Genomic DNA, 111225 nt, shown 5'->3' on the forward strand with positions numbered 1-111225 from the left:
GTCACGACTTCCTGGAAAAGGGCCACGTGGTTGCCGGTAACACCAAATGCTTCAAGGCAGTATTGACGGCGATCCAGCCGCACCTGCCGGCGTCGCTGAAGCGCTAAGCGAGCGAGCACAAAAAAGCACCCCTCGGGGTGCTTTTTTTATGCCTGGGATTTGGTGTGAGCTTAAATACCAGCAACACCACAAGCCAACTGTGGGAGGGGGCAAGCCCCCTCCCACATTGTGAACTGTGCCAGGCCCGGGGTTATTGCTGGTTCTGGCCCAGAATCAGACGCCCCTCTTTATCGACCGGGATCTGACCGCCTGGATCACGATCCATACGCACCGTACCTTCCTTGCCACCCAAGGTGTAACGCACGTCATAGCCGACAACCTTGTCGCTGATGTCGTTGACGGTGTTACAGCGGGTTTGCGTGGTGGTGTAGGTATCGCGGTTCTGCATGCCTTCCTGAACCTTGTTACCGGCGTAGCCGCCACCGACCGCACCGGCTACGGTGGCCAGCTTCTTACCGTTACCGCCACCGACCTGGTTACCCAACAGGCCACCGGCCAGCGCACCGACCACCGTACCGACGATCTGGTGTTGATCCTGCACCGGCTTCTGCCGGGTCACTGCGACGTCCTTGCAGACCTCGCGAGGCGTTTTAATCTGGGTGTTCACCGGCTGCACCGCCAGCACTTGCGCATACTCAGGGCCGCTTTTTACCAGGCTGTAGGTGGCAACAGCACCCCCGGCAGTCACACCGACAGCACCCAATACCGCACCAACCAGCAACGACTTGTTCACGTTGAACCTCCTGACCATCACAAACGGACCGAAAGATCCGCGCTATACCCAGCCTTGGAGCAAAAAAAAAGGCGCGAGTTCAATACTCGCGCCTTCTTTGTAACAACAAATCAACGCTCACCCATCAAGGGCGGTCGTCGACCTCCTTGCCAGTCGCGGCCGGAGGGATCAGGTCTTCGCTGTTGAGGTTCAGCCAGATCAGTACCACGTTGGCGATGTAGATCGACGAGTAGGTGCCCGCCAGAACGCCGATAAACAGCGCCAGGGAGAAGCCCCACAGGTTGTCACCACCGAAGATCATCAGTGCCGCGATCGCCAGCAAGGTGGAGATCGACGTCGCCATGGTCCGCAACAGGGTCTGAGTGGTGGAGATGTTGATGTTCTCGATCAGCGTCGCCTTGCGCAGTACGCGGAAGTTCTCTCGAACCCGGTCGAATACCACGATGGTGTCGTTGAGGGAGTAACCAATGATCGCCAGCACGGCAGCCAGTACGGTCAGGTCGAAGGTGATCTGGAAGTACGCCAGGATACCCACGGTTACCACCACGTCATGGATCAGCGACACAATGGCGCCAACCCCGAATTTCCACTGAAAGCGGAAAGCCAGGTAGATCATGATGCCGCCGAGCGCCATCAGCATGCCGAGACCACCCTGGTCGCGCAGCTCTTCACCCACTTGCGGGCCGACGAACTCGACGCGCTTGACCGATGCCGGGTTATCACCGCCGACCTTCTGCAAGGCCTCGGCGACCTGATGACCCAGTTGCGGGTCTTCGCCCGGCATGCGCACCAGCAGGTCGGTGGTCGCACCGAAGCTCTGCACGATGGCTTCGTGATAGCCGGCCTTGACCAGCTCGCTGCGCACCAGGCTAACGTCGGCCGGCTTCTCATAGGTCAGCTCGATGAGCGTACCGCCGGTGAAGTCCAGACCGTAGTTCAGGCCCTTATGGAACCAGCTGAACAACGCCAGAACGGTAAGGAGCACAGTGACGCCGAACGCAATATTGCGAACGCCCATGAAGTTGATTGTACGTAACATGGCAGCCCCTTAAATCCACAACTTCTTGAAGTCACGCCCGCCAAAGATCAGGTTGACCATTGCGCGGGTCACCATGATGGCCGTGAACATCGAGGTAAAGATCCCGAGGGACATGGTCACCGCAAAACCTTTGACCGGGCCGGTGCCCATGGCAAAGAGAATCCCGCCGACCAGCAATGTGGTCAGGTTGGAGTCGAGAATCGCGGTAAATGCCCGGCCGAAGCCTTCGTTGATTGCGCGCTGCACGGTCATGCCGGCGGCGATCTCTTCACGAATCCGCGAGAAGATCAGCACGTTGGCGTCCACCGCCATACCCATGGTCAGCACGATACCGGCGATGCCTGGCAGGGTCAGCGTAGCCCCCAGCAGCGACATCAAGGCCAGCAACATCACCATGTTGCCCGCCAGGGCCACGGTGGCGATGATGCCGAAGAAGCGGTAGATGGCGATGATGAACAGCGACACGAACAGCATGCCCCACAAGGCCGCATCGACACCTTTGGTGATGTTGTCGGCACCCAGGCTCGGGCCGATGGTGCGTTCTTCAGCGAAGTACATCGGCGCAGCCAGGCCACCGGCACGCAGCAGCAGGGCCAGCTCGGACGATTCACCCTGGCCGTTCAGGCCGGTGATGCGGAATTGAGCACCCAGCGGCGACTGGATGGTCGCCAGGCTGATGATCTTCTTCTCTTCCTTGAAGGTCTGCACCGGCACGTCTTTCTCGACGCCGTTGACCATTTGCTTGGTGTAGGTGGTCACCGGGCGCTGCTCGATGAAGATCACCGCCATGCTGCGACCGACGTTGCTGCGCGTGGCGCGGCTCATCAGCTCGCCGCCGTGGCCATCCAGGCGGATGTTCACTTCAGGCGTACCGTGCTCGCCGAAACCGGCCTTGGCGTCAGTCACCTGGTCGCCGGTGATGATCAAACCACGCTCGATCTGCGCCGCAGGGCGGTTGCCTTCACGGAACTCGAAGGTCTCGGAAGTGGCTTTGGAAGCACCCGGCTCAGCGGCCAGACGGAATTCCAGGTTGGCCGTCTTACCGAGGATACGCTTGGCTTCAGCAGTGTCCTGCACGCCCGGCAGCTCAACCACGATGCGGTTGGCGCCCTGACGCTGAACGATCGGCTCGGCCACACCCAGCTCGTTGACGCGGTTACGTACCGTGGTCAAGTTCTGCTTGATGGAGTATTCGCGGATTTCCGCCAGCTTGGCCGGGGTCATCGCCAGACGCAGTACAGGCTGACCGTTGAGGTCGGCCGGTACGATGTCGAAATCGTTGAAGTTCTTGCGGATCAGCCCACGGGCCTGTTCGCGCGCGGCCTCGTCAGAGAAGCCCAACTGGATGGCACCGTTGAGCTGCGGCAGGCTGCGATAACGCAACTTCTCTTTACGCAGCAGGCTCTTCACGTCGCCTTCGTAGACTTTCAGGCGTGCGTCGAGGGCTTTGTCCATGTCGACTTCCAGCAGGAAGTGAACACCACCGGACAAGTCCAGACCCAGCTTCATCGGGTGCGCGCCAATGCTGCGCAGCCATTTTGGCGTGGTCTGTGCCAGGTTGAGCGCGACAACATAGTCGTCACCCATGGCCTTGCGCACGACGTCTTTGGCCGGCAACTGGTCTTCTTGCTTGGTCAGGCGCAACAAGCCGCCCTTCGCGTCAGCTGCCAGGGTTGCCGCTTTAACCTGGATACCCGCATCGGTGAGCGCTTTGCTCGCGCGTTCCAGGTCAGCCTGATTGACCTTCAGCGAAGTGCTGGCGCCAGAGATCTGGATCGCAGGGTCATCAGGATAGAGATTGGGAGCGGAATAAATAAAACCGATCGCCAGCACCGCCAGGATCAGTAGGTATTTCCACAGAGGGTATTTGTTCAGCATCACGCCGCCCGCTTATAACGCGGGGCGCCTTGCGCGCCCCGTCGATTGGTAAAGGTTGTTACTCAGATCGCTTTGAGCGTGCCTTTAGGCAGCGTGGCGGCGATGGCGCCCTTCTGGAACTTCATTTCTACGGTGTCGGAGACTTCCAGAACCACGAAAGCATCGGAAACCTTGGTGATCTTGCCCGCGATACCGCCGGTCGTCACAACTTCGTCACCTTTCTGCAGGCTGCCGAGCAGGTTTTTCTGCTCTTTGGCGCGTTTGGCCTGTGGACGCCAGATCATCAGGTAGAAGATGACCAGGAAGCCGACCAGGAAAATCCACTCGAAACCACCGCCCATAGGGCCGGCAGCAGCAGGCGCAGCGGCATCAGCCATGGCGTTAGAGATAAAAAAGCTCATTTAGCACTCCAGTTGCAAATAGTGAATCTTAGGGTCGGAAAACTCAGTCCAAGGGCGGCACAGGGAGCCCGCGCTTGGCATAGAAGGCATCGACGAAGGCGGCCAATGTACCCTGTTGAATAGCCTCGCGCAAACCAGCCATCAGGACTTGGTAGTGACGCAAATTGTGGATGGTATTCAACATGCTACCCAGCATTTCCCCGCACTTGTCCAGATGGTGCAGATAAGCACGGGAGAAGTTCTGGCAGGTGTAGCAGTCACAGGTGGGATCGAGCGGCGAATCATCATGGCGATGGAACGCGTTACGGATCTTCAGCACGCCTGTATCGATGAACAGATGCCCATTGCGGGCATTACGGGTTGGCATCACGCAATCGAACATGTCCACACCGCGGCGCACACCCTCTACGAGATCTTCCGGTTTGCCAACGCCCATAAGGTAACGAGGTTTGTCAGCCGGCATCAGACCCGGCAGGTAATCCAGCACCTTGATCATCTCGTGCTTGGGCTCACCTACCGACAAACCACCGATGGCCAGGCCGTCGAAGCCGATCTTGTCCAAGCCTTCCAGCGAGCGTTTACGCAGGCTTTCATGCATGCCGCCCTGGACGATACCGAACAGCGCTGCGGTGTTGTCGCCGTGGGCGTTCTTCGAGCGCTGGGCCCAACGCAGCGACAACTCCATGGAAACCCGCGCAACGTCTTCATCGGCCGGGTACGGCGTGCATTCGTCGAAAATCATCACGATGTCGGAGCCCAGGTCGCGCTGGACCTGCATCGACTCTTCCGGGCCCATGAACACTTTGGAACCGTCGACCGGCGAGGCGAAGGTCACGCCCTCCTCCTTGATCTTGCGCATGGCGCCCAGGCTGAACACCTGGAAACCACCCGAGTCAGTGAGGATCGGGCCTTGCCACTTCATGAAGTCATGCAGGTCGCCGTGCTTCTTGATCACTTCCGTGCCCGGGCGCAGCCACAGGTGGAAGGTGTTGCCGAGGATGATTTCGGCGCCAGTGGCGACGATGTCGCGCGGCAGCATGCCTTTGACGGTGCCGTAGGTGCCGACCGGCATGAACGCCGGGGTCTCCACCGTACCGCGCGGAAAGGTCAGACGACCGCGACGGGCCTTGCCGTCAGTGGCCAGCAATTCAAACGACATACGACTCATAGTTGTTCCTCTGGGCCGCGTGGCGCCGGATTACGGGTGATAAACATCGCATCACCGTAGCTGAAAAAACGGTATCCATTGTCGATGGCGGCTTGATAAGCGGCCATGGTCTCCGGATAACCGGCAAATGCCGACACCAGCATCAACAGCGTGGATTCCGGCAAATGGAAGTTGGTCACCAAGGCATCGACCACATGAAACGGCCGGCCAGGGTAAATAAAGATATCGGTGTCGCCACTGAACGGCTTGAGCACGCCATCACGCGCCGCGCTCTCCAGGGACCGCACGCTGGTGGTGCCCACGGCAATAACCCGCCCGCCGCGCGCCTTGCACGCGTTGACCGCGTCCACCACGTCCTGGCTGACTTCCAGCCATTCGCTGTGCATATGGTGGTCTTCGATGTTATCCACACGCACCGGCTGAAACGTGCCGGCCCCCACGTGCAGGGTCACATACGCGCTCTCGACGCCCTTGGCGGCGATCGCATCCAGCAGCGGCTGGTCGAAATGCAGCCCGGCCGTCGGCGCGGCCACGGCGCCGAGGCGCTGGGAGTAGACCGTCTGATAGCGCTCGCGGTCCGAGTCTTCGTCGGGGCGGTCTATATAAGGAGGCAACGGCATATGGCCGACGCGCTCCAGCAGCGGCAACACTTCCTCGGCAAACTTGAGCTCGAACAACGCATCATGGCGCGCCACCATCTCGGCTTCGCCACCGCCATCGATCAGCAGGGTCGAACCCGGTTTCGGCGACTTGCTGGAACGCACATGGGCCAGCACGCGATGGCTGTCCAGCACCCGTTCCACCAGAATTTCCAGCTTGCCGCCGGAGGCTTTCTGGCCGAACAGCCGCGCCGGAATCACCCGGGTATTGTTGAACACCATCAAATCGCCTGGGCGCAAATGCTCAAGCAAATCAGTGAATTGACGGTGTGCGAGGGCACCGCTCACCCCGTCCAGGGTCAGCAGTCGACTGGCGCGACGCTCGGCCAAAGGGTGGCGAGCGATCAGCGAATCAGGGAGCTCAAAAGTAAAGTCAGCAACGCGCATGATGGGGTTCGTCTAGCAGGGCCGGGAAGTCTAGCGGAAATAGTCAAAATTGACCATGAAACGTGATTGACCAACGGTAATCTCATCTCTATACTTCGCCGCCATTGAGCCCTGATGGCGGAATTGGTAGACGCGGCGGATTCAAAATCCGTTTTCGAAAGAAGTGGGAGTTCGATTCTCCCTCGGGGCACCATCTTAAAAAAAGACCTTGAAATTCAAGGTCTTTTTTTTCGCCTGTCGAAAAGTGGGCAACCCGCAAAATCCCTGGCCACCGCTCCCTCAACTTGAAACACGTCCCTTGTGGGAGCTGGCTTGCCTGCGATAGCGTCAGCCGCAACGCCCTCAAACCACCTGACTAAATACCCGCCACTTCACCCTCCTCCATCACCCCATTGGGCAACATCCCATTCGCCAAATCATCCACCACCGCCTTCGCCATCTCCCCCAAATAATGCGCCGCCCAGGCATAACGATCCGCGCCTGTGTCCATGGCGGCATCCAACGCCAGCAGTTTTGAACAGTGCAGCAACTCGGAGGCATGCTCCAGGGCATCGCGGATGGGCACGCCGGAATTGACGCGGAATAGCCGGTGAAAGTTGGGCTGTTTGCCGCAGGTGGAAAAGGTGATGACGCCGAGGGTTTTGTTGAGGGGTGGGTTGATCATTGGACACCTCCTGGATGGGCGGAGGTGTGGGTGGTGGGGTTGTGAGGGTATGGCCTGTCAGAAATGCTCATTGCTTAAGCTCCTAATATAGTGAGCCTATTGTTTCTCGGATTCTCAAGTCCGGTCGCTGGGTTGGAAGCGACGGGGAGGAAGTTAGCGCAGGAGCGATTGGGGTTGAAAGTCAGTATCTGTGGCGAAAAATTTCCGTTAGGTCGGTCGGGGTTGGCGAACGACGCCGATTCCCCCCCAGATGCAGGAAACAACCGGGGTCTGCTCCCGATTACCTCCGGGAAAACGTGTTGGTTTAATGGGCATCAGAAATGACAGTGTGCGCCGACGCGATGGCTGATATCTTTCCCGCGCGCCCAATCGCGTCCAATCAACGCCGATCCCATCAAGGAAGATAAAAACAATGAAAGTATTGCTCATCGCTTCGCTAGGAATGTTGTCGCTGACTCAAACATCACTATCCTTCGCGGATAATGCTAATGGAAAAAATCTCTATCTACAGCGATGCAGCATGTGCCATGGAATGGATCTCAAAGCAACAGGACCGCTGGCTAAAAAAAGTAATCCGCCGACTCCTGATCTAACAACGCTCGCTTTCAAAAAACGATTAAATGATTATCCGGGCGTGATTGTGTCTTCGATAATACTTCGCCCAAATGGCGACTTAATTCCAAAAACCTTGCGAGAGAATGGAGTAAAGCTATCGCCGCACTCATGGAGCGTTAAGGATTTTCGCGATTTAAATCAATACATGGGTGGCGTTATTTCACAAGCCCGATGACCGTCGAAGTGCCTGGTCCTGTGCTGTCTCCGTGGATTGACATGACGTTTTAAGCGCTCTGCCAACAGTTCAAACTCGATACCTTTGCTACAGATTGGCCTACGCTGGAGCTGCAGGCTGCCGAGAAAGAAACGAAGAGCGCGCTGCGGTTATCGCAGGAACTCAACGGCTCAACAGCCACATGAACGGTGATTTTTAGAATAGCTAACATGACGACCAAGCCTTCTGCGCAAGTATCCCGCGCTGAGTAACCGTCCGTTCAGCACCCACTCCTGACCGTTCTCCAAATTAGCCAAGATAGTGGACACCATTTTTAAGCGGACGCGATCACTCTAATCGCTAGGATTTCCATGCGCCAATGAAGCTCCTACCCCAAACCCTTCAAGGCCCAGATCGTACAGGAATGCCTGCAACCCGGTGCCTCAGTTTCCAGCGTCGCCATCAGCCACGGCATCAATGCCAACGTGATTCGCAAGTGGCTGCCGATATACCGTGAGAAACCCGTCGCGCCACTTCCGGCGTTTGTACCGCTGCAACCGATGCCTAAACGGCACGCTGATGAAGCGGCGTCTATCGCACTGCCGCTGGGCGACAAATACATCACGGTCAAATGGCCCGTATCCGACCCAGACGGCTGCGCACGCTTCATCCGTGGCCTCTCGCAATGATCCGCATCGATGCTATCTGGGTCGCCACCGAGCCGATGGACATGCGCGCAGGCACCGAAACTGCGTTGGCCCGCGTGGTAGCGGTGTTCGGTGCGGCGAAGCCGCACTGCGCCTATCTGTTTGCCAACCGCCGCGCCAACCGGATGAAGGTGTTGGTACACAATGGCGTGGGCATCTGGCTTGCCGCACGCAGGTTGAACCGAGGCAAGTTTCACTGGCCCGGCACTCATCGCGGCCAGGAAGTCGAACTCGACGCTGAACAACTGCAAGCGTTGGTGCTCGGTTTGCCATGGCAGCGGGTTGGCGCCAACGGCGCAATTACAGTGATTTAGTCCCGCCTTTGAGCTGTGGTGGATGAGTTGCTTTGGTAAAATCCACGGCATGACTTCCTCGCCCAACCTCGACCAAATGACACCCGAACAACTGCGCGCCCTCGCTACGCAGTTGCTATCGAAGGTCGACACCATGGGCCGGAAGATCCATCGTGACGAGACGATCATCGAACAGCTCTCTCACGAAATCGCCATCCTCAAGCGCCACAAGTTCGCTAAGCGCAGCGAGCAGATCAGCCCGGCGCAAGGCAGCTTGCTGGATGACCTGCTCAACACCGACCTTGAGGCCATCGAGGCAGAGCTGAACGCGCTTCGTCCTGCCCCGACGTCGGACGAAATCCGCCAAAAGCCCAAGCGCGCGCCGCTTCCGCCGCAGTTTCCTCGTACCGTCATTCGTCATGAGCCAGAGAACACCCAGTGCGTCTGCGGGTGCCAGCTTCAGCGCATCGGCGAAGATGTCAGTGAGAAGCTGGATTACACACCGGGCGTGTTTACCGTTGAGCAGCATGTACGTGGAAAGTGGGCCTGCCGCCAGTGCGAAACACTGATCCAGGCGCCGGTGCCGGCACAGGTGATCGACAAGGGCATCCCCACTGCTGGCCTGTTGGCTCACGTAATGGTGGCCAAGTTTGCCGACCCTCTTCCGCTGTACCGCCAGGAAAAGATCTTTGGCCGTGCAGGCCTGGCAATTCCGCGTTCATCGGCTGCATGGCGCACGCCCGCCGCAAGTTCTTCGACCTGCATGTGGCGAACAAAAGCCAACTGGCCGAACAAGCACTGCACTCAATCGGTGGCCTGTACGAGATCGAGCGGCAAGCCAAAGAAATGAGCGATGAAGACCGTAGGCGATTACGCCAGGAAATAGCGGTTCCCATCGCAGCGAAGCTACATGAGTGGATGCTGGCCCAGCGTGAGCTTGTGCCAGAAGGCTCGGCTACGGCCAAGGCTTTGGACTACAGCTTGAAACGATGGGTAGCGCTAACGCGCTACCTGAATGATGGTGCCGTGCCCATCGACAATAACCCGGTCGAAAACACGATCAGGCCATGGGCGCTTGGGCGCTCCAATTGGTTGTTCGCTGGGTCTCTTCGCAGCGGTAAACGAGCGGCAGCGATTATGAGTTTGATCCAGTCGGCGCGCATGAATGGGCACGATCCGTATGCCTATCTCAAAGATGTGCTGACTCGGCTGCCGACACAGCGGGCAAGTGAGATTGGAATGTTGTTACCCCAATGCTGGACTCATTCATCGTCTCAAGCGATCAGTCATTCTTGAGCTTGCTCCATGCTCAGCAAAAAACCTTAGTCGAGTGGATTGAATGATCGATTCATGGCTACCACGTCGCCATGGGTCGGGTTCGGCCCGAGCCACTTGAAATGCTCAGGCAATCGATCTCGTTTAGCGGCTGCCTGCCCTCTGATAGCTGCTGATAAAGCCCTACGCATAGTCTCAGCATCGTAATCACAGCAATAGCCTGGTGTAGACGGCTGTTGCCTCCAGGACTCCTCAAGCGAGCCTGCGTCAACCGGATCGAAACCTACCTGATCTACCAGAGTCATCACTGTTTCTTTGGCTTTCTCATCGTCACCCGCTACCGCCGCTGCCAAGCGACCTGGTGTACCGTCCGGAACGCCCAACTCTGCCAATGTGTAGGCGAGCACATTGTTGAAAGCCTTGATTACTGGTCGCCCAATCTGCTTCGTCACCCAAACGCTTTCCGTCATCCCTTGATCAATTTCAGCAATGCGCGGGTCACGCAAACCAGGGTAGTAGTTGCTGGTATCCACAACAGGGATGCTGTCGGGTACGGAGGTAAATAGGTCAGAAGGGAGTGTGCTCAATGCTGGCAGAGGTATCGACAGCACTACCACATCCGCGCCATCCACTGCGCCCCGAATGTCTACAGGCTCCGCTCCGATTTCTTCGGCGAATGCACGAACGCCGTTGACACCTCCAGAATTTGCCACGCGGATCTCATGGCCAGCAGCTCTTAGCTTACGAGCAATGGTGCCGCCGATGTTACCCGTTCCAATGATGCCGATTTTCATGGTTAAGCCTCAGTAATCGTTTGCTTGCACCGATTCTAGGCGGCTGATGTAATAATGGTAAGTACCTACCAAAAGGTGGGTAGCACACCTTCGAGAAAGAAATGGAACGGGATTGGGATTGCGGCGATCCGCAAAATCGGTTGAATTGGGCCGAAGCAACGACTGAGACTCTTCGCGTGCTGGAAGGGAAATGGAAAATCATCATCTTGTGCCAGCTTTTCGCAGCCAAAGGTGCGCTTCGTTTCTCGGATCTAGAGAAGCTGATCGAGGGAATAAATCAGAAGATGCTGATTCAACAGCTAAAGCAGTTAGAAAAGGATGGCATCGTGCTGCGCACGGTGTACCCGCAAGTGCCACCCCGGGTGGAGTACCAGCTCACCCAGATCGGCCATGCACTCGGGCCGTCAATCCAGGCATTGATCGAGTGGGCCGAGATGAGGCGCGATCACATTTGATTGCGGTCGAGAATCCGCCGCACAGTACACTCTACCCCTAGAAAATAGCTGTCGAGACGGGTTTGCCGGACTTAGGGTTATCGCCACATTCGACCAAAGCAATCGCTTGTGGTGCAGCATTAGTCTCAGATCAATGAATTACGTCTGCGGTGCGATAATCCGCTGGAAAACATCTTTAAAATAAGAAGGATAATTGTCGAGAACTCGCTCGAAATCGGCTTGATTGTCACGTATCAAATTACGAGCTTCGTAGCTCGTCTCCGCTGTATCAAAAATCGTAAACGCCATGTGCTGTGCTATTACTCGCTCAGAAAATCCTGCCTCGTAATACGAGATAGACTCTTCGCTAGGAAGCCCGTATTTCAAGCGTTTCTGAAGAAGATCTGCATACCATCTAAATCCATCTCCAATCTCCTCTGATCACCTGCCGCTACTTCACCTGCGCTTCCCCAAACAGCCAATGCGCAAATGCCTGGATGGGCACGCGGCTCAGTTCAAGGGGCTCGGGCAACACGAGGCAAAAGGTCTTTGCGACATTCTTCTCCTGCGGCCATGGCGCAACCAGCCGGCCTTGTGCCAGCTCTGCTTCCACGTACAGGCGCGGTACAAGCGCCACTCCAAGACCCGCCAGTGCGGCCTCGATCAACATCGCATGCAAATCGTAGCGCGCGCCCATCGCTGGGTTGCTCAGGACAATCCCGGTTTCCTGGGCATAGCGCTGCCACGCGTCCGGGCTCTGTCGTCGGTGTAATCGCGGGAGTGAATCCAGAGCCGTTGCCTGCTTGCCCGGACTCAGGAGGCCAGGGTGACAAACCGGAATTAACACTTCGTTCAACAGGCGGTGCGTGTGCATGCCCGTCCAGGCCGGGTGCTCAAAATGGATGGCGGCGTCAAAACCGCTGCCAGCGAGCACGAACGGTTCCATACGTTCCGAGAGGTGCACGCAGATATTCGGGTGTTGTTGACCAAAGCCGGACAACCGAGGAATTAGCCAGCGCAGGGCAAAGGTTGGGCTGACGGCGATATCCAGGCTTGCGCCGTTTCTGGGCTGGCCCATCAGATACTGGCTGTCCCTGTCGAGGCGCTCGAGTAGTTCGCGCACTTGCGCCGCGTAGCGCTCACCGCCAGGCAAGAGCCGCACGCGGTTGCCAACGCGCTCGAATAGGGTGACGCCCAGAAAGGCTTCCAGGCGGCCTATCTGCCGACTGATTGCGCCCTCGGTCAAGGCCAATTCGTTTGCGGCACGGGCGAAGCTGCCATGGCGGGCTGCTGCTTCAAAGGCAATCAGGGCAGCATTACTAGGGAGCTTTCGACGCATGGTCTTTCCTGAAATCAAGGCAATCAGCTTGATGTTTAGTCACTGAAGGGTGCCGAAAAATCGTTTTATGGGTCATTACCGTGCCACTAGCATGATGGAACATCAATCCGTGAAGTGACGTTATGATTTACACAGTCGAATGCAACTACGCTGACCCCGCCAGCGAAGCCGAATGGAATGGGTTTTACAGCCTGGAAAAACTGCCGGCGCTGATCTCGGTGAGCGGTTTCAGCTCCTCACAGCGCTTCAAAGCCTTGAGCGGCACTTGCCCGGCCTACCTGGCCTTACATTCAGTCGACACGCTTGCCGTATTGCAGAGCGATGAGTACCGCCAAAAAGGCGGTGGCAATTTTTCCCGCTGGCAGTCGCACATCACTGATTGGAGACGCAACCTCTATGCCGGGCCGGACCAGGCAGTTGCCGTAGGCGCGGACGAACTCCTGTTGGTCAGTGAACAAGGCCCTCACGTGTTGATTGAGTTAGGCCTTACGCCTGTAGCGCTGCACGCCGTTGCGTTGGACAAGACCCCCGCACACCGCTGGCTGGCCAAACTGGATTGCGCTCAGGCCAGGGCCAGCGATCTGCAGGGGCTGAATGTCTATCGCGCCATGACTGTGCAGTTACAGTCATGAGTAACGTGGACATACCTCACTGGAAACTCCCCAGCCAGCAAGTCGGCGAGTTTTCAATCACAGCTATCAGCGACGGCTACCTGGGCGCGAGCCTGGATTTTCTCGCCAACATCGCGCCAACAGAGGCGGTCCGACTTCAGTTAGCCGCCGGAATCAGCAAGCCAGCGTCGATCCATATCAATTGCTATCTGGTACGTGGGCGTGGCCGAACGATTCTGATCGACGCCGGCGCCGGCGGATTCAATCAATGGGGCGGCGAGTTGCTGACCAATCTTGCATTGGCCGGCGTGCAACCCGGTGACATAGATACGATTCTGCTGACTCACGCGCACCCCGACCACATCGGTGGCTTGTTGAACGCAGCAGGAGAAATGGCCTTCGCCAATGCTGAGTTGGTTGTGCATCAGCGAGAACTAGCGTTCTGGGAGGACGATGGCCACCTTGGCCAGGCCAGTGAACGCGCGCGTGGAAACTTTCTGTTTGCACGCAGGGTGTTCGAGCGGTACCGGAAAAATCTGCGCCCATTCACCGCCAATGACGTCCTGCCGGGCATCAGTGCGATGCCGTTGCCTGGGCATACCGTCGGGCATTGCGGCTACCGCTTCGAGTCCGCGGCAGGCGGCCTGCTGGTGTGGGGCGATATTGTTCATTTTCCTCAGATTCAGATTGCGCGCCCCGATGTCACGATTGCCTTCGACCAGGACCCGATGCTATCGGCGGCCACGCGAACAGGGCTGCTGGATGTTGCCAGTTCAGACCATTTGATGGTCGCTGGCATGCACCTGGGCGCGCTCGGCTTTGCTCATATCAAGCGCTCCGGTAACACCTATGCCATTGCTTACGAAACGTGAGTCAAATACGGGCAGCAAACTGTCTTTCGATAGTTTTTCTTCGCGCCTGAGAGGCTGAGCCGGGGAGCGCCGCTCAATCTTAAGCGCGCAAAAGACCTCAAGACAATCGCCTTCATGCCTTCCACTGACCGCCTCCACAACAATCAATAAAACAACCGCGGCTCCGGCGCCGCCAGCAGGCTGACCAATTTGGTCAGCGCAAACCCCAACTCCGCACGGCTAGGCCCCATCAGGGCGATGCGCACGCCACGGGTGCTGGCGCTGCGCTGGGCCAGGAACTGGCTGCCACTGACCACGATCACGCCGTTGGCACGCGCCAGGTTGGCGAACTCGTCGCTGGTCCAGGGCTCGGGCAATTCGAGCCACACATGGAAGCTGTTGGGTTGGGTACGAATGTCATACGAGCCCAGTAGCTGCCGTGCCAGGCGCTGGCGCTCCGCAGCTTCCTCCTGTTGAACCCGCACCAATTGCGCCCCACGGCCACTGGTGATCAGGTTGCTGGCCAATTGGGCCATCAGCGGCGACGGCATCCACACGCTGCTGCGCACCATGGACGACAGCCGCGATAGGGTTTGCGGCGGCGCGTACAGGTAACCGATGCGCAGGGCCGGCAGCAAGCTCTTGGACAGGCTGGTCAGGTACACCGAGCGCTCCGGGGCATAGGCCGACAACGGCTTATGCGCGGGGCGTGTCTCAAGAAAGCCGTAGATATCATCATCGATGATGTACAGGTCAAACTCACGGGCGATCTCGGCGATTTCCAGGCGACGCGATTCGGGCATGATCGAGTTGGTGGGGTTCTGGTGCGTGGCCACCGTCACCAGCAGCGTGGGCCGGTGCTCGATGCACGCGGCCCGCAGCGCAGCTGGCACCAGGCCGTGCTCATCGACCTGCACCCCTTGCAGGCGACGGCCTAGGCTGTGGGCCAGGGAGATGATCCCCGGATAGCAATATTCCTCACACAGAATCATATCGCCGACGCTGGACAGGCCGCCGATGGCCACGAGCAAGCCGTGTTGGGCACCGGCCGTCAACACGATCTGCTGGGCGTTTGCGTCCGGCAGGCTGCGCTGCACCCACAACGCCCCGGCTTCCTTGTGCACGGAATGGCCGCCGTCGGTGACGTAATCCAAGATCGCCCCCAACTCGGGCGCCTGCGCCAACTCCTCGATCGCTCCTCGCAGCCAGTCGCTCATGCCGGCGTCGCAGGGCTTGATGATCGACAGGTCGATCTGCCCGGTATCTACCTTAGAGGCAATGCCGAGCCTGGCCACCGGTGCCAAGACACCGCGGGACGGCAGCACGAATGTGCCCCGCCCCACTTCCCCGATCACCAGGCCGCGCTTGGCCGCCTCGTCGTAGGAGCGGCCGATGGTGCCCGGCGTCACTTTCAACGCCTCAGCCAGCTCCTTGAGGGTAGGCAGGCGCTCGCCCGCGGCCAGGCGCCCGGAAGCGATGTCACGCGCCAGTGCGTCGGCGATCATCAAGTAAACCGGCTGGCCATGGCCGCTGTATTCAGGAACCCACATAGGAACGACACCAGAAACAACTGAAGCGCGAAATCCTAGCATGAAACTTTTCATAAGCGTAATTGCACAACAATCGACTCAATATAAGTCGATTACAAATATTACACCGATCAAATACACATCATTTATTTTCTACCTAAACACAAGGATTTAGCCGCCACCGTAAGGCAGCGCGACCGCGTTTTGCGCCAAGCATCTTCGCCGTGGCGCAGGAGGAGTGCAGTCGGGCAGCATCGACTGCGGACTTATCCGCACATAAAAATCAATAAAATCATTATGTTAGATCACAGAATAAAAATAATATCAATTTGAGCATCAAAAAATATTGATTCGATTGATTTCAAATAATTAGAATGATTACATCGATTCAATTTTTTGCCCACCCACATCAAAACATGGAACATCACCCGAAATGGAAAGCGCATACCTCAAGACCGCAGTCGACGCTGCCACCGCCCTGGAAATCCGACTGCCTTGGGTCATAGCCAGCGCCTGGCAAGCGGTGCTGAATCAGACCCCACTTGAGTTCGAACACAACCGGGACATCTACTTCCAGCTCAAGGAGCAGGCGCAGGACGTGCTGGGCACGACGCTGACCGAGCAGATCCGCTCCTTTGTCGACAACCCGCAGCTGACCGCGCTGATCATCCGCAACTGCCCTCGTGATCGAGACACACCGCCAACGCCCTACTCCGGGGTCTTGAGCCCGCGCAGCACACCCATCGCCTGCCTGGTCAGCCTATCGATTCACAGTCTGCTAGGCATTAACCCGGTGGTATACGAAGGCGAAAATGACGGCCGCCTGTTCCGCCACGTGATCCCGTCGCGCAACGCTTCCAGCCAGAAAAGCTCCCACGGGTCGCGCCTGCGCTTCTCCTACCACGTCGACAACCCAGACCTCCCGCTATCTTCGGAAAACGTCGGCACGCTCTCCTGCTGCCCCGAATACCTGTCGTTCTTCGGCATGCGTTGCGACCCACGCATCAACACGACGCTGGTCAATGTCGATGAACTGGTGGCTGCACTGCCCGCCACCACGATTAGTGAACTGACCGCGCCACAGTTCGTGATTCATCGCCCCGACTCCTTCACCAGCAACCGTCGCAAGACCGCCGAGCTACCCGTGCTGGTGCGCGGTCTGAGCGGCGAATGGCTGTGCCGCATGGACTGCGAAAACACCCACGCGATTAGCCTCAAAGGCGAGTGCGCGCTGAACACACTCAAAGCGCTGCTCGACTCTCGTCAGTTCGACGAGCCACACCTGCTGCTGCCCGGCGACTTCATGATCTTCAAGAACCAGCGCGTGCTGCACGCCCGCGACGGTTTCGAGCCGCAGAACGACGGCGCTGATCGCTGGCTGATCCGTCTGTTCGCGGTCAACGACCTGACCCGTGTGCGCCACAGCCGCGCCGACCACCTTTATGAAGTCCTTTCCTGACCGCCACATTGACTAGACAGGTACCACCATGGAATTACTCGGATCGTTCTGGGCCCAACACTGGATACTGGCCATCATGCTGCTGGGCGCAATCGCTTTTGTCGCCGGCTTCGTAGACAGCATCGCCGGGGGCGGCGGGCTGTTCCTGGTCCCCGGTTTCCTGCTGGTGGGGCTGCCGCCGCAGGTAGCGCTGGGCCAGGAAAAGCTGGTCAGCACCCTCGGCACTCTAGCCGCCATCCGCAACTTCTTCGCCAACAGCAAGATGGTGTGGAAAGTGGCGCTGGTGGGCGTGCCGTTCGCGCTGCTGGGCGCTTACATGGGCGCCCACCTGATCGTGTCGATTTCCCCGGAAACCGTGGGCAAGATCATCCTGGCGCTTATCCCTCTAGGCATCTTGATCTTTCTCACGCCCAAGGACCGGCCGGTACAAGAGCACACTCTCAGCAACCGCATGCTGTTCACCGTAGTGCCCCTGACCTGCTTGGTCATCGGCTTCTATGACGGCTTTTTCGGGCCGGGCACTGGCAGCATGTTCATCATCGCCTTCCACTACCTGCTGAAGATGGACCTGGTGTCCAGCTCGGCCAACTCCAAGAGCTTCAACTTCGCCTCCAACATTGGCGCTCTGGTCGCCTTCGTTGTGGCCGGCAAGGTGGTGTACCTGCTGGCCCTGCCACTGGTGGCCTGCAACATCCTGGGCAACCACATAGGCAGCGCCCTGGCCATCCGTAAAGGCAACGACGTTGTGCGCAAGGTGTTGGTGCTTTCGATGCTTTGCCTGTTCGCCAGCCTTGGCGTGAAGTACCTGGCTTGATTCAACCCTCAAGGAGAACCTGATGAAAACTGCATTTGTGACCGGCGCTTCGGCTGGCTTTGGCAAGGCCATCTGCCGCGCATTGATCGCTGACAATTACCGCGTAATCGGCGGCGCCCGCCGCGCAGACAAATTGGCGGAACTGGAGCGCGAACTGGGCGAGCACTTCATTGCCCTGACCCTGGACGTGACAGACGCCGCCTCGCTGGATGCGGCTTGCGAATCGATTCGCGACGCGTCGCTGCACATCGACCTGCTGGTGAACAACGCCGGCCTGGCACTGGGTATCGACCGCGCCCAGAGCGCCGATGCGAAGAACTGGGAGCGCATGATCGCCACGAACGTCACCGGCCTGGCCATGGTCACCCACAAGCTGCTGCCGGCCATGGTGGAAGCTAACAACGGGCTGATCATCAACATCGGCTCCATTGCCGGCACGTATCCTTACCCGGGCGGCAACGTATATGGCGCCAGCAAGGCCTTCGTTAAACAGTTCAGCCTGAACCTGCGCGCAGACCTTGCGGGCACCAAGGTACGGGTCAGCAACATTGAGCCAGGGCTGTGCTCGGGCACGGAGTTTTCACTGGTACGCCTGGCCGGTGACCAGGACGCAGTGAATGCCCTGTACCGCGACGTGGAGGCCATCCGCCCTGAGGATCTGGCCAACACGGTGGTGTGGATAGCAGGCCAGCCGCCGCACGTGAACATCAACTCGGTGGAAATCATGCCGGTAGCTCAGAGTTACGCTGCCCTGAACATCGCCCGCAACCTGTAGCCCAGGCATGCAGGTGGCGGGTACCAGAGCAGGGATCTATGCCGGGCCAAGCGTTCCAGGCGTTGCTATAACGCGCAACTACCCATGAAGGAGTCTTATGAATGCTGCGCGAGAACGCCAATACCCTGCCCGCTTTCTGGTAGTCGCCCGTGAGTGCAGCTTTACTTAGGCCGCGGCTAGGATCGCCGCGGCTCAATCGGCGCTCAGCCATACCATGCGCGCTGGCGAGCGCCTGATGCAGGCCATAGACCCTTACGTGAGAGCCATCGTCTGACGATATTGCTTAGTTTTTCTTCTTGATCAGCTTGCTCACATAGTATTTGAGGCTTAAACGATCTTTGGGTCGTGGCTTGTAATGGGTTTTGTTTCTTTGTGCGGGATCGACCGCCACCGTGGCTGCCGTGTAGTAATAAAGCGCTATAGACCTGCGCGTGATGTGCTGCGGAGTCGTCAAAGGCTCTGGGTGCCCGTGGTTGCTGTCTTTGTCTGTGTTGAAAATGACGCAGCGGTTATAAATCGGCAGGATTTTTTTAAGACAAGTCTTCATGTCGACATCCCAAAGCTCCAGGTTGCCACCGTATTCTTCTTGCCAGTCTTCGTTGAGATAAATAATGGCATTCAGTCTGCGTTCAATATTAAGCTTTTTGTTGAGCCTGAAGTCCGAGTGCACACCCAGGAAACCACCATTTTTTGTTTCATGCAGCCCGCCACCGATAAAGTAGGGGTCGGGTATCAAACCTTCGATGCCCGTCAGCTTTTCAAGAAATTGCAACATGGGTGCCGAGTTAAAGGCGTTGAAAATCGTCTTCAGATAGGGGTCGCATTCGTTGGGGCTGATTTGCCGTTTGTGCTGACCTTTATAGCCACGCTCGTAGAGCATTTCGTTGTGGGTTGGCTCGACCGGGAAGTGCGCGCAGATACTCGCAATCAGGTCTTTCGGTAAAAAGTCATCGATAACGATGTGTGGAAATGGCGTGGCCTGGACATAGCCACTGGCTAGCGAGTGACCAAAAGTGCTGGCGGCGTTCTGGTCGAAATCAAGCTCCGGGGAGAGGGTGATGGGTAGTGTTTGCGTGATGGGTGTCATTACCGCTCCAATAACCTGAACATAAAGACTTATGGATGACTTTTAGCAGTGTTGCCCACACTATTTATTGCGTGTCGACGACGTTTGACCTTTGCTGTCGCCCTTGTTTAGGCGGTTCAGGATATTGTTGTACATCTTGGTTCGTCTATGCGTCGTTTCATAGCCTCCAGCTGCAGCTACAGTGCCGGACTGAATGTGATCGAGATAACTGAATATCTTACGCGGCGACAAAAGCTCAACGCTATAACCAAACTCGGTCATGCGGTCCTGGAGGGTATAACCAGGCACTCGGTCATCTATCGAAAAATGCAAGCCGTGCTGCTTTATTAGTTTGCAGTTCCATAACGTACAGAAGCTCTTCAGGTAAAATTCCCTGTACGGCTTTGGTTCTCTGGAACGTAGTCCAAGGGAAAGTTTCATACGCCTGAAGTGGTGTTTGAATAGTCGTGAGCTAAAGCGCCAAAGGGTTCTAATGGTGCCACGATTTAATTGTTCTACGCAACCAACGGCTACGAGCTTCGGGCTCTTCATGCATTTGTTCAGCATCATCGGAAACACATTTTTATCGAAAATAAACGTATCGGTGTGCAGCAGAAATACGTAGTCGGTATCAATACGTTCCAACGCCATGTCGAGTGCTTTGCCGTGCGCAATATGGCCCTGTTCTGGTTCGGAAGTGGTTCGCTCGATCAGGTTGATCCAGTCAAGCGTGCGCAAATACTCTGTGCTTTTATCAGCGGAATAGTTGTCAACCACCCATACTGGGACGCCGCTGCTACCCACATGCTGATGCAATAGCTCTAAGCATATTTTGGTTATTTCTGGTGTTTTATAGTTAACGATAACAATACTGAAATCTTTAGCTTTTTCAGTCAGCAAATCAGTGCTGCCCATAGTTCAGATACTCAGTAATAGCGTGGCGATAGGCGCACGAAATAATCGCGCCTGTATCCAGTTGCTGTTTATTGTCTCATGCGCAAACTGTGCGCGGCCAGAAATCATAGTTTTATCACATCATTGACAGTCAATGACTAATCATCGCTGACTCAGATCTAATGGAGAGTAGTAAATGCGGTTTTCATCGTATAAGGAGCGAGTCTATAGGTAAACCTCGTTGAAATATTTCGCCACATTAAAAGACTCAATAGTTAACGATTCTTGAATGGTGGTGAACCGGGTCTCCGTCAGGCATTCCGGCACGCACTCCTCGTTGCGAAACGTAGCCAGGGGAAACCCACTTCGCCCTTGACCCAGGCGCAGCGTTTGGGTGTTACGAGGGTGTTGTAGCCATCGTCGAGTCGGCCCAGATGTCGATACCTGGATCAGGCAGATGGACGCGTTGCAGCCGATCGCCTAACGGTTCGTCAACCTAGGTCCCGCTGCGTCCGCCCATCCGGCCCATACAACTGGTTACCGCCAATACGATTAAGAAACCCAACAATCCGCTGGTTACACGCCATCCGCTGCCTCAGCGCCTCACCATTGGCAATATTGACCTCCCGCGCCCGCCGCGCCAGCGCCTGCACTTCCCGCCAAGCCGCCAGGCAATCAGCATCCTGCGCCGCCCTCTGCGCCCCCTGCCGCCCTGCCCCATAGCCGAGCTTCAACTGCGCCCCAGACCGAATCGCTTCCAACTGCTCCAGCTTCTGCAACGCCGCCTGCTTGCACGCGGTCAGTTCCTGCAGTTTTTCACCGTCGACCTTGGCCTGGGCCAATGCACGCCGTTCCAGTTCCAGCCAGTCGACCAGTTCGACAATCGCCTGCTGCTGCAACGCCAAGTGTTTAGCCAGACTCATAGGCACCTGCTGCTCATCGACCAACGCTCATGGGAGGGTTTCGCGCACGCTTGCGGCCAGGCCGTCGAAGATCGAATCCGCGCTGACTTGGTAGGTGCCACTGTCGATGGCCTGGCGCAGCGCCGCGACCTTCTCCATGTCCACGTCCGCCGACGTCGCGACCTGCGAGCTGGCGTTGCTGCTGGAGACTTGCACACCGTCGTCGAGGGTGGCTTCGAGGGGTTGCACTTCAACGCGTTGATTACCGCCTGCTTTGCTGTCAGCGGGCGCCAGGGTGTTGGTCAGGTTTGCACTTATGATTTTCACGTTAGAGGCTTCAATTGGCTGTGGTTGGGTCAACTATCGGCAATCGCGACGGCAAACTTTGACCGGTAATCGGGTTTCGCTGAAAAATTCAGTAACGCAGCAGCAATTCATTCTGGCCTACCACCTGGGCGTTGAGCATTTTGCCGTCGTTGCCCACGACCCTTACGGTACTGCCCAGGCCGCCGTTATCCAGTGCCTTGCCTTCGCGGCTGATGCTGAAGCCAGCGCCCTGGGCCTGCAGAACCACGCGGGCGTTCCGCTCGACCAGCCAACGCTCGCGCACGTGATTCACGGTGATCACCATGCCCCGGCTTAGGTTGCGGCTGGCCTGGCGGCCGATGATCTGCGAAGGCTCGAACACGCTGCCTTTGGGCAGGCGCTCCAGCGGGCCGCGCTTGAGTTCCAGCATCGGCGCCTTGATCACCTCACCCGCGGCAATCCGCTGACGGCTGACCACATAGTCGCCGACCACGCGCACGCTGACTTGCAGGTAACCCGCGACCTCGTCCAGGCAGCGCACGCCCACGGCCACCCGACCGAGCACGCTTTGCTCCGGGCGCACCAGGTACGGCCGCGGGTGGGCGCAGGCCGCGATGCGCGCCGCCGGCTGGCCGATGTCCACGGCAACCATTTGGGCGCGCGCGGGCAAGCGTGGCGCAATCACCTCGCGCACCTGGTCCTGCAGGCCATCCGCCTGGGCCAGGGTGCAGCACAACAGGCCCATCAAGCCCCACATCCGTCTTGTCATCGATCCCGCCCTCCGCGCTACCCAGCGCAGAATTCTAGTCGTCCCGCCGACGAGGCAAGGCCTGAATTGGTCGTCAAATAGCCGCCTGTTTCGGCCTTTGCCTAGCCGGCCTTGGGACTAACCTGCGAGCCGTTCATTTATTTGATGCACAGGTCCGCAACCATGATCGACAAGCTCGATAACGAGCTGCGCTTTCAGCAGGACGCAATGAGTTTGCGGGCTGAGCGCCAGCAGGTATTGGCCAATAACATCGCCAACGCCGACACACCCAACTTCCGCGCGCGGGACTTTGACTTCAGCGCCGAACTGGCCAGCTCCCTGCAAAAATCGCACACCCAGGGCCGCGGCATGACCCTGGCCACCACCTCGGACCGCCACCTGCACGCCGATTCCAGCAGCGTCTCCAGCCGCGACCTGCTCTACCGCGTGCCCGACCAGCCAAGCCTGGACGGCAACACCGTGGACATGGACCGCGAGCGCGCGCAGTTCACCGATAACGCCGTGCGGTACCAGGCCAGCCTGACCTTTCTGAGCAGCCGCCTGCAGTCGCTCAAGACCGCCATGCAGTCCGAATAACCCAGGGAAACCACCATGTCGATGTTCAGCATTTTCGATATCGCCGGCTCCGCGCTGAGCGCCCAGTCCCAGCGCATGAACGTAACCGCCAGCAACCTGGCCAACGCCGACACCACCAGCGGCCCGGACAACGAAGCCTACCGGGCGCGGCAGGTGGTGTTCGAGTCGCAATACCAGGCGGGCAGCAGCATCGGTGGCGTGCGCGTCAGCCAGGTGGTCGAAGACGGCTCGCCGATGCGCCAGGAATACCGCCCCGGCGATCCGCTGGCCGACGAGTCGGGCTACGTGACCATGCCCAACGTCGAGCCGGTGGGCGAAATGGTCAACATGATTTCCGCGTCGCGCTCCTACCAGGCCAACGTCGAGGTCATGTCCACCAGCAAGGAAATGATGCTGAAAACTTTGACCCTAGGTGAGGCGTAAACCATGACCAGTACGATTGCCAGCTCAGTGCTGTCGACCATGAACAGCACCAGCACCACCGCCGAAAGCAGCACCTCGGCGGCGGACGATCTGCAAGACCAGTTCCTCACGCTGCTGACCACCGAGTTGCAGAACCAGGACCCCACCGACCCGATGGACAACAGCGAGATGGTCACCCAACTGGCGCAGATCAGCACCATCAGCAGCATCGAAGACGTCACCAGCACCCTGGAAGGCATCTCTGGCCAGATCAGCGCCTCCGAAACCCTGCAAGCCTCGGCCCTGGTGGGCAATGGCGTGTTGATCGACGGCAATGTGATCCAGGTCGACAGCGGCGTGGCGACGACGTTTGGCGTCACCCTGAACGGCGATGCCGACAGCGTCAGCGTCACCATCAAAAACAGCACCGGCACCGTCGTGCGCACCCTGGACGAAGGCAGCATGAGCGCCGGCACCCAGTCGTTGTCGTGGGACGGCCTGCAAGACGACGGCACCACCGCCGCCGACGGCGCCTACACCTTCTCCATCAGCGCCACCACCGACGACGTCGCCGTGGCCAACACCGCCCTCAAATACGCGCTGGTCACCGGCGTGACCACCGACAGCAGCAACCAAGTCGCACTGGACCTGGGGGGCGTCAACGAGAACGTCGCCCTCAGCGACATCAGTCTTGTCCTCTGACCCTCTACCTAACGAAGGAGAAACACCATGGCTTTTTCCCAAGCACTCAGTGGTCTGTCGGCAGCGTCCACCGACCTCAACGTGGTCAGCAACAATATTTCCAACTCCCAGACCGTGGGCTTCAAAAGCTCGACCACGCAGTTCGCCGATGTGTACTCCGGCGCCGACGTCGGCCTGGGCACCCAGGTCTCGGGCGTGGTGCAGAACTTCGAATCCGGCAGCCTGACCACCACCGATAACGCCCTGGACCTGGCGATCAACGGTGACGGCTTCTTCACCTTCTCCGACGGCACGCAAACCGTGTACTCGCGCAACGGCCAGTTGACCCTGACCGCCGACGGCTACCTGGAAAACGCCGCCGGCGATCAACTGCAGGGGGTCAACGGCGTGATCCAGATCCCCACCACCGGCATGCAAGCCAGCGCCAGTACCGAGCTGGACGCCGAGCTGAACCTGGACGCCAGCAAAGACGTCATCACCACCACCTTCGACCAGACCGACTCGTCGACCTACTCCTATTCCACCAGCACGCCGCTCTACGACTCCCTGGGCATCAGCCACACCAGCACCCTGTATTTCAGCAAAACCGCCGACAACACCTGGGACGTACACACCGCCATCGACGGCAACCTGCTGACCGGCTCCCAAACCGTCAGCTTCAACTCCAGCGGTCTGATCACCAGCGGCGCAACCGGCACCTACACCTACGACCCGGCCAACGGCGCGGCCAGTATGTCGGTGGCGCTGGACCTGACCGGCACCACTCAGTTCGGCAACGACTCGGCGGTGTCCGACATTACCCAGAACGGCTACACCTCCGGCAGCCTGGTGAGCTTCAGCATCGACGAGACCGGCACGGTGGTCGCCACCTACTCCAACGACCAGACCAAAAACATCGACCAGATCCAGTTGGCCACCTTCAGCAATGAAAACGGCCTCAAAGCCAACGGTGACAACACCTGGCTGGCCACCTCCTCCTCCGGCCAGGCCCTGCTCGGCGTGGCCAGCAGCGGCTCGCTGGGGTCGATCCTGAGCGGCACCACTGAAGACTCCAACGTCGACCTGACCGCCGAACTGGTCAACCTGATCATTGCCCAGCGCAACTTCCAGGCGAACGCCAAGTCGGTAACGGCGCAAAGCGAAGTGCTGCAGCAAGCCGTGAATATCGGTTCCTGACCCTATGGATCGCATGCTCTTCACGGCCATGAGCGGGGCCAATCAGGCGCTCGAACAGCAGGCCGTCGTGGCCAACAACCTGGCCAATATCGTCACCCCGGGCTTTCGCGCGCAACTGGTGCAGATGCAGTCTTCGCCGGTGGCGGGCGAAGGCTTGCCGACCCGCGTGTCGGTGGCCGCCAACGGCGTGGGCGTGGACTGGAGCGAAGGACCGATCGTGCATACCGACCGCGCGCTGGACGTGGCGCTTGGCGAAAACGTGATGCTCGCGGTGCAGACCGGCGACGGCCAGGAAGCCTACACCCGGCGCGGTGACCTGCAGGTCGACGGCACCGGCGCCATGTCCGTGGGCGGGCGTCCGGTGATCGGCGACGGCGGACCGGTCACCGTGCCGCTGGGCAGCGAGGTCACCCTGGGCAGCGACGGCACCATCAGCGTGCGTGAGCTGGGCATGGAACCCCGCGGCCTGAGCCCGGTGGGCAAGTTGAAGCTGGTGTCGGCGTTGCCCGGGACCTTGCAGGCCGGCACCGACGGTTTGTTCCGCACCGCAAACGCGCAGCCGCTGCCGGCCGACGACAGCCTGCGCGTGGCCCCCGGTGCGCTGGAAGGCAGCAACGTCAGCCCGACCAACGCCATGGTCGCGATGATCGACAACTCGCGGCGCTACGACATGCAGATGAAAGCCATCAGCACCGCCGACGAAAACGCCAAGAGCGCCAACAACCTGCTTTCCCTGCAGGGCTGACCTCCCAGTTGAATAGACAAGGAACCGAACGATGATCCGATCACTGTGGACCGCGAAAACCGGACTGGAAGCCCAGCAAGGGCAAATGGACGTGATCGCCAACAACCTGGCGAACGTCAGCACCAACGGCTTCAAGCGCTCGCGGGCAGTGTTCGAAGACCTGGTGTACCAGAACGTGCGCCAACCCGGCGCGCAGAGCAGCACCGACACGCGCCTGCCCTCCGGCTTGCAGGTGGGCACCGGCGTGCGCGAAGTCGCCACCGAGCGCTTGCACACCCAGGGCAACCTGGAGCAGACCAGCAACTCCAAGGACCTGGCGATCAACGGCCTGGGCTTCTTCCAGGTGGACATGCCCGACGGCAGCACCGGCTACACCCGTGACGGCAGCTTCCAGCTCGACTCCAATGGCGAGATGGTCACCTCCAACGGCTACAAGCTGTCGGCCGGCGTGACCATCCCGGCCAACGCCACAGCCATCACGATCAGCAGCGACGGCATCGTCTCGGTGACCACGCCCGCCGCCTCTGCCTCGACCCAGGTCGGCCAATTGAACCTGGCGCTGTTCATCAACCCGGCCGGCCTGGAAAGCATCGGCCAGAACCTCTACCTGGAAACCGACGCCTCGGGCTCGCCCACCGAAACCACGCCGGGCCTCAACGGCGGCGGCACGCTGTCCCAAGGCTACGTGGAAACTTCCAACGTCAACGTGGTGGAAGAAATGGTCGGCATGATCCAGACCCAGCGTGCCTATGAAATCAACAGTAAGGCCGTCGAAAGCTCGGACGAGATGCTCCAGCGTCTGACCCAGCTCTGAGCGCCCGGTTCGAGACTCACTTTATGGCTCACAAGTATCTTCTGGCCGGCGTACTGGCCCTCACCGGCTGCGATCAACTGCCCCACAAGCCGGTGGTGCCCGACGAAGAAGTCCAGGCGCAGGGCTACCCCGCGCGCCTGGCCAACGGCTCGATCTACCAGAGCAGCCGCTCGCAGCCGCTGTTCGAAGACCGCCGCCCGCGCATGGTCGGCGACACCCTGACCATCCAGTTGGAAGAACAGGTCAGCGCCAGCAAGAACTCCTCCTCCAATGCCAGCCGCGCCGGCTCCACGGGGCTGAGCCTGGCGACCACCTCCAGCCGGGCCAGCCAGGTCGGCTCCTTTGGGCTGGATGCTTCGACGACGCATGACTTCCTGGGCGCCGGCGGTTCCCAGGCGAACAACTCGTTCACCGGCACGATTTCCGTGACAGTGATGCAGGTGATGCCCAACGGGCATTTGCGCGTGCGCGGTGACAAACAGATCGCGATCAACCAGGGCACCGAGTTCATCCGTTTTTCCGGGCTGGTCAACCCGCGCAGCATCACCGGCGAGAACACCGTGTCATCGACCCAGGTGTCCCAGGCGCGCATCGAGTACGTGGGCGATGGTTACATCAACGAAGCGCAGCGGATGGGCTGGCTCCATCGCATCCTCCTCAACGTTTCCCCTTTCTGAGTACCCACGCCATGTTCACTAGAGCCGCCCGAACGTTGCGCACCCTGCTGCTGAGCTGCCCGTTGTGGCTGGGGGCCACGGTTCACGCCGAGCAGATCCGCGACATCGCCGACTTTGCCGGGATCCGCCCCAACAACCTGGTGGGCTACGGCCTGGTGGTCGGCCTGGACGGCAGCGGCGACCAGACCACCCAGAGCCCGTTCACCGAACAGGGCCTGACCAACATGCTGTCGCAACTGGGCGTGACCCTGCCGGCCGGTGCGAACATGCAGATGCGCAATATCGCTGCGGTGATCGTCACCGCCAGCCTGCCGGCCCTGTCGCGCCCGGGGCAGCAGATCGATGTGGTGGTGTCGTCCATCGGCAACGCAAAAAGCCTGCGCGGCGGCACCTTGCTGATGACCCCGATGAAGGGCGCCGACGGCGAGGTGTACGCCATGGCACAGGGCAACCTGCTGGTGGGCGGCGCTGGCGCGTCGGCCAACGGCAGCAGCGTGACGGTCAACCAGTTGGCCGGCGGGCGCATCAGCCGTGGCGCGATTATCGAGCGCACGGTGGCGCTGAATTTGAACAACGACCACGGCCTGCTCGGTTTGTCCCTGCACGAACCGGACTCGGCCACGGCGCAGCGCGTGGTGTATGCGATCAACCTGGAAATGCGCCGTACCGTGGCCTCGGCGTTGGACGGCGGGATGATCGAAATCCAGGGCCCGCTGTCGCCCAACGAGCGCACCAACTTCATGGCGCGCATCGAGAGTATCGAAGTACTGCCGATCCAGGCGCGCCCCAAGGTGATCCTCGATTCGCGCACCGGCTCCATTGTGCTCAACAGCTCGGTGAAGCTGTACCGCGCCGCCGTGGCCCACGGCAATTTGTCGGTGATCATCGACACCACCAACACGGTCAGCCAGCCCGGCGCCTTCAGTGGCGGTCAGACGGCGACCAGCTCCCAGAGCAATATTTCCATCGAGTCCCAAGGCGGTTCGCTGCACTTGCTCGAAGGCACGGCGAACCTGATGGACGTGATCAAGGGCCTGAATGCGCTGGGGGCCACCCCGCAGGATTTGATGGTGATTCTGCAGGCACTCAAGGCCGCCGGTTCGTTGCGAGCGGAGTTGGAGATCATCTGATGAAAAGCACCGATGGCTTTGCCCTGGATGTGCAGGGCCTGGACCGGCTGCGCAACAGTGCGCACCTGGACCCGCATTCAGGGCTCAAGGAAGCCAGCAAGCAATTCGAGGCGCTGTTCCTGCAGATGATGCTCAAAAGCATGCGCGCGGCGGTGCCCAAATCGGAGATGTCGAATAACTCGCAGACCGAAATGTACACCGAGATGCTCGACCAACAGTGGGCCCAGAGCCTGGCGGGCAAAGGTATCGGCCTGGCCGAGCAGTTGACCCGACAACTGAGCGGCTACACCTCCCGGCAAGCGCCTGAACTGGACAGCGCCACCGCGGCCTTCCTCGACCTGCCGCCATCACGCCCCTCGCCGTTTGCGAGCCCGGCGTTCGATGCCTGGAAACGCCGCGAAGTCAGCGGCGCCGACAAGGACCAACCCGAGCATGTACAGGCATTTATCGCGCGCTTGAGCGAACCGGCGCAAAAGGCCGCGCGCGCCAGTGGCGTGCCCGCCGAGCTGATCCTGGCCCAGGCCGCCCTGGAAACCGACTGGGGCCGGCGCACCATCACCACCGCCCAGGGTGCCGACAGCCACAACCTGTTCGGCATCAAGGCCGGCGGTCAGTGGCAAGGCGCGACGACCCAGGTGATGACCACCGAATACACCGACGCCCAAGCGCAAAAACAGCTGGAAGCGTTTCGTGTCTATACCTGCGACGACGCTGCCTTCAACGACTATGCGCGCCTGATGCGCAGCCGCCCCGGTTATGCCGCCGTGCGCAATGCCGTTGACGCGCCCCAGGCCGCCGTCGCGTTGCAACAGGGCGGTTACGCCACCGACCCGCGCTATGCGCAGAAGCTGATCTCGGTGATGGCCACCATCGGTCCGCTGCGCAACGTGCCGGAAGTGGCGCAGTTGCAAAACGATTTATAGAACAGGGGTCAAGTTGACCTTTCGCCGGGCCGATAGTGCCAACCATGTAGCCCAGGAGCTTCTCGATGAGCATTATTTCCATTGGCGTCAGCGGCCTGACCGCCGCGCAGATCGCCCTCAGCACCAGCAGCAGCAACACCACCAACGCCTACACGGCGGGCTACACCTTGCAGGTGGCGAACTTCTCCGAGTCCACCTCGGGCAGCGGCGTGCAGATCGCCAGCGTCGACCGCCAGTACAACCAATTCGTCACCAGCCAGCTCAATGGCTCTATCAGCACCGAAAGCGCGCTGTCGACCTACCAGACCGAAATCGACCAGATCGATAGCCTGCTGGCCGATGGCGACGCCAGCCTCGACACCCTGATGCAAGGCTTCTTCTCATCGATCCAGACCCTGACCTCCGACGCCAGCGACACCGCCGCGCGCGAAGAAGTGGTCGGCGCCGCACAAACCCTGACCTCGCAGTTCACCCAGTTGGGCAGCTACCTGGACGACATGGCCAGCGACGTGAACAGCCAGATCGGCCACCAGGTCACCCAGGTCAACGACCTCACCGAACAGATCGCCGGCCTCAACAAAAAGATCAGCCTGTCCGACGCCCTGGGTTCGACCTCCAACGCCCTGCTCGACCAGCGCGACCTGCTGGTCAGCCAGCTCAGTGAACTGGTGGACGTGGATGTCACCACCCAAAGCAACGGCAGCTACAACGTGGCGCTGAGCAACGGCCTGGCGCTGGTGTCGGGCAATGACAGCTTCGATCTGCAAACCGCCGTCTCAGCCAGCGACCCGACCCAAACCGCAGTCACCTACGTCGACGCCGCCGGCCACGCCACCGTACTCGACGATTCCACCTTCGAAGGCGGCTCCCTGGGCGGCCTGATGGATTTTCGCGACACCAGCCTGAACGACGCGCAAAACCAGTTGGGCATCCTGGCAGTGAGCCTGACCCAAGCCTTCAACAGCTTGCAAGCCTCGGGTATCGACCTGAATGGCGACACCGGCAGTGCATTCTTTTCGGTGGATGCCCCGAGCATCTATGGCAACACCAAGAACACCGGCGACGCCACGCTAAGCGCGACCTTTACCGACGATGTCAGCGCCCTGAGTGCTACCGACTACACCGTCAAGTATTCCGACACCGACGGCTACACGGTGACCCGCAACGACACCGGCGCCAGCGTCACCTCGACCTATGACGCCAACAACGACAGCCTGACCTTCGCCGGCATGAACGTGGCCATCAGCGGCACCGCCGATAACGGCGACAGTTTCCTGGTACTGCCCACGCGCAACGCCGCCAGCAGTTTCAGCACCTTGACCAGCGACGGCAGCCTGATCGCGGCAGGCACCTCCACCGGCAGCAGCGACAACAGCAACGCCCTGGCGATGCTCAACCTGCAAACCGACAGCATCGTCGGCGGCGGCAAGACCCTCAGCCAGACCTACTCGGCACTGGTCAGCGACGTGGGCAGTACCGCCAGCAAGGTCGCGGGGCAACTGGAAACCCAGTCGGGCCTCACCGAGCAACTGACCTCGCTGCAACAGTCGGAATCGGGGGTGAACCTGGATGAAGAGGCGGCCAACCTGATCGTCTACCAACAGTACTACCAGGCCTGCGCGAAGGTGGTCGACGTGGGTACGTCCCTGCTCGACACCCTCCTCGATATCAACTGATAACTTTCTGAGCGGAGCGACGCCATGCGCCTCAGCAGTGCGACGATTTACAACCAAAGCCTGAACTCGATGCTCGCCCAGGAAAGCGCCTACCAGGACTCCGCCCAGGAAGTGTCCAGCGGCACCCGGGTGGTCAACCCTTCGGATGATTCGCTGGCCGCCGCCCAGGCCGTCAACGTGCGCCAGGCCATCGCCGCGAATACGCAATATGCTGACTCGCGCAGCACCATCAGCACGTCCTTGTCCCAGGAAGAAAGCACCCTGGACAGCATCAACGATGCCATCACCAGCGCCAAGGCGCTGATCGTGCAAGCCAACAACGGCACCTTGAGCGACGCCGACCGCGAGTCCATCGCCACCTCGCTGCAAGGGGTGTACGACACCCTGGTGACACTGGCCAACGCCACGGACAGTAACGGTAACTATCTGTTTTCCGGTTATCAGAGCCAGAGCCCGGCGTTTGCCACCGATGCCAATGGCGATCTGGTGTACCAGGGCGACGACAACGCGATCAAACAACAGGTCAGCTCCACCCAGAGCATGGCCAGCGGCGATACCGGGGCGACGATTTTCCTCTCGGTGAGCAGTTCGGCGGGGTTTATCGCCGAGGCCGGCGACAACAGCGGCAGCGTGACCTTCAGCGGCCCGACCATTACCGATACCCAGGACGCCAATTACGGCACCGGCTTCAGCCTGACCTTCAGCACCGCCGCCGACGGCACCGCGCAATACAGCCTCGACGGCGCCACCCCGGTGGCGTACACCTCGGGCGATACACTGGAAGTCAACGGCCTTTCCCTGACCCTGAGCGGCGCCCCAGTGGACGGCGACTCGATTACCGTAAGCAAGGCCGCCGACGCCGACCCGGACCTGTTCGCCAGCCTGAAAAACCTGATCTCGGTGCTGCAAACCCCGGTGGAAACCGACGCCGACCAGGCCAACCTGAACAACACCCTGTCCACCGCCAGCCGCCAACTGAGCAACGCCCAGGACAACGTGCTCACGGTGCAAACCTCCGTCGGCTCGCGGCTTAACCAGTTGGAGGTACTCGACACCATCGGCGACGACCTGGCACTGAGCTACACCGAACGCCTGTCGGGGCTGGTGGATGCCGACTACACCGAATCGGTCACCGAGTACACCGCGTTGCAAGTGGCACTGCAGGCGGCGCAGCAGACCTTCGTCAGCCTGCAGAAGATGTCGCTGTTCGAATACATCTAAAAATGTGGGAGGGGGCTTGCCCCCGATTGCGCTGGATCATATGCCAGATGCATTGGCTGAAACACCGCCATCGGGGGCAAGCCCTCTCCCACACTTGGACCGTGGCACATGAGTCAAGCAAGGGTCATGTTGTCGACCAGGTATTGCATGAAGTGCAGGGTATTGGTGAGCAGGCTGGCCAGAAACGGTCCCAGGTCGCCCATCACCACCATCAGCAGGATCAGGCCCACGGATAAGGTCAGCGGGAAGCCCACCGAAAATACCGTCAACTGCGGCGACACTCGGTTGAGAATGCCCATGGCCAGGTTGATGATCAGCAGCGTGGCAACCATGGGCAAGGCCAGCAACAGCCCCGTGAGGAAGATTGTGCTGCCGTAGCGGGCGATCAGGTTCCAGGCGTTGGGGTCAAAGCGCAGGTGCCCGATGGGCAGCGTCTTGAACGTGGTCGCCAGCAGCTCAAGCACCATGAGGTGGCCATCCAGCGCGAGGAACATCAGGATCGTGATCATCCCCAGGTAGCGCGACAGCACCAGGCTGTTGGTGCTGGTGTCGGCGGAAAAGAACGTGGCAAACGCCAGCCCCATCTGCATACCGCAGATATCGCCGGTCATCTCCACCACCGCCAGCGTCACGCGCATCACCATGCCCAGCGACATGCCGATCAACACCTGCTCCACCGTCACCCCCAGCCCGGCCCAGGAGAACAGGGCTACGTCCGGCAGCGCCGGCAAATTGGGCGCCAGCAAGAAAGCCAGCAGCATCGCCAGGCCGACCTTCACTTGGCTCGACACATTTTTGTGGCCCAGGATCGGGTCGCTCATCAGGTATGCCAACACGCGGCAGAATGGCCAGAAAAAGCTGGTGAGCCACAGTTGCAGTTGCGCCGAACTGACCTCGATCAAGGCGCGTCAGCCAATCAGCGTGGGCAAACTGGTGAACAGCGTCCGGGTGTAGTCCACCAGCATTTCCATGATCAAGGGCCCGGCGATCACCAGCACCACGCACACGCCGATGATCTTGGGGATAAACGAAAGGGTCGATTCGTTGATCTGCGTGGCCGCCTGGAACAGGCTCACCAGCAAACCGACAAACAGCGTCACGAACAACACGGGCGCGGCCACGATCATGCTCATGCGCATGCCTTTGTAAGCCAGGTCCATGACCATTTCCGGCGTCATCGTCTACGTCCTCATCAGGTATAAAAACTCTGCGCCAGGGAACCGAGCAGCAACTGCCAGCCGTCCACCAACACAAACAGCATCAGCTTGAACGGCAGCGAGATGGTGGACGGCGGCACCATCATCATGCCCAGCGCCATCAGCACGCTCGCCACCACCAGGTCGATAATCAGGAACGGGATAAAAATGGTGAAACCGGCCTGGAACGCGGTCTTCAATTCGCTGGTGACAAACGCCGGCAGCAACACGCGCATGGGTACATCCTCCGGCCCTTGCAGGTCGTCGATGCGCGCCAACCGCGCGAATAACGCAAGGTCGCCCTGGCGGGTCTGGGCCAGCATGAAGGTGCGAAACGGCTGGCTGCCCTTGTCGAGAAATTGCTCCACCGTGATCTCGTCCCGGGAGAACGGCTGCCAGGCGGTTTCGTAGGCCTGGTCGAGGGTTGGCGACATGACGAAAAACGTCAGAAACAGCGCCAGCCCCAGCAGCACCTGATTCGGCGGCGCCGAGGTGGTGCCGATGGCCGTGCGCAGCAGGCCGAGCACAATGATGATCCGGGTGAACCCGGTCATCATCAGCAACACCGCTGGCAGGAACGCCATGGCACTGAGCAGCAGCAGGGTTTGTAGGCTCAGCGACCATTGCTGGCCGCCGGCCTGGCCGGTGAAGGCGCTGAGGCCTTGCATCGCCGGTTCCAGGCCATTCATGAGCTGCGTCCCTTGCGCAGGTTGTGCTTCAGGGCATGCGCCAGGCGTTCGGAAAAGCTGTCGCCCGGTTCGACCACCGCCGGCTCAGGCTCGGCTGCCGGCGCGTCCATTTGCGCCAGGGCGGTGACTTGCTGGGCAGTCACCCCCAGCACCAGCCATTGGCCGCGCACCTCCACAATCACCACCTTTTCACGCTGGCCCAGGCCGGTGCTGCTGACCACCCGCAGCATCTTTCCCGGCGCCAGCGGCCGCGACCCCATGCGCCGCGCGAGCCAGCCGCACACCAGCACACAGGCGAGCACCACCACCAACGCCAGGCCGGTCTTGCCCAGCAATGCCAGGTTCATCACGTTGTCCGAAGGCACGCCAAGCGGCGCCGGTGTTGCGCTGACCAGGCTCATCGGTTGAGCTTTTGTACGCGTTCGGACGGGGTGATGATTTCCGTGATCCGAATGCCGTATTTGTCATCCACCACCACCACTTCGCCCTGGGCGATCAGGTAGCTGTTGATCAGGATGTCCATCGGCTCACCCGCCAGGCCGTCCAAGGCCAACACCGAGCCTTGGGCCAGTTCCAGCAATTGCTTGATGGTGATCCGGGTGCGCCCCAGTTCCACACTCAGCTTGACCGGAATATCCATGATCATTTCCAGCTCACGCGCACCCGCCGCGGGTGTTGGCGCAGGCAACGGCTTGAACAGGCTCGAACCTACGCTTGGCGCCGGTCCGGCAACCGCCGCATCGACTTGCTCCTGTTCGGCCAAGGCGGCCGCCCACGGGTCGTCGTCAGCGGCTTCGGCGGCCTGTTCGGCGAGGGCGTCGGCCCATTCATCGGGCTCTTGGGGCTCGACGGTGTTTGAATCAGTCATGATCGGATTCCTTGGCAGTGGACACGTGGCCCTTCACGAATCGGCTGGTAGAAGAAGAGGAAAGGCTCAGAGAGTGATCGACCAGGTCCTTCACAAGTAACGCGCGCACGCCGTTCTGGCTGCCGTATTCGCACGTCATGACCGGCACGCCATCGACCCGCGCACTGATGATCTCGGGCAGCTCGATAGGCAGCACATCGCCGACCTTGAGCGCCATGACCTGTCCCATCCGCGCATCCAGTTCGACAAAGTCGGCGATCAGCTCAATCTCGGAATGGGTGATCTCACCGGCCATGCGCTTGTTCCAGTGGCGCTCTTCCTCGGGATTGGTATCCGTCAGCGGGCCGTTGAGCAGTTGGCGCATCGGCTCGATCATCAGGTACGGGATCACGATGTTGAAATCGCTGGACAGGTTGCCGACCTCCAGGTGGAAGGTGGCATTCACCACGATTTCATTCGGTGAACTGGTGATGTTGGCAAACTTGGCCTGCATCTCGGAACGCAGGTATTCGATTTCCAGCGGGTAGACCGACTTCCAGGCGTCCTTGTAGGCGTCCACCGACAAGCCCAGCAAACGCCGGATGATGCGCTGCTCGGTGTGGGTGAACTCACGGCCTTCGGACTTGGTCACGAAACGCCCGTCGCCGCCAAACAGGTTGTCCACCACCATAAACACCACGCTGGGCGGGAACACCACCAGGGCGGTGCCGCGTAGCGGTTTCATGGCCAACAGGTTGATGTTGGTGGGCATCGGCATGTGCATCGAGAATTCGCTGTAGCTCTGGTAGCGCACGCTTTTGACGGTGATATCGATGCTGCGCCGGATCAGGTTGAACAGGCTCATGCGAAAGTAACGGGCGAAGCGTTCGTTGATGATGTCCAGGGCGTGCAAACGCTCATGGATCACCCGGTGCTGGGTCGCCGGGTCATAAGGGCGCACCCGCGCGGCGTCCAGGGTGTCGGCGTCATCCGCTGGAGCGTCGCCGTCGTCGCCTCCGCGCAGCAACATGTCGATCTCGTCCTGGGAGAGCAAATCGTCAATGGCCATGGTTATTGCACGATAAAGTCGGTGTACAGCACCCGCAGCACCGCCGGCGCGGGTTGCTGCGGCGCCAGCGGCTGCTTGAGGGTTTCCAGGACCTTGTCGGCGAGTGCTGCCTTACCCTGGGGGGTGATCACCAGCGTGCTGTTCTGCCCGCTCAACAGGGTCAACAACTGGCTGCGTACTTGCGGCATGTATTGCTGCAGCAGCGCCTGGCTCGCGTCATCCGCCACTTCCAGGGCAAAGCCTACATACAGCAGGCTTTGCTCATCACGTTCATTCACCAGGTTGACCGTCATTGGTGCGATGGTGACCAACCGTGGCGCCTGGGGGAGTTGCGGAGCGGGCTCGACCTTCGCCGTCTCACCGGCCGCAGCCTGTTGGCTGAGGTAGAAGTAGGTGCCACCGGAACTGGCTGCAACGACGACCAGCGCCAGCAGCAGAATCAAGAGCCAGGGGGTTTTGCGGGTGGTGGTCATTGGCTGGAACCATGGGATGAAAGAAAACGGTTAGGCAGGGCTCAAGTATGACCATCGCCCTGCTCCGCCCATGGCGCGATAAGACCAGGGTAACGGCGGTATCTCGCTGTTTTGATTTGGGAATCAGACGTACAAGTCCACACCCGAACTGCGCAGCAGCACCTGCTGGACGTGCGCCGGGAGCGCCTCGTCGCGGCTGACTGCTGCGCTGGACGGCTGGGCCTGCGGATCACGCGGTGTCTGGCCACCCGCAGCCTGGCGTGAAGACTGGTCGCTGACCGAGGCCTGCCCCAACGCGATGCCTTGGGTGGCCAGCGCCTCGCGCAACTGCGGCAATGCCTGTTCCACCGCCGCCCGCACCGAGGCATGGGCGGCCTGGAACTGCGCCTGGGTGGTGCCGTCATTCAGGTTGAGGCTGATGGACAACGGGCCGAGCTCGGCCGGGTGCAGGCGCAGGTCCACCTGCTGCTCGCCACGCGTAACCATGTCGACCATTTGCTGGCCCAGGTCAGTCTGCCAATCGGCGCTGCCGATGGCGGCCGTGAGCACCAGGCCGTTGCTCGCAACCGTGTCAGTAACGGCCAGGTTCGCCGGGTTGAAGGATGCCGCTGAAAGGCTGAAGACACTTTGCGGGTCGGGCTGGCTGTCCGGCTGGCTGTCGTGGGTTTGTGCGCGCACGCTGGGCACGCTGTCGGCGACGGTAGCGACCAGGCTCGGCATCGCGCCCGGTAGGTCGATCGGTTCTGCGCTGTCCGGTTCTTCATCCGCCGCAGGCAGGCTGGCCGCCTGGGTCGGGGCGCGACTGTCGATCACGGGGGCGGACTCGGCTGGCGCAGCACTGACCGCCACCGGCAGCGGCACGCTCACAGGAAGCTGTGGTGCAACGATCATCGCGGCGGTATCCAACTGGCCGGCGCTTTCGATCAGGGCCATGCGCTGGCGAATGTCGTCCAGAGTGCTGTCGCCCTTGGCTGTCGGCTCAGGTTCTTCAGCCGCCGTCACGGGGTCATCGGGCAGGACATTCAGCACATCGTCCACCCCCCCTGGAGTCTCTGGCTCAGCCACCGGCAGCGGTTGTACAGCCACCGGTGTGGGCAGTGCGGTCGGGGCCGGCTCTGGCGTGACCGGGGCGGTGTCCACGGCCGCCACTGCCGGTGCAGGTGCAGGTGCAGGTGCAGGTGCCGGTTCCGGCTGAACCACCGGCAGTGGGTCAGCCACTGGCGCACTGACCTGGCTTAATACCGCGGCAAACGACTCACTCGGCGCAACCGTCGCTTCAGCGGGAGTACTGGCCGGCGTAGGCACTGCGGTCGAGGGTGCTAACGACGCGAGAATGTCCATGGTGTCCCTTAGAGGCTGCTGTCGATGGAAGTTGGAAACGCTGCCGCCCGGCGCCGCAATTGGCTGGCCAATTCGTCCGCCTGACGCTGCTCGACACGCCCCGCGCGCACTTGCGCCTGCTGGGCGCGCCGGCTCAACAGCGCTTCAATCGCATTGACCCTGCGCCACTGCGCCATCCAGGTGATCTGGTGGTGCGCCACCTGTTTGCGGTGGCGCTCCAGGCTTTTTTGCGCACGCTCCATGGCCTCTTCCAGCGACTGCAAAAAGCCCCGGTAGTTGGTCAGCGCCGAGGGGCTCATACCGTCTTTGGCCAGTTCCAGTTGCAGGTTCTGGCGGTACTCCTGTTGGTACTGGTCCAGGGCGCGCAACTGGTTGATCACCAGTTGCTCGGCAGCACGGCTTTGCGCCAGCGCGCGAGCCGCGACGTCGCGGGCCTTGGCGGTCAGTTCGATCAGCAGGTGCAGCGATTGGTCGGCCATCGATGATTACTCAAAAAGGTCAGTTGCCAGGGAACAACAGGTTGAGCCCGTGCAGGGTCTCGTCAACGCTGGCGCGGTCGTCAATGCGCTGCTGCAGAAACCGCTCGATATGCGGGTACAAACCCACCGCGCGGTCGAGTTGCACATCGTGGCCCTGGGTGTAAGCGCCCACGCTGATCAGGTCGCGATTGCGCTGGTAGCGCGACAGTGCCTGCTTGAGCTGATTCGCCTTGCGTTGCTGGGCGTCACTGGCGATGGCGGTCATCGCCCGGCTGATCGACGCTTCGATATCGATGGCTGGGTAGTGCCCGCTTTCGGCCAGGTGCCGGGACAGCACAATGTGCCCGTCCAGAATCGCCCGCGCCGAGTCGGCAATCGGGTCCTGCTGGTCGTCGCCTTCGCTGAGTACCGTGTAAAACGCGGTGATCGAGCCGCCACCGGGCGGCCCGTTGCCGGTGCGCTCCACCAGTTTGGGCAGCTTGGCGAACACCGACGGCGGGTAGCCTTTGGTGGCCGGCGGCTCGCCCACGGCCAGGGCGATTTCGCGTTGGGCCATGGCGTAGCGGGTCAGCGAATCCATGATCAGCAGCACGTCTTTGCCCTGGTCGCGAAAGTCCTCGGCCACCCGCGTGGCGTACAACGCGCCTTGCAGCCGTTGCAGCGGCGAGGTATCGGCCGGCGCGGCGACCACCACGGAGCGGCGCAGGCCGTCTTCGCCGAGGATGTTGTCGATGAAGTCCTGCACCTCGCGGCCCCGCTCGCCGATCAGCCCCACCACGATCACATCGGCCTGGGTGTAGCGAGCCATCATGCCCAGCAGTACCGACTTGCCCACGCCGGAACCGGCAAACAGGCCCAGGCGCTGGCCACGCCCGACACACAACAAGGCATTGATGGCGCGGATGCCCACGTCGATCTGGCGGTCGATCGGCGCGCGCTTGAGCGGGTTGAGCGGCTGGGTATGCAGACTGGCGTGGTGGGCACCCAGCAGCGGGCCGCGACCGTCCAGGGGCTGGCCGCCGCTGTCCAGCACGCGGCCAAGCAGCGCCATGCCCAAGGGGAAGTTGCGATTACCCCCGGCGCCGGTCTGGCCGTCATCCGCGGCAAACACCCGCGCGCCCGGTTGCAGGCCGTGGATTTCCGCGAGGGGCATCAGGTACAACGTGTCCCCGGCAAAACCGACCACTTCGGCCTCGGCGTATACGCCCTCATGGGACGTCAGCTCGATACGGCAGGCGCCGCCCAGCGGCAGGCGCAGGCCCACCGCTTCCAGCACCATGCCGGTGGCACGGGTGATGCGCCCGCTGCGCAGGTACGGCGCGACCTGCAAGGGTTTGCCCTGCACCGTCGCCAGGACCTGGCTCCAGCGCGCGAGGTGTACGTTCATGGCTGTTCATCCAGGGTGCGCTCGACGCTACGATTGAGCAGGCCCAACCGCGAAGGCCGCGTGGCATCCAGCTCACCGCCGGCGCTGACCACACGGCAACCGCCGGGCAGCATCGAGGTGTCGGCGTGCAAGGCCCACCCCGCCACGTCGAGCTGTTCGCCGAGGCTGTCCTGGACGCGCTGCAGATCCTGCGGGTTGAGCCACAACTTGGGTTTGCCGGTGAGTTCCAGGTCACTGTCGAGCAGGCTTTTAACCAACACCAGCACCTGCTCCGGTTGGGCTGCCAGCGCATCGCCGGCCAATTGGCGGGCGGCCTCCAGCGCAATGCGCACCAACTGGTGGGCAATGTGCGTATCCATCGCCTTGAGCGCCTCGTCGAAGTGACGGCACAGCTCCAGCAGCGGTTGCAACGTCTGCTTCACCTGCTGTTGCAACTCCACGGCGGCGGCCTGGCGCCCTTCGCTCAAGCCCTGCGCATAGCCCTGCTCCAGGCCTTGGGCATGGCCGACCTGCTGGGCTTCGGCGAGGGTCTTTTCACGCAGCACCTGCATCTCCAGCTTGCGCTGGAAGGCTTGCTTGCGCACGCGCTCGCGGTGGCTGCTCTGCGGGTCATCGCCGGGCGAGGCAGGGCTGCCCAATGGGTCCATCTGCCAGGGCTGCCAATCAGACATAAGTGTCATTACCGCGTGCGGTCACGATTTCACCGCTGTCGGACAAGCGCCGCACCACCGCGAGGATGGTCTTCTGTTCGGTTTCGATCTGCGACATACGGATAGGGCCGCGCGCTTCCATGTCTTCGCGGAACAACTGCCCGGCACGCTGGGACATGTTCTGCAGGAAGCGTTCGAGCAACGCCGGCGGCGAGCCTTTGAGCGCGATCGCCAGGGAGTTGTGCTCCACCTGTTGCAGCAGGGTCTGGATGCCCCGGTCGTCGACGTCGATGAGGTTTTCGAACAGGAACATCTCGTCGAGGATCTTCTGCGCCAGGTCTTCGCTGTGCTCGCGCACCGTGCTGATGGCCAGTTCCTCGTGGGTGGAACTCATCAGGTTGAGGATCTCCGCCGCCGTCCTCACGCCGCCCATTTTGCTGCGCTTGAGGCTCTGGCCGTCGAGCATCACGCCGAGTACTTCGGTCAGTTCCTGCAATGCCACCGGCTGCACGCCACTGAAGGTGGCGATACGCAGGATGATGTCGTTGCGCAGGCGGTCGGGCAGCAATTGCAGGATGTCGGAGGCCTGGTGGCGCTCCAGGTGTACCAGGATGGTCGCGATGATCTGCGGGTGTTCGTCGCGGATCATTTCGGCCACCATCGACGCTTCCATCAGGTTCAGCTTGTCGATGCCGGAGCCGGTGTTGGTACTTTCGAGGATGTCGTCGATCAGGCTGGCGGCACGCTCGCTGCCCAGGGCCTTGGTCAGCACCGCACGAATATGGTCGCTGGTCTGGATATTGATGGCCGCGTACTGGTCGGTCTCGTCCATGAATTCTTCGAGCACCTGGCGCATTTCTTCATGGGAGACCTGGCTCAGGCGCGCCATTTCCATGCTGATGGCTTCCACATCGCCGCTGGGCAGGAACTTGAACACTTCCGCCGCGCTGTCGGCATCCAGCGACAGCAGCAAAATCGCACTGCGGCGCGAGCCGTTCATTTTGCTAGTCATTTTTCTTCATCCATCCGCGCACGATCATGGCGACCAGCCGCGGGTCTTCGGCGGCAATCTGTTGCAGGCTCTGCATGTTCTGCTCGTACACCGCCGACTTGCGCGGCAGAGTGTGCGGCGCGTTGTCCTGGCCGGCGACCACCACGCTGGTGCCGGTGCTGGCCGGCACCAGCGCGGTGCCCGGCTCGGCACTGGTCGCGAGCATCTGCGCATTTCGGCTGGCGTTGCGCCGTTGCATCGGCCGCAGCACCAGCCACCACAGCAGCAGCGCGGCAAAGGCCACCAGCAGGTAACGCAAACCACTGATCAGCAGGTTGTAGGCCTCGGGGGTTTTCCACCACGGCTGCTCGGCGACCGAGGTGTCTTCGCTCACGAACGGGCTGTTGATCACTTGCAACGCATCGCCACGACTTTCGGTGAAGCCCATGGCCTGGCGCACCAGATTATTGATGTTCTCCAGCTCTTCCTTGCTCAGCGGCTCCGAGGTCGGCGTGCCGTCCTTGAGCACCGTGCGGTAGTTGACGACCACGGCGGTGGTCAGGCGCTGGATCGTGCCCAGGCTCGACTTGACGTGCTCGACGTTGCGGTCGACCTCGTAGTTGATCATCCGCTCGCTTTGGGTGGCATTGGCGGGCTTGCCGGCCTTGGCATCGGTGGCACTTGCAGTACCGCCCGCCGGAGTCGGCGTCGGCGCGGTGGCCTTGGTCGGCGCCGGGGTATTGGGCGGCGCGTTGGTCAGCGCACCCGGCACGCCGCGACCGGCGTCATCGCCTTCCACCACATGTTCGGAGGTTTGCTTGCTGCGCACCGCCGCTTCATTGCTGTCCTGATTGGGCGCGTAGCGTTCGGCGGTGCTTTCACGGGTGGAGAAATCCACTTGGGCGACGACCTGGGCATGCACGTTCTGGCTGCCGAGCAGCGGCGTGAGGATGTCTTCGATACGCCGCTGATAGGAGCGCTCGATTTCATGCACATAGTCCAGTTGCGTGCCGTCGGGGCCGGTTGTATCGCCGCGGACCTGGGACAGCAGACGCCCGTTCTGGTCGACCACCGTCACCGCATCGACACTCAGCTCCGGCACGCTGGAAGTGACCAGGTGCACAATCGCGCTGGCCTGGCTTTGCCCCAACTCACGGCCGGGTTGCAGGGTCAGCACCACCGAAGCGCGCGCAGCCTCGCGGTCGCGAACGAATACCGATTGCTTGGCCATCACCAGATGCACCCGCGCCTTGGCCACCGGCCCCAGGGACTCGATAGTGCGCGCCAGTTCGCCTTCGAGGCCGCGCTGGTAGTTGAGGTGTTCGGCAAACTGGCTGACGCCGAAGGCCTGCTTGTCGAGCAATTCGAAGCCGACGCTGCCGCCCTTGGGCAAGCCTTGCTCGGCCAGTTGCAGGCGCAGGGCGTTCATCTTGTCGCCGGGCACGAGGATGGTGTTGCCGCCTTCGCTCAGGCGGTAAGGAATCGCACGCCTGTCCAGCTCACCGATGATTTGTCCGCCATCCGCTTCGCCAAGCCCGGAAAACAACACGCGATATTCCGGCTCGCGCGCCCACAGCAGCAGCGCCACCACAACGGCAACAGCGGCAGCGGCGGCCAGCAGCAGAGGCAACAAGGGCTGGTTGCGAAACAGCGTGGTCAATGCCTCCAACGGCCGGGTTGGCGCACGGGTCGCCAGATTCTTTTGCGCGCCTTTGGCCAGGACTGCGGTACTCACGAACACCTCGATAGCGAGGGTAGGGCCTGTACGAAAGACATTGCAGAGTCCGGTAACAGTAGTAGTCGATCAGCCGCCCCTAGCAGAGAGGGATGGCTGGCAGGACTTCATTCTGGCGAAAATGCCAAAAGCTAAACGCCGGAAAAGCCACCGCTTTTGTGCTCAATTGGACGAATGTGCAGGTCGCCAGGCTTGCTAATCTGCTGGCCTGATCGCTTCCCATGGAACCTGCAGCATGAATTCGTCTGCGCTGACCAATGCCCTACAACAACTGTCGCTGCTGGCCGAACAGGCCGAAGGCACCGGCACGCAACGTTTCGCCCCCGCCACGGGGTTTGCCGGCGAGTTGCAGTCGTCATTGCAGCGCATCAACCAGTTGCAACAGACCGCCACCCGCCAGTCCAACGCCTTCCAGGCCGGCAGTGAGGCGGTGTCGCTGAGCGATGTGATGGCCGATTCGCAAAAGGCCAGCGTGGCCTTCCAGATGGGCGTACAGGTGCGCAACCGCCTGCTCAGTGCCTATAAAGACGTGATGGCCATGCAGGTGTAAAAAACTTCGGCGCTTGCCTAAAGACGGGTCAGCCGTTTGCCGATGTTGGGTTCAACCGCACCCCATCGTGTGTGAACACAAACCAGGACAGGCATTCACATGGCAACCACGACCTCTACCACCTCCACTGCAAGCATCACTTCCCTGGGGGTCGGCTCCGGGCTGGACCTGGACAGCATCCTGACCAGCCTGGAGGAATCCAAGGAAGCCAGCCTGCTGACGCCGATCACCAACCAGGAAACCTCGGTCAATGCGGAAATATCCGCCTACGGCACCCTGACCAGCGCCCTGACCAAACTGCAAACGGCGGCAGAAGCACTGGCCGACTCGAGCTTGTATGAATCGTTAACCACCAGCCTGTCCGGCACCGGTGTCACCGCCGCCACCACCAGCAAAGCCGAAGCCGGCACCTATAAACTGGAAGTCACCCAACTGGCCCAGGCCCAAAGCCTGAGCACCAATGGTGTCGCCAGCAAGACCACCGCCCTGGGCACCGGCACCCTGACCCTGCAAGTGGGCACGGCGGACGCGGTGTCGATTACCCTGGACAGCAGCAACAACACCCTTGAAGGCATTCGTACCGCCATCAACGCCTCGGGGGCCGGCGTGACCGCCTCGATCGTCAACGATGGCAGCGACACGCCGTACCGCCTGGTGCTGACCTCTAACAGCACCGGCACCGAATCGGCAATGACCGTGACCTACACCGGCACCGACAGCACCGACCAGGCGTCCAGCCTGCTCGGCTACGACGGCAGCAGCGGCAACATGACCCAGACCGTGAAAGCGCTGGACGCCGAGCTGACCCTCAACGGCATCTCGATCACCAGCCAAAGCAACACCGTGGAGGGTGCACTGCAGGGCGTCACGCTGAACCTGTCCGCCACCAGCAGCTCGCAGACCCTGACGATTTCCCAGGACACCGACGCGATCTACGACGCCATCTCCACATTCGTCACCGCCTACAACAGCTACGTTTCCAGCGTGGATACCCTCACTGCCTACAATGCCGATTCCGACACCGCAGGCGAGTTGCTGGGCGACTCGACCACCCGCCGCATCAGCACGGAATTGAGCAGCGACCTGTACACCGCCATTGGCAGCGGCACCTTCAGTTACCTGTCGCAATTGGGTATTTCCCTGGAAGTCGATGGCACTCTGCTGGTTGACGAAGACACCCTGACCAGCGCCATCACCGACAACATCGACGCCGTGTCGGAGTTCTTTATCGGTACCGACGGCACCTCCGGCTTCATTGGCCAAATGACGGACGACCTCGACAACTACCTGGACGAAGACAGCGGCCTGATCGTCGCCAGGACCGACAGCCTGGAATCCAAACTGGTGCAACTTGAAGAGCGCTATGTCGAAAAGCAGGCGCTGATCGACTCCGAGATGGCGCGCTGGACCGACGAGTTCACCCAGCTCGACACCTTGATCTCGTCGCTCAACTCCACGTCCGATTACCTGACGACCCAGTTCGATGCGCTTAACAGCGACGATTGACGACCACACCCGGAGCAAATCAGATGAGTTCCCTTCGAGACGCGAATGCCTACGCCAGGGTGGGCGTGGAAAGCGGCATTTTGGCGGCCTCCCCTCACCAAAGAATCGTGATGCTCTTCGACAGCTACCAGGCGTCGATTCGTATCGCGCGCCTGCATATGCAGGCCGGCCATATCGCCGCAAAAGGCAAGGCCATCACCAAGGCAATCAATATCGTCAGCCAGGGTTTACGCGCCTCGCTGGACCTTGAGCAAGGAGGTGACATCGCTGTGCAACTCGACCAACTCTACGACTACGTGGTTCGTGTGCTGCTTCACGCAAACCTGAACAATGATGACACTGCACTGACCACGGCCGCGACGTTACTGGAAAACGTCGCCGCCGCCTGGCTGGCCATTGGTTCGCACATCGAGGAAGAGCGGTAGACATGATGCAAGCACAACTGATCGCCGCTTACGAACAACTGCTCGAACAATCCCAACGCCTGCTCGAATACGCCAAAAAAGCCGATTGGGATGGCATCTTCGCATTGAAGTCCCAGGGGCTGATCGACGCTGCTTACTTACGCCGCGCGCAGGACCAAGTTGATCTTGATGCGAGTGGTCAGCAATACAAGCTTGAACTACTCAGCCAGATCCTGGCGCTCGAAGAACAAGTAAATTGGTTTTTGCATACGCGACAAAATGACTTGGGCGAGCTGATGCAGATCAACCGCAAGAAGAGCGATTTGAACACCGCTTACCGAGCCTCATCCAATCAAGTGATACCAATAAGCCATTATTTGTATCGAAAAAAATAACAACCACTTACACGCTGCATCTACGCGAGACACATAAGTATGAAACCATCGATTATGTATAGTAAAGTAATGAAAACAGACAAGAAATAACATTCCTCAGTCTGTTATCGTACACATTACTTGATACTTTAGAAAAAATTAAAAAATTCGGTATTCACGGCCTGTGAGCACATGGCCGGGAGCATGGATAACCGAGTAACGCTACAACCAGGCATTCGTTGTACAACTATAAAAGCCTGACTTTAGTACTTGTCGATTTGCAGCACTGTCTGCCAGAGGTCGCACCATTAGGTGTGCCGAACTGTAGTACCCAACGGGAGGGGTGGAAAGTTGCCAAATACCAACACTGAGCTTGAAGACATCCAGGACCTGAATCTTTCGTATTTATTACTGGCCCAAAACCTATTGCGCAAAGACCGTGAGATCGCGATTTTTCGCCTGAAACTCAGCGAACAAATGGCTGACCTGCTGACCAAACTCAGCAGCAAGCAAATGACCCAACTGGCACGAGTCAACCAGTTGATTTGTCGCCCGGTGTTCGAAGAGACCGACCGCTTGTCCAGAGTGCTGGGTAACGCGCGCGAACTGGGCATGGTGGAAATTCACTCCGCACTGCTAATGGCCGCCGCTGAGCGCACGGGCGATTTGCGCATCGGGGAAGGCTGATCCATGTCAGACAAAAGCCTGGTCACCGAAATGCAGCAAGTGCAACTGGCAATCGAACTGATTGAACTGGGCGCACGGCTGCAGGTGCTGGAAACGGAAACGTCGCTGAGCCGAGGTCGATTGATCCGTCTCTACAAGGAAGTGCGCGGCGCCTCACCCCCCAAAGGCATGTTGCCCTTCTCCACCGACTGGTTCGTGACATGGCTGCCGAACATTCACTCGTCGCTGTTCTACGGTATCTATCGCAGCCTGATGGAAATCGGTGGGCACCGCATCGATGCCTTCGTCAAAGCCTATCGCCTGTACCTGGAGCAGGTGGGCGACCAGGAAGGAGAGCTGGTGCTAGGACTTACCCGCGCCTGGACCCTGGTGCGTTTTTTTGAAAGCGACATGCTTGAGCTGATCCGCTGCTCGTGCTGCTCCGGCGAATTCGTTGCCCATTCACACGCACCGGCGCAGCAGTATGTATGTGGAATTTGCCAGCCGCCTTCGCGGGCGGGCAAGACCTTGAAGCGCAGGGATATCGACGCACAACTGCTGATACGCAAGGCTTAAGTCGAACCGGATCAAATGTGGGAGGGGGCTTGCCCCCGATGAGGGAGTGTCAGTCAGTGATTGTTTGGCTGATCCACCCCAATCGGGGGCAAGCCCCCTCCCACATTTGATCCGGTTGTTCGTTAGAGGTATTTGAACAGGGACCCTGCCCTTCATACATTACCGGGTCGACAACCTGCCCAGCCCTTGAGCTGTAAACCCAATCCAATGTGGGAGGGGCCTGCTCCTGATGAGGGAGTGTCAGTCAGTGATTGTTTGGCTGATCCACCCCAATCGGGGGCAAGCCCCCTCCCACATTTGATCCGGTTGTTCTTTAGAGATATTTGAACAGGGACCCTGCCCTTCATACATTACCGGGTCGACAACCCGCCCAGCCCTTGAGCTGTAAACCCAATCCAATGTGGGAGGGGGCTTGCTCCTGATGAGGGAGTGTCAGTCAGTCATTGCTTGGCTGATCCACCCCAATCGGGGGCAAGCCCCCTCCCACATTTGATCCGGTTGTTCTTTAGAGGTATTTGAACAGGGACCCTGCCCTTCATACATTACCGGGTCGACAACCTGCCCAGTCCTTGAGCTGTAAACCCAATCCAATGTGGGAGGGGGCTTGCCCCCGATGAGGGAGTGTCAGTCAGTCATTGCTTGGCTGATCCACCCCCATCGGGAGCAAGCCCCCTTCCACATTGGATCTGTGGCGTTTTCAATTTCACCGTCTGCAAAAACCTCCTCAATTCGTCCCTCGCCGTTGCCGATATTCAGCAAGTCATCCATTGCTTGAATCTAAGGAACGACCACGTGCTCATCGTATCCGGGCTTATCGTTGTACTGTTATCGGTGTTCGGTGGCTTTGTCCTGTCCGGTGGCGCCCTTGGCCCGCTGTATCAACCCACCGAGTTGCTGATGATTGCCGGGGCCGGCGTCGGTGCGTTCATTGCCGCCAATAACGGCAAGGCCATCAGGGCCACGCTCAGTGCCGTGTCACGTTTCAAGCGCAGCGCCAAATACGACAAAACCTTGTACCTGGAGTTGATGGCCATGCTCTATGCCTTGCTGAGCAAGGCCCGCCGCGAAGGCATGCTCGCTCTGGAACGAGATATCGAAGAACCCGAGCAAAGCCCTATTTTCTCCCAATACCCACGGCTGGTAGCTGACCCGCTGATCATCCTGTTCATCACCGATTACCTGCGCCTACTGATCAGCAGTGCCATGCAGGCCCATGAACTTGACGAGTTGATGCTGCACGAGATCGAAGGCTTCGAACACGAAGCCCACTTGCCTGCCGATGCCCTCTACAAAGTCAGCGACGCCCTGCCGGCCTTCGGCATCGTCGCGGCGGTGATGGGCGTGGTCAAAGCCTTGAGTGCGGTGAACGTCGGGCCGGATTTGATGGGCCAGATGATCGCCCATGCGCTGGTCGGTACGTTCCTGGGTATCTACCTGGCCTATGGGCTGGTCGCACCGCTGGCCAGCCGTATCGACCGGCAGGCCGCCGAGTCCGCCAAGATGCTGCAATGCATCCGCGTGACGCTGCTGGCCAGCGTGCAAGGCATGCCGCCGCAGTTGGCCGTGGAGTTCGGCCGCAAGGCGCTGCACACCAGCGAACGCCCTGGCGCCCTCGAACTGGAAACCTATGTGCGGGGTGGCAGCGGCCAGCCGGGAGTCGACTGAGCATGAGCGACCGACCGATCATCATCCGGCGCAAAAAAGCCGCCCGGCACGCCCACCATGGCGGCGCCTGGAAGATTGCCTTCGCCGACTTCATGACCGCCCTGATGGCGCTGTTCCTGGTGCTGTGGGTGCTGTCCAACGCCAGCAAAAACGACAAGGACGCAATTGCCGAGTACTTCAGCACGCCGCTGCTGGTGGCCATGAGCAAAGGCGATCGCAGCACGTCCAGCACCAGCGCGATCCCCGGCGGCGGGCCTGACCAGCGCTTCTCCGAAGGCGAGCGCGCGCGCCAGACCACACGCCCTTCGCGTCTTTCCGGAGATGAACGGCGCCACCTGGAATCCCTCAAGCAGCGCCTGGACAGTGCAGTGGATCACGACCCGCAATTGCGCGAACTCAAGCAGCAGATCGCAATAGAACTGAGCCCCGAAGGCCTGCGCGTGCAGTTGCTGGATACCGACAAACGCCCGATGTTCGAGCTGGGCAGTGCCAACGTCGCGCCGTACCTGAGCAAACTGCTCAAGACGTTCGCCCCGGTGCTCAACGAGTTGCCCAACCGCATTCAGATCAGCGGGCATACCGATAGCCACCCCTACCCTGGCGGCGATGCCGGCTACAACAATTGGGACCTGTCCGCCGACCGCGCCAAGGCCTCGCGCCAGGAACTGGTGAGCGGCGGCCTGGACTCAAACAAGCTGCTGCGCGTTTCCGGCATGGCCGACCGCATCCGCTTCCACGGCGCAGGCCCTTACGACGCCGCCAATCGCCGCATCGAAATCACCGTACTCGACAACCGTGTGGCCGAACGCATTCTGTCCCAGGATGAATACGGCCCGGCGGAACCATCCGCCCATTAGCGCGCGATTGTGCCGGGTGTTCGTGCGATCGGCGGCCGAGGCGCCTGCGCACAATAGCGGCTTTGACAGGTCGCGCGGGTTGCCGCAGGCGCCCGGAGAGCCATGGCCGAGACCAGCAGAGAAGACAAGACCGAAGCGGCAACGCCGCGACGGATCGAAAAGGCCCGCGAAGAAGGCCAGGTTGCACGTTCCCGTGAAATGAACACCTTTGTCATGCTGCTGGCCGGTATTGGCGGGCTGTGGCTGATGGGCGGCACCCTCTATGACAACCTTGGCCAGGTGATGGAACAGGCGTTGCTGTTCGAGCGCGCACAGCTGTTCGACACTGCGCGCATGCTCAGTACGCTGTGGACATTGAGCCAGATCGCGCTGCTGACATTGGCCCCGTTCTTCGCCCTGACGACCTTCGCCGCGCTCGCCGCACCGGCCCTGCTGGGTGGGCTGGTGATCACCCTGAAGGCCGTGCGCCCGCAGTTTTCCCGGGTCAACCCCATGAGCGGGCTGGCGCGTTTGTTCTCAGTGCAGGTGCTGGTGGAGTTGGCGAAGGCCATCGCCAAAGCCAGCCTGATCGGCACGGTGATCTACTTCTTTCTGCGCAGCCACATCGAGCAGTTGCTCAACTTGCCGCACATGCCCGCGCCAAAAGCCCTGGCCACCCTGCTGAGCCTGACCGCCAGCGCCTGCACGATGTGTGTCGCGGCACTGATTATCGTGGTGGGCATGGACGTGCCTTACCAATTATGGACTTACGCCAAGAACCTGCGCATGTCCAAGGAAGAGCAGCGCCAGGAACACAAGAACGCCGACGGCGACCCGCATATCAAGGCGAGGATTCGCCAGATGCAACAGGCCCGCGCGCGGCGCCGCATGATGAGCAAGGTGCCCAAGGCCGACGTGATCGTCACCAACCCCAGCCACTTCGCGGTGGCCTTGTCGTACCAGAAAGAAAAGAACGGCGCTCCGCGCGTGGTAGCCAAGGGCGCGGATGACGTGGCGCTGCGCATTCGCGAGATCGCCGCAGAACATCATCTGCCGATGCTGGAAGCACCGCCGCTGGCGCGGGCCCTGTATTTCCACGTCGACCTGGACCGCGAAATTCCCATCGAGCTGTACACCGTGGTCGCTGAAGTGGTGGCCTGGGCCATTCGCCTCAAGCGTGTCAGCGAACACGGCGGCGACCTGCCGCCGACCCCGGTGAACCTGACTGTACCGCCAGGCATGGACCAGCGTGGTCCGCGTACCCCGACACCTGAGGATGACCCGAACGCATGAAAGGCATGACCGATTTATTCGGCCCCGACTCCTGGCTGGCCACCACCGACCTCAAGATCATGACCGGCCCGGTGCTGATCGTGCTCATCCTGTCGATGATGATCCTGCCACTGCCCACGTTCATCCTCGACCTGCTGTTCACCTTCAATATCGCCCTGGCGATCATGGTGCTGATGGTCAGCATGCTCACGGAAAAGCCCCTGGATTTCTCGGCGTTTCCCTCGGTGCTGCTGTTCACCACCTTGCTGCGCCTGTCGCTGAACGTGGCGTCCACACGGGTGATTTTGATGGAGGGCCACACCGGTCCCGACGCGGCCGGCAAGGTGATCGAAGCCTTCGGCGAATTCCTGGTGGGCGGCAACTTCGCCGTGGGCCTGGCGCTGTTCCTGATCCTGGTGACCATCAACTTCATGGTGATCACCAAGGGTGCCGGGCGTATCGCCGAAGTCGGCGCGCGCTTCACCCTCGACTCGATGCCCGGTAAGCAGATGGCGATCGACGCCGACCTCAACGCCGGCTTGATCGGCGAACCGCAAGCCCGCCAGCGGCGCAAGGAAGTCGCCCAGGAAGCTGACTTCTTCGGCTCCATGGACGGCGCCAGCAAGTTCGTGCGCGGTGACGCCGTGGCCGGGCTGGTGATTATGGGCGTGTGCATCATCGGTGGCCTGGCCATCGGTATCCTGCAGCACGGCATGGCCTTCTCCGATGCCGCCCACACCTACACCATGCTGACCATCGGCGACGGGCTGGTGGCGCAGATTCCCGGCCTGGTGATTTCGATTGCCGCCGGTGTCACGGTGTCGCGCGTGAACACTGAACAGGATGTTGGCCAACAGATGATGGGCCAACTGTTCAGCCGCCCGAAAGTGCTGATGATGACCGCCGGCGTGATGGGCCTGCTCGGGCTGGTACCGGGCATGCCCAACTTGGTGTTCCTGATCCTTACCGGGCTGCTGGCCGGGTTGGGCTGGTGGTTCTCCAAACAGGAGGAACTGGCCCCGGAAGGCTCCCCGGTGCAGACCCTGCTGCCCAAATCGGCCTCGCAAAGCAGCGAAGCCTCCTGGGACGATGTGCAGTTGGTCGACACCCTGAGCCTGCGTGTCGGCCATCGCCTGATCCAACTGGTGGATGCGCGCCAGCAAGGCGAGCTGATCACCCGGATCAAAAGCCTGCGCAAAAAATTCGCCCAGGACGTGGGCTTTTTGCCGCCGGTGGTGCATGTGCGCGACAAGTTGGAACTGGCCGCCAACACTTACATCATCAGCCTCAAGGGCGTGGAAATCGGCCGCGGCGAAGTGTTCCCCGGCAAGTGGCTGGCGATCAACCCCGGCAAGGTCACCCATGAGCTGGAAGGCACGCCGGCGGTGGACCCGGCGTTCGGGCTGCCGGCGATCTGGATCGAATCAAACCTGCGCGAGCACGGGCAGATCTATGGCTACACCGTGGTCGACGCCAGCACCGTGACCGCCACCCACCTCAACCACCTGCTGCATCAGCACGCCAAGGACATGCTTGGCCGTGGCGAAGTGCAGAAGCTGCTGGACAAGCTCGGCCCCGACAGCAAAGGCCTGGTCGACGAAGTGGTGCCCAAGCTGGTGTCGCTGACGGTGTTGCAGCGCGTGCTGCAGAACCTGCTCGAAGAAAACGTCTCGATCCGCGACATGCGCACCATCCTCGATGCCCTGGCTGAACACGGTGGCGTGCAACAACCGCCGGATGTGCAGGAACTGACGGCGGTAGTGCGCGTGGCCCTGGGACGCTCCATCGTCAATCAGCTGTTTGGCAACAAAACCGAACTGAAAGTGATCGGCCTGGACTTCAACCTGGAGCAGGTCTTGATGCAGGCGGTGGGCAATGGCGGCGCGCTGGAGCCGAGCCTGGCGGACAACCTGATGCAGCAGACCACCTTGACCCTCAAGCGTCAGGAAAACAGTAGCGAGCCGCCGGTGCTGGTGGTGCCCAACAAGCTGCGTCCGGTGCTGTCGCGCTTCCTGCGGCGGCGCCTGCGTCAGCTCACGGTGATTGCCCTGAGCGAAATACCCGACGACCGCACCCTGCGCATGACTAACGTGATCGGAGGCAAACCCAAGTGAGCACTCAACGATTTATCGGCGCCAACAGCCGCGAAGCCATGAACCAGGTACGCCTGGCCCTGGGTGAAGACGCGTTGATCCTGTCGAGCCGCATGACCGATGCCGGCGTGGAAATCCTGGCGCTGGCCGAAGAGCTGCCCGCGCCGGCCACGTCGGATTTCGCCGCGTTGAGTGAACGCCTGCTGAGTGAAATTCAGGCTATGCGCCAGTTGATCGATAGCCGGGGGAAACCCTCGCCCTTGCTCAAATGGCTGCTCGATGCCGGCTTCAGCGCCAGCCTCAGCCAGGAGTTGCTGGGCCACAGCCCGCCGCCGCTGCCCGATGCCACACCGGCACGGCTCAAGACCTGGCTGATGCAACGGCTGGACAACCAACTGAACCAACTGGCCGATGAAGCCGAGTTATTCAACGAGCCCACCGTCATTGCCCTGGTCGGCCCCACCGGCGTGGGCAAGACCACCACCACCGCCAAGCTGGCGGCGCGTTATGTCATGCGCCATGGCCCCGACCAGGTGGCATTGGTCAGCACCGACAGCTTTCGGATCGGTGCCCACGAACAACTGCGCATTTATGCGCAACTGCTGGGGGTCGAGTTGCACACCCTGGAGCCTGATGCGCCGCTTGGCCCGCTGCTGGGCGGGCTGGCCGACAAGCGCCTGGTGCTCATCGACACCGTCGGCATGAGCCAGCGCGACGCACGCCTGGTGACGCAAATCCATCAACTGGGCGGCAGTGGTCGCGCGGTGCGCCTGATGCTGGTGCTCAACGCCGCCAGCCATGGCGATACCCTCGATGAAGTGCTGCACACCTACCGCGAAGCCGCACACGCCGCCGGTTGCCGCCTGGACGACTGCATCGTCAGCAAGTGCGATGAGGCTGCGCGGCTTGGACCGGTACTGGATACGTTGATTCGACACGACTTGCGGCTGAACTATTTGTCGACGGGCCAGCAAGTGCCGGAAGACCTGCAATTGCCCGGCACGTCGAACTTTTTGCAGCAAGCGCTGGATACGTCCCGGCCTTCGCGGTTTGCCTCAGCCCCCGGCACGTCGACGAGCCAACGCTTGAATGCGCTGGTGCGCGGGTTGATGGGGCAGCGCAAGGCGCTGTTGGCGTTGCGCGACAGCCTGATCGCGCACGTCGACGGCTTCGGCCCGTTGCTCGACGCCTGGCCGTTGATGGCGTTACCGGCGGCGCAGCAACCTGCGGCCTGGGACGCGTTTATCCGCGCGCAAGAACCCTGCGCGCCCGTTGCCGCGGTGTGGGTCACCGCGACCCAGAGCAGCCAGCGCGTGGTGTATCGAGGTGAACGCCAACGCCTGGGCAACCTGGCCGGGCACGCTGAAGCCTTCGGCATCCGCGAGTTGCGCTACCGCAACCGCACTGCGCGACTGACCTTAAGCCATCTGCCGGTGGTGCTCAAAAATGCCCCAGCGCGCGCCTGGTTCGGCACCTTGCAAGACAGCCACAGCGGTCAACACTTGGGCCAACGCTACTGGCTGAGCGTGGAATCGCAAGGGTTGAAGGAACAGGCCGCCAACCTCCTGCTGCAGTTGAAGCACGATGAACTGGCCAGCCTGACCGCACGCGGCAAGACGCAGTTACTCGCCATGTCTGCGCATCTGCACACCGAACTGCGCCTGTACCTGGCCGCCGGGCTCGCCGCCAGCGCCATGCGCCTGGCCAACGCCAGTGACGATTGGGCTTTCCAGGCCCGCACGCAACTGCTTGGCCTGCTGCCGAAAAAAACCAGGGGCCATACCGGTGAAATCCTCGAAGGCTTGCTGCACTTGTCCGCCGTCACGGGCAGCCTCTGAGCATGCACGACCAGGCCAGCGGCCTGCGCCACTGGGCCAGGCAACAACAGGCTCCGGTCGTGGATCGCACCCTGATGCTATTCGGCGCGGCACAAGCGACCGTCCAGGCGCACAAAACCCTGGAGCGTTGGCACGGCCAAGGTCATCGCTGGGTCGGCGACCCCGCGCGCTGGCGCGTTCAGGCTGTGGATAACTATCACCGCGATCTGCCCGAGCGCTGGAGCGTGTGGGTCGACAGCGACCTGGGTGCCTTCTGCCGCACGTTCAGCGCGTTGAGCCTGTTACGCGAACAGGGTGGCCCCGCGCAGGTATTGGCGCTGCACACCGGTTTTTCCCAGCAGGGCCTGCTGAACAATTTGCGCGAGGCTGCGCAGCGGTATCTGGGGATGCGGTTGTTGTTGATCGATGAGACTCGCACATCCTGAGAACACCGCAGCGGCGTTGTCCTGCCGACCACATTCCATTCCATTCACCGTGGGCTAAGCAGCGAATACGTCACCTGGCACACACCTGTTCCGCGCTTAAGCGGCCAGGACCAGCGGTAATAATCCCGTGGATTTTCTGTCTTTCGCAGGCGCGCACGATGTATACGGCACAGGGCAAGATTAACCAGCAGGAAGTCCTCCAGCAGTACCTCCCGATGGTCCGGCGCCAGGCACTGGGGTTGAAGACCCGGCTGCCTTCCAATATTGAACTGGACGACTTGATTCAAGCCGGCAGCATCGGTCTGCTCGATGCCATGACGCGGTATGACTTGAGCGTCGGCGCGACGTTCGCCACCTTCGCTTCACAACGTATTCGCGGGGCGATGATTGACGAACTGCGCACCCGCGACTGGGTGCCCCGCAGCGTGCGCCGCAACGCGCGGGCCGTGGAAGACGCCATGCACCGCGTGGAACAGAACCTGGGGCGTCCGGCCCGGGAACGGGAAGTGGCGTCGGCCATGGGCCTCACGCTGGAGCAATACCAGAAGGTGCTCGATGACACGAACGGCAGCCAGATGCTGCCCTTTGACGACGTGGATGAAGAGCACAGCGAAGACGCCAGTTCGCGGCTGCGCACGCCCTTTGCCGAACTGATCAACGACCGCAACCGTGCCAACCTCACTCGGGCCATTGACGCCCTGCCTGCGCGCGAACGCCTGCTGCTCGCGCTGTGTCACCACGAGAAACTCAACCTGCGCGAGATTGGCGTGGTGCTGGAAGTGAGCGAATCGCGTGTGTGCCAATTGCATGCCCAGGCCATTGCCCGGCTGCAGGCCAGAATGAAGGAATAGACCGCGCCTGCGGTGGTGGCGAGGGAGCACGCGCCCTCGCCACACATTTCCTCACCCCTCGGCGTATGCCACCTCGTTATAGCTTGCGATCAGCCAGGTCAACTGCTCACGCGGCAGGTGCATCATCGGCTGCAGATCGAACCGCGCCATACGCCCGACAAACTCGGTAGGCGCCAACAGCCGTTCGATCACATGGTAGTGCGGGCGGTCCAGGTAGTCGTCGAACAACACGATGATCGGCTTGGTCGCCCGCAAGTAAGCGGTGACAAAGCAGGCGATGCGGAAACGCCCATCGATCAGAATCACATCGGGTTGCTCGAAGAAGGGTTCATCCCAGACCTTCAGCGGGTAAGTGTGGAACTTCTTCCAGTGTCGGGCGTTCTTCGGCCGCGCCCATTTACCGGTCTCGCCTACATCCACCGCGTAAATCCGTGGCCGCGAGGGCAGCGTGGCATTGGCAATCCAGGTTTGCATGTCCTCGGCCCAGCGGGCGTCGTTCTCCACCGAGATCACGGTTTTGTCCGGCATGCTGGCGGCCAGTAGGGTGGAACCGCCGCTGCCGTATTCCAGGATCACTGAGGCCTGGGTATAGAGCGTCTTCACATAGGCGGCCACTTCTGCCGGGAAGGTCACTTGGGGCGCCTGCATCGGTGCCCGGGGCAGTTCGAGCGGTTGCGGCATGGCGCTCGGATTCTGGCAGTGCTTGAGGTACTGCGCGGCCAGGTCGCTATCGATGGTGTTGAGCAGTTGCGTCGCCATATCAAAGGCGGCGTAGACCGTGTGCAGCACAAAGGCCAGCTTCAGGCGCTGGTTATCGGACAGTGCTGCCATGCGTGTCGCATCCGGCAAAAACAGTGCATCGGCACACACCAGGTGGGAAGCACGCAATTGATCCAGGCTTTGCCCTTCGCTCGGATGGCTGATGTGCTGCAGGTTATTGAGCCGGTAAAAACTGAACCCGCGCCGGGCCAGGCACCGGCTGATCAAGCCCACATCGGCCTGCTGATCATGCGTCGGTGCGAAGTTGACCCGCGCTTGCACCAACAGCGTATCAGCGAGGGTGCGTTGGCCATGTTCGATCACGGCCAGGCTGTCGTTGAGGTTGTCGAGCAACAGCCAGTCCACCGACGGCAAGCCGTTGATCGCATCCAGCTTGAGTGTGGGCACCGTCAGCTTGGCCAGTACTGCGGACGCCGCCAGCGGCGCCAGGGTGGCGCTCATGGCCGGATCGAGGCAGGCGTAGAGCGTGGCGGGCTGACCATTGCCCAGCGCCGCATGGGGGTAGTAATGCAACTCACCCAATTGCGCCAGTTGTCGGGCGTTGTCGATACGGCTGGCGGGGTCAAAAGCCACCGTGGAAAACGCCGCCATTTTTTGCAGCGCGACAAACTGCGCCGATGCGATCAGCGTGCTGCCGTGGTCCAGGGTCACCACTTTGCCCTGGAACTTGAAGCCAAAGCCCTCGTCCCTGGCCGGCGCCACCGGGTGCTGAAGCACCACGCTTGCGGCCTCCCCCTCAAACCTGGCCAGCCCTTGCGGGCTCAACGTCAGGGCCGCAGCCGGCTTGCCCTCGCAGTAGCGCTGCCAGATGGCACGCATGGCGGTGCCGAAGTGGTTGGCGAAACGCTGGCTGTCACACACCGGCGAGCCCATCAGCACCTCGCGCAGATGGCTGCGGATACGCGCCAGGCTGTCCAGGTCACTGCCCAACTCGATGACGCGCTGCTGGTATTGCGCCCAACTATGCACCACCAACTCCGGCAGGCCGGCGTTGACCAAATGGGTGGCCGAGTGGCGCCCGGCGAAGGTCGGCCCGGGGAAGGTGACCACCGGTACGCCCATCAATAAGGCTTCGCAGGTGGTAAGGCCGCCGGAATAGGGCCAGGGATCAAGCGCGATATCGATGCGGCTGTAGGTTTCCAGCAGGGTCTTGTGCCCCACCGGACCTTCGATCAGCACCCGCTCCTGGGCGATGCCGTGGGCAGCCATAACGCCGTGCACATGGGCACGCAATTCGGCGTTGCCGAAGGCGCCCCCCTTGAGCAACAGCCGCGAACCGGGCGTAGCGCGCATCAACTCGGCCCAGCGTGCCAACAGCACATCGTTGACCTTGGTCGGGTTATTGAAGCAGCCATAGGTGATAAAACCGTTGGTCAACGCCGGCAGGGGCTTGATGTCCGGCGTGTAGGGCGGCGGGTCGTAGCAAATGTAGTCATCGGGCAAGCGGATGAGCTTTTCGGTGTAGAACGCATCCTCCCCCTCCGGTGACTCGATGCGGTCGGTCAACAGGTAGTCGATGGCGCTAACGCCTGTGGTGTTGATCAGGCCACCGACCCATTTCACCAGCAGGGGCGCCGGCTGCAGCGCCATGGTGCGCATGCGGTTGCCGGCGTTATGACCACAGAGGTCAATCAGGATGTCGATGCGGTCATCGCGGATGCGCTGGGCCAGCGTGAGATCGTCCATATGCTTGATCGCCAGCCATTGCTGCACCGACGCCTGGATGCGCCGGGTCAGGTGGTCGCACACCTGACTGGTGCTGTAGGCGAACAACTGGAACTGATGACGCGGCAGTTTTTCCAGCACGCCCACGATCATATTGCCCACCGGGTGCTGGCGCAGGCCGTCGGATACCAGGCCGATACGCAAGCAACGGTCGGGGGCGCGGTCGAGCACTTCGGGGCGCGGCGGCACGGCTTTGGGGCCGAAGCGCGATTGCCATTCCTTGCACACCTCGAAGATAAAGTCGCGGCTGCGCTCGGGGTCGTAGTGCAGCGAGGTCAGGCGGTTGGAGTACGGCAGCACGTCCTTGCGCTTGGCCAGCGTCACCGCCTTTTGGTAATAGGTGTCGGCCGTGGCCAGTTGACCGATGTCCTTGTACAGGTTGGCCGCATTGTTCCAGTGGCTGTAATCGCCAGGTTCGCGTTCGATCAGCTTGTCGAACACGACGATGGCTTCGCCGTGGCGTTCCAGGCGATTGAGGATCAAGCCTTTGCGCGAGAGCATATGACAGTCATGGGGCGTCAACGCCAGTGCCTGATCGATATGCGACAGGGCGTTGGCGAACTGGCCTTTTTCGAAATACAGCGTGGCCAGGCGGTGATGCCCGGCGGCGAAATCCGGGTTGATGCCCAGCGCCTTGAGGACAAGTTCAAGGGCGCGATCCGCCTGGCCGAGCTTTTGCGCGGCCTTGGCCACCAGCTCCAATGCCTGAGGTTCATTGGGCAGCAACTGCAAGGCGTGCTCGAAACTGCTCAGCGCTTGCTCGGGGTCACTGTGCAGTTGCTGATGGCCCAAGTCTTTCCACACCTTTGGGTCATGGGGGCGTTGCTCGCTGCGCCGTCGCGCCTGGGCAAGCGTAGGGGCAGCAGGATGGCTGGGAGAGCCGGGGCGCGGGGATCTGGGCATTCAGGAGCAGCCTTGTGCAAAGAGATTCTGAGCGAAATGCTATCGCGCCACCCTCCCCGCCAAAGCCCGGATAAACCCACCTCAATGCCGCAATTACCAAAGATTGTGCAGCGAACGCGCACAAAAAAGGGGCTCAGCGTGAGCTGGCCCCTTCGTACCGCGCGGTTGCGATTATTGCAGCAGCGACAGCATTTGCTCCGGCATGGAGTTGGCTTGGGCCAATACCGACGTACCGGCCTGTTGCAGGATCTGGGCGCTGGTCATGGCTGACACTTCGGTGGCGTAGTCCACGTCCTGGATACCCGAACGGGCGGAGGTCAGGTTAGTGGTCGTGGTGGAAATGTTAGTGATCGCCGAGTCGAAACGGTTTTGCACCGCACCCAGGTCCGAACGCATCGAGTCCACCGTGTTCAGGGCGTTGTCGAGGGTGGTCAGGGTGCTGGTGGACTTCTTGGTCACCGCATTCTCGGTGTCGATGCTGATGCTGGCCGAGGTGGTAGTGCCGCTGGTGGTCAGGGTCACTTCCGCCGCGTAGGTCTTGCCGCCCACGGTCAGGAAGTAGTCGCCGTCGGCGTCGGCGGACAGCGTGCCGCCGGTGACCGTGGTACCGGACTTGTCGACATAGCTGGTGTTGGTCGACGTGATCGCGGTGCCCGAGGAATCCGACAGGGTGCTGGCGGTCAGGGTGGTGTCATAGCCGTTCACGTTGAAGCTCTCCAGGCCCAGGGTCTTGGCATTGATTTCGCTGAGCTTGATGTCGATGGTTTCGCCATCGTTGGCGCCGACCTGGATGGTGATGGTCTGGTCTTTGGACAGCACGTCCACGCCGTTGAACGCGGTTTGCGAGGAGATACGGTCGATCTCGTCCAGACGCTGGGTGATCTCGTCCTGGATCGATTGCAGGTCGGACTGGGAGTTGGTGCCGTTGGACGCTTGCACCGACAGCTCACGGATGCGCTGCAGGTTGTCGTTCACCTGGTCCAGCGCGCCTTCGGTGGTCTGCGCCAGGGAGATGCCGTCGCTGGCGTTACTGCTCGCCTGCGACAGGCCGGTGATCTGCGAGGTCATGCGGTTGGCAATCGCCTGGCCTGCGGCGTCATCGGATGCGCTGTTGATTTTCAGGCCCGACGACAAGCGCTCGATCGAGGTGCTCAGGCTGTTCTCCGAGGAGTTCAGGTTTTGTTGAGCGATCATGGACGTGATGTTGGTATTGATAACTGACATGGTGCAGTTCCTTTTCGTGGGTGAGCCGCTTGGGACAGATTCAGGGCCCGGCGTCGATGCAATCACCGCCGTTGCCGTACAGACAAACCGAACATCGGCGATCCGATCAGCCGTCTTTAGGCAACCCCCAAAAAAATTTGCGCAGCCGTCCGATTTCGCCACGCAAAGTGCCTGTATTAGCCGATTTGAATCAGCACCCACCGCGTTATAAAGCCTGCCTTGGCCCACAACAGGAGTGCTGCATGAACCCCTCAACCCTGATCGGCATGCTCGCCAGCCTGCTACTGCTGGCGGTGCTGCTCATGTTCAGCGCGCAACAACCCGGCTTGTTCATTGACCTGCCGGCTCTGGGCATTGTGGTGGTCGGCACCTTTGCCGCGACCTTCATCAGCTACCCGCTGCGCGAAGTGCTGCACATCTTCAGCCTGATCAAGACCGTGGTGCGTCACGAGCGCGAATACACCCAGGAAGACATCGACGAACTGGTGAGCCTGTCGCGCCTGTGGATCGACGGCGACCTGCGCGCGGTGGAGGACGTCCTCGACCGGGTGAAGAACCCCTTCCTGCGCTCCGGCGTGCAACTGGTGATCGACAAGACACCACTGGACGACATCCTCGACCTGCTGCAGTGGCGCATCGCGCGGCTGCGTGCCAAGGAACACGCCGAGGCCCAGCTGTTCCGGGTCATGGCCAGCTATGCGCCGGCCTTCGGCATGCTCGGTACCCTGGTGGGGCTGGTGAACCTGATGTTCGTGCTGGGCGACGGTGACATGGTGACCATCGGCCGACAAATGGCCGTGGGCCTGATGACCACGCTCTACGGCGTGTTGCTGGCCAACCTGCTGTGCAAACCGGTGGCGGTGAAACTGGAACGCCGCACCGAACAGCGCGTGGTGGTGATGAACATGGTGCTGCAAGGCGTGGCGATGATGGCCAACAAACGCAGCCCAGGGCTGATGCGTGAAACCTTGAAGTCGTTCGTGGCCCACTACCAGAACGACTTGCGCGAGGAACCGTTGCGCCCGGCGCGCACCCTGATTGCGCTGAAGTGGAAAACCCGGGCATGACAGCCATCACCCGCAACCAGGCTGCCGCGATCGCCAGCGGCACGCTGCCCGTAGAAGATCCAGGTGGCGAAACCTGGATGATGACCTACCTGGACATGATGACCCTGCTGCTGGTGATGACCATGGCCATGCTGGCGTTGGCCGGCAAGAGCCATGAGCTTGCGCGGCACAGTGCCAAGCTCACTGTAGCCCCCGTTTTTAGTGCAAAAAGCCTGACCTCGATAGACCCGCCGGGCGCGTTGTTGCGGGTACATCAGGCGCCGGCACCCGTGGTGGAAGCTGAGCCCGAACCCGTCGTCGCCGTTGAGCCCGAGCCCGTCACTGTGGTTGAGCCCGAGCCGCCCAAGCCCACGACGCAAGACCTGCTCAACGAACTGCCACTGGACAAGCTGGGCAATGACATCGAAGTGGTCACCAACGACAGCAGTGTGAGCTTTCGGATCAGCAGCGAAATCCTGTTCCCTTCCGGCCAGTCCGACCTCAGCCTGGGCGGCCTCGCCGTGCTGCGCAAGCTGATCCCTGTACTCGACAGCGTGCCGCACAAAATCATCGTCGCCGGCCATACCGACCCCCAAGACATCCGCAACTCGCGCTTCCCCTCCAACTGGGAGCTCTCCGGCGCCCGCGCCGGCAGCGTAGTCCGCTACTTGCAAAGCAACGGCATCCAGCCCAACCGCCTCGCCGCCATCGGCTATGCCGACACCCGTCCCCTGGCCGACAACGCCCTCGCCGAAGGCCGCGCCCGCAACCGCCGCGTGGAACTGATCCTGGAGCGCTGACGCGTGGGTCTTTTTTTTCCGACGCAGAACAGTGATCATCGCCCTCCCCACCCAAGCCTGAGGAAGCGAGACCATGGAATTGACGCTGGAAGCGGTTGCGCTCTTCGCACTGAAACTGGTGCACGAGACCGACGGCGGCAGCCCGGTTTTGCGTGACGATCTGGTGATGGACGGGTACGAGCGGGAAGTGTTTGGGTTATTGGTGCGACGGGGGGATCTGCCTGCGATTCAACTCAAGATCGAGGCGTGTGCGGTGCAAGCGCTGGATACAGTGGGCGGCGCCCATACGGTACTGGGGCGGGAATTGCGGCGGTTGGCGACTGACGTGCAAAACGTCCGTCAACTCGATGCACTGCCCGCGCCGCTAACCACCCTCAAGGACTATTTGAAAGACATCCAGTGAATCGGTGATCAGCGTGCCGGCCAGCGTCAATAGCGCATGCCCGATTACCGCCGCCCTTCAACTGCCATACGCACGGCCAAGCCCATCAGCACCGAGCCCATCAGCCAGCGCTGCGCCACCTGCCAACCGGGCCGGGTGACGAAGAACACCGCGATGGAGCCCGCCATCATGGCAATCATTGCGTTGACGCCCACGCTAATGAAAATCTGCGTAAAACCCAGCACCAACGATTGCGTCAACACGCTGCCGTGGCCGTTCGGGTCGATGAACTGCGGCAGCAACGACAGGTACATCACCGCGACTTTAGGGTTCAGCAGGTTGGTCACAAAGCCCATCATGAACAGCTTGCGCGGGCTATCCTGGGGCAAGTCCCGCACCTGAAAAGGCGAACGCCCCCCCGGCTTGACCGCCTGCCAGGCCAGGTAGACCAGATACAACGCACCACCGAGTCGCAGCGCGTCGTAGGCCAAGGGAACCGCCATGACCAAGGCGGTGATACCCAACGCCGCGCACAGCATGTAAACGATAAAACCCAACGCAACCCCGCCCAGGGAAATCAAACCGGCCGTGCGCCCCTGGCAAATCGAGCGGGAAATGAGGTAAATCATGTTCGGCCCGGGCGTCAGCACCATGCCCAGTGAGATCAGGCCATAGGCAAGCCAGTTGGACAGTTCGGGCATCGTGCAGCTCCTGAATGAGGGTGTTGTCGGCGACGTTGTCGTGTCGAGCGCCATGGTAGGGCGTGCGACATGAGCGCGTTAGATACAGATCTGCGAGCAAAACGTCATACACAGGACAGGCACGTGATCGACTTCATCTTGCGGCCGTACAAAAACAGCGTGTTCTATTGCGTGGAAACCTCCGGGATTTTCGCTCTGGATTTCCAAGTACCTGCTGACCTGATCAGCGGGCAAAAAAAGACCTTGGCGTCCCAAGGTCTTTTTTACTGCAGGCACGCCTGATTCAATGGATGCACACCGTCAAATATGGGCGCAGGCCATCAGCCCCGCGGCCTCCGCAAATACCTGCAATACCAAACCACCCCACCCACAACCGCCCCCACAACAGTGACGCCATTCCCCACCAACCAAATCCCAAAATTCCGAGTCTGCTCCGCATCTCCTTCATAGAACGGCCCAAAGTACGCCGACACCGCCACCACCACCCCGTTGAACACCCCAACAGCCACGGCGACTACCAAAACTACAAACACAACCCCCTTACAGACCTTCATATAACGCTCCAAAACCAAATCTCCCTTGACTGGTGATAATCCGAGAACGTCCCTTCGATCGAGAAGCCTAACTGAATTCGCGGGTAGCTCAGCCAATCCGTCAATCGCCGCCCATTCCATAAATCAATGTGGTCACCACTACGGTTACCGAACGTTTCATTGCCCCGGCGCCAAAAATCCTTGAAGAAGATGATGCCTTGCTGCCCGACCAACATATCCTCAAAGTCTTCAGGCTTTATCTTCTTTACGGGCTGTATACCGGGGATATTGGCGCGACTTAATGCCTTGGCCATTTCCTCTGCAGCCAGCACATGACCTTCACTTTTGGGGTGCTGCCAACAATAGCGCACCCCTCTGAATCCGCTCAGGTCGGCACCAGACCTGCGCAATGCCACGCCTAGGTTGATCGCGCATTGATCACTAAAATTTTTCGCGCCGTTGGTTCAGCACGGGGCGGCGTCTCCGAAGATTTCCGGATGGTTTTTCCATAGGGTATTGAATGTCAGCATTCAGCATTTCCTTCGCGTTTTTTTCGCGACCGTAGCAAACGCTTTGCTGCTTAAGAGGGGATCGGATAGAAATCAGAACGGTCCTACTTGCCTGTCAGTTTTGGCTGCAGGGTATAACTCACACACCCTCACAGGGGATGTCCTTATTGGTGTGAAAGTAAGTGCTAACTGGGCCGGTGTTTGTGCGGAATGTTCCGCAGCCGAATAGGAAGCTGGGCGGTTAGGTATAGGAACTTCAGAACGACGCAGGTTTCATGTGGGGCTCACTCCCACATGAGGTCAGAATCACTGGGGTTGAAACGTCTCCAGGTACGCCAGGATGTTGTCGATCTTTTCCTGATCGCTGATGCCCCAGAAGATCATGCGCGTGCCGCTCACTACCTTCTTCGGCGCCTCGATATAGGCCGCGAGTTTTTCTCGGGTCCAGACCACCCCGGAGTTTTTCATCGCATCCGAATACTGATAGTCGGCGGTAGTGCCGGCAGGCCTGCCGATGATGCCGTTGAGTTCGGGGCCAAAGCCGCCGCGCGCGCCCTCGCCGATGTTATGGCAGCCGCCGCAGGTTTTGGCGAAGAGCTTGCCGCCCGCTTCGGCATCGCCGGCGGCGCAGGCCGCGCCAGTGTTGAGGATCAGGGCGAAGGTCAGTAAGGCGCGGTATTTCATAAGGGCTCCACATCGGGTGATACGGGTGATTATGCCGGTTTGTCAGGAGCGCATGCCCATCAAGATCACCGCTTCGGTCCATGCCGTCACCACCGGTGCCAGCACACTGAACCACGGGTCATCCCGGTCGATCTGCGCGGCCGAGTGCTCACGGTTGACGGCCTTGTGTCACGGCCTGTGGGAAGCAGGCCGGTGGTTGGTTGAAAAGCGCCGGTATCGTGCAGCAGCACCCGGTCAATACGCAACCGGGTCCCTCAGAACGACCATCCATCGTTCCAGGCATATCTGATCGAACCTAATGCGCTGCGCCCCACTCCACCCTACTGAACCCTGATGGTGGAGTAAGGATCATGGCTCAGCCATCGATTTTAGTGCTGGAAGACGACGAAATCATTCGCGCGTTAATGGTCGACGTTCTGGAGGATTTCGGTGCGCATGTCACCTCGTTTCCTTCGGCGGATGAAGGAATGATTTACCTGGAGCGGGCCGATGACCCGGTGGACCTGATTGTGAGTGATATCCAGATGCCTGGATTGCTCAACGGCTATGACCTGAGTCGAGTGGTGGCCCATCGTTGGCCAGCGGTGCCGGTGGTGCTGACGTCCGGCAACACCAGGCTGGCGGCGCAGTTGGGGGGATCGGTACGGTTTCTGCCCAAGCCGTGGAGCACCGACCATCTGCTCGAATGCGTGCAAACCGCACTGACCCAGCAGGGAGCGTCGGTGCATTAATAGCTTCGCGACATCACTTCGCCGAAGACCCGGCGGCGGTTAGGTGCCGGAAAAATCGTCGCGAAAAGTGAGCTGGGCCGCAGCCGTGAGTTCCGATTTAGGGAGCCCAAGGTGAATGACAATGCCCACACCTGTGTCGTCTCGTTTTGACGCGATTTGTTTATAGCTCAGGCTTCCCACGCTCTGTAGTTTCGGTCCGCGTCGACAGCCTTCGACGCGAACTGAACTTACAGAGGGTACCGTGATGGATATTTTTTCCAGTCATCTGAGTTTCGAAAACACCCTTTTGCAGACCTACTTGAACACGCCAGAAAAAAACCCTCCTCGCCCGAAAACGCCCTCTCTGGGGTCGACCATTGATTTCAGTGGTGAGCGGCCGCCAAAGAAGGACAACCGCTCGAACGGCCTGGACAGCCTGGGCAGTGGAAACATCATCTAAGTCGTCAAATTGAGAGGCTGCAACCCTGCAGTCTCTTCCACCTTTCGATCCACCCGACCTTAACAAAATACTGACATCCCCCGGGTTAACCTTCGCAACCACCTTGCACAGAGCTTTCAACCCTATGCCTCACGCCGGCACCTTGCCCGACGTCCTCGCTGGCCCGCTGCTGCGGCGCCTTGAACCCCAGCGCCTGGTGATGTGGCTGGTGGGGACCAGGGAACTGCCGTTGACCCTCAGGCTGCACGTCGCCGAGCAGACCCGCGATATCTCGCTGGACCAAGGCCAGTGCCAAATCGTGCCGGTGGGGCGCCAGGCCTTTATCCACTTGATCGACGTTGCGTTGGACGAGGCTCTGCCCCAGGACGCGGTGATCGGCTATGACCTGCTGATCGACGGGCGCGGCATCGGCCAATGGGCACCGCACCTGCTCTATTGCGACGCGCAATCGCCGAGTTTCGTGCTGCATAGCCGTATTCATCAATTGGTCCACGGCTCCTGCCGCAAGCCCCACCACCCGGCGGACGAAGGCTTGCTGTGCGTCGACCGCCTGCTGGCCGACGCCCAAACCCCAGCGCAACGCCCGGCGTTGTTGATGATGAGCGGCGACCAGGTGTACGCCGACGATGTCGCCGGGCCGATGCTGCGGGCGATTCATGGGCTGATCACGCGCCTGGGGCTGTTCGACGAATACCTGGACGGCGCCGTGGTGGACAACAGCGCCAGCCTCTACGGGCATCGCGCCAGTTATTACCAGCGGGCCGAACTGCTCCCCGCGCTGGACAGCAACGAGACCCTGCGCGAACGCTTTTTTGGCGGCGTGAAGAAGCCGATTTTCACCAGCAGCACCGCCGACAATCACTTGGTGACCTTCGCCGAAGTCATTGCCATGTATCTGCTGGTCTGGTCCCCCACCCCCTGGACACTGATCGCGCCGCAGCCGCCGCAACTGAGCGCCGACGCGCAACCGCGGTATGCCCGTGAGCAGGTGCAGATCGATCGCTTCCGCGATGGCCTGCCCGGCGTCGCGCGGGTGTTCGCCCACCTGTCCACGCTGATGATCTTCGACGATCACGACATCACCGACGACTGGAACCTCAGCGCCCAGTGGGAAGAAACCGCCTACGGCCATCCGTTCTCCAAACGCATCATCGGCAACGCGTTGCTGGCGTACCTGCTGTGCCAGGGCTGGGGCAACCAGCCGGATGTGTTTGCCAAGCTGATCAGCCAGACACAGGCACTTGCCGCCCAGGCACACGACAATCATCTGAACGCGAGCGCGCAGGATGAACTGCTCGAAACGCTACTGACCTTCCAACAGTGGCATTACGTCCTGCCCACCACCCCCGCGCTGGTCGTACTCGACACCCGAACCCGGCGCTGGCGCAGCGAATTCAACCTCAAACAACCATCCGGCCTGCTGGACTGGGAAGCCTTGAGCGAACTGCAACAGGAACTGCTGGACCACCCGTGCGCGATCATCGTCTCCCCCGCGCCGATCTTTGGCGTCAAGCTGATCGAGACCGTGCAAAAAGTCTTCAGTGGGTGCGGTTACCCGCTGCTGGTGGACGCCGAAAACTGGATGGCGCATCGCGGCGCCGCCGAGGTGATCCTGAATATCTTCCGCCACTCCCGCACGCCGGGTAACTACGTCATCCTCTCGGGCGACGTACACTATTCGTTCGTCTACGAAGTACTGATCCGCCATCGCAACGCCGGCCCCAAGCTCTGGCAGATCACCAGCAGCGGCATCAAGAACGAATTCCCACCGCGCCTGCTGGAATGGTTCGACCGCCTCAACCGCTGGCTCTACTCGCCGCGTTCTCCGCTCAACTGGTTCACCCGCCGCCGCACCATGCAGGTGGTGCCGCATATCCCGGAACACGCGCAAGCCGGTGAGCGCTTGTGGAACTCGGCGGGGATCGGCCAGGTGTTTTTCAACGCGCAAGGCCAACCCGAGGCCATTTACCAGCACAACGCCAATGGGAAGGCACCGACGATGATGCGGGCGCCGAAATAATGGCCCATCGCCACACCTCGACAGCTGCACAGTCGCTCTATTCAAAGCGTGCAAGTCACGTTGTACAGTAGCGCCAGCCACGGAGTATCGGCGTCAATTTCACCGGCCTTGGGGCCCACGCAGGGAAGCGCGCACATGGACGATACAGCCGGCAATAAACCGTCAAACGACCTCAATGCCGACATGTTGCATGCTGTCATGGAACTGGTCAGCGACGGGGTCTGGGACTGGAATGCGAATACGGGTTTCGTTTACCGCAACCCCGGCTGGTACGAAATGCTCGGCTACCCCAGCCACTCCCTGGAGAACAGCGTGTTCACCTGGGAGAACATCATCCACCCCGACGACTACCTCCGGGTGATGACGCTGTTCGATGACTACATCAACCGTCGCTCGCCCCATTACCAGACCGAATACCGCTGCCGCAAAAAAGACGGCAGTTACCTGTGGATCGAAGACCGCGGCTATGTGGTTGCGCGTAACCTCGACGGCTCGGTGGCGCGCATGCTCGGCGCCCACCGCGACATTAATACGCGCAAATGCTCCATCGAACAGCTCGAACGGCGTAACCAATCGCTTGAAGCCTTGGTTGCCGAACGCACACGCGAGTTGTCACGGGTCAATCAGCAACTGCAATTGCAACTGGACGAAAACCGCTCCTTGGCCGAGCGTGACGCCCTGACCTGCGTGGCCAACCGTTATCGCCTGGAAAAAGTGCTGCTGGAAGAATGCGACCGCGCCGAACGCTTCCGCCTGCCGTTGGCGCTGCTCGCCATGGATATCGATGATTTCAAGCCGATCAATGATCGACACGGCCACGGCGTCGGCGACAAGACCCTGGTGAGCGTCGTGGAGAGACTGGAATCCTGCGTGCGCCCCGGTGACTTGCTGGCGCGCTGGGGTGGCGATGAGTTTGTGGTGGTGCTGCCCAAAAGCCCCCTGAAGACAGCGAAAGCCCTGGCCGAGCGCATTCGCCAAAAAATGACCGAGATGCCTGCGGTGGGTGACTTCAAAGTGACCCTGAGCCTGGGGGTGGTGGAGCGTCTTGCGGGTGAAGCCCCCGCTGCGCTGATGGCGCGGGCCGATCAGGCGCTGTATCGCTCCAAGGCAGCGGGGAAGGATGTCGCCTCGGAATAAATGCGCGGGGGTTGTTGCCCCGAACGACCTGCTGGCAACCGCTCCTTCCGATTTGGAATGACCCGGCGACTTTATTTCGTTTGCGGCACAGCCTGGCTCGCGGCTTAGATAAAAAGAAGCCCGCCACTGCCGAGTCCGAGATTCATGAGCCGCGAAACCATCAGCCAGTCGATTTCCATCGTTCACCCCATCAGCCTCAGCCACGGCAAGAACGCCGAGGTCTGGGACACCACGGGCAAGCGCTACATCGACTTTGTCGGCGGCATCGGCGTGCTCAACCTCGGGCATTGCCACCCGGCAGTGGTCGAGGCGATTCGCCAGCAGGCAACCCAACTGACCCACTATGCCTTCAACGCCGCACCGCATAGGCCTTACATCGAGCTGATGGATCGTCTGAGTGCGTTTATCCCGGTGGACTACCCGGTCAGCGGCATGCTCACCAACAGCGGCGCGGAAGCCGCTGAAAACGCCTTGAAGATCGTGCGCGGCGCCACCGGCCGCACTGCGGTGATTGCGTTCGACGGCGCGTTCCACGGCCGCACGCTTGCCACCCTCAACCTGAATGGCAAGGTGGCGCCCTACAAGCAAAAAGTCGGTGTCCTGCCGGGCCCGGTGTATCACCTGCCCTACCCGAGCGCAGACAACGGCGTGACCTGCGCCGAAGCGCTGAAGGCCATGGACCGCTTGTTCAGTGTGGAAATCGACGTCAACGACGTGGCCTGTTTCATCATTGAGCCGGTGCAGGGCGAAGGCGGTTTCCTCGCGCTGGACATCGAGTTTGCCCAGGCCCTGCGCCGTTTCTGCGATGAGAAAAACATCCTGCTGATCGCCGATGAAATCCAGTCCGGTTTCGGCCGCACCGGCCAGCGTTTTGCCTTCTCGCGCCTGGGCATAGAACCGGACCTGATCCTGCTCGGCAAAAGCATCGCCGGCGGTGTGCCGTTGGGCGCCGTAGTGGGGCGCAAGGCATTACTCGACAACCTGCCCAAAGGCGGGCTGGGCGGCACTTACTCCGGCAATCCCATCGCCTGCGCGGCGGCGTTGGCCACCCTTGAGGTGATGACGGATGCACAGTTGCAGGCCTGGGGATCGCAGCAGGAAGAGGCCATCCTGCGCCGCTACGAAACCTGGCGCGCGCAACGCCTGTCGCCTTACCTGGGCCGACTGACCGGCGTCGGCGCCATGCGTGGCATCGAGTTGGCCCACGCCGACGGCACGCCCGCGCCCCAGCAACTGAGCCAATTGCTGAGCCTGGCGCGGGACGCCGGCTTGCTGCTGATGCCCAGCGGCAAGTCGCGGCACATCGTCCGTTTACTGGCGCCGCTGACCACTGAGCCAGCGGTGTTGGAGGAAGGCCTGGACATCCTCCAGGCGTGCCTCAAGCAACTGGGCTAATAACGCGCATCCACCGGCTTGCCGCCGCTGTCGGGCAGCAATTCCTTAGTTTGCAGGTGCCGGTGCGTGCGGCGCGGCAAGCAGGTCGGCCGGGCATGACAGAGAATGCCCCATTGCATTAGGCCTTCATTAACCTGGCGCGGGGAGGGCCCCTCGGCGCAGGTCTGTGTTCGTTTTTATAGGTTCATCAGACCTCTGTGTTGTAACGGGTTTACCGGCACAGCACTAAATCGATGGACAAAGGCGAGCTGGCGGCGGGCGGTGGCGCATCCGGTTTGACCGTAGGTCTGTTTTGCGGGCGGGCAATCACGCTGCAGCGGGCGCTGGCCGCTTTGCGTCGCAATAAGGGCATTGTGCTGCCTTGACCTGCCCCCCCTCCCCGCCGAAAATGCGCGACGCTTTTTTGTCCCTGTTTACTGAAGTAGTGAAATTTCAATGTCCGATTCCTACACCGCAGAATCCGCCGAAGAGTCCGTAGTCGCCTTGCAATCCAAAGCTGAATACGAAAACGCCATCAATCTTTCACAGCATGTGCCAGCGGCCAAGATCATCAGCGAGATGGTGCTGGACGCGTTCCATACCTCCAAGGAAAGCGATCAGATCCGCGAACTGCGTGTGGCCATCCGCGAGGCCCAAGACGCCTTCGATGACGACAAGGCCTACGACCTGATGGGCCAGCTCAAGCAGCTCAAGGACGCCGAAGCCGCCGACAACATCGCCCTGGAAGACCTCAGCAGCAAGTTTTCCATCAGCCGCATCCTGTCCAGCTTCAAGGACGACCCGCAGTTTCAGGAGCTGGTCTATGGACTGGCCCTCAAGGTGCTGAACCAGTCCCACCAGGCCATCAGCAACCCAAGCGCCGGCAAGGGCAAGGCCGCTCGTCCGAAGAAAGAAGCCGAAGTGTTTGTGATCAGCAAGGACGGCATCAGCGTCACCCTGCCGCTGCGCACGCCGCGCTCGAAGCTCAACGTCGACCGTGAAGCGTTCGAGTTCCTGGGTTTCAGCTTTGTCGGTGACGGCGATGACGCCGAGCTGGAGGTTGAGAGCTTTGTGGATAACTCAGGCGCTGAACAGCCGTTGAGCCGCAAGAGCGTGATCACGGCGTTGCAGCAGCAGACGGCGTTTGATGGGTACAGCATCGTGCAGCAGTAGTACCACTAGTACCGCTGAACCCAATGTGGGAGGGGCGGTGCGCTGGAACTGCGCCCAAGAAAAAGCCCCGCGCTTCTCACGAAGGCGGGGCTTGTTCATTACTTGGAACCACTCAGGGCGCGTAGGTCAGCAACAGCTCTCTCGGCACCTGGAAATCCAGGGACATCATCACGCTGAGCGCGGTGATGGTGAAGATCGAGAACACGAACAGCTTGCGCGCCCAGACGGTGTCGTCCACCGCCTTGTAGCCGGTCCAGGCCATATACAACCAGTACATGCCCATGGCGGCGGCGACGGCAAGGTAGCTCATGCCGGCGTAGCCACTGAAGGTCAACATCAAGGTCGCCACGAGGAAGGCCAGGATGTACAGCAGGATGTGTTTCTTGGCCACCTGGATGCCACGCTTGACCGGCAGAACCGGAATCGACGCAGCCAGGTAGTCGTTGAAACGGAAGATCGCGATGGCATAGGAATGCGGCATCTGCCACAGGCTGAACATCACCAGCAGCACCAGCGCGGCCATGTCGAAGCTATTGGTCACAGCCACATAACCAATCACCGGCGGCATCGCCCCCGACAGACTGCCCACCAGCGTGCCGTGAACCGACTTGCGCTTGAGGTACAGGCTGTAGAGACCGACGTAGATGGCAAAGCCGATCACGGCAAACAGCGCCGCCAACGGATTGGCCACCTTGTACAACAACACCACGCCGGCAACACCCAGGACGGTCGCGAACAGCAGTGCCAGTTTCAGGGAGATAAGGCCCTGGACCAGCACGCGATTCTTGGTGCGTTCCATCTTGATATCGATGTCGCGGTCGATGCAGTTGTTGAAGACACAACCGGAAGCTACCACCAGGGACGTGCCGATCATTGCTGCCAGGAAGATGGCCAGATCGACATGTCCCTTGGAGGCCAGGAAGAAGCCGCCTGCCACAGAAAGCACGTTACCGAAAATGATCCCCGGTTTGGTGATTTGGATAAAGTGCTTAAGCGACATCGGGTCTTACCTCACTTCGCCATCATGAACGTGTGGATGCTGAACATGATCCACAGCGACAGACCAACCAGCAGAACGATCACCAGGCCTGCGAACACGAACGCAACCACGTTCTCGCGCTGAGCCTCGGAGCGGTCCAGGTGCAGGAAGTACACCAGGTGAACCAAGACCTGAATCACCGCAAACGCCAGGACGATCATCAAGGTGATCGACTTCGGCAAGGTTGGGTACATCACCAGGCCGAACGGGATCAGGGTCAGGATGACCGACAGGATGAAGCCGATAGCGTAAGTTTTTACGCTGCCGTGGCTCGCATCATGGCTGTCATGGGAGTGTGCATTAGCCATTACAGAGTCCCCATCAAGTAGACGACGGTGAATACGCAGATCCAGACCACGTCCAGGAAGTGCCAGAACAGGCTCAGGCAGTTCAGGCGAGTCTTGTTGGTGTTGGTCAGGCCGTGTTTATTGACCTGATACATCATCACCGCCATCCAGATCAGGCCAGCCGTCACGTGCAGACCGTGGGTCCCCACCAGCGTGAAGAACGCCGACAGGAAGCCGCTGCGGTGCGGGCCGAAGCCTTCGGAGATCAGCAGGTGGAACTCGTTGATCTCCATGCCGATGAAGCCCAGGCCGAACAGGAAGGTCAGACCCAACCAGGTCAGTACGCCCTGCTTGTTGCCCTTGTAGAAGGACAACATGGCGAAGCCGTAGGTGATCGAACTGAACAACAGCAAGGCGGTTTCGCCGAGCACGTAAGGCAGTTCGAAGATGTCGTGGCCCGCCGGGCCACCCGCTACGTTGTTTACCAGTACCGCGTACACCGCGAAGATCGACGCAAACAAGATGCAGTCGGTCATCAGGTAGAGCCAGAAACCGAAAACGGTTACCGGGCCCGAGTCGTGGTGATGGTCATCGTGCCCATGGTCATCGACATGGGCGTGTCCAGCATTGGTCACTAAGTTCGACATGGTTTAAGCCTGTTCCAACGAGGTTTCTACACGGTTGGCCGGGATCTTCTTCTCGGCCACCAGGCGAGCGTGCTGCTCGGCTTCGATGCGCTCGATCGTTTCGACCGGCACCATGTAGCCTTGATCATCACGTGCAGCGTGGACAATGAAGTAGCCGATGGTGCCCACCAGGCTCACGATTGCCAGCCACCAGATGTGCCAGATCATCGCGAAACCGAACACGGTCAACAGCGCACCAATCACCACGCCAGTGGCGGTGTTGTTTGGCATGTGGATCGGTTCGTAGTGCTTAGGCTGCTGGTACGCAGTACCGTTTTCCTTGGCTTCGGTGAACGCATCGATGGTGTTCGCAGTCGGAATCACGGCGAAGTTGTAGAACGGAGGTGGCGACGAAGTCGACCATTCCAGGGTGTGGCCGTTCCATGGGTCGCCGGACTCGCACATGTTCTGCTTGCGATCACGCACGCTGACATACAGCTGGATCAACTGGCAGGCGATACCCACAGCGATCATCACCGCACCGACCATGGCGACGTACAGGTACGGCACCCACTCAGGGTTGGTAGTAGCGTTCAGACGACGGGTCATGCCCATGAAGCCCAGTGCGTAGAGCGGCATGAACGCGACGAAGAAGCCCGAGATCCAGAACCAGAATGCTGCCTTGCCCCAGCCTTCGTGCAGCTTGAAGCCGAACGCTTTCGGGAAGAAGTAGCTGAAACCAGCGATGTAACCGAATACCGCACCGCCGATGATCACGTTGTGGAAGTGAGCGATCACGAACAGGCTGTTGTGCAGCACGAAGTCAGCACCCGGGATGGCCAGCAGTACGCCGGTCATGCCGCCGATGGCGAAGGTCACCATGAAGCCCAGGGTCCACAGAACCTGGCTGGTCATACGCAGACGACCGTGATAGATGGTGAACAGCCAGTTGAATAGCTTCACCCCCGTCGGGATCGAAATCAGCATCGTCGCCAGGCCGAAGAAGGCGTTGACGCTGGCCCCCGAACCCATGGTGAAGAAGTGGTGCAGCCAAACCATGAAGCCCAGTACCGAGATCGCGCCGGAAGCGTAGACCATCGAGTGGTGACCGAACAGGCGCTTGCCGGTAAAGGTCGAGATCACTTCGGAGAAGATACCGAACGCTGGCAGGATCAGGATGTACACCTCAGGGTGACCCCATGCCCAGAACAGGTTCACGTACATCATTGGATTGCCACCAAGTTCGTTGGTGAAAATGTGGAAATCCAGGTAACGGTCAAGCGACAGCAGTGCCAGGGTAGCGGTGAGGATCGGGAACGAAGCCACGATCAGCACGTTGGCCCAGGTGCAGGTCCAGGTGAAGATCGGCATATCCATCATCTTCATGCCAGGCGCGCGCATTTTCAGCACGGTGGCCAGGAAGTTGACCCCCGTCAGCGTCGTCCCGAGCCCTGATAGCTGTAGCGCCCAGATGTAGTAGTCCACACCCACGCCCGGACTGTACGCCAGGCCCGACAGCGGCGGATAAGCAACCCAACCGGTCCTGGCGAATTCGCCGACGCCCAGGGACACGTTGACCAGCACAACGCCGGATACCAGCAGCCAGAAGCTCAGGGAGTTCAGGAACGGGTAGGCAACGTCACGGGCACCGATCTGCAGCGGCACTGCAAGGTTCATCAGGCCGGTGAAGAAAGGCATCGCCATGAAGATGATCATGATCACACCGTGAGCGGTGAAGATCTGGTCATAGTGTTCAGGCGGCAGGTAGCCCGGCGAACCTTCGGTGGCCATGGCCAACTGGGTACGCATCATGATGGCGTCGGCAAAACCACGCAGCAGCATGACCATGGCAACGATGATGTACATCACACCGATTTTCTTGTGGTCGACCGACGTCAGCCACTCGGTCCACAGGTAGGTCCACTTCTTGAAGTAAGTGATACCTGCAAACAGTGCCAGACCACCCAGCGCGATCATGGCGATGGTCACCATCACGATCGGCTCGTGGAACGGGACCGCATCCCAACTTAATTTACCAAACATCGTTTACTCCTCTGCCCCAGCAGTTGAATGCGAGCCCGTGTCAGAACCTTCAACCGCAGCCACTTCTTTCTTCTCGTGCTTGACCGGCTTGCCTGGTTTCATGCCTTCGTACTTGTCGACGATCTTCTGAAACAGGTCCGGCGTGTACGCGGAGTACGAAGCGGCAGGGTTGTTCTGGCTTGGTTTGGCAAGGGCTTCGTATTCAGCTTGATCAAGCTGTTTAGGTGCGGCCTTGACTTCGGCTACCCAGGCGTCGAATTCTTCCTGGCTCGTCGAGATCGCTTTGAATTTCATGCCGGTAAAGCCAGCGCCGCTATAGTTGGCGGAGATGCCGTCCATTTCAGCTTTCTGGTTGGCCATCAGGTGCAGCTTGGTCTGCATGCCGGCCATCGCATAGATCTGGCCACCCAGGCCTGGAATGAAGAACGAGTTCATCACAGTGTCGGAGGTGATCTTGAAGTTAACCGGGGTATGTTCCGGGAACACGATCTTGTTGACGGTGGCGATACCCAGGTCCGGGTAGATGAACAGCCACTTCCAATCCAGCGCGACCACTTCGATATTGATCGGCTTGGCGTCGGATTCCAGCGGACGGTACGGGTCCAGTGCGTGGGTGGACTTGTAGGTCACATAACCCAGGGCAATGATGATGAGGATCGGAACCAGCCACACCGCGATTTCAATCTTGGTGGAGTGCGACCACTTCGGCGCGTAAGTCGCCTTGGTGTTCGACGCGCGGTATTTCCAGGCGAAGGCGAAGGTCATGATGATCACAGGAACCACTACCAGCAACATCAGCAGGGTGGCGGTGATGATCAGGTTGCGTTCATCCAGACCGACCTGTCCTTTGGGGTCGAGCAAGGCCCACTTGCAGCCTCCCAGCATTAACATCATGCCAAGCAGCGGCAAAAAGCCTAGTAATCGGGGGTACCTGTTTTTACTCATCTCACGACCTCTAAAGCAGCTTGCGCAATGCAGTTGGGTTTTGATCGCCAACACTTCACCCTGCCAAGGGTTGGCATTTCTCTTCGATTGAATAAGAGCCTGCCCGAGCGCCCTGATTGGACGGTTAACGGACCTGCGGTGAGTTCTTATTCGATTTCGTGGTTAAAGGCCTTGTTACAGACCAATTCCATTTGGTGCGGATAGTTGAAAGGCTGCCGGAACCTGGGGTCGCACAGAGCCATCCATCTGCCCCTCGACCGCTCCAATGCTCAAAGATTGAACAGCACCGGACATTCAGTGCGGGCGATTGTAGTTAGCTAGCGATGTATAAACCATGTCTTATAAAGAAATAATTTTTATCGTTTACAGCAATAATCCTTCACCTATTTTGCAAAAGTTCGCGATCTTATCGCGTTGGATTCTCAACAAAAACCACAAAAAATGCCGTGTTATAGGGCAAACTGCCACACCCCTTACCCCCTGTAAGGGCCTGAAAAACCGATCCAAGCCCCCATAAAACAAGGCATTAACAGATCACCGAAAGCCTCGAACGGCGCGCCATTCGCGGTGTCGCTCAAACGATGAACTGACAGCACACATTGACGACGCGGGGCAAATTCAAGCGGCGGTTCAGCGGCTCAGAAACGTCCTGCGACTGCGTCTGTGTGACAACATGTCGCACACTGCACACCGCCAAAATTGTCCCGCGTCACTGTCCCTTCATTAATCCCTACAAACAAAAACGCCCCGGCTTTCCCTTGAGAAGGACCGGGGCGTTTCAGTGAACGACTCAGGCTTTGCGTTGGCGATTACGATAGATACCCAGGGGCACCAGGATCACCGTCAGCACAAACGCCACCAGCGCCCATTGCGCCAGTGACAGGCCGAGCACCGGCGGGTACGGCGTGCTGCAGAAGCCATCGACCTGGAAGACCAGTGGAAACACCTTCGCCAGGGGCAGGCCGTCAACGATCGGTTGCAGCACATCCACGCCGCAACTGACCTCGGGGAAGAACTGGGTGTACACATGGTGGCCGGCAGCGGCCACGCCGCCCAGGGCACTGAGGACCACCAAGCCTTCAAACAGCGTGATCGCGCCTTTGCTGCGCATGGCTGCACCGATAAACGCAAAGACCGCAATCAACAGCAAGGCGTAGCGTTGCAGGATACACAGCGGGCACGGCGCCTCGCCCAACACCACCTGCATGTACAGCGCACCGCCGATCAGCGCCAGGCAGATGATGCCCAGCAACACCAGAAAGCGCCGTTCCCTGCCTAAACGCAATTCGTCACTCATCTCCGTATCCCTTTGTTTGATTGTGCCAATGGCCGCAAGTTTACACACAGAGAGTGGTTTAAACAGAGAGGGGTTAACAGGGGATTAATCGGGAGGAATGGAGCACTGAATGTGGGAGGGGCTTGCCCCCGATAGCGGTGTGTCAGCCACAGATAAGCTGACTGATCCACCGCTATCGGGGGCAAGCCCCCTCCCACATTTTGAACAGTGTGAACCTTTAGGTGGTTATTCCAGGGCTGCGGCCGGGCCGAAGAATTCGTAGCGGCTTTGTTTTTCGGGTACGCCCAAGGCTTTGAGGTGGCGCTTGATCGCGGCCATGAAACCTTTAGGGCCGAGGAAGTATGCATCCAGGTCGCGCTGCTCGGGCAACCACGCCGCGAGTTGTTCCTGGCTCAGCAGCCCCACGGTGTCGCCTGCCGGGCTCACGCCATCGTCCTCGTCATAGCAGTAGAAGCGCTTGAGTTGCGGATGCTTGGCCGCCAGGGCATCGACCCACTCCCGAAACGCATGCACCCCGCCGTTACGCGCACAGTGGATAAAGTGCACCGGGCGCTGGGTAGCCAGGGCCGCTTCGAGCATCGGCAGTGTTGGCGTAATGCCCACTCCGCCACTGATCAGCACCAGCGGTTTATCGCTGGCCGCCAGGGTGAACTCGCCCGCTGGCGGGAACAAGTCGATCGTCGCGCCGACCTGCAGTTGATCATGCAGGTAGTTGGACACCCGCCCACCGGCTTCGCGCTTGACGCTGATGCGGTATTGGCCGGCATCGCTGAGGGCCGACAAGGAATAGTTGCGGCGCACTTCTTCGCCATCGAGCACCAGCGTCATACCAATGTACTGACCGGGCGCAGCAGCGAGGATCGGGGCGTTGTCCACCGGGGCGAAATAGAAGGACGTGATTTCGGCACTTTCCTCCACGCGCTTGACCAGCTTGAACGGCCGCGCACCCCGCCAGCCGCCTGGCGCCTGGGCCTTCTCGTCATAGATCGCGGCTTCGGCGCCGATCAGGATATCCGCCAACTGGCCGTAGGCCGCGCCCCAGGCGCTCATTACCTCGGGGGTGGCAATCTCGCTGCCCAGCACTTCGGAAATCGCACGCAACAGGCAGGCCCCCACGATCGGGTAATGTTCCGGCAGGATCTGCAAGGCCACGTGTTTGTTGATGATCTTCGCCACCAGGTCACCCAGTTGATCCAACTGGTCGATATGCCGCGCATACATCAATACGCCATTCGCCAGGGCGCGGGGCTGGTCGCCGCTGGCCTGGTGCGCCTGGTTGAACAGCGGGCGGACCTCCGGGTATTCGGAGAGCATCATGCGGTAGAAATGGGTGATCAGCGCTTCGCCGCCGCTTTCCAGCAGGGGCACGGTGGATTTGACGATGGCACGGTCTTGGGCACTAAGCATGGAGCCTCCTGGGCTTCTTTACTGATTGCCTTGAGGTAATCAGCATTCATGCCAACTAATAAATCGTTTAATTTCAACCAGTTAAATTAAACATAGTCAGTATGACTCCTACGCAATATAGTCATAAGGACTACAAGGAGTCATTATGACTGCGCAATCGCTGCTCACCACCCTGCTCCCCCTGGTCGCCGACCTGTCCCGTGAACTGCCCGAAGGCGAGCGTTACCGCCGCCTGCTGCACGCCATGCGCGCCCTGCTGCCGTGCGACGCCGCCGCGCTGTTGCGCCTGGACGGCGAGTCGCTGGTGCCGCTGGCCGTGGACGGCTTGAGCGCCGATACCCTGGGCCGACGCTTCAAGATCAGCGAACACCCGCGTTTCGCCGTGCTGCTCAGCAGCCCCAGCCCGACGCGTTTCGACAGCGACAGTGAATTGCCCGATCCCTACGACGGCTTGGTGGACGGCCTGCACGGGCACCTCGAAATTCACGACTGCATGGGCTGCCCGCTGTTTGTCGATGACCAACCGTGGGGCCTGCTGACCCTGGACGCCCTCGACCCCGAGCGTTTCGAACGGGTCGAACTGGATGCGCTGCAGGCCTTCGCCAGCCTCGCCGCCGCCACGGTCAACGTCGCCGAACGCATCGAGCGCCTGGCGTTACGTGCCGAAGACGAACACCAGCGCGCCGAAATCTACCGCCAGGCCAGCGGCCAGCAACACAAAGAGATGATCGGCCAGAGCAAGCCCCACAAACGCCTGGTGGAAGAGATCAGCCTGGTGGGCGGCAGCGACCTCACCGTGCTGATCACCGGCGAAACCGGGGTCGGCAAGGAACTGGTGGCCCAGGCGATCCACGCCGCGTCGTCCCGTGCAGACAAGCCGCTGATCAGCCTCAACTGCGCCGCCCTGCCGGAAACCCTGGTGGAAAGCGAGCTGTTCGGCCATGTGCGCGGCGCCTTCACCGGCGCGTCGAACGAGCGCCGCGGCAAGTTCGAACTGGCCAATGGCGGCACGCTGTTTCTGGATGAAGTCGGCGAGTTGTCGTTGACGGTGCAGGCCAAGCTGCTGCGCGTCCTGCAAAGCGGCCAACTGCAACGCCTGGGCTCGGACAAGGAACATCAGGTCGACGTGCGCCTGATCGCCGCCACCAACCGCGACCTGGCTGAAGAGGTGCGCAACGGCCGCTACCGTGCCGACTTCTACCACCGCCTCAGCGTCTACCCGCTGCAAGTGCCAGCGCTGCGCGAACGCGGGCGCGATGTGTTGCTGCTGGCCGGGTTCTTTCTCGAACAGAACCGTTCACGCATGGGCCTGGGCAGCCTGCGCCTGACCAGCGACGCCCAGACGGCATTGCTGGCCTACAACTGGCCGGGCAATGTGCGCGAGCTGGAACATTTGATCGGACGCAGCGCACTGAAAGCCCTGGGAAACTGTCGCGAACGTCCGAAGATTCTCAGCCTGAGCGCCCACGACCTGGACCTACCGGACGTCAGCGCAGCGCTGATCGCCCCCCCACCCGAAGTAGCCGCCATCGCCAGCGGCGACCTGCGCCAGGCCACCGAACACTACCAGCGCCAAATGATCAACGCCTGCCTGGAACGCCACCAGCACAACTGGGCCAGCGCCGCCCGCGAACTAGGCCTGGACCGCGCCAACCTAGGCCGCATGGCCAAACGCCTAGGCCTCAAATAACCCAAATCCCCCAATCAAACCCAATAAATGCAGGAAATGCTGAAAATGCTGAAAATGCTGAAAATGCTGAAAATGCAAAAAAATGTGGGAGGGGGCTTGCCCCCGATAGCAGTGGCTCAGCTACAAATAAGTGACTGACCCACCACTATCGGGGGCAAGCCCCCTCCCACCTAAAGCAACCCCCTCTCACCTTAACCCCCCCCCCCCCACCTTAACCCCCCCTCCCACCTCAGACTTGCTTCGCCTTAAACACCGGGCTCCCCGCCTGAACCACCTTCCCCCTACGAAACACCAACACATTCCCCACCATCACCAACACCAACCCCGCCAACGCCGGCGCAGTCCACTGATACCCCTCGGCAAACGCCGACACATTCAGCGCCACCACCGGAAACAGCACCGTGCAATACGCCGCCCGCTCAGGCCCCATCCGCCCCACCAACGTCAGATACGCCGTAAACCCAATCACCGACCCCGGAATCACCAAGTACCCCAACGCCCCGACATACCGCGCACTCCAATCCATCTCGAACGGAATCCCGCGCACCACACAATAGGTCGCCAACATCACGGCCCCATACGCCATGCCCCAGGCATTGGTAGTCAACGGCCGCAACCCCGCCTTCTGCTGCAAACTCGAAAGCATATTGCCAGCCGAAAAACACATCGTCCCCAGCAACGCCAGGCCCAGCCCGAGCAAGGTCTGCGGGCTGGCGGTGTGCCCCGCCAGCTCCGGCCAGAACAACAGGCCCAACCCCAACAAACCAAGCCCGCCGCCCATCAACACATTGCGCGCGACCCGCTGGCCAAAAAACACCCGCGCATTCAGGGCATTCCACAACGTCGCCGTGGAAAACACCACCGCCACCAGCCCGCTGGGAATCCACTGGCTGGCCGTGAGAAAGCACATGAAATTCACGCAGAACAGGCACAAGCCCTGAGCCAGACAGATCAAATGCCCGCGCCGGTTCGTCACCTGCAACTTGCGGCTGAGCAGCAACAGCGCAAACAACACCAGCGCCGCCAGGCCGAAGCGATAGACGATCGACACAGGAATCGCCACCACGCCCAGTTGCCACTTGAGGGCGATCCAGGTGGTGCCCCAGATCAGCACGGTGAGTAAATACAGGAAAAGGTTCATAACAGGCTCCGCTGGTTGAGCCACAGTGTCACCTTCAACCCCTGGCCGGCACTTGCAGATTCTTGCGCTTTTGTCGCGCGGCGGGCTCACAGCCCCAGCGGCTCGGAGTAGGATGCAAGGCGTCGGAGAGTACACACCATGTCAACGCTGGAATCCCTGCAAGTCTTTCAAGCCCTCAACCGCTCGCCCCACGCTCGCCTCGAAGCCTGCGCCGAGCTCGGTGACGGCTTGTCTGCGGCGCTGTGGAGCAACCACCACGACTCCCAGGATTACCAGGCGCCCGGTCATCACACCTTGTCCTGCTACATCGGCGGCGGCACCGGCACTTTTCGCCGTGACCAGCCGGGCACCAAAGGCGGGCCTGACAAGTTGTGCATCCTGCCGGCCGAGCATCAGTCGGCCTGGGTGATCAACGGCGACATCCGCCTGGCCCATGTGTATTTCAGCCAGGCGCAATTCGCCTTGGGCTGCATCACCCTGCTCGACCGCGAACCGCGCGCGCTGCAGTTGCAGGAAAGCACCTTCCTCGAAGACCCCAGCCAGGCGCGCCGCTTTCACCAGTTGATCGCCCTCAACTGGCACGAGCCCGGCGAACGCCTGCTGACCAGCAGCCTGGCCCATGAAATGCTCAGCCACACCCTGCTCAGCCAAGTCGGCGCGCGCGACGGGCTGCGCTTGAAAGGCGGGCTGGCGGCACATCAACGGCGCTTATTGGTGGACTACATCGAGCAGCACCTGGACGACCCCATCAGCCTTGGTCAATTGGCCGGGATGTGCGCGCTGTCGGAATACCATTTTGCGCGGATGTTCCGCCAGAGCTTCGGCCTGCCGCCCCATCAATACCTGTTGGCGCGGCGCCTGGCCCGCGCGCAGAACCTGCTGCGCAGCGGCAGCCTGCCCGTGGGTGATATCGCGTTGATGTGCGGCTTCTCCAGCGCCAGCCACTTCACCCATCGCTTTCGCCAGGCCATGGGCGCGACACCCGGCGAATACCGTCAGGCGTTCTGCGCTTAACCCATCAAGCCCAACGTCTTGGCCTTGGCCACCGCCTGGGTGCGCCGCTCCACACCGAGCTTGCTATGGATGCGCCGCGCATGGGTCTTGACGGTGTGCAGCGAGATAAACAGCCGGTTGGCGATTTCCAGGTTGGAGTTACCGAGGGCGATCAGTTGCAGCACTTCCAGCTCGCGCTGGCTCAGCGGGTTGTCCGCCGTGCCTGTCGGCGAGGCCTGCGGCTCCAGGCCGAGTTCACTCAACAGCCCGGGCGAGCGTAAACGCAGTTCGCGAACCGCCTGCGGCACCTGGCAGCGCGCCGCCAGTTCCAGGCCGTTTTGCAAGGCTCGACGCGCCACCGCCGGTTCGCCCAGTTGCCAGGCCACCTCCCCCAGCACCAAGTGCAATTCGGCTTCCAGGCACAGCATGCCGCGTTGGCGGGAGGCATCCAGCAGCGCGTCAAGCCGCGCCAGCGGTTGATCGGCGACGCCCAGTTTGACCTCGGCCAACACCAACAGGTATTCAAGGCGCGGGATCAATTCCAGCGTGGCCGGGGGTGCCTGCTTGGCGCCTGGCCCACGGAAATGGCGAAGTACCCGGCGTATCGCTTCCTCCGTCAGTTCGGCGCGGCCCTGCTGTAACCAGAAGTGCCCGCTGACCAGCAACAGCACCGCGCGGTATACCGTGTCCGGTACCTGGCGTTGCTGCATCAGGCGCTCGGCCTCGCGCAATTGGATAAAGGCCTGGGCGTAATCGCCATGGTTGGCCGCGAGCAATGCCAGGCCGAGAAAACCATAAAGCACGCGCTTGTCCTGGCTGTGCAAACACATCGTCAAACCGGCGTCGAAACACTCGGCAGCCAAGGCATCCTGGCCTTGGCGCAGCGCCAGATGCCCACGCCGCAGGGCGATGCGTCCGACCAGCGGCCCAGCCTTCAGCCGCTGATTGAGCAACATCGCCTGCACCTGCTCCAACAGGCTCTGCGCCCGATACGGTGCGCCACGCTGTTCGAGCAATTGCGCGTGATCCAGCTCCAGCAGGGCCTCGAGCAACAGCGAGCCATGGGCCCGCGCCAGGCACAGCGCTTCGCGGTTCAGGGCCTGGGCCGCCTCCAGCTCACCGCGCAACAAGGCCTGCTGGGTCAGCCCCGACAGGCACATCAGACGTGACGTCCACGCACTGTCGGGCAATGCCTGCAATGCCTCGAAGAAATGCTCGCGAGAGCCTTGCGCATCGCCTGCCAGATGCAGCAACCATCCCCACTGCGCCTGCCAGCGCGCCAACAACAGGCGTTGCTGTGCCGCCGACGGTTGCGGGGCGAAACGCGCCAGTTGGCCGATGCACACCGCGGCCTGCTCGAAGCGCCCGGCGAACAGCAACGCGGCCGTGACCAGCCCCACCAACTGCGCGGAACAGAGCATCAGCTCATCACCATGCTGCTCATGCAGGCGCAACAGCAGGGCGGCATTCTGCTGGCGGAACAGGTCTTCAAAGCTGAAGTGCTGCAACAGGCTGACGGCCACTTCGTATTCTTCGGCCAGCAGCGCCTGCTCGAACGCGGCTTGCCAGTCACGCTCGGCGCTGAACCATTGGCAGGCCCGTCGGTGCCAGGAGCGTTTGGCCGGCCAGGGTTCATCACGCATCAATTGCGCAAGCGGCGGGAAGACTTGTAGCCAGTCGGCGTCATCTTCCCAGGGCTGGATAAATGCACCGAGCGCCTGCAAGTCCCGCAGGTACTGATCGCCATCGCCAAAGCCGAACAGGTGCTCACACAAACCCACATTAAAACGCGGCAAATGCGCCAGCACACGCCAGGCTTCAACCAGCTCTGCCGGCAAGGTGCTGAACAGCTCATGTTGCAGGTAGTCGAGCAAGGTTTTCTCTGGATGGCCGTCGCCGAGCAAGGCGATGCGCACCCCGGCGCACCAGCCGGCGCTGAACTGCATCACGCGCTCGACACAGTGACCCGGCGCCTGGCCGAGCAGGGCCTGGACTTCTTCGGCGCTGAACATCAGCTCGGCCGCGCTGCACTCCAGCAGTTCATCGTCGAGCAACAGCCGCGGCCAGTTACACGCAGGACGCCGCCGCGCGCCCAGCCACCAGGTCAGCGAAGGGTGACTGGCGGTGAGCAGGCGGTCGAGCAAAGCATCGAGTTCGGGCGCGGGCAGACGGCTGAAATCATCGAGAAACAGCCACGCCGCCGTCTGCCAGCGGCCGAGATCCTGCAGCAAGGTGGCTTCATCGGTAAACGCCAGGCCCAGGTTGTGCGCCAGGCGCCGGCACAAATCCAGCGGGCTTAGCGGCACGCCATTGAGCGGTAGCCAGTACACCTGACAACCCGCCGGCGCCTGCAAGGCACACTCGGCGAGCAGCGCGCTCTTGCCACTGCCGCCAGGAGCGCAGAGCAACTTGACCCGCGCCTGCGCCGCCAGCAAGGGCTCGGCCAGGCGCGGGCGCAACAGATGATGGGCGGACAGCCGGGGCATGAATCCAGGACGGTCCAGGCAGCGTGTCATGGCGGTCATTGCTGCATCCTGCGTTTTTATTGTTATGCAACCTGACACCTACCCTAGCCCCGTGCTCGGCGATTCTTGAAGAAGTATTCAGCAGAGTGATTAATTGCCATGCACAAAACCCAATGTGGGAGGGGGCTTGCCCCCTCCCACATTGGGATTGCATTTCAAACACGCATCAGCGCACGTCCCAACGCATCAGCGCACGCCCGAAGCCCTCAACGCCGCTGGCGTGTAATCCGCCGCCTTGGCCGCAAACCCGAACACAAAACTGCTCTTCTCCTCGTTCTTCATACCCAGGGCGATGTAACGTCCGGCGATGAGGTCGTACAGGGTTTCCACGGTGTAGGCCGGCACCTGGTGGTCGTAGTAGAACTGCGCATGGCCTTCGGCGACACGCCACAGTTGGCCACGGCCGTCGTAGTGATCCACCAGCGCGACCTGCCAGCTGTCTTCGTCGATGTACATGTGGCGCTTGGCATAGATGTGCCGTTCGCTCGGTTTGACGGTGCCGACCACTTCCCACACGCGGTGCAGCTCATAGCGGGTCAGGTCCTGGTTGATATGCCCGGCCTTGATGATGTCGTCGTACTTGAGGTTCGGCGAATCGAGCTTGTAGCTGTTGTAGGGGATGTACATCTCTTTCTTGCCCACCAGCTTCCAGTCATAGCGATCGGGGGCGCCGGAGAACATGTCGAAATTATCCGTGGTACGCAGGCCGTCGGACGCGGTGCCCGGACCGTCGTAGGACACTTGCGGCGCCCGGCGCACGCGGCGCTGGCCGGCGTTGTAGATCCAGGCCAGGCGCGGTTCTTTGACCTGGTCGAGGGTCTCGTGGACCAGCAGCACGTTGCCCGCCAACCGCGCCGGGGCCGTTACCGATTGCTTGAAGAAACTCAGCACGTTGGCGGCCTTGGCCGCGTCGATGTCCGGGATCGCCTGCGGCACCGCGACTTCTTCTTCAAAGCGGATCGGCGTGTAGCTGCCGTTCGTTTGCGGGGTCGCCTGGGTGATGATGCGCCGCAGGTTACCGCCGTGGTAACGGGTGATGTGGTTCCACAACACCTCCACGCCATTCTTGGGAATCGGGAAGGCGTAGTAGCGGTTGCCGGTGAAGTTCTCCAGGCCGTTGCCGTCGTTGATCGCATGCACGTTCAGCGCGCTGCGCTTGATCGACTCGTAGATATCCGGCGGCAGGTTGACCGTGCGGTGGCTCGGGTACACCGGGATCTTGTAGGTCTCCGGGTAGCGCTTGAACATTGCCACCTGACCGTCGGAGAGTTTGTCCTTGTACTTGTCGACCGTCGCGGCGGTGATCACGAACAGCGGTTTTTCACTGGCGAACGGGTCGGCGAGGAAGCCCTTGCTGTCCACCGCGCCGGCATTTTTCGGAATGCCACCGGTCCAGGCCGGGATCGAGCCGTCGGCGTTGCCGGCTTTTTCCGCGCCGACCGGGGTCAGGCTGGTGCCGAGCTTGGCGGCTTCTTCGGGCGACACGGCCGCCATGACGTTGGCGGCCAACACGCTCAGGGCCATCACAGCAATCAACTTACGCATAGAGTCTTGTCCTTCTTTAAGCCAAATCAGAAGTTCACGCCGACGCTGAGGGCGAGGAAGTCGCGGTCGGTCAGGGTGTTGTAGTCGCCACCAAAAAAGTCGGTGTAGTTCAGGCTGGCGGTGTAGGTGTTGCGGTAGTCGGCATCGACACCGACGCTGATCGCCTTGGCACCCTGGTTGAACAAGCCGTTGGGGCCGTAACCGTTGACGTCATGGGACCAGGACAGGTTGGGCTTGAGGTTCACCCCGGCAAACACGTTGTTGTAGTCGAGGATGGCGCGGGCGCGATAACCCCAGGAATTAGCCGTGACGAAACCGTCGGTGTCGCCACCGAAACCGTAGGCGCCGTAGACCGAGTCGCGGCCGTAGCGCAGTTTGCTTTTCGCTTCCAGCCCGCCGACGTGGACGAAGGCGGCCTCACCCACCAGGGTCAGGCGTTCGGCACCCAGGACCTGGTCGAAGAACTGGGTCATGGTGCTCTGGATCTGGGTGATTTCCTTGCGCCGGTAACCGGCGTTGTCGGCGCCAAACGAGCTGCGGATCGGCGAAGCGGTATTGCCGGCAATCGGGTTGATCAGGGCCAGGGTCAGGTCAGTGGTATTGAGTTGCACCGGCGCATTCGGGCGGTAGCTGATTTCCCCGGTCCAGGCCGTGCCGGTGGGCAAGGTGGTGGAGAAGCTCGCACCGTACAGGCGAATATCTTCCGGGTAATCGAGATAGTACTGGCCACGGCCAAGCATGGTGCTTTGGGCCAGGGCCGAGCCGGTGCCTGGCGCAATGGCGTTGGCGGTGTTGACGATGCTCCCGATGGTGGCCAGGTTGGTGTTGGCCGTGAGGGTGCCGACGGTCGGCGTGCGGCTGTGGTAGTTCATGAAGTACAGGCCGTACTCAGTGTCGTCGCCCAGCCAGCGCAAGGCCGCGCCGAACTGGCCGCCATCGCGGGCATCACGGTCCTTGGCGCGCTGCACCACGACGCCTTCACGCGTGACCTCAAAGCCCTGGCCGAACGCTGCGGCCACCGGTTGCAACGGCGCAATCGCCGGGCTGCCGACCGTGTAGTTGCCGTTGCAACCATGGGCCGCCACGTCGCCACCAAAGAACGTGCCGCAGTTATCCAGCACGGTGTTTTCCCAGTTCAACTGGTAGAAGCCTTCCACCGTCAGTTGGTTGGTGAGGCTCTGGGAGGCGAACAGCATATTGACCGGTATCAGCCCTTCCTTGATCTCGGCGCCGGGGCGACGGAAGGCCGATACGTCGATGGGGTTGATGCTGTTGATGGAGTTACCGATAAACGTACTCTCGCCCCAACTCACCACCTGCTTGCCGACGCGCACGTTGCCCGGCCGGTCGGCGATGGAATAGTTGTGATAGACAAACGCATCCAGCAGCTCGTAGCCGGAGGAGCGCGCGCCTTCGTCGCGATGGTGATTGCTGATCTGCTTGAACTCGCGGTCTTCGTCCTGCAGCTCGAAGTCGTACCAGTACTTGCCGCGCACGAATACGCCGCTGTCGCCGTACTTGAGTTCCAGGTCGTGGATGCCTTTGAAGATCTTGGAGAAGGTCTCGCCCTTCTTGAAGTTCAGTCGCCCATCATCCCCGGTGGAAGCCTGCCCCGTGCCGCCATTGGAGACGCCCACCAGCTTCTTGTCGGCATCGCGCATGCCCCAACTGGCGCCGACCGACAGCGAGGAATCGAATTGCCCTTCGATCTCGCCGATGTTGAACGAAACAGCCTGCGCCTGGGCACAGCATCCCAACGCAACCGCAGTGGCCAGCGCCTGCGGTGTGAAGATGGCGCGCATTGTTGTTTTTGTCATGCGTCTTCCCCGGTGAGTGACAGAAGGCCCCACCCTACTGCCGCCCTTCGGGAGCGATAAGCGCACCAAGGAGGTATTCGTGTTGTCGCTCGAAAGGATTAACAGCCGCTCTGGCGCGGCTCTGCGCATGGGCATGCAGCCTGTGGATGGCGGGTTATCAGGCCGGTGGATAGCGCCGAGGGAACTGTTTCCATATCAGTAACAGTCCTTGTCACGAACCGCTATTACTCATTTTGTTACAACCCTCTATTCTTGCCTGGCTTTCAGGGCAAATGGCCCGCTTCCACCTTCGGGAGAAAAGCTGAAATTCGACGGATTGGCTAATATATTCAATCTGTTACCAGTGTTCACTGACGTTGAGTCTGTCGCTCCTTGATCCAACGTCTTACTTCGGCCGCTGCTTTGCAGCGGCCTTTTTTATGCCTGAAAAAAAGCGGGGCGCCATCAGCGCCCCGCAGTATTCATGGTGCATCTAGCAATGATCAGAGGCTGAACTTCTGCAAATTGGCCATCATCTCCTTCAAAGCCTCAATCGTGTCCTTGGGATGCACCGCACCGTCGAAGTCACAGATCTGTTGCCAGTGCGCGGCCACGTCATCCGGCGTGAACCCGGCCTGCGGGTCGAAGCCCACGCCGAGGCTGCGTTCCCAGCGGGTCTTGCCGATCCAGCCGCCGCCCACTTCAAACAAGCCTGAGGTTTCCTGGCACGCCTCGCTGCCGAGGTACACCACCAGCGGGCTGACCAGTTCCGGCTTGAGGCGCTCGAACACCTGCGGCGGGATCAGACCTTCAGTCATGCGTGTGCCGCCGGTGGGGGCGATGGCGTTGACCAGGATGTTGTTCTTGCGCCCTTCCAGCGCCAGGGTGCGGGTCAAGCCATACAGGCCGAGCTTGGCCATGCCGTAGTTGGACTGCCCGAAGTTGCCGTAGATGCCCGACGTGGACGCAGTAAAGATCACCCGACCATAGCTTTGCTCACGCAGATGGGGCCAGGCGGCGCGGGTGACTTTGTAGGCACCTTCGACATGCACCCGGTAAACCAAGTCCCAGTCGCTGTCGTCCATTTTGTGGAAAGTCTTGTCGCGCAGGATGCCGGCGTTGTTCACCACGACGTCGATACGCCCGAAAGCGTCCAGGGCGTTCTGTACGATTTTCTCGCCATCGGTGACGGAATCATGGTTGGCTTCGGCAATGCCGCCAGCCTCGCGGATTTGTGCGACCACACGGTCGGCCGCCGACGCATTGGCGCCTTCGCCCTGGGTGGAACCACCGAGATCGTTGACCAGCACTTTGGCCCCGTGGCTGGCGAACAGCAGCGCATGGGCCCGGCCCAACCCGCCGCCGGCACCGGTGACGATCACGACCTTATCCTGGAACTGCACTGACTCACTCATACCGAACTCCAATGGCGACAATGGGAATGGGTCGAGTGTCAGGCACAGGGCCTGCGGTCACAATAAATACGGCCAGGGCTGAATGGTGCGCGATAAGGCTGAAGGATGATTGCCTGTTTCAGGAATAGGCCATGCGCGGCGCCACCTGCACGATCCGCTGTCGAAACTCCAGGTAATGCTTGAGCACCTGCACCGGCGCTTCGATCTGCGGGTAGTGGCCGATATTGGCCAGCAATACCGTGTCGGCGTGGGGCACCAACTGGCGGTAACGCTCGACCATGTGGGCGCCGGAAATCGGGTCGAACTCGCCGTCGATCACCCGCAGCGGTACGTCGCCACGCTGCAGGGCGCCCACCCAACGCTCACGCAGGCGACGGCGCTGGGGAATGTAGTTGATCAGTTTATGCAGGATGCGCGGCCCGTCATTGCAGTCGATCAGACTCCAGAAATCATCGAGGGCGCTCTCACTGGGACGGGTCTGCGCGCCGAAAATCTGGCTGAAACTGTCGGACAAGGCATTGCGCCCAAATGCGCGACCGATCATCCAGCCCAAGGGGCTGAGCAGCAATTTCTGCACCAGCACCAGGCGATGGGTTTCGGGGAACAGCCCGCCATTGAGGAACACACAACTGGCCATCTGAAAACCGCCTTCGTGATGCCGCGCCAATAATTCCTGGGCGACGCTGTCCCCGTAATCATGGGCCAGCACATGCACCGGTTGTCGCACACGCAGGTAGTCGAGCAGCGCCTGTTGCAAATCGGCCTGTTCCAACAGGCAATAGTCGTGGTCCAGCGGCTTGGCCGAATCGCCAAACCCGAGCATGTCGCAGGCGATCACCAGATTGCGCTGGGCCAGGGGCTGCCACAGGTAATGCCAGTCCCAACTGGCGGTCGGGAAGCCATGGATCAGCAGCAGCGGCTCGCCCTGCCCGGCCACCCAATACCGAATGGTGCGGCCACGGAAAACGAAACTCTGGCCGCACTTGCGCCAGGCCCTGAGCGGAATCTCGGCGAGAGGCATCAATTTTTATACCCCGGATCTTGCAGGTCCAATTTACGCAGCAACGCCGGCCAGGCCAGCGCGCCTCCCATACCTTGGGCGCTCTTTGTGACAGCCGCCACCATCGCCCTGGCCCCAGCGAGAATCTGCGGGTCGATGGTGATCAATTCAGCCGCGCCGTTTTGCGCAAGCACTTGGATATCACAGGCGCGCTGAAAGGTGAACATCATCAGGAAGGTGTCGGCAATCGTCCCGCCGCAGGTCAGCAGGCCATGGTTGTGCAGCATCAGGAAATTGTTTTCGCCAAGGTCGGCCTGCAAGCGCGCTTTTTCTTCGTGATTCAGCGCCACGCCTTCATACGCGTGATAGGCCAGGCTGGACAACACGAACAAGGACTGCTGGCTGATGGGCAATACGCCCTGCTTCTGCGCAGACACGGCAACCCCCGCCGCCGTATGGGTATGCAGCACGCACACCACGTCGTGGCGCACTTCGTGGATGGCGCTGTGGATGGTGTAGCCGGCCGGGTTGATGTCGTAAGGGCTGTCCATCCGCTTGTTGCCGGCCTGGTCAACCTTGACCAGGCTCGACGCCGTGATCTCGTGGAACATCAGCCCATAAGGGTTGATCAGGAAATCATCGGTGCCCGGCACCTTGGCCGAGATATGCGTGAAAATCAGATCATCCCAGCCGTGCAGGGCGACCAGGCGATAGCACGCAGCCAGATCGACGCGGGTCTGCCATTCGGCGGCGCTGACCTGATCTTTGACATTCTGTGGCGATACAACGGGGGCTAGGCTCACGGCAACGACCTCCTTGACGCACTTTCTTATTATTTTTTAAGTGAAAGGTCAGTGTAGTCAGACGTCGTGGCGCAGGTAGTTGCCTTCGCAGCCAGCTTGATGGCCGCACGAGTCAGCCATGAGAATAGTTTAAATCTGTCCAAGTCGCGTCAGAGAAGTGCCGCCAACAAAGGCGCCGCAAACAGGTTGAGCAGCCCCGTCAACACCATCACCAGGCCCGCGACAGAGCCCTCTTCACCGCCCACTTCATGGGCCCGGCTCACGCCTGCGCCGTGCGCGCCCACCCCAAACAATGCCCCGCGCGCCAAGGGGGTGCGCAGCGGCAGCCACTTGAGCAGCACCCCTCCGAGCAAGGCGCCGAACACGCCGGTGAACATCACGAACACGGCCGTCAGTTCCGGCACACCGCCCAGGTCGGAAGACATCGGCATGGCAAACGGTGTGGTGATTGAACGCGGCACCAGGGACATCGTCACCGCACTGTCCAGCGCCAGCGCCTTGGCCAAACCGAACGAGGTGCCGATGGACGCCGCGCTGCCGGCCACCATGCCCAGCAACAAGGCCGACCAATACCGCGCCAGCAAACGTCGCTGTTGCCAGATCGGCACCGCAAACGCCACGGTCACCGGGCCCAGCACCAGCATCAACCAATGGGTGTCGCGGGCGTATTCGGCATAGGCGGTGTGCATCGGCACGGCCACCGCGAGCAGCAGCGCGGGCACCAGGATCAGCGGCGACAACAGGTAGCGCCCGGTCCGACGGTAGATCCAGCGGCTGAAGATATAGGCGCCCAGGGTCAGGGCCAGCCAGAACACCGGCATCAGCTCAAGCTTCATGGCGCACCTTCCAGCGACACACTATTTCCACGGTGAAGGCCGTCACCAGCATGACCGCCAGGGTGCTGAAGCCGATCACCAGCAGAATGCGCCAACCGTCATTGCGCACCAGGCTGCCGTAGTCCAACAGGCTCATCAAGGCCGGAATAAAGAACAACAACATTTCCGCCATCAACACGCCCGCCCCCAGTTGCAGGGCCGCCGGCTTGACCAGGCCGGTGGCGAAGGTCGCCAGCAACAGGCCCAGGCCCATCACGCCACCGGGGATGGGCCAGGCCAACCAGGCCACCAGTTGAGTACCGAGCTGGTAGATGGCCAGCAGTACGACCAATTCAGTCAGCAGACGACCGACGTGTTTGAAGCTGAAACGTTTCATGGGCTTTGGGTCCTCGTAGGCCTCCATTTTAGAGAGCCCCCTTCCATCCCCACAGCGAATTGTTAGACTGCCAACTATTCCAAACTGGAATCGTGCCCATGGAATTCAAACAGCTGCGCAGTTTTGTCGAAGTCATCCACCGCGGCGGTTTTACCCAGGCCGGGAAAACCCTGCATATCAGCCAGTCCGCCGTGAGCAAACAGGTCGCACAGCTGGAACACAGCCTGGGCACACCGTTGCTCGATCGCATCGGCTCGCAGATCCGCCTGACCGCCGCCGGCCAGGTCGTCCTACAACGCGCCGAAGCCATGCTGCGCCTGCAGCACGAGTTGCTCAGTGAGCTGGATGATATGCAGCACCTGACCCGTGGCGAGTTGCGCCTGGGCTTGCCGCAGTTGGGCGGCGATACGCTGTTTGCCGAGCTGTTCGCCGAGTACCGCCGGCGCTACCCGAACGTCACCATCCAGTTGTTGGAGGGTGGCAGTCGCAGTATCGAGCAGGCGATTTTGAGCGGCGAGCTGGAAGTCGGTGGCAGCTTGAAGCCCAGCGACCCGGCATTCGCCTGGCAAGCCTTCTGCGATGAACCGCTGGATGCCTTGCTGCCGATGAGCCATCCCTTGGCGCAGAACGCCCAGGTGCGCCTGGAGGAGTTGGCGAACACACCGTTCCTGATGTATCAGCGCAGCTTTGTCTTGAACGACCGCTTGCTGCAGGCGTGTCAGCGGGTGGGCTTTACGCCGAAGGAAGGAGGCCGCAGCGGCCAGGCGGATTTTCTCGCGGCCCTGGTCGCGGCCGGTCAAGGCGTGGTGCTGTTGCCCAGCGTGGTCGCCCGTGGGCTGGTGCGGCCCGGGGTGGTACGCCTCACGCTGAAGGCGCCCGACTACCTGCGCTGGGACATTGCGTTCATCTGGCGTGAGGGCGCCTATCTGTCGAAAGCCGCCCAGGCCTGGCTGGCGTTGCTGCGGGAGTTCCCGGTCAGCCGCGCAGTGCAGTGACCAGCTCGGCCAACCAGGGTTCGGCGTCGGTTTCCGGGTTGACGCTTTCGCTGGCGTCCAGGCGCAGCATCGGCCGCACTTCGCGCACGCCCAACTCGCTGAACAGCTCGCGCATGTGCTCACCGCCGGCGCAGAAGGTATCGCCGTAGCTGGCGTCGCCCAGGCCGATGACCGCGCCCGGCAAACCGCGCCAGGCCGCGGGCAACTGGTCGCGAATGTTCGAATACAGCGGTTGCAGGTTGTCCGGTAGTTCTCCCATGCCGGTGGTGGAGGTCACCGCCAGCAAAGCCTGCGGGGCGAAGGCCAGCACGTCCGCCAGGCTCGCGCGCGGGTTGTGCCAGGCCTCGAAGCCGGCCGCGTTAAGGATGTCGGCAGCGTGGCGGGCGACTTCTTCAGCCGTGCCGTACACCGAGCCGGAAAGGATGGCGACTTTCATCAATCTGATCCTGTCATTGAGCGAAAGCCTGGGATATTACCAGTTGGGGCAAATATTTCGGCACACACCGTGCAACATTCAAGACTTGCCATAAACTGCCAGTTAAAGAACACGCCAGGGACCGCGCAATGATTAACGCCAAGCTGCTGCAAATGGTCGTCAACGCTTCCAACGACGGCATCGTTGTCGCCGAACGGGAAGGCAAGGACAAACCGCTGATCTACGTCAACCCGGCGTTCGAGCGACTGACCGGCTACACCCTGGACGACGTCCTGTACCAAGACTGCCGCTTTCTGCAGTCCGGCGACCGTGATCAACCGGCGCTGATGGCCATTCGTGAAGCACTGGACAACGGCGGTACCTGCCGGGAAATCCTGCGCAACTATCGCAAGGACGGCAGTCATTTCTGGAACGAACTGTCGCTTTCAACGGTGTACAACCATGCCGACAAGCAGACCTATTTCGTCGGCGTGCAAAAGGACGTGACCTTGCAGGTCAAGGCCCAGCAGCGCGTCGCGCAATTGGAGGCGGAGTTGGCGCAGGTCAAAGCCGAGCTGGCAGCGGTCAAGGCGACGAGCGGATCTAACAAAACTTAGAAAGTGCGGCCATTAGAGCGGATAATAGCGTTTTAACACCCTCCCGATTGAGCAAGATCAATGCAACGCGACGCGCTTCTGACTCAGGATGAGTTGGATTTCATTCGTAACATGCAGCACAACCCCCAGCTCAACCTGCGGGATACCTCGTCAAGCCTGACCGTCAACGGCGGTTCCCAGCTTCGCGACTTGCTCACGCGGCTGGCTGCCCACGATCACGTCACCCTCCAGGCGCACTTCGATAACCAGCAACTCACCTTCCCGCTGCACTTGGAGGAAGACGAGTTTCATGCCGTGCATTTACGCCTGGGCGTACCGAGCATTTTTGAAGACGGGCCGATGATTCGTCCGTGGCGCCTGGCACTTGAAGCGCCGGTGGCGCTGGAAAATGTCAGGGGCAACCCCAGTGCGCTGTGGGTGCATGAGGTGTCGTTCAAGGGCGTGCTGGTGGAAATTCGTGGCCGGATCAAGGCGCCGAAAACCTTTGCCCTGTGGTTCAGCCCTTCCGGTTATGAACGCATCGCGATACGCGGCACGCTGGAGCGGGAAACCGCGCGGGGCTTGTTTGCCTACCGCCTGAGCCAAGGCGATGCGGATGAAACCGAGCGCCTGCGTCAATTCATCCTGCACCAGCACCGCTTGATGCATCCACAGATGCACGCCTGACTTCAGGTATCCAGGTTACCGCGGAGAAATTGCTGCAAGCGGCATTGCATCAAGCGGCCTTCATTGCCCAGGCAACCGACGGTGGAGCCTGCCAGGTATTCCTCGGCCAGGTCCGACGCCGCACCGGCAAGAAACAACGGGCAATCCAGGGTCAACGCCAGGCGATTCAAGCGGCTCGCCAGCGCCTGATTGTGTGAGTGATTGGAGAAGAGCACCAGCGCCTCGGGTTGCATCTTTTCACACACCAGCGTCAATTCATCGAAAGGCTGGCCCATCCCCAGCACCTTCACGGCCAGATCGTCGCGACCGATCAACAGCCCCGCCACCAGCAACTCCAATTTACGGCACTCGCCGGGAATGGCCGCGAGCAACACCCGTGGCGCCGCCGACGCACACGCCAGGTGCAAACGCAGCAATGCCCGCACCCGCAGGAAGTTATCGAAGAACAGCCATTCACTGGCTTGGCCGAAGCGGCCCTGATGACGCAACAGGTCGTTCCAAAGAGGCATCAGGATGTCCTGGAACGCCACGTTGAGCGGGTAGGTGGCGATCACCTGATTGTACAGCTGCTCGAGTTGACGATCATCGAACGCACTCACGGCCAGCATCAAACGCGCCTGCCATTGCGACCATTCACCTTCCTCGGCACGCACGGCAGCGGCCTGCTGATCGTCACGCGCGAGGATCTTGCCCACTTTGCTCACGGCCACGCCACGCTCGATCCAATCGACAATGCGATGAACCGTTTGAATATCGGCTTTGGAGTACAGGCGATGCCCACTTTCGGTGCGCGTGGGTTGAATCAGGCCGTAACGCCGCTCCCAGGCACGCAGGGTGACCGGGTTGATGCCCGTCAATCTCGAAACGTCACGAATCGGAAACAACTCATCGGAATCGGCAGGGCTGGTGGCGGAGGATTCGCGAATAGGTGCAGTGATTTCGGGCATCAGAGGTCATGAACGTCCGTTTAAAAGTGAGTCCCATTTAACGCTTTTACCGAGATGTATATCAAGGTGTGTACCTATCGGACCGATGCCGCTGGTGTATTTCTGCAAAACAGGAATAATCCTTGCTTACCGAAAAAGCGTCGCTGCAACACCCCCGCAGCGTCGTCTGTGTGCCACCTACCCGGTTCAGCGCACCCGTCTATTTGGAGATACACAATGTCTACCTCACCCGTCACCCTGATGGTTGCGCGCCGCGTGGCCAAGGGCCGCTACGAAGAGTTGATGGCCTGGCTACGCGAAGGCGAGCGACTGGCCACTGACTTCCCCGGCTACCTGGGCTCCGGCGTCCTCGCACCGCCGCCCCTAGATGATGAATTTCAGATTATTTTCCGTTTCGCCGACGAAAAAACCCTGCATGCCTGGGAATTTTCCGCGTCACGCAGCGCGTGGCTGAGCCGTGGCAGCGAGCTGTTTGCCGACCCGTCCGAGCATCGCGTGCGCGGCATCGATGGCTGGTTCGGTGCCGCAGGTTCACGGCCGCCGCGCTGGAAACAGGCGGTGGCGATCTGGTTGGCGTTTTTCCCGGTGTCGTTGCTGTTCAACTTCGGCCTGGGGCCACTGCTCAGCGGGCTGGACCTGTTCAGCCGCGTGCTGGTCAGCACCCTGGCGCTCACACCGCTGATGGTCTACTTGTTCATTCCACTCTCGACCCACCTGCTGGCCAACTGGTTGCACCCTTCGCCGCCACGGGCCAAGGCCAGCGAAGCCGCGGCGTGAGTACAGGGCGGCTCGTCACTGGTATGCTTTGAGCCTGCCAGCGACTTGAGCCTCCCATGACTGCAACGAACGCCCCGATCCTGATCACCGGCGCCGGCCAGCGCGTCGGCCTGCATTGTGCCGAACGCCTGCTGGACGAGGGCCACTCGGTGATTTTCAGCTATCGCAGCGAACGCCCCGGCGTGCAGGCCCTGCGCGAGCGTGGCGCGATCGGCGTGTTTGCCGACTTCTCCAGCGAAGCCGGGATTCTCGCGTTTATCACCGAGCTGCAGCGCCACACCCAACGCCTGCGCGCGATCATCCATAACGCCTCGGCCTGGATCGCCGAAACCCCGGGTGACGAAAGCCGTGCCTTTACCGACATGTTCAGCGTACACATGCTTGCGCCGTACCTGATCAACCTGCATTGTTCACCCTTGCTGCACCGCTCTTCACCCGCCGACATCGTGCATATCAGCGATGATGTGGTGCGCAAGGGCAGCCGCCAGCACATCGCCTACTGCGCCACCAAGGCCGGGCTCGACAGCCTCACGCTGTCGTTTGCCGCGCAGTTTGCGCCGCTGATCAAAGTCAACGGCATCGCCCCGGCGATGGTGATGTTCAACGAAGGCGACGACGCGGCCTACCGTACCCAGGTGCTGGCGAAGTCGGCACTGGGCATCGAGCCCGGGCCCGAAGTGATCTACCAGAGTCTGCGTTACCTGCTGGACAACCCCTACGTCACCGGTACCACCCTGACCGTCAACGGTGGGCGGCATATCAAGTAAGCCGTTTGTGAGGATGTTGTATGACCTTATCCCTGCCCCACCACTATCGCGAGATCCTTAAAGGCCTGGGTGAAGACCCGGAACGCGAAGGCCTGCTCGACACCCCCAAGCGTGCCGCCAAAGCCATGCAATACCTGTGTCATGGCTACGCGCAAAACCTCGAAGAAATCGTCAACGGTGCGCTGTTCGCCTCCGACAATGACGAGATGGTGATCCTCAAGGACATCGAGCTGTACTCGCTGTGCGAACACCACCTGCTGCCCTTTATCGGCAAGGCCCATGTGGCCTATATTCCGACCGGCAAAGTGCTGGGCCTGTCGAAGCTGGCGCGCATCGTCGACATGTTTGCGCGGCGCCTGCAGATCCAGGAAAACCTCACGCGGCAAATCGCCGACGCCATCCAGGACGTGACCCAGGCTTCCGGTGTGGCGGTGGTGATCGAAGCCAAGCACATGTGCATGATGATGCGCGGCGTGGAAAAACAGAATTCAACCATGAACACCTCGGTGATGCTCGGCGCGTTCCGCGAGTCGAACACCACGCGCATGGAGTTCCTGCAACTGATTGGACGGAGCAAGTAGCAATGCCACAACTTCAACCAGGCATGGCGCGCATCCGGGTCAAGGACCTGTGCCTGCGCACCTATATCGGTATCAACGAGGATGAAATCCTCAACAAGCAGGATGTGCTGATCAACCTGACCATCCTGTATGCCGCCCAGGACGCCGTGCGCGACAACGATATCGACCACGCCTTGAATTACCGCACCATCACCAAGGCGATCATCGCCCACGTCGAAGGCAACCGCTTCGCCCTGCTGGAGCGCCTGACCCAGGAACTGCTGGACCTGGTGATGAGCAACGAGTCAGTGCTGTACGCCGAAGTCGAAGTGGACAAGCCCCACGCGCTGCGCTTTGCCGAATCGGTTTCGATTACCCTGGCGGCCAGCCGCTAACCCCTGGATTTGCGTGAAACCTATGACCGATCAACAACGCCTCGAACTCGAAGCCGCTGCCTTTCGGCGGCTGGTCGCACACCTGGACAGCCGCAAGGATGTGCAGAATATCGACCTGATGAACCTCGCCGGCTTCTGCCGCAACTGCCTGTCCAAGTGGTACAAGGCCGAGGCCGACGAGCGCCAGATCGAGCTGAGCCTCGATGACGCCCGTGAAGTGGTGTACGGCATGCCGTATGCCGAGTGGAAAACCCAATACCAGCAAGAAGCCAGCGCCGAACAACACGCGGCGTTCGCCAAAGGAAAACCCCATGACTGACCTGAACACCCTGCGCGCCAGCCTCGACAGCGGCGAACATCTCTTCGCCGACACCCTGGCCTTTGTCGCCGCCGGTTACGACTACCAGCCACAAGCCTTCACCAACGGCACCGTGGAAAACGCCGCCGGGCAGAACGAAGGCTCGTGCAAGACCCTGGGCCTGGCCTTGCTGGAAGGCTTGAGCGACCAGCACGCCTTGTTGGCGTTTGGCGAGCATTACCGTTCGGTGGTCGCCACGCCTGAGGGCAGTGACCATGGCAATATTCGGGCGCTGATCGAGCACGGTTTGGCAGGTGTGAAGTTTGACCAGCAACCTCTGACTCGCCGCTGATCCAACGTGCAAACCCGATTTAGTGTGGGAGCTGGCTTGCCTGCGATGGCGGCGGTAAATCCTGCATAGACGTTGGCTGACACACCGCTATCGCAGGCAAGCCAGCTCCCACAGTGACTGGATTACCAAATCGAGATAGCGATGGATCATCAAATCCCGCGCATAGAAAACCGGCTTTCGCCGGTTTTTTCATTTCAGCGGGTTCAGCCCTAAGCGTTCTGCATACCGTCCAGGTACCGCTCGGCATCCAGGGCCGCCATGCAACCGGCGCCGGCCGAGGTGATGGCCTGGCGGTACACGTGGTCAGCCACGTCACCGGCCGCGAAGATGCCTTCGATGTTGGTCGCCGTCGCGTTGCCTTCACGACCGCCCTGCACTACCAGGTAACCGTCCTTGGCATCCAGCACGCCTTCGAACAGCGAGGTGTTCGGGGTGTGGCCGATGGCGATGAACACGCCGTCTACTGTCAGCTCGTCGAAGCTGCCGTCGTTGTTTTTCAGGCGCGCACCGGTCACGCCCATGTTGTCGCCGAGGACTTCATCCAGGGTGGCGTTGAGCTTGAGGATGATCTTGCCTTCAGCGACACGCGCGTGCAGCTTGTCGATCAGGATCTTCTCGGCGCGGAAGGTCTCGCGGCGGTGAATCAGGGTCACGGTGCTGGCGATGTTGGCCAGGTACAGCGCCTCTTCCACGGCCGTGTTGCCACCGCCGACCACGGCGACCGGCTTGTTGCGGTAGAAGAAACCGTCGCACGTCGCGCAGGCGGATACACCCTTGCCCATGAACGTTTCTTCCGACGGCAGGCCCAGGTAACGGGCGCTGGCGCCGGTCGCGATGATCAGCGCGTCACAGGTGTAGACGCCGCTGTCGCCGGTCAGGCTGTAAGGCTTTTTCGAGAAGTCGACCTGGTTGATGTGGTCAAACACGATCTCGGTTTCGAAGCGCTCGGCGTGTTCTTTCATACGCTCCATCAGCACCGGGCCGGTCAGACCGTGGACGTCGCCCGGCCAGTTGTCGACTTCGGTGGTGGTGGTCAACTGACCGCCCGCCTGCATGCCGGTGATCAGCAGTGGCTTGAGGTTGGCTCGGGCAGCGTAGACGGCAGCGCTGTAACCGGCAGGGCCGGAACCGAGAATAATCACTCGCGAATGACGGGTATCAGACATGACTCACTCCTGTCGACCGCCCGGACAACAAGGCGGCTGGAATAAAAAAGGACCGCGAAGCACTTGGGGAAGGCTTGAACTCGCAGATCCTGAAAATAATGGGTGCAGCGTATAGAGGGGGGCAAGATTAAGGAAATACGGAATAACAATCCAGCTCATAGGCGGTCTCTATGCAGTCGCCCCAATTAATCGACGCCTTTGTTACCGTTGATGTCGTCACACGGGCCGCGCTTTCGCCTGGAATGCAAAGTCGGTAAGGTCGGCGCGTTCGTCATCCTGCTCGGAGTTCTCCATGCCTGCCCCTGTTCTTTCCGGTCCGCAATACCTGCGTGAAGGCCTCAAACTGGTGTTGAGCCCTGGCCTGCGCCTGTTTGTGCTGCTGCCGCTGGCGATCAACCTGGTGCTGTTCGTCGGCCTGATCTATTTCGCCGGCCATCAGTTCAGCCTGTGGGTCGACACCCTGATGCCGACGCTGCCCGGCTGGCTGAGTTTCCTCAGCTATATCCTGTGGCCGCTGTTCGTGGTGCTGGTGGTATTGATGGTGTTTTTCACCTTTACCATGCTCGCCAATATCATCGCCGCGCCGTTCAACGGTTTTCTCGCGGAAAAAGTTGAAGTGGTGGTGCGTGGCACCGATGATTTCCCATCGTTCAGTTGGGCCGAGCTGGTGGCCATGGTCCCACGCACCCTGGCGCGGGAGATGCGCAAGCTGGGCTATTTCCTACCACGGGCCATCGGCTTGTTTATCCTGTCGTTCATTCCGGTGGTCAACCTGATCGCCGCGCCGTTGTGGCTGCTGTTCGGCGTGTGGATGATGGCGATCCAATACATCGACTACCCGGCCGACAACCACAAACTGGGCTGGAACGAAATGCTCGCCTGGCTGCGCCAGAAACGCTGGCAGAGCATGAGCTTCGGCGGCAGCGTCTACCTGGTGCTGCTGGTGCCGGTGGTCAACCTGCTGATGATGCCGGCGGCGGTGGCCGGGGCGACGTTGTTCTGGGTGCGCGAGCAGGGGGCCGAGGCGATGGCGGTGTCCAAAGTGGTCAAGTCATAAATCCATCATCTGTATGACACATCGACGACACAGCCCACAGCGACACTGTGGGTCATGACGACAGCTTCGCTTCACATCACCCTGATTACCGAAACCTTCCCGCCAGAGATCAACGGGGTGGCCAATACACTGGCTCGCCTGTGCGAGGGTTTGCGCGCGCGCGGCCATCAGGTCGAACTGGTGCGCCCACGCCAGGGCATTGACCAGAGCCGGCCCAGCGACAACGAATTGCTGCTGTGTCGCGGCTGGCCGTTGCCGGGGTATCCGGGCCTGCAATGGGGCCAGTCGTCGATGCACAAGCTGCTGCGCCGCTGGACACGCCAACGCCCGGACGTGCTGTACATCGCCACAGAAGGACCGCTCGGGTTGTCGGCGCTACGCGCAGCGCGTCGCCTGGGGATCAGCGTGGTCAGCGGCTTTCACACCAATTTCCAGCAGTACTCGAACCAGTACGGTATGAGCCTGTTGAGCCGCGTGGTCACGCACTACCTGCGCTGGTTTCATAACCGCTCCACTTTGACCCTGGTGCCCAGCGCCAGCCAGCGCCTGGAACTGGAGCGCCGGCATTTCGAGCGCCTGGGGATGTTGTCGCGCGGGGTGGACAGTCAGCTATTCCACCCGTCCAAGCGCGATAACGCCTTGCGCGAGAGCTGGGGCCTGGGCAATGACGATATTGCGGTGCTGCACGTCGGGCGCCTGGCTCAGGAAAAGAACCTGGGCGTGCTCAAGCGTTGCTTCGATGCCCTGCGCAGTACTTATCCGCAGCGTCGCCTGCAACTGATCGTCGTCGGCGACGGGCCACAGCGTGCGCTGTTGGAGCATGACCTGCCGAACGCCATATTCTGCGGCACCCGACGCGGCGAAGAACTGGCGCGATACTACGCCTCGGGAGACCTGTTCCTGTTCCCCAGCCTGACCGAAACCTTCGGCAATGTGGTGTTGGAAGCGATGGCCTCCGGGCTCGCGGTGGTGGCATACGACCAGGCGGCCGCGACCCAGCATATCCGCCATGGCTACAACGGCGTGCTGGCGATGCCCGGCGATGAGGACGCGTTCTGCGATGCGGCCAATTGGCTGCTGGAAGACCGTGAGCATTTGCGCAGAGCCCGTCTCAATGCGCGCCGGCATGCCAGTCGCCAGGGCTGGTCAGCGATTATCGAGCAATTCGAGAACCAGTTACGCGATGTGTGCGGGGAACCTTTGGCCGCTCCAACGCTGCCTTATGTTCGTTGAACGATCTGCGAATAACGTCAGCTAGTTCGCCTTCCCTCCAGACTTCCCCCTGAATAACGGCTTCAACTTTAGGATTTTTTACCTGAAGCCATCGGAATCGGCACGCCACAACAGGATATTTCCGGAACGTCGTGCGATTTATCGCCACCTACATGACACCTGCCATAGGAGGGGTGTCTGCTTGTGGACACACTCAAAAAAGGCAGGTCATTCATGATGAAACATTAATAGAGAGCATTATGTCGACACTCATAAATGGATCAATGGCGCTGCGATTCCAACCTTTCAACGCGCCCACTCAAGGGGCCGCAGACACCTGCCCATCCGCAAGCGCTCAGAACGATCACGGGCGGCCATCACTCCAACAGCCCTATAACGCGAACCACGGCTGGAACCGCCCACAGCCGTCACGCCCGGGCAACCATTGGCAACGACCGCAACCTACTCGCCCGGAAAACGCATGGAATCGCCCACAACCCGCGCGCCCTGGAAACGACTGGCAACGCCCGCCGCACAACGGCGGCCATCGCCCGCAACCCACGCGCCCGGAAAACAACTGGCAACCGCCGCAGAACGACTGGCAACGCCCTCCGCACAACGGCGGCCATCGCCCGCAACCCGCACGCCCGGAAAACAACTGGCAACCGCCGCAGAACGACTGGCAACGCCCTCCGCACAACGGCGGCTATCGCCCGCAACCCGCACGCCCGGAAAACAACTGGCAGCCGCCGCAGAATCAATGGGAACGTCCGCACAATGGCGGCGGCTATCGCCCGCAGTTCACTGACCGCCCGCCAACACATGACGGTCAAACATCCTACGCCACCACGCAACATGCGGCGGCCCATTCCGAACGGGCGGAGGATGCCTATTACGCTTAATCCGGATCGGCCAACAACAAGACAATAGGCCTTGAAAAACCTAACGTGCTGAAAACCGGCGGGAGGCCGGGCGCTGCATACCCGGCCTCCCGTCCGACCTTGCGGACTGTGTTGCACAGCGATTGCCATAGGCTGCGCAAGGTTTACTCGATATTTCCCGCTGGAACGGCCAACGGTGGATTACCAATCACTGATACCTGCGGCTAACGCAGGTCCTTTCGATCAATGGAGACCCTGATATATGGCAATTTACGGAATGGGAGTGCGCAATGGCATCAACATGCCAACCGCAGAGTGGACGCGTCAGCAACAATGGCTGGATCAGTCTCGGGCAGCACCGCCCACTTATGACCAGGCTGCGCGCCAAGACGGGCACAAGACCGATCACCGCCAAGAGCTGCGCAAATCAGTAGAGTATTGAACGCTCCAGCTAAACAGCTCCCGGTGGCAACCGCCGGGAGCCCAGCCCGTTACACCAGGGTCGTCAACGCCTCACGACTGAACGGCAGGATGTCGCCCTCGCGGTGTTCGCGCACCTTCACCGCCCAATCCGGGTCCACCAGCAGGGCACGGCCGACGGCGACCAGGTCGAACTCATCGTTGTTCAAGCGCTCCAGCAGCTTCTCCAGGCTGGCCGGTTGCGCAACCTTGTCAGTGTTGACCATAAACTGCAGGAACTCGCCATCCAGGCCGACGCTGCCGACGGTGATGGTCGGTTTACCGGTGAGCTGGCGGGTCCAGCCGGCCAGGTTGAGGTCGGAACCTTCGAACTCCGGCTCCCAGAAACGGCGAGTGGAACAGTGGAAAATATCCACACCAGCGTCGGACAGCGGCTTAAGAAACTCACCCAAGGCCTCGGGGGTTTGCACCAGGCGCGCGGTGTAGTCCTGCTGCTTCCACTGGGAAAAACGCAAGATGATCGGAAAATCCGGGCCTACAGCGGCGCGGGTGGCCTGGATCAGTTCGATGGCAAAGCGCGAACGGTTGGCCAGGCTGCCGCCATATTCGTCGGTGCGCTGGTTGCTGCCTTCCCAGAAGAACTGGTCCACCAGATAGCCATGGGCGCCATGGATTTCCACGCCGTCCATGCCGATGCGCTGGGCGTCCTTGGCCGCCTGGGCGAAGGCGGCAATCACGTCCTTGATGTCCTCATGGGTCATGCCATGGACGACCACGTTGCCATCCTTGAGTTTTTCCATCGGGCCGTAGGCCGGTACGCTGGCATCCGGCTCAGTGCCGATACGACGCACGCTGCCCACATGCCACAACTGCGGGACGATCTTGCCGCCTTCGGCATGCACCGCATCGACCACTTTCTTCCAACCGGCCAACGCCGCTTCACCGTAGAAGTGCGGGACGTTGGGATAGCCGTTGGACGCCGGGTGATCGACCACGGTGCCTTCGGTGATGATCAGGCCCACGCCGGCAGCGGCACGGCGGCGGTAGTACTCGATGACCTTGGAATTGGGTACACCGCCCGGGGAAAACGAACGGGTCATCGGCGCCATCACCACACGACTCGACAGTTGCAGCGTTCCGAGGTGGAACGGTTTGAACAAGGCTTGAACAGGCATGGCAACACTCCACGAAAGACGGTTTTTATGATGTCAATAATATGGCGAGTGCAGCGCGCTGAGTAGCACTATTGATCAGGGTGATTAAGGCTTAGAAATGCCGGACACCTGTAGGCGCGAGCTGGCTCGCGCCTACAGGTTAGGGGATCAGCTCAGGGCTTTTACGATGGCCTGGACGACGGCCGGATCGTCCGGTGCCGTTCGCGGCGAGAAACGCGCAAGCACCCGCCCGTCTTTACCCAGCAGGAATTTCTCGAAATTCCAGGTGATATCCCCAGGAAACTCGGCGCCCTCGCCCGCCAACAAGCGGTACAACTGATGACGCTCAGGGCCGTTGACCTCGAGTTTGCTACCCAACGGAAAGGTCACGCCGTAGTTGAGGCTGCAGAACGCCTGGATCTCCTTTTCGCTACCCGGTTCCTGGCCCGCAAACTGGTTGCACGGCAGGCCAAGCACGGTAAACCCCTGGTCCTTGTACTGCTGATAGAGGTTTTCCAACGCCGCGTATTGCGGGGTCAAGCCACATTTGGAGGCCACGTTGACCACCAGCACAACTTTGCCCTTGAAGGGCGCCAGTGGCAGCTCTTGTCCGTCCAACGCTTTGAGTTTCAGGTCGTGGAAAGCACTCATGACGAACTCCAGATATCCCATGTTCTTTGCATTGCGGCGCTTCGAGATTACAACCCGCAAGCCTGCAATCATAGACGCCGATTACGAAACTCGCCTGCGGATCACTGAGCGGTCGACCACGGCAAAATCGGAATCGCGGTAACGGCGTTCTGCGGGCTGCCCTCGATCAGGCGGTCGCTGTAGACCAGGTATACGAGGGTATTGCGCTTCTTGTCGAGGAAGCGCACCACCTGCATGGTCTTGAACACCAGCGACGTGCGCTCCTTGAACACTTCGTCGCCATCCTTGAGTTCGCCCTTGAAGCGGATCGGACCGACCTGACGACAGGCAATCGACGCCTCAGAGCGGTCTTCGGCCAAACCCAGGCCGCCTTTGACGCCGCCGGTCTTGGCACGCGACAGGTAGCAAGTCACGCCATCGACCTTGGGGTCATCGAAGGCTTCGACCACGATCCGGTCGTTGGGGCCGACAAACTTGAACACCGTCGACACCTGGCCGATCTCTTCGGCCGAGGCCAACAATGGCATGGCCAGCAGCAGGCCGAGCAATCCCTTCATCACACGCATCGTGTATTCCTTTCGTTTAAACCAGGATCAGGTTGTCGCGGTGGACCAGTTCCGGTTCCGCCATGTAACCCAACAGACCGACAATCGCATCAGATGACTGCCCGATGATTTTCTGCGCTTCCAGCGCGCTGTAGTTGGCCAGGCCACGGGCGATTTCACGACCGTCCGGCGCCACGCACACCACCATCTCGCCACGGCGGAAGCTGCCCTGCACCAACTTGACGCCCACCGGCAGCAGGCTCTTGTGGCCTTGGGACAACGCCGCTACGGCGCCATCGTCGAGTACCAGGGTGCCGCGGGTCTGCAAATGCCCGGCCAGCCACTGCTTGCGCGCGGCCAGCATGCCGCGCTCCGGCGACAGCAGCGTACCGATGCGCTCACCGGCCTTGAGACGGTCGAGCACGCGCTCCAGGCGTCCGCCGACGATGATCGTGTGCGCGCCGGAGCGCGCAGCCAGGCGCGCCGCACGCAGCTTGGTCTGCATGCCGCCACGGCCCAAGGCCCCGCCGACACTGCCAGCCACCGCATCCAGCGCCGGGTCATCGGCGCGGGCTTCGTAGATCAATTTGGCGTCGGGGTTGTTGCGCGGGTCGGCGTCGAACATACCGTCGCGGTCGGTGAGGATCACCAACAGGTCGGCTTCCACCAGGTTGGCCACCAGGGCGGCCAGGGTGTCGTTGTCGCCGAAACGGATTTCGTCGGTGACCACCGTGTCGTTCTCGTTGATCACCGGGATCGCCTTGAGCTCCACCAACGCGCGCAGGGTGCTGCGGGCGTTGAGGTAGCGCTTGCGGTCGGACAGGTCGTCGTGGGTCAGCAGGATCTGCGCCGTGTGAAGGCCGTGCTCGGCGAAGCTGGATTCCCAGGCTTGCACCAGGCCCATCTGGCCGATGGCGGCAGCGGCTTGCAGTTCGTGCATCGCGCTGGGTCGCGCGGTCCAGCCGAGGCGGCTCATCCCGGCGGCAACCGCTCCGGACGAGACCAGCACCAACTCGACACCGGCCTCATGCAAGGCCACCATCTGCTCGACCCACACGCTCATGGCTGCGCGATCCAGCCCCTTGCCATCTGCCGTCAGCAACGCACTTCCGATCTTTACGACCCAGCGCTGCGCACCTGCCACTTTGCTCCGCATCATCTTCAACCTTGGTTAGAGGGCTGGACGCGACCCAGCGCCGCCCATAACGTTATTCGTGACTACATTCGTGACTACAGATATACCCAGATACCAAAACGCCGCTCAAGTGAGCGGCGCTTAAGTTTACTGCAACGAATCAGTCGCGCACGTAAATGATTTCCGGACCGTCTTCATCATCCACGTCTTCTTCGTCCCAATCGTCGTCGCCGATGTCATGAACCGACTTCACGCCGCTGCGGCGCAGGGCACGCTGGTCGTCCAGGGCTTGCAACTGGGCACGGGCTTCGTCTTCGATCTGCTGATCGAGCTCGGCGAGTTCGGCCTTGAATACCGGGTCGGCCGCCAGGCGGTCGGCGCGGTCTTCGAGGTAGCGCATGATGTCGCGGGTCAGGCGCTCGGTGCCTTCTTTGGCGATGGCCGAGATCACATAGACCGGGCCGGTCCATTCCAGGCGATCGACGATTTCCTTGACGCGCTCCTCGTGTTCTTCTTCGAGGATCTGGTCGCACTTGTTCAGCACCAGCCAGCGATCACGCTCGGCCAGGGCCGGGCTGAACTTGGTCAGCTCGCTGACGATCACTTCAGCGGCGTCCGGTGCGCTGGTGTCATCCAGCGGCGCCATGTCGACGAGGTGCAGCAGCAAACGGGTCCGCGACAAGTGCTTGAGGAAGCGAATCCCCAGGCCCGCGCCATCGGAAGCCCCTTCGATCAGGCCGGGAATGTCGGCGACCACGAAGCTCTTCCAACGGTCGACGCTGACCACGCCCAGGTTTGGCACCAGGGTGGTGAACGGGTAGTCGGCGACTTTCGGCTTGGCGGCCGAGACCGAGCGGATGAAGGTACTTTTGCCAGCGTTTGGCAGGCCCAACAGGCCCACGTCGGCGAGTACTTTCATTTCCAGCTTGAGGTCACGCTGCTCGCCAGGCTTGCCCGGCGTGGTCTGGCGTGGCGCACGGTTGGTACTGGACTTGAATCGGGTGTTACCCAGACCGTGCCAGCCGCCCTGCACAACCATCAGCTTCTGGCCGGCCTTGGTCAGGTCGCCAATCACTTCCTGGGTCGCGGAGTCGATGATCGTGGTGCCGACCGGTACGCGCAGCACCATGTCTTCACCTTTTTTACCGGTGCAGTCGGTGCTGCCGCCGTTGGAACCACGCTCGGCATCGAAGTGCCGGGTGTAACGGTAGTCCACCAGGGTGTTGAGGTTTTCGTCGGCCATCATGTAGATGGAACCGCCGTCACCGCCGTCACCGCCGTTGGGGCCACCGTTTTCGATGAACTTTTCGCGACGGAAACTCATGCAACCGTTACCGCCGTCGCCTGCTTTTACTCGGATGGAAACTTCATCAACGAACTTCATAACAAAACGCCTCTCGCCGCACGGACGAGCTTAAGAAACCAAGACATAAGACTCTTGCAAAAATGAGCGCAGCGACCTCAATCAACGACCGCAAATCCAGCGCTTGAGCTCATTACAAACAGCTTTGCAAGAGACTCACTCCACAAACGAAAAAGCCCCGTCGCGAGACAGGGCTTTTCCAGCAACTACGTAATTATGCCGCGACGACGTCAGTCTTCGGGACAATGCTCACGTAACGGCGACCGAAGGCGCCTTTTACTTCGAACTTGATCACGCCGTCGATTTTAGCGAACAGAGTGTGATCTTTACCCATGCCAACACCGTAACCGGCGTGGAATTGGGTGCCGCGCTGACGCACGATGATGTTGCCCGGAA

The 111225-nt window shown here is 60.8% G+C and carries 116 protein-coding genes, 1 tRNA gene and 2 pseudogenes (2 of these 119 only partly in view); 60 read left to right on the top strand and 59 right to left on the bottom strand.

What is annotated here, in order from left to right; all coding sequences use genetic code 11:
* A protein-coding gene (suhB, locus tag J2Y83_RS23480) for a type III secretion system regulator SuhB (RefSeq protein WP_010565225.1) crosses the window boundary here: on the top strand, window positions 1–107 show its final stretch. Its footprint begins 709 nt before the window's first position; the window shows 107 of its 816 coding nt (coding positions 710–816); its start codon lies beyond the left edge, outside the window; the stop codon is at window positions 105–107.
* Between the two features lie 143 nt (window positions 108–250).
* On the opposite strand, the gene J2Y83_RS23485 is transcribed toward suhB, so the two are convergent.
* The 6 genes from J2Y83_RS23485 to queA form a co-directional block, all read right to left on the bottom strand.
* On the bottom strand, window positions 251–793 hold the full coding sequence (locus tag J2Y83_RS23485) for a glycine zipper 2TM domain-containing protein (RefSeq protein WP_247399224.1): 543 nt from the start codon (window positions 791–793) through the stop codon (window positions 251–253).
* A 124-nt stretch (window positions 794–917) separates the two neighbouring features.
* Window positions 918–1832: a protein translocase subunit SecF gene (secF, locus tag J2Y83_RS23490; protein WP_253398734.1), complete on the bottom strand. Its 915-nt coding sequence runs from the start codon at window positions 1830–1832 to the stop codon at window positions 918–920.
* A 9-nt stretch (window positions 1833–1841) separates the two neighbouring features.
* Window positions 1842–3710, bottom strand: a complete 1869-nt coding sequence (gene secD, locus J2Y83_RS23495; protein WP_253398736.1) for a protein translocase subunit SecD — start codon at window positions 3708–3710, stop codon at window positions 1842–1844.
* 62 nt (window positions 3711–3772) lie between these two features.
* Window positions 3773–4111 (bottom strand): preprotein translocase subunit YajC, encoded by a 339-nt coding sequence (yajC, locus tag J2Y83_RS23500; RefSeq protein ID WP_003175975.1) that lies wholly within the window; start codon window positions 4109–4111, stop codon window positions 3773–3775.
* A 43-nt stretch (window positions 4112–4154) separates the two neighbouring features.
* On the bottom strand, window positions 4155–5270 hold the full coding sequence (gene tgt / locus J2Y83_RS23505) for a tRNA guanosine(34) transglycosylase Tgt (protein WP_010565220.1): 1116 nt from the start codon (window positions 5268–5270) through the stop codon (window positions 4155–4157).
* A 5-nt stretch (window positions 5271–5275) separates the two neighbouring features.
* Window positions 5276–6325, bottom strand: coding sequence for a tRNA preQ1(34) S-adenosylmethionine ribosyltransferase-isomerase QueA (queA, locus tag J2Y83_RS23510; RefSeq protein ID WP_253398738.1), 1050 nt, complete (start codon window positions 6323–6325; stop codon window positions 5276–5278).
* A 108-nt stretch (window positions 6326–6433) separates the two neighbouring features.
* Here queA and J2Y83_RS23515 point away from each other — a divergent pair.
* Window positions 6434–6518, top strand: a tRNA-Leu gene (locus J2Y83_RS23515).
* 162 nt (window positions 6519–6680) lie between these two features.
* Here the strand turns inward: J2Y83_RS23515 and J2Y83_RS23520 are convergent.
* Window positions 6681–6989: a DUF3077 domain-containing protein gene (locus J2Y83_RS23520; RefSeq protein ID WP_253398740.1), complete on the bottom strand. Its 309-nt coding sequence runs from the start codon at window positions 6987–6989 to the stop codon at window positions 6681–6683.
* Window positions 6990–7401: 412 nt separating this feature from the next.
* Between J2Y83_RS23520 and J2Y83_RS23525 the strand changes: the two genes are divergently transcribed.
* The 4 genes and pseudogenes from J2Y83_RS23525 to tnpC all read left to right on the top strand — a co-directional run bounded on the left by J2Y83_RS23525 (window position 7402) and on the right by tnpC (window position 10054).
* Window positions 7402–7779: a cytochrome c gene (locus tag J2Y83_RS23525; protein WP_253398742.1), complete on the top strand. Its 378-nt coding sequence runs from the start codon at window positions 7402–7404 to the stop codon at window positions 7777–7779.
* Window positions 7780–8156: 377 nt separating this feature from the next.
* Window positions 8157–8447, top strand: a pseudogene (locus J2Y83_RS29710) (transposase); the annotation flags it as partial.
* Window positions 8444–8779, top strand: a complete 336-nt coding sequence (tnpB, locus tag J2Y83_RS23530; RefSeq protein ID WP_253398744.1) for an IS66 family insertion sequence element accessory protein TnpB — start codon at window positions 8444–8446, stop codon at window positions 8777–8779. The pseudogene J2Y83_RS29710 and the gene tnpB, both read left to right, overlap by 4 nt.
* A 49-nt stretch (window positions 8780–8828) precedes the next feature.
* Window positions 8829–10054, top strand: a pseudogene (tnpC, locus tag J2Y83_RS23535) (IS66 family transposase).
* A 26-nt stretch (window positions 10055–10080) separates the two neighbouring features.
* Here tnpC and J2Y83_RS23540 read toward each other — a convergent pair.
* Entirely contained in the window at window positions 10081–10827 is a 747-nt protein-coding gene (locus J2Y83_RS23540; RefSeq protein ID WP_253398746.1) for an NADPH-dependent F420 reductase, read from the bottom strand.
* A 101-nt stretch (window positions 10828–10928) separates the two neighbouring features.
* On the opposite strand from J2Y83_RS23540, the gene J2Y83_RS23545 reads away from it, so the two are divergent.
* The gene (locus J2Y83_RS23545) at window positions 10929–11282 is read left to right on the top strand and encodes a winged helix-turn-helix transcriptional regulator (protein WP_103496976.1); all 354 of its coding nucleotides are present in this window, start codon (window positions 10929–10931) and stop codon (window positions 11280–11282) included.
* A gap of 430 nt (window positions 11283–11712) precedes the next feature.
* Here the strand turns inward: J2Y83_RS23545 and J2Y83_RS23550 are convergent, their stop codons facing one another.
* Window positions 11713–12600, bottom strand: coding sequence for a LysR substrate-binding domain-containing protein (locus J2Y83_RS23550; RefSeq protein WP_253398748.1), 888 nt, complete (start codon window positions 12598–12600; stop codon window positions 11713–11715).
* 122 nt (window positions 12601–12722) lie between these two features.
* Between J2Y83_RS23550 and J2Y83_RS23555 the strand changes: the two genes are divergently transcribed.
* Entirely contained in the window at window positions 12723–13232 is a 510-nt protein-coding gene (locus J2Y83_RS23555; protein ID WP_253398750.1) for a sugar ABC transporter, read from the top strand.
* Entirely contained in the window at window positions 13229–14083 is an 855-nt protein-coding gene (locus tag J2Y83_RS23560; protein WP_253398752.1) for an MBL fold metallo-hydrolase, read from the top strand. The genes J2Y83_RS23555 and J2Y83_RS23560 overlap by 4 nt, the downstream gene beginning before the upstream one ends.
* A 143-nt stretch (window positions 14084–14226) precedes the next feature.
* Here J2Y83_RS23560 and J2Y83_RS23565 read toward each other — a convergent pair whose 3' ends face one another.
* Window positions 14227–15612 carry a PLP-dependent aminotransferase family protein gene (locus J2Y83_RS23565; RefSeq protein ID WP_247399261.1) on the bottom strand — a complete coding sequence of 462 codons (1386 nt, stop codon included), beginning with the start codon at window positions 15610–15612 and terminating at the stop codon, window positions 14227–14229.
* Between the two features lie 412 nt (window positions 15613–16024).
* On the opposite strand from J2Y83_RS23565, the gene J2Y83_RS23570 reads away from it, so the two are divergent.
* From J2Y83_RS23570 to J2Y83_RS23580, 3 genes are read left to right on the top strand one after another with little or no spacing between them, the layout of a single operon-like run.
* Window positions 16025–17050, top strand: a complete 1026-nt coding sequence (locus J2Y83_RS23570; RefSeq protein ID WP_247399264.1) for a TauD/TfdA family dioxygenase — start codon at window positions 16025–16027, stop codon at window positions 17048–17050.
* Window positions 17051–17078: 28 nt separating this feature from the next.
* A complete protein-coding gene (locus J2Y83_RS23575) occupies window positions 17079–17864 on the top strand; it encodes a sulfite exporter TauE/SafE family protein (RefSeq protein ID WP_247399267.1) in 786 nt (261 codons plus the stop codon).
* 22 nt (window positions 17865–17886) lie between these two features.
* Window positions 17887–18639, top strand: a complete 753-nt coding sequence (locus J2Y83_RS23580; RefSeq protein ID WP_253398754.1) for an SDR family NAD(P)-dependent oxidoreductase — start codon at window positions 17887–17889, stop codon at window positions 18637–18639.
* 283 nt (window positions 18640–18922) lie between these two features.
* Here J2Y83_RS23580 and J2Y83_RS23585 read toward each other — a convergent pair whose 3' ends face one another.
* The 5 genes from J2Y83_RS23585 to flgA form a co-directional block, all read right to left on the bottom strand.
* Complete coding sequence (locus J2Y83_RS23585) at window positions 18923–19726, bottom strand: 2OG-Fe(II) oxygenase (RefSeq protein WP_253398755.1); 804 nt, start codon at window positions 19724–19726, stop codon at window positions 18923–18925.
* A gap of 60 nt (window positions 19727–19786) precedes the next feature.
* Complete coding sequence (locus J2Y83_RS23590) at window positions 19787–20620, bottom strand: glycosyltransferase family 2 protein (RefSeq protein ID WP_253398757.1); 834 nt, start codon at window positions 20618–20620, stop codon at window positions 19787–19789.
* 470 nt (window positions 20621–21090) lie between these two features.
* Window positions 21091–21522 carry a flagella synthesis protein FlgN gene (locus tag J2Y83_RS23595; RefSeq protein WP_253398759.1) on the bottom strand — a complete coding sequence of 144 codons (432 nt, stop codon included), beginning with the start codon at window positions 21520–21522 and terminating at the stop codon, window positions 21091–21093.
* Window positions 21523–21549: 27 nt separating this feature from the next.
* A complete protein-coding gene (gene flgM / locus J2Y83_RS23600; RefSeq protein ID WP_253398761.1) occupies window positions 21550–21828 on the bottom strand; it encodes a flagellar biosynthesis anti-sigma factor FlgM in 279 nt (92 codons plus the stop codon).
* Window positions 21829–21916: 88 nt separating this feature from the next.
* Entirely contained in the window at window positions 21917–22576 is a 660-nt protein-coding gene (flgA, locus tag J2Y83_RS23605) for a flagellar basal body P-ring formation chaperone FlgA (protein ID WP_253398769.1), read from the bottom strand.
* Between the two features lie 162 nt (window positions 22577–22738).
* Between flgA and flgB the strand changes: the two genes are divergently transcribed.
* The 11 genes from flgB (at window position 22739) to flgL (ending at window position 32618) form a co-directional block, all read left to right on the top strand.
* Complete coding sequence (gene flgB, locus J2Y83_RS23610; protein WP_247407945.1) at window positions 22739–23152, top strand: flagellar basal body rod protein FlgB; 414 nt, start codon at window positions 22739–22741, stop codon at window positions 23150–23152.
* Window positions 23153–23167: 15 nt separating this feature from the next.
* A complete protein-coding gene (gene flgC / locus J2Y83_RS23615; RefSeq protein WP_101272877.1) occupies window positions 23168–23575 on the top strand; it encodes a flagellar basal body rod protein FlgC in 408 nt (135 codons plus the stop codon).
* 3 nt (window positions 23576–23578) lie between these two features.
* Window positions 23579–24256 carry a flagellar hook assembly protein FlgD gene (locus tag J2Y83_RS23620; RefSeq protein ID WP_253398771.1) on the top strand — a complete coding sequence of 226 codons (678 nt, stop codon included), beginning with the start codon at window positions 23579–23581 and terminating at the stop codon, window positions 24254–24256.
* A 27-nt stretch (window positions 24257–24283) separates the two neighbouring features.
* Window positions 24284–25432, top strand: coding sequence for a flagellar hook protein FlgE (gene flgE / locus J2Y83_RS23625; protein WP_253398773.1), 1149 nt, complete (start codon window positions 24284–24286; stop codon window positions 25430–25432).
* 4 nt (window positions 25433–25436) lie between these two features.
* Window positions 25437–26177, top strand: coding sequence for a flagellar basal body rod protein FlgF (locus tag J2Y83_RS23630; protein ID WP_253398775.1), 741 nt, complete (start codon window positions 25437–25439; stop codon window positions 26175–26177).
* Window positions 26178–26208: 31 nt separating this feature from the next.
* On the top strand, window positions 26209–26991 hold the full coding sequence (gene flgG, locus J2Y83_RS23635) for a flagellar basal-body rod protein FlgG (RefSeq protein WP_247408472.1): 783 nt from the start codon (window positions 26209–26211) through the stop codon (window positions 26989–26991).
* A gap of 23 nt (window positions 26992–27014) precedes the next feature.
* Window positions 27015–27668, top strand: a complete 654-nt coding sequence (locus tag J2Y83_RS23640; RefSeq protein ID WP_253398777.1) for a flagellar basal body L-ring protein FlgH — start codon at window positions 27015–27017, stop codon at window positions 27666–27668.
* A gap of 11 nt (window positions 27669–27679) precedes the next feature.
* A complete protein-coding gene (locus J2Y83_RS23645; RefSeq protein WP_253398778.1) occupies window positions 27680–28798 on the top strand; it encodes a flagellar basal body P-ring protein FlgI in 1119 nt (372 codons plus the stop codon).
* Window positions 28798–29721, top strand: coding sequence for a flagellar assembly peptidoglycan hydrolase FlgJ (gene flgJ, locus J2Y83_RS23650; protein ID WP_253398781.1), 924 nt, complete (start codon window positions 28798–28800; stop codon window positions 29719–29721). The genes J2Y83_RS23645 and flgJ overlap by 1 nt, the downstream gene beginning before the upstream one ends.
* A gap of 65 nt (window positions 29722–29786) precedes the next feature.
* Window positions 29787–31397: a flagellar hook-associated protein FlgK gene (flgK, locus tag J2Y83_RS23655; protein WP_253398793.1), complete on the top strand. Its 1611-nt coding sequence runs from the start codon at window positions 29787–29789 to the stop codon at window positions 31395–31397.
* Window positions 31398–31421: 24 nt separating this feature from the next.
* A complete protein-coding gene (gene flgL / locus J2Y83_RS23660) occupies window positions 31422–32618 on the top strand; it encodes a flagellar hook-associated protein FlgL (RefSeq protein ID WP_253398795.1) in 1197 nt (398 codons plus the stop codon).
* A 113-nt stretch (window positions 32619–32731) separates the two neighbouring features.
* Here flgL and fliR read toward each other — a convergent pair whose 3' ends face one another.
* From fliR to fliF, 13 genes are all read right to left on the bottom strand, one after another.
* Entirely contained in the window at window positions 32732–33520 is a 789-nt protein-coding gene (fliR, locus tag J2Y83_RS23665; RefSeq protein ID WP_247406246.1) for a flagellar biosynthetic protein FliR, read from the bottom strand.
* A 6-nt stretch (window positions 33521–33526) separates the two neighbouring features.
* Window positions 33527–33796: a flagellar biosynthesis protein FliQ gene (gene fliQ, locus J2Y83_RS23670; protein ID WP_247406249.1), complete on the bottom strand. Its 270-nt coding sequence runs from the start codon at window positions 33794–33796 to the stop codon at window positions 33527–33529.
* 14 nt (window positions 33797–33810) lie between these two features.
* Window positions 33811–34503, bottom strand: coding sequence for a flagellar type III secretion system pore protein FliP (gene fliP, locus J2Y83_RS23675; protein WP_247406253.1), 693 nt, complete (start codon window positions 34501–34503; stop codon window positions 33811–33813).
* Entirely contained in the window at window positions 34500–34904 is a 405-nt protein-coding gene (gene fliO / locus J2Y83_RS23680; protein WP_253398797.1) for a flagellar biosynthetic protein FliO, read from the bottom strand. The genes fliP and fliO overlap by 4 nt, the downstream gene beginning before the upstream one ends.
* Entirely contained in the window at window positions 34901–35371 is a 471-nt protein-coding gene (gene fliN / locus J2Y83_RS23685) for a flagellar motor switch protein FliN (RefSeq protein ID WP_253398799.1), read from the bottom strand. Before fliN ends, fliO begins: the two co-directional genes overlap by 4 nt.
* On the bottom strand, window positions 35364–36419 hold the full coding sequence (gene fliM, locus J2Y83_RS23690) for a flagellar motor switch protein FliM (protein WP_253398805.1): 1056 nt from the start codon (window positions 36417–36419) through the stop codon (window positions 35364–35366). The genes fliN and fliM overlap by 8 nt, the downstream gene beginning before the upstream one ends.
* Before the next feature lie 2 nt (window positions 36420–36421).
* Window positions 36422–36892 (bottom strand): flagellar basal body-associated protein FliL, encoded by a 471-nt coding sequence (gene fliL / locus J2Y83_RS23695; RefSeq protein WP_253398807.1) that lies wholly within the window; start codon window positions 36890–36892, stop codon window positions 36422–36424.
* Window positions 36893–37015: 123 nt separating this feature from the next.
* Window positions 37016–38233 carry a flagellar hook-length control protein FliK gene (locus tag J2Y83_RS23700; RefSeq protein WP_253398815.1) on the bottom strand — a complete coding sequence of 406 codons (1218 nt, stop codon included), beginning with the start codon at window positions 38231–38233 and terminating at the stop codon, window positions 37016–37018.
* Window positions 38234–38241: 8 nt separating this feature from the next.
* Window positions 38242–38712 (bottom strand): flagellar export protein FliJ, encoded by a 471-nt coding sequence (gene fliJ, locus J2Y83_RS23705; RefSeq protein WP_253398825.1) that lies wholly within the window; start codon window positions 38710–38712, stop codon window positions 38242–38244.
* A gap of 19 nt (window positions 38713–38731) precedes the next feature.
* On the bottom strand, window positions 38732–40099 hold the full coding sequence (gene fliI / locus J2Y83_RS23710; RefSeq protein WP_253398827.1) for a flagellar protein export ATPase FliI: 1368 nt from the start codon (window positions 40097–40099) through the stop codon (window positions 38732–38734).
* Window positions 40096–40770 (bottom strand): flagellar assembly protein FliH, encoded by a 675-nt coding sequence (locus J2Y83_RS23715; protein WP_253398829.1) that lies wholly within the window; start codon window positions 40768–40770, stop codon window positions 40096–40098. Before J2Y83_RS23715 ends, fliI begins: the two co-directional genes overlap by 4 nt.
* Window positions 40763–41761: a flagellar motor switch protein FliG gene (fliG, locus tag J2Y83_RS23720; protein WP_247408537.1), complete on the bottom strand. Its 999-nt coding sequence runs from the start codon at window positions 41759–41761 to the stop codon at window positions 40763–40765. Before fliG ends, J2Y83_RS23715 begins: the two co-directional genes overlap by 8 nt.
* Complete coding sequence (fliF, locus tag J2Y83_RS23725) at window positions 41754–43475, bottom strand: flagellar basal-body MS-ring/collar protein FliF (RefSeq protein WP_253398831.1); 1722 nt, start codon at window positions 43473–43475, stop codon at window positions 41754–41756. Before fliF ends, fliG begins: the two co-directional genes overlap by 8 nt.
* A gap of 235 nt (window positions 43476–43710) precedes the next feature.
* Between fliF and fliE the strand changes: the two genes are divergently transcribed.
* The 13 genes from fliE to J2Y83_RS23790 all read left to right on the top strand — a co-directional run bounded on the left by fliE (window position 43711) and on the right by J2Y83_RS23790 (window position 56531).
* A complete protein-coding gene (gene fliE, locus J2Y83_RS23730; RefSeq protein WP_253398833.1) occupies window positions 43711–44025 on the top strand; it encodes a flagellar hook-basal body complex protein FliE in 315 nt (104 codons plus the stop codon).
* Between the two features lie 99 nt (window positions 44026–44124).
* Window positions 44125–45531 carry a flagellar filament capping protein FliD gene (fliD, locus tag J2Y83_RS23735; protein WP_253398835.1) on the top strand — a complete coding sequence of 469 codons (1407 nt, stop codon included), beginning with the start codon at window positions 44125–44127 and terminating at the stop codon, window positions 45529–45531.
* A 23-nt stretch (window positions 45532–45554) separates the two neighbouring features.
* Entirely contained in the window at window positions 45555–45956 is a 402-nt protein-coding gene (fliS, locus tag J2Y83_RS23740) for a flagellar export chaperone FliS (protein WP_253398837.1), read from the top strand.
* A gap of 2 nt (window positions 45957–45958) precedes the next feature.
* Window positions 45959–46330: a flagellar protein FliT gene (gene fliT / locus J2Y83_RS23745; protein ID WP_247402832.1), complete on the top strand. Its 372-nt coding sequence runs from the start codon at window positions 45959–45961 to the stop codon at window positions 46328–46330.
* Between the two features lie 330 nt (window positions 46331–46660).
* Window positions 46661–46996 carry a flagellar transcriptional regulator FlhD gene (gene flhD / locus J2Y83_RS23750; RefSeq protein ID WP_247402829.1) on the top strand — a complete coding sequence of 112 codons (336 nt, stop codon included), beginning with the start codon at window positions 46661–46663 and terminating at the stop codon, window positions 46994–46996.
* 3 nt (window positions 46997–46999) lie between these two features.
* Window positions 47000–47551, top strand: a complete 552-nt coding sequence (gene flhC, locus J2Y83_RS23755) for a flagellar transcriptional regulator FlhC (RefSeq protein ID WP_247402826.1) — start codon at window positions 47000–47002, stop codon at window positions 47549–47551.
* 792 nt (window positions 47552–48343) lie between these two features.
* Window positions 48344–49216, top strand: coding sequence for a flagellar motor stator protein MotA (gene motA / locus J2Y83_RS23760; RefSeq protein WP_253398840.1), 873 nt, complete (start codon window positions 48344–48346; stop codon window positions 49214–49216).
* A gap of 2 nt (window positions 49217–49218) precedes the next feature.
* A complete protein-coding gene (motB, locus tag J2Y83_RS23765; RefSeq protein WP_253398841.1) occupies window positions 49219–50073 on the top strand; it encodes a flagellar motor protein MotB in 855 nt (284 codons plus the stop codon).
* 102 nt (window positions 50074–50175) lie between these two features.
* A complete protein-coding gene (gene flhB / locus J2Y83_RS23770; protein WP_253398843.1) occupies window positions 50176–51345 on the top strand; it encodes a flagellar biosynthesis protein FlhB in 1170 nt (389 codons plus the stop codon).
* Window positions 51342–53438 (top strand): flagellar biosynthesis protein FlhA, encoded by a 2097-nt coding sequence (gene flhA, locus J2Y83_RS23775; RefSeq protein ID WP_373423736.1) that lies wholly within the window; start codon window positions 51342–51344, stop codon window positions 53436–53438. Before flhB ends, flhA begins: the two co-directional genes overlap by 4 nt.
* Window positions 53435–55255 carry a flagellar biosynthesis protein FlhF gene (locus tag J2Y83_RS23780; RefSeq protein ID WP_253398845.1) on the top strand — a complete coding sequence of 607 codons (1821 nt, stop codon included), beginning with the start codon at window positions 53435–53437 and terminating at the stop codon, window positions 55253–55255. Before flhA ends, J2Y83_RS23780 begins: the two co-directional genes overlap by 4 nt.
* Before the next feature lie 2 nt (window positions 55256–55257).
* Window positions 55258–55680, top strand: a complete 423-nt coding sequence (locus J2Y83_RS23785; RefSeq protein WP_253398847.1) for a hypothetical protein — start codon at window positions 55258–55260, stop codon at window positions 55678–55680.
* Between the two features lie 158 nt (window positions 55681–55838).
* On the top strand, window positions 55839–56531 hold the full coding sequence (locus tag J2Y83_RS23790; protein ID WP_247396090.1) for an RNA polymerase sigma factor FliA: 693 nt from the start codon (window positions 55839–55841) through the stop codon (window positions 56529–56531).
* 51 nt (window positions 56532–56582) lie between these two features.
* Here the strand turns inward: J2Y83_RS23790 and J2Y83_RS23795 are convergent, their stop codons facing one another.
* Window positions 56583–59939, bottom strand: coding sequence for an O-linked N-acetylglucosamine transferase family protein (locus J2Y83_RS23795; protein WP_253398849.1), 3357 nt, complete (start codon window positions 59937–59939; stop codon window positions 56583–56585).
* A 171-nt stretch (window positions 59940–60110) separates the two neighbouring features.
* Complete coding sequence (locus tag J2Y83_RS23800; RefSeq protein WP_253398851.1) at window positions 60111–61163, bottom strand: flagellin; 1053 nt, start codon at window positions 61161–61163, stop codon at window positions 60111–60113.
* A gap of 242 nt (window positions 61164–61405) precedes the next feature.
* Here J2Y83_RS23800 and J2Y83_RS23805 point away from each other — a divergent pair, with 242 nt between their 5' ends.
* The 3 genes from J2Y83_RS23805 (at window position 61406) to J2Y83_RS23815 (ending at window position 63412) form a co-directional block, all read left to right on the top strand.
* Window positions 61406–62230 carry a motility protein A gene (locus J2Y83_RS23805; RefSeq protein ID WP_253398853.1) on the top strand — a complete coding sequence of 275 codons (825 nt, stop codon included), beginning with the start codon at window positions 61406–61408 and terminating at the stop codon, window positions 62228–62230.
* Complete coding sequence (locus J2Y83_RS23810) at window positions 62227–63009, top strand: OmpA family protein (RefSeq protein WP_253398855.1); 783 nt, start codon at window positions 62227–62229, stop codon at window positions 63007–63009. The genes J2Y83_RS23805 and J2Y83_RS23810 overlap by 4 nt, the downstream gene beginning before the upstream one ends.
* Before the next feature lie 73 nt (window positions 63010–63082).
* On the top strand, window positions 63083–63412 hold the full coding sequence (locus J2Y83_RS23815) for a hypothetical protein (protein WP_253398857.1): 330 nt from the start codon (window positions 63083–63085) through the stop codon (window positions 63410–63412).
* Window positions 63413–63456: 44 nt separating this feature from the next.
* Here J2Y83_RS23815 and J2Y83_RS23820 read toward each other — a convergent pair whose 3' ends face one another.
* On the bottom strand, window positions 63457–64092 hold the full coding sequence (locus tag J2Y83_RS23820) for a LysE family translocator (RefSeq protein WP_247396103.1): 636 nt from the start codon (window positions 64090–64092) through the stop codon (window positions 63457–63459).
* Window positions 64093–64161: 69 nt separating this feature from the next.
* Between J2Y83_RS23820 and J2Y83_RS23825 the strand changes: the two genes are divergently transcribed.
* Window positions 64162–64374, top strand: coding sequence for a hypothetical protein (locus tag J2Y83_RS23825; RefSeq protein ID WP_253398859.1), 213 nt, complete (start codon window positions 64162–64164; stop codon window positions 64372–64374).
* A gap of 268 nt (window positions 64375–64642) precedes the next feature.
* Here J2Y83_RS23825 and J2Y83_RS23835 read toward each other — a convergent pair whose 3' ends face one another.
* Window positions 64643–65035 (bottom strand): T6SS effector amidase Tae4 family protein, encoded by a 393-nt coding sequence (locus tag J2Y83_RS23835; RefSeq protein WP_253398863.1) that lies wholly within the window; start codon window positions 65033–65035, stop codon window positions 64643–64645.
* A 405-nt stretch (window positions 65036–65440) separates the two neighbouring features.
* Window positions 65441–65818, bottom strand: a complete 378-nt coding sequence (locus J2Y83_RS23840; protein ID WP_247396109.1) for a c-type cytochrome — start codon at window positions 65816–65818, stop codon at window positions 65441–65443.
* 350 nt (window positions 65819–66168) lie between these two features.
* Here J2Y83_RS23840 and J2Y83_RS23845 point away from each other — a divergent pair, with 350 nt between their 5' ends.
* From J2Y83_RS23845 to J2Y83_RS23865, 5 genes are all read left to right on the top strand, one after another.
* Window positions 66169–66549 (top strand): response regulator, encoded by a 381-nt coding sequence (locus J2Y83_RS23845; RefSeq protein WP_253398865.1) that lies wholly within the window; start codon window positions 66169–66171, stop codon window positions 66547–66549.
* Between the two features lie 244 nt (window positions 66550–66793).
* The gene (locus J2Y83_RS23850; protein WP_253398867.1) at window positions 66794–66988 is read left to right on the top strand and encodes a hypothetical protein; all 195 of its coding nucleotides are present in this window, start codon (window positions 66794–66796) and stop codon (window positions 66986–66988) included.
* A gap of 124 nt (window positions 66989–67112) precedes the next feature.
* Entirely contained in the window at window positions 67113–69008 is a 1896-nt protein-coding gene (locus J2Y83_RS23855) for an alkaline phosphatase D family protein (protein ID WP_253398869.1), read from the top strand.
* A 135-nt stretch (window positions 69009–69143) separates the two neighbouring features.
* Entirely contained in the window at window positions 69144–70145 is a 1002-nt protein-coding gene (locus J2Y83_RS23860; RefSeq protein ID WP_253398879.1) for a sensor domain-containing diguanylate cyclase, read from the top strand.
* Between the two features lie 144 nt (window positions 70146–70289).
* Window positions 70290–71540, top strand: coding sequence for a 2-aminoadipate transaminase (locus J2Y83_RS23865; protein WP_253398881.1), 1251 nt, complete (start codon window positions 70290–70292; stop codon window positions 71538–71540).
* On the opposite strand, the gene J2Y83_RS29650 is transcribed toward J2Y83_RS23865, so the two are convergent.
* Entirely contained in the window at window positions 71537–71659 is a 123-nt protein-coding gene (locus J2Y83_RS29650; protein WP_301295048.1) for a hypothetical protein, read from the bottom strand. The genes J2Y83_RS23865 and J2Y83_RS29650 overlap by 4 nt on opposite strands.
* 316 nt (window positions 71660–71975) lie before the next feature.
* On the opposite strand from J2Y83_RS29650, the gene J2Y83_RS23870 reads away from it, so the two are divergent.
* The gene (locus J2Y83_RS23870) at window positions 71976–72692 is read left to right on the top strand and encodes a hypothetical protein (protein WP_253398883.1); all 717 of its coding nucleotides are present in this window, start codon (window positions 71976–71978) and stop codon (window positions 72690–72692) included.
* Between the two features lie 112 nt (window positions 72693–72804).
* On the opposite strand, the gene cyoE is transcribed toward J2Y83_RS23870, so the two are convergent.
* From cyoE to hmpA, 7 genes are all read right to left on the bottom strand, one after another.
* Window positions 72805–73692 (bottom strand): heme o synthase, encoded by an 888-nt coding sequence (cyoE, locus tag J2Y83_RS23875; RefSeq protein ID WP_253398885.1) that lies wholly within the window; start codon window positions 73690–73692, stop codon window positions 72805–72807.
* A gap of 11 nt (window positions 73693–73703) precedes the next feature.
* Complete coding sequence (cyoD, locus tag J2Y83_RS23880) at window positions 73704–74039, bottom strand: cytochrome o ubiquinol oxidase subunit IV (protein WP_247403570.1); 336 nt, start codon at window positions 74037–74039, stop codon at window positions 73704–73706.
* A complete protein-coding gene (locus J2Y83_RS23885; protein WP_247403567.1) occupies window positions 74039–74665 on the bottom strand; it encodes a cytochrome o ubiquinol oxidase subunit III in 627 nt (208 codons plus the stop codon). The genes cyoD and J2Y83_RS23885 overlap by 1 nt, the downstream gene beginning before the upstream one ends.
* Window positions 74666–74668: 3 nt before the next feature.
* On the bottom strand, window positions 74669–76687 hold the full coding sequence (gene cyoB / locus J2Y83_RS23890; RefSeq protein ID WP_253398887.1) for a cytochrome o ubiquinol oxidase subunit I: 2019 nt from the start codon (window positions 76685–76687) through the stop codon (window positions 74669–74671).
* 3 nt (window positions 76688–76690) lie between these two features.
* The gene (gene cyoA, locus J2Y83_RS23895; protein ID WP_253398893.1) at window positions 76691–77632 is read right to left on the bottom strand and encodes a ubiquinol oxidase subunit II; all 942 of its coding nucleotides are present in this window, start codon (window positions 77630–77632) and stop codon (window positions 76691–76693) included.
* Between the two features lie 790 nt (window positions 77633–78422).
* Complete coding sequence (locus J2Y83_RS23900; RefSeq protein ID WP_247403557.1) at window positions 78423–78929, bottom strand: disulfide bond formation protein B; 507 nt, start codon at window positions 78927–78929, stop codon at window positions 78423–78425.
* 225 nt (window positions 78930–79154) lie between these two features.
* On the bottom strand, window positions 79155–80336 hold the full coding sequence (hmpA, locus tag J2Y83_RS23905; protein WP_253398896.1) for an NO-inducible flavohemoprotein: 1182 nt from the start codon (window positions 80334–80336) through the stop codon (window positions 79155–79157).
* A gap of 145 nt (window positions 80337–80481) precedes the next feature.
* Between hmpA and norR the strand changes: the two genes are divergently transcribed.
* Window positions 80482–82026, top strand: coding sequence for a nitric oxide reductase transcriptional regulator NorR (norR, locus tag J2Y83_RS23910; RefSeq protein ID WP_253398901.1), 1545 nt, complete (start codon window positions 80482–80484; stop codon window positions 82024–82026).
* Window positions 82027–82255: 229 nt separating this feature from the next.
* Here the strand turns inward: norR and J2Y83_RS23915 are convergent, their stop codons facing one another.
* A complete protein-coding gene (locus J2Y83_RS23915) occupies window positions 82256–83167 on the bottom strand; it encodes a DMT family transporter (protein ID WP_253398903.1) in 912 nt (303 codons plus the stop codon).
* A gap of 138 nt (window positions 83168–83305) precedes the next feature.
* Between J2Y83_RS23915 and J2Y83_RS23920 the strand changes: the two genes are divergently transcribed.
* Window positions 83306–84181 (top strand): helix-turn-helix domain-containing protein, encoded by an 876-nt coding sequence (locus J2Y83_RS23920; RefSeq protein WP_253398905.1) that lies wholly within the window; start codon window positions 83306–83308, stop codon window positions 84179–84181.
* Here J2Y83_RS23920 and J2Y83_RS23925 read toward each other — a convergent pair.
* The 8 genes from J2Y83_RS23925 to J2Y83_RS23960 form a co-directional block, all read right to left on the bottom strand.
* On the bottom strand, window positions 84178–86685 hold the full coding sequence (locus J2Y83_RS23925; RefSeq protein WP_253398907.1) for a LuxR C-terminal-related transcriptional regulator: 2508 nt from the start codon (window positions 86683–86685) through the stop codon (window positions 84178–84180). The two genes, J2Y83_RS23920 and J2Y83_RS23925, sit on opposite strands and share 4 nt — an antisense overlap.
* A gap of 186 nt (window positions 86686–86871) precedes the next feature.
* A complete protein-coding gene (locus J2Y83_RS23930) occupies window positions 86872–88230 on the bottom strand; it encodes a DUF1329 domain-containing protein (RefSeq protein ID WP_253398909.1) in 1359 nt (452 codons plus the stop codon).
* A gap of 26 nt (window positions 88231–88256) precedes the next feature.
* Complete coding sequence (locus J2Y83_RS23935) at window positions 88257–90047, bottom strand: DUF1302 domain-containing protein (protein ID WP_253398911.1); 1791 nt, start codon at window positions 90045–90047, stop codon at window positions 88257–88259.
* Between the two features lie 482 nt (window positions 90048–90529).
* The gene (locus J2Y83_RS23940) at window positions 90530–91441 is read right to left on the bottom strand and encodes an SDR family oxidoreductase (protein ID WP_253398913.1); all 912 of its coding nucleotides are present in this window, start codon (window positions 91439–91441) and stop codon (window positions 90530–90532) included.
* 118 nt (window positions 91442–91559) lie between these two features.
* Window positions 91560–92462, bottom strand: a complete 903-nt coding sequence (locus J2Y83_RS23945) for an alpha/beta fold hydrolase (protein ID WP_253398915.1) — start codon at window positions 92460–92462, stop codon at window positions 91560–91562.
* A complete protein-coding gene (locus tag J2Y83_RS23950) occupies window positions 92462–93244 on the bottom strand; it encodes a class II aldolase/adducin family protein (RefSeq protein ID WP_253398917.1) in 783 nt (260 codons plus the stop codon). Before J2Y83_RS23950 ends, J2Y83_RS23945 begins: the two co-directional genes overlap by 1 nt.
* 149 nt (window positions 93245–93393) lie before the next feature.
* The gene (locus J2Y83_RS23955; RefSeq protein ID WP_253398919.1) at window positions 93394–94080 is read right to left on the bottom strand and encodes an LrgB family protein; all 687 of its coding nucleotides are present in this window, start codon (window positions 94078–94080) and stop codon (window positions 93394–93396) included.
* A complete protein-coding gene (locus J2Y83_RS23960; RefSeq protein WP_253398921.1) occupies window positions 94070–94456 on the bottom strand; it encodes a CidA/LrgA family protein in 387 nt (128 codons plus the stop codon). The genes J2Y83_RS23955 and J2Y83_RS23960 overlap by 11 nt, the downstream gene beginning before the upstream one ends.
* 98 nt (window positions 94457–94554) lie before the next feature.
* Between J2Y83_RS23960 and J2Y83_RS23965 the strand changes: the two genes are divergently transcribed.
* Window positions 94555–95451: a LysR family transcriptional regulator gene (locus tag J2Y83_RS23965; RefSeq protein WP_253398923.1), complete on the top strand. Its 897-nt coding sequence runs from the start codon at window positions 94555–94557 to the stop codon at window positions 95449–95451.
* Here J2Y83_RS23965 and J2Y83_RS23970 read toward each other — a convergent pair.
* Complete coding sequence (locus J2Y83_RS23970; RefSeq protein WP_253398925.1) at window positions 95432–95887, bottom strand: flavodoxin; 456 nt, start codon at window positions 95885–95887, stop codon at window positions 95432–95434. The two genes, J2Y83_RS23965 and J2Y83_RS23970, sit on opposite strands and share 20 nt — an antisense overlap.
* A gap of 128 nt (window positions 95888–96015) precedes the next feature.
* Here J2Y83_RS23970 and J2Y83_RS23975 point away from each other — a divergent pair, with 128 nt between their 5' ends.
* Window positions 96016–96483 carry a PAS domain S-box protein gene (locus J2Y83_RS23975; RefSeq protein WP_253398932.1) on the top strand — a complete coding sequence of 156 codons (468 nt, stop codon included), beginning with the start codon at window positions 96016–96018 and terminating at the stop codon, window positions 96481–96483.
* Window positions 96484–96543: 60 nt separating this feature from the next.
* Entirely contained in the window at window positions 96544–97149 is a 606-nt protein-coding gene (locus J2Y83_RS23980; protein WP_253398934.1) for a hypothetical protein, read from the top strand.
* Between the two features lie 2 nt (window positions 97150–97151).
* Here J2Y83_RS23980 and J2Y83_RS23985 read toward each other — a convergent pair whose 3' ends face one another.
* The gene (locus J2Y83_RS23985) at window positions 97152–98096 is read right to left on the bottom strand and encodes a MerR family transcriptional regulator (RefSeq protein ID WP_253398936.1); all 945 of its coding nucleotides are present in this window, start codon (window positions 98094–98096) and stop codon (window positions 97152–97154) included.
* Between the two features lie 216 nt (window positions 98097–98312).
* On the opposite strand from J2Y83_RS23985, the gene J2Y83_RS23990 reads away from it, so the two are divergent.
* Genes J2Y83_RS23990 through J2Y83_RS24015 form a run of 6 tightly spaced genes read left to right on the top strand, consistent with a single transcriptional unit; the run spans window position 98313 to window position 101245 of the window.
* Window positions 98313–98873 (top strand): antibiotic biosynthesis monooxygenase, encoded by a 561-nt coding sequence (locus J2Y83_RS23990; protein ID WP_253398944.1) that lies wholly within the window; start codon window positions 98313–98315, stop codon window positions 98871–98873.
* 56 nt (window positions 98874–98929) lie between these two features.
* Entirely contained in the window at window positions 98930–99640 is a 711-nt protein-coding gene (gene folM / locus J2Y83_RS23995) for a dihydromonapterin reductase (RefSeq protein WP_253398946.1), read from the top strand.
* Between the two features lie 20 nt (window positions 99641–99660).
* Window positions 99661–100221, top strand: a complete 561-nt coding sequence (gene folE / locus J2Y83_RS24000; RefSeq protein ID WP_253398948.1) for a GTP cyclohydrolase I FolE — start codon at window positions 99661–99663, stop codon at window positions 100219–100221.
* A 2-nt stretch (window positions 100222–100223) separates the two neighbouring features.
* Window positions 100224–100595 (top strand): dihydroneopterin triphosphate 2'-epimerase, encoded by a 372-nt coding sequence (gene folX / locus J2Y83_RS24005; protein ID WP_026140129.1) that lies wholly within the window; start codon window positions 100224–100226, stop codon window positions 100593–100595.
* A gap of 22 nt (window positions 100596–100617) precedes the next feature.
* Entirely contained in the window at window positions 100618–100914 is a 297-nt protein-coding gene (locus J2Y83_RS24010; RefSeq protein ID WP_253398950.1) for a DUF1244 domain-containing protein, read from the top strand.
* On the top strand, window positions 100907–101245 hold the full coding sequence (locus J2Y83_RS24015) for a HopJ type III effector protein (protein WP_253398952.1): 339 nt from the start codon (window positions 100907–100909) through the stop codon (window positions 101243–101245). The genes J2Y83_RS24010 and J2Y83_RS24015 overlap by 8 nt, the downstream gene beginning before the upstream one ends.
* Before the next feature lie 209 nt (window positions 101246–101454).
* Here the strand turns inward: J2Y83_RS24015 and trxB are convergent, their stop codons facing one another.
* Window positions 101455–102411, bottom strand: a complete 957-nt coding sequence (gene trxB, locus J2Y83_RS24020; protein WP_253398954.1) for a thioredoxin-disulfide reductase — start codon at window positions 102409–102411, stop codon at window positions 101455–101457.
* A 292-nt stretch (window positions 102412–102703) separates the two neighbouring features.
* Here trxB and cysZ point away from each other — a divergent pair, with 292 nt between their 5' ends.
* From cysZ to J2Y83_RS24035, 3 genes are all read left to right on the top strand, one after another.
* Window positions 102704–103468, top strand: a complete 765-nt coding sequence (cysZ, locus tag J2Y83_RS24025) for a sulfate transporter CysZ (protein WP_253398960.1) — start codon at window positions 102704–102706, stop codon at window positions 103466–103468.
* 54 nt (window positions 103469–103522) lie between these two features.
* Window positions 103523–104701: a glycosyltransferase family 4 protein gene (locus J2Y83_RS24030; RefSeq protein WP_253398968.1), complete on the top strand. Its 1179-nt coding sequence runs from the start codon at window positions 103523–103525 to the stop codon at window positions 104699–104701.
* Between the two features lie 239 nt (window positions 104702–104940).
* Window positions 104941–105582 (top strand): proline-rich domain-containing protein, encoded by a 642-nt coding sequence (locus tag J2Y83_RS24035; RefSeq protein WP_253398970.1) that lies wholly within the window; start codon window positions 104941–104943, stop codon window positions 105580–105582.
* 470 nt (window positions 105583–106052) lie between these two features.
* Here the strand turns inward: J2Y83_RS24035 and J2Y83_RS24040 are convergent, their stop codons facing one another.
* The 6 genes from J2Y83_RS24040 to rpmA all read right to left on the bottom strand — a co-directional run.
* Complete coding sequence (locus J2Y83_RS24040) at window positions 106053–107156, bottom strand: NADH:flavin oxidoreductase (protein ID WP_253398972.1); 1104 nt, start codon at window positions 107154–107156, stop codon at window positions 106053–106055.
* A gap of 147 nt (window positions 107157–107303) precedes the next feature.
* Window positions 107304–107786 (bottom strand): glutathione peroxidase, encoded by a 483-nt coding sequence (locus J2Y83_RS24045; protein ID WP_253398974.1) that lies wholly within the window; start codon window positions 107784–107786, stop codon window positions 107304–107306.
* A gap of 101 nt (window positions 107787–107887) precedes the next feature.
* On the bottom strand, window positions 107888–108352 hold the full coding sequence (locus J2Y83_RS24050) for a CreA family protein (RefSeq protein WP_253398976.1): 465 nt from the start codon (window positions 108350–108352) through the stop codon (window positions 107888–107890).
* A 16-nt stretch (window positions 108353–108368) separates the two neighbouring features.
* Complete coding sequence (proB, locus tag J2Y83_RS24055) at window positions 108369–109487, bottom strand: glutamate 5-kinase (RefSeq protein ID WP_253400441.1); 1119 nt, start codon at window positions 109485–109487, stop codon at window positions 108369–108371.
* A gap of 139 nt (window positions 109488–109626) precedes the next feature.
* Window positions 109627–110850 (bottom strand): Obg family GTPase CgtA, encoded by a 1224-nt coding sequence (gene cgtA / locus J2Y83_RS24060; protein ID WP_247399679.1) that lies wholly within the window; start codon window positions 110848–110850, stop codon window positions 109627–109629.
* A gap of 193 nt (window positions 110851–111043) precedes the next feature.
* Window positions 111044–111225 carry the 3' portion of a 50S ribosomal protein L27 gene (rpmA, locus tag J2Y83_RS24065; protein WP_007901871.1) on the bottom strand. Its footprint extends 94 nt past the window's final position, so only the last 182 of its 276 coding nucleotides appear in the window; its start codon lies off the right edge, out of view; it ends in the stop codon at window positions 111044–111046.

This window comes from Pseudomonas marginalis (assembly GCF_024169655.1).
Lineage (GTDB): Bacteria > Pseudomonadota > Gammaproteobacteria > Pseudomonadales > Pseudomonadaceae > Aquipseudomonas > Aquipseudomonas paraveronii.

Excerpts from the sequence above, each read along its gene's own strand:
- secF (WP_253398734.1), bottom strand. The coding sequence starts at position 1,832 with ATGTTACGTACAATCAACTTCATGGGCGTTCGCAATATTGCGTTCGGC.
- secD (WP_253398736.1), bottom strand. The coding sequence starts at position 3,710 with ATGCTGAACAAATACCCTCTGTGGAAATACCTACTGATCCTGGCGGTG.
- yajC (WP_003175975.1), bottom strand. The coding sequence starts at position 4,111 with ATGAGCTTTTTTATCTCTAACGCCATGGCTGATGCCGCTGCGCCTGCT.
- tgt (WP_010565220.1), bottom strand. The coding sequence starts at position 5,270 with ATGTCGTTTGAATTGCTGGCCACTGACGGCAAGGCCCGTCGCGGTCGT.
- queA (WP_253398738.1), bottom strand. The coding sequence starts at position 6,325 with ATGCGCGTTGCTGACTTTACTTTTGAGCTCCCTGATTCGCTGATCGCT.
- J2Y83_RS23520 (WP_253398740.1), bottom strand. The coding sequence starts at position 6,989 with ATGATCAACCCACCCCTCAACAAAACCCTCGGCGTCATCACCTTTTCC.
- J2Y83_RS23525 (WP_253398742.1), top strand. The coding sequence starts at position 7,402 with ATGAAAGTATTGCTCATCGCTTCGCTAGGAATGTTGTCGCTGACTCAA.
- tnpB (WP_253398744.1), top strand. The coding sequence starts at position 8,444 with ATGATCCGCATCGATGCTATCTGGGTCGCCACCGAGCCGATGGACATG.
- J2Y83_RS23540 (WP_253398746.1), bottom strand. The coding sequence starts at position 10,827 with ATGAAAATCGGCATCATTGGAACGGGTAACATCGGCGGCACCATTGCT.
- J2Y83_RS23545 (WP_103496976.1), top strand. The coding sequence starts at position 10,929 with ATGGAACGGGATTGGGATTGCGGCGATCCGCAAAATCGGTTGAATTGG.
- J2Y83_RS23550 (WP_253398748.1), bottom strand. The coding sequence starts at position 12,600 with ATGCGTCGAAAGCTCCCTAGTAATGCTGCCCTGATTGCCTTTGAAGCA.
- J2Y83_RS23555 (WP_253398750.1), top strand. The coding sequence starts at position 12,723 with ATGATTTACACAGTCGAATGCAACTACGCTGACCCCGCCAGCGAAGCC.
- J2Y83_RS23560 (WP_253398752.1), top strand. The coding sequence starts at position 13,229 with ATGAGTAACGTGGACATACCTCACTGGAAACTCCCCAGCCAGCAAGTC.
- J2Y83_RS23565 (WP_247399261.1), bottom strand. The coding sequence starts at position 15,612 with ATGTGGGTTCCTGAATACAGCGGCCATGGCCAGCCGGTTTACTTGATG.
- J2Y83_RS23570 (WP_247399264.1), top strand. The coding sequence starts at position 16,025 with ATGGAAAGCGCATACCTCAAGACCGCAGTCGACGCTGCCACCGCCCTG.
- J2Y83_RS23575 (WP_247399267.1), top strand. The coding sequence starts at position 17,079 with ATGGAATTACTCGGATCGTTCTGGGCCCAACACTGGATACTGGCCATC.
- J2Y83_RS23580 (WP_253398754.1), top strand. The coding sequence starts at position 17,887 with ATGAAAACTGCATTTGTGACCGGCGCTTCGGCTGGCTTTGGCAAGGCC.
- J2Y83_RS23585 (WP_253398755.1), bottom strand. The coding sequence starts at position 19,726 with ATGACACCCATCACGCAAACACTACCCATCACCCTCTCCCCGGAGCTT.
- J2Y83_RS23590 (WP_253398757.1), bottom strand. The coding sequence starts at position 20,620 with ATGGGCAGCACTGATTTGCTGACTGAAAAAGCTAAAGATTTCAGTATT.
- J2Y83_RS23595 (WP_253398759.1), bottom strand. The coding sequence starts at position 21,522 with ATGAGTCTGGCTAAACACTTGGCGTTGCAGCAGCAGGCGATTGTCGAA.
- flgA (WP_253398769.1), bottom strand. The coding sequence starts at position 22,576 with ATGACAAGACGGATGTGGGGCTTGATGGGCCTGTTGTGCTGCACCCTG.
- flgB (WP_247407945.1), top strand. The coding sequence starts at position 22,739 with ATGATCGACAAGCTCGATAACGAGCTGCGCTTTCAGCAGGACGCAATG.
- flgC (WP_101272877.1), top strand. The coding sequence starts at position 23,168 with ATGTCGATGTTCAGCATTTTCGATATCGCCGGCTCCGCGCTGAGCGCC.
- J2Y83_RS23620 (WP_253398771.1), top strand. The coding sequence starts at position 23,579 with ATGACCAGTACGATTGCCAGCTCAGTGCTGTCGACCATGAACAGCACC.
- flgE (WP_253398773.1), top strand. The coding sequence starts at position 24,284 with ATGGCTTTTTCCCAAGCACTCAGTGGTCTGTCGGCAGCGTCCACCGAC.
- J2Y83_RS23630 (WP_253398775.1), top strand. The coding sequence starts at position 25,437 with ATGGATCGCATGCTCTTCACGGCCATGAGCGGGGCCAATCAGGCGCTC.
- flgG (WP_247408472.1), top strand. The coding sequence starts at position 26,209 with ATGATCCGATCACTGTGGACCGCGAAAACCGGACTGGAAGCCCAGCAA.
- J2Y83_RS23640 (WP_253398777.1), top strand. The coding sequence starts at position 27,015 with ATGGCTCACAAGTATCTTCTGGCCGGCGTACTGGCCCTCACCGGCTGC.
- J2Y83_RS23645 (WP_253398778.1), top strand. The coding sequence starts at position 27,680 with ATGTTCACTAGAGCCGCCCGAACGTTGCGCACCCTGCTGCTGAGCTGC.
- flgJ (WP_253398781.1), top strand. The coding sequence starts at position 28,798 with ATGAAAAGCACCGATGGCTTTGCCCTGGATGTGCAGGGCCTGGACCGG.
- flgK (WP_253398793.1), top strand. The coding sequence starts at position 29,787 with ATGAGCATTATTTCCATTGGCGTCAGCGGCCTGACCGCCGCGCAGATC.
- flgL (WP_253398795.1), top strand. The coding sequence starts at position 31,422 with ATGCGCCTCAGCAGTGCGACGATTTACAACCAAAGCCTGAACTCGATG.
- fliQ (WP_247406249.1), bottom strand. The coding sequence starts at position 33,796 with ATGACGCCGGAAATGGTCATGGACCTGGCTTACAAAGGCATGCGCATG.
- fliP (WP_247406253.1), bottom strand. The coding sequence starts at position 34,503 with ATGAATGGCCTGGAACCGGCGATGCAAGGCCTCAGCGCCTTCACCGGC.
- fliO (WP_253398797.1), bottom strand. The coding sequence starts at position 34,904 with ATGAGCCTGGTCAGCGCAACACCGGCGCCGCTTGGCGTGCCTTCGGAC.
- fliN (WP_253398799.1), bottom strand. The coding sequence starts at position 35,371 with ATGACTGATTCAAACACCGTCGAGCCCCAAGAGCCCGATGAATGGGCC.
- fliM (WP_253398805.1), bottom strand. The coding sequence starts at position 36,419 with ATGGCCATTGACGATTTGCTCTCCCAGGACGAGATCGACATGTTGCTG.
- fliL (WP_253398807.1), bottom strand. The coding sequence starts at position 36,892 with ATGACCACCACCCGCAAAACCCCCTGGCTCTTGATTCTGCTGCTGGCG.
- J2Y83_RS23700 (WP_253398815.1), bottom strand. The coding sequence starts at position 38,233 with ATGGACATTCTCGCGTCGTTAGCACCCTCGACCGCAGTGCCTACGCCG.
- fliJ (WP_253398825.1), bottom strand. The coding sequence starts at position 38,712 with ATGGCCGACCAATCGCTGCACCTGCTGATCGAACTGACCGCCAAGGCC.
- fliI (WP_253398827.1), bottom strand. The coding sequence starts at position 40,099 with ATGAACGTACACCTCGCGCGCTGGAGCCAGGTCCTGGCGACGGTGCAG.
- J2Y83_RS23715 (WP_253398829.1), bottom strand. The coding sequence starts at position 40,770 with ATGTCTGATTGGCAGCCCTGGCAGATGGACCCATTGGGCAGCCCTGCC.
- fliG (WP_247408537.1), bottom strand. The coding sequence starts at position 41,761 with ATGACTAGCAAAATGAACGGCTCGCGCCGCAGTGCGATTTTGCTGCTG.
- fliE (WP_253398833.1), top strand. The coding sequence starts at position 43,711 with ATGAATTCGTCTGCGCTGACCAATGCCCTACAACAACTGTCGCTGCTG.
- fliD (WP_253398835.1), top strand. The coding sequence starts at position 44,125 with ATGGCAACCACGACCTCTACCACCTCCACTGCAAGCATCACTTCCCTG.
- fliS (WP_253398837.1), top strand. The coding sequence starts at position 45,555 with ATGAGTTCCCTTCGAGACGCGAATGCCTACGCCAGGGTGGGCGTGGAA.
- fliT (WP_247402832.1), top strand. The coding sequence starts at position 45,959 with ATGATGCAAGCACAACTGATCGCCGCTTACGAACAACTGCTCGAACAA.
- flhC (WP_247402826.1), top strand. The coding sequence starts at position 47,000 with ATGTCAGACAAAAGCCTGGTCACCGAAATGCAGCAAGTGCAACTGGCA.
- motB (WP_253398841.1), top strand. The coding sequence starts at position 49,219 with ATGAGCGACCGACCGATCATCATCCGGCGCAAAAAAGCCGCCCGGCAC.
- flhB (WP_253398843.1), top strand. The coding sequence starts at position 50,176 with ATGGCCGAGACCAGCAGAGAAGACAAGACCGAAGCGGCAACGCCGCGA.
- flhA (WP_373423736.1), top strand. The coding sequence starts at position 51,342 with ATGAAAGGCATGACCGATTTATTCGGCCCCGACTCCTGGCTGGCCACC.
- J2Y83_RS23785 (WP_253398847.1), top strand. The coding sequence starts at position 55,258 with ATGCACGACCAGGCCAGCGGCCTGCGCCACTGGGCCAGGCAACAACAG.
- J2Y83_RS23790 (WP_247396090.1), top strand. The coding sequence starts at position 55,839 with ATGTATACGGCACAGGGCAAGATTAACCAGCAGGAAGTCCTCCAGCAG.
- J2Y83_RS23795 (WP_253398849.1), bottom strand. The coding sequence starts at position 59,939 with ATGCCCAGATCCCCGCGCCCCGGCTCTCCCAGCCATCCTGCTGCCCCT.
- J2Y83_RS23800 (WP_253398851.1), bottom strand. The coding sequence starts at position 61,163 with ATGTCAGTTATCAATACCAACATCACGTCCATGATCGCTCAACAAAAC.
- J2Y83_RS23805 (WP_253398853.1), top strand. The coding sequence starts at position 61,406 with ATGAACCCCTCAACCCTGATCGGCATGCTCGCCAGCCTGCTACTGCTG.
- J2Y83_RS23810 (WP_253398855.1), top strand. The coding sequence starts at position 62,227 with ATGACAGCCATCACCCGCAACCAGGCTGCCGCGATCGCCAGCGGCACG.
- J2Y83_RS23815 (WP_253398857.1), top strand. The coding sequence starts at position 63,083 with ATGGAATTGACGCTGGAAGCGGTTGCGCTCTTCGCACTGAAACTGGTG.
- J2Y83_RS23820 (WP_247396103.1), bottom strand. The coding sequence starts at position 64,092 with ATGCCCGAACTGTCCAACTGGCTTGCCTATGGCCTGATCTCACTGGGC.
- J2Y83_RS23825 (WP_253398859.1), top strand. The coding sequence starts at position 64,162 with ATGAGCGCGTTAGATACAGATCTGCGAGCAAAACGTCATACACAGGAC.
- J2Y83_RS23840 (WP_247396109.1), bottom strand. The coding sequence starts at position 65,818 with ATGAAATACCGCGCCTTACTGACCTTCGCCCTGATCCTCAACACTGGC.
- J2Y83_RS23845 (WP_253398865.1), top strand. The coding sequence starts at position 66,169 with ATGGCTCAGCCATCGATTTTAGTGCTGGAAGACGACGAAATCATTCGC.
- J2Y83_RS23850 (WP_253398867.1), top strand. The coding sequence starts at position 66,794 with ATGGATATTTTTTCCAGTCATCTGAGTTTCGAAAACACCCTTTTGCAG.
- J2Y83_RS23855 (WP_253398869.1), top strand. The coding sequence starts at position 67,113 with ATGCCTCACGCCGGCACCTTGCCCGACGTCCTCGCTGGCCCGCTGCTG.
- J2Y83_RS23860 (WP_253398879.1), top strand. The coding sequence starts at position 69,144 with ATGGACGATACAGCCGGCAATAAACCGTCAAACGACCTCAATGCCGAC.
- J2Y83_RS23865 (WP_253398881.1), top strand. The coding sequence starts at position 70,290 with ATGAGCCGCGAAACCATCAGCCAGTCGATTTCCATCGTTCACCCCATC.
- J2Y83_RS29650 (WP_301295048.1), bottom strand. The coding sequence starts at position 71,659 with ATGCAATGGGGCATTCTCTGTCATGCCCGGCCGACCTGCTTGCCGCGC.
- J2Y83_RS23870 (WP_253398883.1), top strand. The coding sequence starts at position 71,976 with ATGTCCGATTCCTACACCGCAGAATCCGCCGAAGAGTCCGTAGTCGCC.
- cyoE (WP_253398885.1), bottom strand. The coding sequence starts at position 73,692 with ATGTCGCTTAAGCACTTTATCCAAATCACCAAACCGGGGATCATTTTC.
- cyoD (WP_247403570.1), bottom strand. The coding sequence starts at position 74,039 with ATGGCTAATGCACACTCCCATGACAGCCATGATGCGAGCCACGGCAGC.
- J2Y83_RS23885 (WP_247403567.1), bottom strand. The coding sequence starts at position 74,665 with ATGTCGAACTTAGTGACCAATGCTGGACACGCCCATGTCGATGACCAT.
- cyoB (WP_253398887.1), bottom strand. The coding sequence starts at position 76,687 with ATGTTTGGTAAATTAAGTTGGGATGCGGTCCCGTTCCACGAGCCGATC.
- cyoA (WP_253398893.1), bottom strand. The coding sequence starts at position 77,632 with ATGAGTAAAAACAGGTACCCCCGATTACTAGGCTTTTTGCCGCTGCTT.
- J2Y83_RS23900 (WP_247403557.1), bottom strand. The coding sequence starts at position 78,929 with ATGAGTGACGAATTGCGTTTAGGCAGGGAACGGCGCTTTCTGGTGTTG.
- hmpA (WP_253398896.1), bottom strand. The coding sequence starts at position 80,336 with ATGCTTAGTGCCCAAGACCGTGCCATCGTCAAATCCACCGTGCCCCTG.
- norR (WP_253398901.1), top strand. The coding sequence starts at position 80,482 with ATGACTGCGCAATCGCTGCTCACCACCCTGCTCCCCCTGGTCGCCGAC.
- J2Y83_RS23915 (WP_253398903.1), bottom strand. The coding sequence starts at position 83,167 with ATGAACCTTTTCCTGTATTTACTCACCGTGCTGATCTGGGGCACCACC.
- J2Y83_RS23920 (WP_253398905.1), top strand. The coding sequence starts at position 83,306 with ATGTCAACGCTGGAATCCCTGCAAGTCTTTCAAGCCCTCAACCGCTCG.
- J2Y83_RS23925 (WP_253398907.1), bottom strand. The coding sequence starts at position 86,685 with ATGACCGCCATGACACGCTGCCTGGACCGTCCTGGATTCATGCCCCGG.
- J2Y83_RS23930 (WP_253398909.1), bottom strand. The coding sequence starts at position 88,230 with ATGCGTAAGTTGATTGCTGTGATGGCCCTGAGCGTGTTGGCCGCCAAC.
- J2Y83_RS23935 (WP_253398911.1), bottom strand. The coding sequence starts at position 90,047 with ATGACAAAAACAACAATGCGCGCCATCTTCACACCGCAGGCGCTGGCC.
- J2Y83_RS23940 (WP_253398913.1), bottom strand. The coding sequence starts at position 91,441 with ATGAGTGAGTCAGTGCAGTTCCAGGATAAGGTCGTGATCGTCACCGGT.
- J2Y83_RS23945 (WP_253398915.1), bottom strand. The coding sequence starts at position 92,462 with ATGCCTCTCGCCGAGATTCCGCTCAGGGCCTGGCGCAAGTGCGGCCAG.
- J2Y83_RS23955 (WP_253398919.1), bottom strand. The coding sequence starts at position 94,080 with ATGAAGCTTGAGCTGATGCCGGTGTTCTGGCTGGCCCTGACCCTGGGC.
- J2Y83_RS23960 (WP_253398921.1), bottom strand. The coding sequence starts at position 94,456 with ATGAAACGTTTCAGCTTCAAACACGTCGGTCGTCTGCTGACTGAATTG.
- J2Y83_RS23965 (WP_253398923.1), top strand. The coding sequence starts at position 94,555 with ATGGAATTCAAACAGCTGCGCAGTTTTGTCGAAGTCATCCACCGCGGC.
- J2Y83_RS23970 (WP_253398925.1), bottom strand. The coding sequence starts at position 95,887 with ATGAAAGTCGCCATCCTTTCCGGCTCGGTGTACGGCACGGCTGAAGAA.
- J2Y83_RS23975 (WP_253398932.1), top strand. The coding sequence starts at position 96,016 with ATGATTAACGCCAAGCTGCTGCAAATGGTCGTCAACGCTTCCAACGAC.
- J2Y83_RS23980 (WP_253398934.1), top strand. The coding sequence starts at position 96,544 with ATGCAACGCGACGCGCTTCTGACTCAGGATGAGTTGGATTTCATTCGT.
- J2Y83_RS23985 (WP_253398936.1), bottom strand. The coding sequence starts at position 98,096 with ATGCCCGAAATCACTGCACCTATTCGCGAATCCTCCGCCACCAGCCCT.
- J2Y83_RS23990 (WP_253398944.1), top strand. The coding sequence starts at position 98,313 with ATGTCTACCTCACCCGTCACCCTGATGGTTGCGCGCCGCGTGGCCAAG.
- folM (WP_253398946.1), top strand. The coding sequence starts at position 98,930 with ATGACTGCAACGAACGCCCCGATCCTGATCACCGGCGCCGGCCAGCGC.
- folE (WP_253398948.1), top strand. The coding sequence starts at position 99,661 with ATGACCTTATCCCTGCCCCACCACTATCGCGAGATCCTTAAAGGCCTG.
- folX (WP_026140129.1), top strand. The coding sequence starts at position 100,224 with ATGCCACAACTTCAACCAGGCATGGCGCGCATCCGGGTCAAGGACCTG.
- J2Y83_RS24010 (WP_253398950.1), top strand. The coding sequence starts at position 100,618 with ATGACCGATCAACAACGCCTCGAACTCGAAGCCGCTGCCTTTCGGCGG.
- J2Y83_RS24015 (WP_253398952.1), top strand. The coding sequence starts at position 100,907 with ATGACTGACCTGAACACCCTGCGCGCCAGCCTCGACAGCGGCGAACAT.
- trxB (WP_253398954.1), bottom strand. The coding sequence starts at position 102,411 with ATGTCTGATACCCGTCATTCGCGAGTGATTATTCTCGGTTCCGGCCCT.
- cysZ (WP_253398960.1), top strand. The coding sequence starts at position 102,704 with ATGCCTGCCCCTGTTCTTTCCGGTCCGCAATACCTGCGTGAAGGCCTC.
- J2Y83_RS24030 (WP_253398968.1), top strand. The coding sequence starts at position 103,523 with ATGACGACAGCTTCGCTTCACATCACCCTGATTACCGAAACCTTCCCG.
- J2Y83_RS24035 (WP_253398970.1), top strand. The coding sequence starts at position 104,941 with ATGTCGACACTCATAAATGGATCAATGGCGCTGCGATTCCAACCTTTC.
- J2Y83_RS24040 (WP_253398972.1), bottom strand. The coding sequence starts at position 107,156 with ATGCCTGTTCAAGCCTTGTTCAAACCGTTCCACCTCGGAACGCTGCAA.
- J2Y83_RS24045 (WP_253398974.1), bottom strand. The coding sequence starts at position 107,786 with ATGAGTGCTTTCCACGACCTGAAACTCAAAGCGTTGGACGGACAAGAG.
- J2Y83_RS24050 (WP_253398976.1), bottom strand. The coding sequence starts at position 108,352 with ATGCGTGTGATGAAGGGATTGCTCGGCCTGCTGCTGGCCATGCCATTG.
- proB (WP_253400441.1), bottom strand. The coding sequence starts at position 109,487 with ATGCGGAGCAAAGTGGCAGGTGCGCAGCGCTGGGTCGTAAAGATCGGA.
- cgtA (WP_247399679.1), bottom strand. The coding sequence starts at position 110,850 with ATGAAGTTCGTTGATGAAGTTTCCATCCGAGTAAAAGCAGGCGACGGC.